Annotated in this window: 89 protein-coding genes and 5 pseudogenes (1 of these 94 cut by a window edge); 55 read left to right on the forward strand and 39 right to left on the reverse strand. The window is 60.8% G+C overall.

Annotation, left to right across the window (positions count from 1 at the left end):
• Together RI444_RS22070 and RI444_RS22075 are read left to right on the forward strand one after the other, a co-directional pair.
• On the forward strand, nt 1-359 hold the 3' end of the coding sequence (locus RI444_RS22070; RefSeq protein WP_021474415.1) for an APC family permease. The gene continues 1099 nt to the left of window position 1, outside the view; the window shows 359 of its 1458 coding nt (coding positions 1100-1458); the start codon falls outside the window, past its left edge; its stop codon occupies nt 357-359.
• The gene (locus RI444_RS22075; protein WP_021474414.1) at nt 356-1099 is read left to right on the forward strand and encodes an IclR family transcriptional regulator; all 744 of its coding nucleotides are present in this window, start codon (nt 356-358) and stop codon (nt 1097-1099) included. Before RI444_RS22070 ends, RI444_RS22075 begins: the two co-directional genes overlap by 4 nt.
• 222 nt (nt 1100-1321) lie before the next feature.
• On the opposite strand, the gene RI444_RS22080 is transcribed toward RI444_RS22075, so the two are convergent.
• The 14 genes from RI444_RS22080 to RI444_RS22145 all read right to left on the reverse strand — a co-directional run bounded on the left by RI444_RS22080 (nt 1322) and on the right by RI444_RS22145 (nt 15358).
• Complete coding sequence (locus tag RI444_RS22080; RefSeq protein ID WP_021474413.1) at nt 1322-1705, reverse strand: DUF4913 domain-containing protein; 384 nt, start codon at nt 1703-1705, stop codon at nt 1322-1324.
• Nucleotides 1702-3432, reverse strand: coding sequence for a type IV secretory system conjugative DNA transfer family protein (locus RI444_RS22085; protein ID WP_021474412.1), 1731 nt, complete (start codon nt 3430-3432; stop codon nt 1702-1704). The genes RI444_RS22080 and RI444_RS22085 overlap by 4 nt, the downstream gene beginning before the upstream one ends.
• The gene (locus RI444_RS22090) at nt 3429-5063 is read right to left on the reverse strand and encodes an ATP/GTP-binding protein (RefSeq protein WP_021474411.1); all 1635 of its coding nucleotides are present in this window, start codon (nt 5061-5063) and stop codon (nt 3429-3431) included. Before RI444_RS22090 ends, RI444_RS22085 begins: the two co-directional genes overlap by 4 nt.
• Nucleotides 5060-6622 carry a hypothetical protein gene (locus tag RI444_RS22095; RefSeq protein ID WP_031217203.1) on the reverse strand — a complete coding sequence of 521 codons (1563 nt, stop codon included), beginning with the start codon at nt 6620-6622 and terminating at the stop codon, nt 5060-5062. Before RI444_RS22095 ends, RI444_RS22090 begins: the two co-directional genes overlap by 4 nt.
• Before the next feature lie 33 nt (nt 6623-6655).
• Nucleotides 6656-8491, reverse strand: coding sequence for a hypothetical protein (locus RI444_RS22100; RefSeq protein WP_021474409.1), 1836 nt, complete (start codon nt 8489-8491; stop codon nt 6656-6658).
• Nucleotides 8472-9251, reverse strand: coding sequence for a hypothetical protein (locus RI444_RS22105; RefSeq protein WP_031217201.1), 780 nt, complete (start codon nt 9249-9251; stop codon nt 8472-8474). Before RI444_RS22105 ends, RI444_RS22100 begins: the two co-directional genes overlap by 20 nt.
• A gap of 3 nt (nt 9252-9254) precedes the next feature.
• The gene (locus RI444_RS22110) at nt 9255-9599 is read right to left on the reverse strand and encodes a hypothetical protein (protein WP_021474407.1); all 345 of its coding nucleotides are present in this window, start codon (nt 9597-9599) and stop codon (nt 9255-9257) included.
• Nucleotides 9600-9611: 12 nt separating this feature from the next.
• Nucleotides 9612-10805: a MinD/ParA family protein gene (locus RI444_RS22115; protein ID WP_021474406.1), complete on the reverse strand. Its 1194-nt coding sequence runs from the start codon at nt 10803-10805 to the stop codon at nt 9612-9614.
• A gap of 37 nt (nt 10806-10842) precedes the next feature.
• Entirely contained in the window at nt 10843-11379 is a 537-nt protein-coding gene (locus RI444_RS22120) for a hypothetical protein (RefSeq protein ID WP_021474405.1), read from the reverse strand.
• A complete protein-coding gene (locus RI444_RS22125; protein WP_316963927.1) occupies nt 11380-12453 on the reverse strand; it encodes a M23 family metallopeptidase in 1074 nt (357 codons plus the stop codon).
• Between the two features lie 138 nt (nt 12454-12591).
• Nucleotides 12592-13029, reverse strand: a complete 438-nt coding sequence (locus RI444_RS22130) for a hypothetical protein (protein WP_031217200.1) — start codon at nt 13027-13029, stop codon at nt 12592-12594.
• Entirely contained in the window at nt 13019-14026 is a 1008-nt protein-coding gene (locus RI444_RS22135) for a hypothetical protein (protein ID WP_021474402.1), read from the reverse strand. The genes RI444_RS22130 and RI444_RS22135 overlap by 11 nt, the downstream gene beginning before the upstream one ends.
• Nucleotides 14023-14535 (reverse strand): ImmA/IrrE family metallo-endopeptidase, encoded by a 513-nt coding sequence (locus RI444_RS22140; protein WP_021474401.1) that lies wholly within the window; start codon nt 14533-14535, stop codon nt 14023-14025. Before RI444_RS22140 ends, RI444_RS22135 begins: the two co-directional genes overlap by 4 nt.
• On the reverse strand, nt 14525-15358 hold the full coding sequence (locus tag RI444_RS22145) for an oxygenase MpaB family protein (protein ID WP_021474400.1): 834 nt from the start codon (nt 15356-15358) through the stop codon (nt 14525-14527). The genes RI444_RS22140 and RI444_RS22145 overlap by 11 nt, the downstream gene beginning before the upstream one ends.
• Nucleotides 15359-15648: 290 nt before the next feature.
• Between RI444_RS22145 and RI444_RS22150 the strand changes: the two genes are divergently transcribed.
• The 14 genes and pseudogenes from RI444_RS22150 (at nt 15649) to RI444_RS22210 (ending at nt 31095) form a co-directional block, all read left to right on the forward strand.
• On the forward strand, nt 15649-15876 hold the full coding sequence (locus RI444_RS22150) for a hypothetical protein (RefSeq protein ID WP_152343115.1): 228 nt from the start codon (nt 15649-15651) through the stop codon (nt 15874-15876).
• Between the two features lie 163 nt (nt 15877-16039).
• On the forward strand, nt 16040-17929 hold the full coding sequence (locus tag RI444_RS22155) for a hypothetical protein (RefSeq protein ID WP_021474399.1): 1890 nt from the start codon (nt 16040-16042) through the stop codon (nt 17927-17929).
• Nucleotides 17930-18843: 914 nt separating this feature from the next.
• Complete coding sequence (locus RI444_RS22160; RefSeq protein WP_021474398.1) at nt 18844-19815, forward strand: ParA family protein; 972 nt, start codon at nt 18844-18846, stop codon at nt 19813-19815.
• On the forward strand, nt 19812-20537 hold the full coding sequence (locus RI444_RS22165) for a hypothetical protein (RefSeq protein WP_021474397.1): 726 nt from the start codon (nt 19812-19814) through the stop codon (nt 20535-20537). The genes RI444_RS22160 and RI444_RS22165 overlap by 4 nt, the downstream gene beginning before the upstream one ends.
• Before the next feature lie 1181 nt (nt 20538-21718).
• Nucleotides 21719-22966 (forward strand): IS110 family transposase, encoded by a 1248-nt coding sequence (locus RI444_RS22170; RefSeq protein WP_021474832.1) that lies wholly within the window; start codon nt 21719-21721, stop codon nt 22964-22966.
• Nucleotides 22967-23150: 184 nt separating this feature from the next.
• The gene (locus tag RI444_RS22175; RefSeq protein ID WP_264963033.1) at nt 23151-24806 is read left to right on the forward strand and encodes a ParB/RepB/Spo0J family partition protein; all 1656 of its coding nucleotides are present in this window, start codon (nt 23151-23153) and stop codon (nt 24804-24806) included.
• A gap of 199 nt (nt 24807-25005) precedes the next feature.
• The gene (locus tag RI444_RS22180; protein WP_243542935.1) at nt 25006-26691 is read left to right on the forward strand and encodes a Mu transposase C-terminal domain-containing protein; all 1686 of its coding nucleotides are present in this window, start codon (nt 25006-25008) and stop codon (nt 26689-26691) included.
• Nucleotides 26692-26693: 2 nt separating this feature from the next.
• Nucleotides 26694-27602: a TniB family NTP-binding protein gene (locus tag RI444_RS22185; RefSeq protein WP_166186494.1), complete on the forward strand. Its 909-nt coding sequence runs from the start codon at nt 26694-26696 to the stop codon at nt 27600-27602.
• Between the two features lie 5 nt (nt 27603-27607).
• Nucleotides 27608-28084: pseudogene (locus RI444_RS23145) on the forward strand (TniQ family protein); the annotation flags it as partial.
• A 99-nt stretch (nt 28085-28183) separates the two neighbouring features.
• Entirely contained in the window at nt 28184-28546 is a 363-nt protein-coding gene (locus RI444_RS22190) for a hypothetical protein (protein ID WP_225740155.1), read from the forward strand.
• A 479-nt stretch (nt 28547-29025) separates the two neighbouring features.
• Nucleotides 29026-29268, forward strand: a complete 243-nt coding sequence (locus RI444_RS22195; protein WP_021474734.1) for a hypothetical protein — start codon at nt 29026-29028, stop codon at nt 29266-29268.
• A 546-nt stretch (nt 29269-29814) separates the two neighbouring features.
• Entirely contained in the window at nt 29815-30078 is a 264-nt protein-coding gene (locus tag RI444_RS22200; protein WP_243542936.1) for a glutaredoxin family protein, read from the forward strand.
• Nucleotides 30075-30839 (forward strand): single-stranded DNA-binding protein, encoded by a 765-nt coding sequence (gene ssb / locus RI444_RS22205; protein ID WP_243542937.1) that lies wholly within the window; start codon nt 30075-30077, stop codon nt 30837-30839. Before RI444_RS22200 ends, ssb begins: the two co-directional genes overlap by 4 nt.
• Nucleotides 30826-31095 carry a ParB family protein gene (locus tag RI444_RS22210; protein WP_052474217.1) on the forward strand — a complete coding sequence of 90 codons (270 nt, stop codon included), beginning with the start codon at nt 30826-30828 and terminating at the stop codon, nt 31093-31095. The genes ssb and RI444_RS22210 overlap by 14 nt, the downstream gene beginning before the upstream one ends.
• Nucleotides 31096-31454: 359 nt before the next feature.
• Here the strand turns inward: RI444_RS22210 and RI444_RS22215 are convergent, their stop codons facing one another.
• The 4 genes from RI444_RS22215 to RI444_RS22230 all read right to left on the reverse strand — a co-directional run bounded on the left by RI444_RS22215 (nt 31455) and on the right by RI444_RS22230 (nt 33284).
• A complete protein-coding gene (locus tag RI444_RS22215) occupies nt 31455-31808 on the reverse strand; it encodes a VOC family protein (protein ID WP_264963030.1) in 354 nt (117 codons plus the stop codon).
• Nucleotides 31809-31817: 9 nt separating this feature from the next.
• Entirely contained in the window at nt 31818-32105 is a 288-nt protein-coding gene (locus RI444_RS22220; RefSeq protein ID WP_243542939.1) for a hypothetical protein, read from the reverse strand.
• A 146-nt stretch (nt 32106-32251) separates the two neighbouring features.
• The gene (locus tag RI444_RS22225; protein WP_243542940.1) at nt 32252-32563 is read right to left on the reverse strand and encodes a hypothetical protein; all 312 of its coding nucleotides are present in this window, start codon (nt 32561-32563) and stop codon (nt 32252-32254) included.
• 31 nt (nt 32564-32594) lie between these two features.
• Nucleotides 32595-33284 (reverse strand): hypothetical protein, encoded by a 690-nt coding sequence (locus RI444_RS22230; protein WP_243542941.1) that lies wholly within the window; start codon nt 33282-33284, stop codon nt 32595-32597.
• 238 nt (nt 33285-33522) lie between these two features.
• Between RI444_RS22230 and RI444_RS22235 the strand changes: the two genes are divergently transcribed.
• The 4 genes from RI444_RS22235 (at nt 33523) to RI444_RS22250 (ending at nt 37455) form a co-directional block, all read left to right on the forward strand.
• A complete protein-coding gene (locus RI444_RS22235) occupies nt 33523-33915 on the forward strand; it encodes a MobC family plasmid mobilization relaxosome protein (RefSeq protein WP_243542942.1) in 393 nt (130 codons plus the stop codon).
• A gap of 4 nt (nt 33916-33919) precedes the next feature.
• The gene (locus RI444_RS22240; protein ID WP_243542943.1) at nt 33920-35548 is read left to right on the forward strand and encodes a relaxase/mobilization nuclease domain-containing protein; all 1629 of its coding nucleotides are present in this window, start codon (nt 33920-33922) and stop codon (nt 35546-35548) included.
• 28 nt (nt 35549-35576) lie between these two features.
• Nucleotides 35577-36809: a hypothetical protein gene (locus RI444_RS22245; protein ID WP_243542944.1), complete on the forward strand. Its 1233-nt coding sequence runs from the start codon at nt 35577-35579 to the stop codon at nt 36807-36809.
• A gap of 64 nt (nt 36810-36873) precedes the next feature.
• Entirely contained in the window at nt 36874-37455 is a 582-nt protein-coding gene (locus tag RI444_RS22250; protein WP_243542945.1) for a hypothetical protein, read from the forward strand.
• Nucleotides 37456-37532: 77 nt separating this feature from the next.
• Here RI444_RS22250 and RI444_RS22255 read toward each other — a convergent pair whose 3' ends face one another.
• Nucleotides 37533-38126 (reverse strand): hypothetical protein, encoded by a 594-nt coding sequence (locus tag RI444_RS22255; RefSeq protein WP_243542946.1) that lies wholly within the window; start codon nt 38124-38126, stop codon nt 37533-37535.
• Nucleotides 38127-38529: 403 nt separating this feature from the next.
• Here RI444_RS22255 and RI444_RS22260 point away from each other — a divergent pair, with 403 nt between their 5' ends.
• The 8 genes from RI444_RS22260 (at nt 38530) to RI444_RS22295 (ending at nt 50353) form a co-directional block, all read left to right on the forward strand.
• Complete coding sequence (locus tag RI444_RS22260) at nt 38530-39135, forward strand: DNA-binding protein (RefSeq protein WP_243542947.1); 606 nt, start codon at nt 38530-38532, stop codon at nt 39133-39135.
• Nucleotides 39136-39415: 280 nt separating this feature from the next.
• Complete coding sequence (locus tag RI444_RS22265; RefSeq protein WP_243542948.1) at nt 39416-40582, forward strand: ATP-binding protein; 1167 nt, start codon at nt 39416-39418, stop codon at nt 40580-40582.
• A 226-nt stretch (nt 40583-40808) separates the two neighbouring features.
• Nucleotides 40809-41498 carry a helix-turn-helix domain-containing protein gene (locus RI444_RS22270; protein ID WP_243542949.1) on the forward strand — a complete coding sequence of 230 codons (690 nt, stop codon included), beginning with the start codon at nt 40809-40811 and terminating at the stop codon, nt 41496-41498.
• Entirely contained in the window at nt 41491-42306 is an 816-nt protein-coding gene (locus tag RI444_RS22275) for a hypothetical protein (RefSeq protein WP_243542950.1), read from the forward strand. The genes RI444_RS22270 and RI444_RS22275 overlap by 8 nt, the downstream gene beginning before the upstream one ends.
• A 671-nt stretch (nt 42307-42977) precedes the next feature.
• Entirely contained in the window at nt 42978-45695 is a 2718-nt protein-coding gene (locus tag RI444_RS22280) for a DNA methyltransferase (RefSeq protein ID WP_243542951.1), read from the forward strand.
• Complete coding sequence (locus RI444_RS22285; protein ID WP_243542952.1) at nt 45692-47680, forward strand: DEAD/DEAH box helicase; 1989 nt, start codon at nt 45692-45694, stop codon at nt 47678-47680. The genes RI444_RS22280 and RI444_RS22285 overlap by 4 nt, the downstream gene beginning before the upstream one ends.
• On the forward strand, nt 47677-48870 hold the full coding sequence (locus RI444_RS22290) for a GIY-YIG nuclease family protein (protein WP_243542953.1): 1194 nt from the start codon (nt 47677-47679) through the stop codon (nt 48868-48870). Before RI444_RS22285 ends, RI444_RS22290 begins: the two co-directional genes overlap by 4 nt.
• Nucleotides 48863-50353, forward strand: coding sequence for a hypothetical protein (locus RI444_RS22295; RefSeq protein ID WP_243542954.1), 1491 nt, complete (start codon nt 48863-48865; stop codon nt 50351-50353). Before RI444_RS22290 ends, RI444_RS22295 begins: the two co-directional genes overlap by 8 nt.
• 140 nt (nt 50354-50493) lie before the next feature.
• Here the strand turns inward: RI444_RS22295 and RI444_RS22300 are convergent, their stop codons facing one another.
• Nucleotides 50494-51453, reverse strand: coding sequence for a hypothetical protein (locus RI444_RS22300; protein ID WP_316963918.1), 960 nt, complete (start codon nt 51451-51453; stop codon nt 50494-50496).
• A gap of 313 nt (nt 51454-51766) precedes the next feature.
• On the opposite strand from RI444_RS22300, the pseudogene RI444_RS22305 reads away from it, so the two are divergent.
• Together RI444_RS22305 and RI444_RS22310 are read left to right on the forward strand one after the other, a co-directional pair.
• Nucleotides 51767-51874: pseudogene (locus RI444_RS22305) on the forward strand (hypothetical protein); the annotation flags it as partial.
• Nucleotides 51838-52857, forward strand: a complete 1020-nt coding sequence (locus RI444_RS22310; RefSeq protein WP_225740121.1) for an IS3 family transposase — start codon at nt 51838-51840, stop codon at nt 52855-52857. The pseudogene RI444_RS22305 and the gene RI444_RS22310, both read left to right, overlap by 37 nt.
• A 239-nt stretch (nt 52858-53096) precedes the next feature.
• On the opposite strand, the gene RI444_RS22315 is transcribed toward RI444_RS22310, so the two are convergent.
• The 5 genes and pseudogenes from RI444_RS22315 to RI444_RS22335 form a co-directional block, all read right to left on the reverse strand.
• Nucleotides 53097-54866, reverse strand: coding sequence for an Hsp70 family protein (locus RI444_RS22315; RefSeq protein ID WP_243542956.1), 1770 nt, complete (start codon nt 54864-54866; stop codon nt 53097-53099).
• 2 nt (nt 54867-54868) lie between these two features.
• Complete coding sequence (locus tag RI444_RS22320; RefSeq protein WP_243542957.1) at nt 54869-55999, reverse strand: hypothetical protein; 1131 nt, start codon at nt 55997-55999, stop codon at nt 54869-54871.
• A gap of 13 nt (nt 56000-56012) precedes the next feature.
• Entirely contained in the window at nt 56013-56717 is a 705-nt protein-coding gene (locus RI444_RS22325) for a hypothetical protein (protein WP_316963919.1), read from the reverse strand.
• Nucleotides 56718-56846: 129 nt separating this feature from the next.
• On the reverse strand, nt 56847-57866 hold the full coding sequence (locus RI444_RS22330) for an IS3 family transposase (protein ID WP_225740121.1): 1020 nt from the start codon (nt 57864-57866) through the stop codon (nt 56847-56849).
• Nucleotides 57830-58021 (reverse strand): annotated as a pseudogene (locus tag RI444_RS22335) (transposase); the annotation flags it as partial. The pseudogene RI444_RS22335 and the gene RI444_RS22330, both read right to left, overlap by 37 nt.
• Nucleotides 58022-58779: 758 nt before the next feature.
• Between RI444_RS22335 and RI444_RS22340 the strand changes: the two are divergent.
• Nucleotides 58780-59052, forward strand: coding sequence for a hypothetical protein (locus RI444_RS22340; RefSeq protein ID WP_243542959.1), 273 nt, complete (start codon nt 58780-58782; stop codon nt 59050-59052).
• 180 nt (nt 59053-59232) lie between these two features.
• Nucleotides 59233-59400 (forward strand): annotated as a pseudogene (locus RI444_RS22345) (transposase); the annotation flags it as partial.
• A gap of 29 nt (nt 59401-59429) precedes the next feature.
• Here the strand turns inward: RI444_RS22345 and RI444_RS22350 are convergent.
• Nucleotides 59430-60251 (reverse strand): hypothetical protein, encoded by an 822-nt coding sequence (locus tag RI444_RS22350; RefSeq protein ID WP_243542960.1) that lies wholly within the window; start codon nt 60249-60251, stop codon nt 59430-59432.
• 117 nt (nt 60252-60368) lie between these two features.
• Here RI444_RS22350 and RI444_RS22355 point away from each other — a divergent pair, with 117 nt between their 5' ends.
• Entirely contained in the window at nt 60369-62015 is a 1647-nt protein-coding gene (locus tag RI444_RS22355) for a DUF262 domain-containing protein (protein ID WP_316963920.1), read from the forward strand.
• A 26-nt stretch (nt 62016-62041) separates the two neighbouring features.
• On the opposite strand, the gene RI444_RS22360 is transcribed toward RI444_RS22355, so the two are convergent.
• Together RI444_RS22360 and RI444_RS22365 are read right to left on the reverse strand one after the other, a co-directional pair.
• Nucleotides 62042-63061: an IS3 family transposase gene (locus RI444_RS22360; protein ID WP_225740121.1), complete on the reverse strand. Its 1020-nt coding sequence runs from the start codon at nt 63059-63061 to the stop codon at nt 62042-62044.
• Nucleotides 63025-63216: pseudogene (locus RI444_RS22365) on the reverse strand (transposase); the annotation flags it as partial. The gene RI444_RS22360 and the pseudogene RI444_RS22365, both read right to left, overlap by 37 nt.
• A 152-nt stretch (nt 63217-63368) precedes the next feature.
• Between RI444_RS22365 and RI444_RS22370 the strand changes: the two are divergent.
• Together RI444_RS22370 and RI444_RS22375 are read left to right on the forward strand one after the other, a co-directional pair.
• A complete protein-coding gene (locus RI444_RS22370) occupies nt 63369-64868 on the forward strand; it encodes a DUF262 domain-containing protein (protein WP_243542962.1) in 1500 nt (499 codons plus the stop codon).
• Nucleotides 64807-65655, forward strand: a complete 849-nt coding sequence (locus RI444_RS22375) for a hypothetical protein (RefSeq protein WP_316560313.1) — start codon at nt 64807-64809, stop codon at nt 65653-65655. The genes RI444_RS22370 and RI444_RS22375 overlap by 62 nt, the downstream gene beginning before the upstream one ends.
• 91 nt (nt 65656-65746) lie before the next feature.
• Here RI444_RS22375 and RI444_RS22380 read toward each other — a convergent pair whose 3' ends face one another.
• The 6 genes from RI444_RS22380 to RI444_RS22405 form a co-directional block, all read right to left on the reverse strand.
• Nucleotides 65747-66649, reverse strand: a complete 903-nt coding sequence (locus tag RI444_RS22380) for a hypothetical protein (RefSeq protein ID WP_243542964.1) — start codon at nt 66647-66649, stop codon at nt 65747-65749.
• A gap of 672 nt (nt 66650-67321) precedes the next feature.
• The gene (locus tag RI444_RS22385) at nt 67322-68593 is read right to left on the reverse strand and encodes a M20 family metallopeptidase (protein WP_243542965.1); all 1272 of its coding nucleotides are present in this window, start codon (nt 68591-68593) and stop codon (nt 67322-67324) included.
• 148 nt (nt 68594-68741) lie between these two features.
• Nucleotides 68742-70235, reverse strand: coding sequence for an aldehyde dehydrogenase family protein (locus tag RI444_RS22390; protein WP_243542966.1), 1494 nt, complete (start codon nt 70233-70235; stop codon nt 68742-68744).
• A 56-nt stretch (nt 70236-70291) separates the two neighbouring features.
• Entirely contained in the window at nt 70292-71398 is a 1107-nt protein-coding gene (locus RI444_RS22395) for a Zn-dependent alcohol dehydrogenase (RefSeq protein ID WP_243542967.1), read from the reverse strand.
• 161 nt (nt 71399-71559) lie between these two features.
• Nucleotides 71560-72936: an aspartate aminotransferase family protein gene (locus tag RI444_RS22400; RefSeq protein WP_166186469.1), complete on the reverse strand. Its 1377-nt coding sequence runs from the start codon at nt 72934-72936 to the stop codon at nt 71560-71562.
• 140 nt (nt 72937-73076) lie between these two features.
• Nucleotides 73077-74597: an APC family permease gene (locus RI444_RS22405; protein WP_166186468.1), complete on the reverse strand. Its 1521-nt coding sequence runs from the start codon at nt 74595-74597 to the stop codon at nt 73077-73079.
• A gap of 383 nt (nt 74598-74980) precedes the next feature.
• Here RI444_RS22405 and RI444_RS22410 point away from each other — a divergent pair, with 383 nt between their 5' ends.
• The 10 genes from RI444_RS22410 to RI444_RS22455 all read left to right on the forward strand — a co-directional run bounded on the left by RI444_RS22410 (nt 74981) and on the right by RI444_RS22455 (nt 86647).
• Nucleotides 74981-76354, forward strand: coding sequence for an aldehyde dehydrogenase family protein (locus RI444_RS22410; protein ID WP_166186467.1), 1374 nt, complete (start codon nt 74981-74983; stop codon nt 76352-76354).
• Nucleotides 76344-78050: a sulfite reductase flavoprotein subunit alpha gene (locus RI444_RS22415; protein ID WP_166186466.1), complete on the forward strand. Its 1707-nt coding sequence runs from the start codon at nt 76344-76346 to the stop codon at nt 78048-78050. The genes RI444_RS22410 and RI444_RS22415 overlap by 11 nt, the downstream gene beginning before the upstream one ends.
• A gap of 221 nt (nt 78051-78271) precedes the next feature.
• The gene (locus RI444_RS22420) at nt 78272-79717 is read left to right on the forward strand and encodes a glutamine synthetase family protein (RefSeq protein ID WP_243542968.1); all 1446 of its coding nucleotides are present in this window, start codon (nt 78272-78274) and stop codon (nt 79715-79717) included.
• Between the two features lie 65 nt (nt 79718-79782).
• Complete coding sequence (locus RI444_RS22425) at nt 79783-80556, forward strand: SDR family NAD(P)-dependent oxidoreductase (protein WP_243542969.1); 774 nt, start codon at nt 79783-79785, stop codon at nt 80554-80556.
• Between the two features lies 1 nt (nt 80557).
• Complete coding sequence (locus RI444_RS22430; RefSeq protein ID WP_316963815.1) at nt 80558-81298, forward strand: gamma-glutamyl-gamma-aminobutyrate hydrolase family protein; 741 nt, start codon at nt 80558-80560, stop codon at nt 81296-81298.
• A complete protein-coding gene (locus tag RI444_RS22435) occupies nt 81295-82488 on the forward strand; it encodes a cytochrome P450 (RefSeq protein ID WP_243542970.1) in 1194 nt (397 codons plus the stop codon). The genes RI444_RS22430 and RI444_RS22435 overlap by 4 nt, the downstream gene beginning before the upstream one ends.
• A 5-nt stretch (nt 82489-82493) precedes the next feature.
• Nucleotides 82494-82730 (forward strand): ferredoxin, encoded by a 237-nt coding sequence (locus RI444_RS22440; protein WP_243542971.1) that lies wholly within the window; start codon nt 82494-82496, stop codon nt 82728-82730.
• Nucleotides 82727-83887, forward strand: coding sequence for an NAD(P)/FAD-dependent oxidoreductase (locus tag RI444_RS22445; RefSeq protein ID WP_316963921.1), 1161 nt, complete (start codon nt 82727-82729; stop codon nt 83885-83887). Before RI444_RS22440 ends, RI444_RS22445 begins: the two co-directional genes overlap by 4 nt.
• Before the next feature lie 4 nt (nt 83888-83891).
• Nucleotides 83892-85676, forward strand: coding sequence for a helix-turn-helix domain-containing protein (locus RI444_RS22450; protein WP_316963922.1), 1785 nt, complete (start codon nt 83892-83894; stop codon nt 85674-85676).
• 206 nt (nt 85677-85882) lie between these two features.
• The gene (locus RI444_RS22455) at nt 85883-86647 is read left to right on the forward strand and encodes a type 1 glutamine amidotransferase (RefSeq protein ID WP_243542974.1); all 765 of its coding nucleotides are present in this window, start codon (nt 85883-85885) and stop codon (nt 86645-86647) included.
• A 165-nt stretch (nt 86648-86812) separates the two neighbouring features.
• On the opposite strand, the gene RI444_RS22460 is transcribed toward RI444_RS22455, so the two are convergent.
• The 3 genes from RI444_RS22460 to ald form a co-directional block, all read right to left on the reverse strand.
• Entirely contained in the window at nt 86813-87307 is a 495-nt protein-coding gene (locus RI444_RS22460; RefSeq protein ID WP_243542975.1) for an HtaA domain-containing protein, read from the reverse strand.
• 488 nt (nt 87308-87795) lie between these two features.
• On the reverse strand, nt 87796-88053 hold the full coding sequence (locus RI444_RS22465; RefSeq protein ID WP_264962717.1) for a hypothetical protein: 258 nt from the start codon (nt 88051-88053) through the stop codon (nt 87796-87798).
• A gap of 65 nt (nt 88054-88118) precedes the next feature.
• Nucleotides 88119-89234 carry an alanine dehydrogenase gene (gene ald / locus RI444_RS22470; protein WP_243542976.1) on the reverse strand — a complete coding sequence of 372 codons (1116 nt, stop codon included), beginning with the start codon at nt 89232-89234 and terminating at the stop codon, nt 88119-88121.
• A 137-nt stretch (nt 89235-89371) separates the two neighbouring features.
• On the opposite strand from ald, the gene RI444_RS22475 reads away from it, so the two are divergent.
• Entirely contained in the window at nt 89372-89854 is a 483-nt protein-coding gene (locus RI444_RS22475; RefSeq protein WP_243542977.1) for an Lrp/AsnC family transcriptional regulator, read from the forward strand.
• Nucleotides 89855-89890: 36 nt separating this feature from the next.
• Nucleotides 89891-90382: a hypothetical protein gene (locus RI444_RS22480; RefSeq protein ID WP_316963923.1), complete on the forward strand. Its 492-nt coding sequence runs from the start codon at nt 89891-89893 to the stop codon at nt 90380-90382.
• Between the two features lie 59 nt (nt 90383-90441).
• On the opposite strand, the gene RI444_RS22485 is transcribed toward RI444_RS22480, so the two are convergent.
• Nucleotides 90442-90867: a GNAT family acetyltransferase gene (locus tag RI444_RS22485; protein ID WP_243542979.1), complete on the reverse strand. Its 426-nt coding sequence runs from the start codon at nt 90865-90867 to the stop codon at nt 90442-90444.
• A 299-nt stretch (nt 90868-91166) separates the two neighbouring features.
• Nucleotides 91167-91799 carry a hypothetical protein gene (locus tag RI444_RS22490; protein ID WP_243542980.1) on the reverse strand — a complete coding sequence of 211 codons (633 nt, stop codon included), beginning with the start codon at nt 91797-91799 and terminating at the stop codon, nt 91167-91169.
• A 354-nt stretch (nt 91800-92153) separates the two neighbouring features.
• Between RI444_RS22490 and RI444_RS22495 the strand changes: the two genes are divergently transcribed.
• The 8 genes from RI444_RS22495 (at nt 92154) to RI444_RS22530 (ending at nt 97591) form a co-directional block, all read left to right on the forward strand.
• Nucleotides 92154-92285 carry a helix-turn-helix domain-containing protein gene (locus RI444_RS22495; RefSeq protein ID WP_316963924.1) on the forward strand — a complete coding sequence of 44 codons (132 nt, stop codon included), beginning with the start codon at nt 92154-92156 and terminating at the stop codon, nt 92283-92285.
• A 391-nt stretch (nt 92286-92676) separates the two neighbouring features.
• The gene (locus tag RI444_RS22500) at nt 92677-93330 is read left to right on the forward strand and encodes a plasmid pRiA4b ORF-3 family protein (protein ID WP_243542981.1); all 654 of its coding nucleotides are present in this window, start codon (nt 92677-92679) and stop codon (nt 93328-93330) included.
• Nucleotides 93331-93519: 189 nt separating this feature from the next.
• Nucleotides 93520-93726: a ribbon-helix-helix protein, CopG family gene (locus RI444_RS22505; protein WP_229785494.1), complete on the forward strand. Its 207-nt coding sequence runs from the start codon at nt 93520-93522 to the stop codon at nt 93724-93726.
• The gene (locus RI444_RS22510) at nt 93723-94091 is read left to right on the forward strand and encodes a type II toxin-antitoxin system death-on-curing family toxin (RefSeq protein WP_243543045.1); all 369 of its coding nucleotides are present in this window, start codon (nt 93723-93725) and stop codon (nt 94089-94091) included. Before RI444_RS22505 ends, RI444_RS22510 begins: the two co-directional genes overlap by 4 nt.
• Before the next feature lie 148 nt (nt 94092-94239).
• The gene (locus RI444_RS22515) at nt 94240-95400 is read left to right on the forward strand and encodes a tyrosine-type recombinase/integrase (protein ID WP_243543044.1); all 1161 of its coding nucleotides are present in this window, start codon (nt 94240-94242) and stop codon (nt 95398-95400) included.
• Between the two features lie 304 nt (nt 95401-95704).
• A complete protein-coding gene (locus RI444_RS22520; protein ID WP_243543043.1) occupies nt 95705-96292 on the forward strand; it encodes a class F sortase in 588 nt (195 codons plus the stop codon).
• A gap of 30 nt (nt 96293-96322) precedes the next feature.
• Nucleotides 96323-96979 carry a DUF6308 family protein gene (locus RI444_RS22525; protein WP_021474709.1) on the forward strand — a complete coding sequence of 219 codons (657 nt, stop codon included), beginning with the start codon at nt 96323-96325 and terminating at the stop codon, nt 96977-96979.
• Between the two features lie 60 nt (nt 96980-97039).
• Nucleotides 97040-97591 (forward strand): HNH endonuclease, encoded by a 552-nt coding sequence (locus tag RI444_RS22530; RefSeq protein ID WP_021474710.1) that lies wholly within the window; start codon nt 97040-97042, stop codon nt 97589-97591.
• The last annotated feature ends 278 nt before the right edge of the window (nt 97592-97869 follow it).

A 97869-nucleotide genomic window follows, 5' to 3' on the forward strand; every position in this document is an offset into this window, starting at 1 on the left:
TCAGGCCGGAACAGGGTCTGACCAGCCTGTTTACGTTGGGCGCGTACGGGTACCTTGGCTCGTACATTCTGGCCAGCGCATCCCTGCCGTTCTTCCTGCACCGCATCGGTGAAAATACACTTGCCAACTGGATTCTGGCGGCCTTCACTTCCCTCATCATCGGAGTCATCCTTGGGTATGCCGCCAAGGTTTCCGTTCAGGCCGGAAACCTTGTGGTGTTCATATACTTCGGGGTTGTGCTTGCCAGTGTCGTCTTTGCTGCCTTGGCCCACCACTTCGCACCACGGCGTCTTGCCGGAGTCGGCATCTACGACGAAACCAGGGATTCCGACCTTTACGAACCCGGGGGTGCCTCGTGAATTACAAACCTGAACGCCCTGGATCCAGCGCCGCCTCGAAATCGCTCAAAATCCTGGAAACCGTGGCGCGGTTGGGCACCGGAAGCACTGCGAAGGACATTACCGATACCCTGCAAATGCCTCCGGCCACCGCCTACCGCCTGCTGAACTCGCTCGTCGGCGATGAATACCTGGTCCGGACATCGGATCTACGCGGATTCGCTCTGGGACATGCCCTTTCAGACTTCATCACGGCCGCGGCCCCGCCCTTCGTGCCCACCGCAGCGCATTCGGCCATAGAAGACTTTCGAAACGGTACCCGTTTCGCTGTCCACCTGATCCTGTTTCGCAATGCTGCGCTGAAAATCGCTGACGAAGATGCAGACCGCCCTCTCCTGTCATCAAGAGAAATGGTCCGCTATCCTCATGCGTCGGCGGCGGGAAAACTGATGCTGGCAGGATACAGCGACATCACGAAAGCCCTGCCCAAGGGGAAACTTGCCCGATTAACCAGCCGCACCATCACCGACAGAGAACAGCTGAATCAACAGCTGTCCGCCATCCAGAAACAAAGGTTCGCGTCCGACATAAACGAACTTGAAGAGGGAAACGCGTCTCTCGCTATCCCCGTAGGACTGCCTGATATGCCTGCCCGCGCGGCCCTCTGCCTCTCCGGTCCGGCCGAACGATTCACCGCAATCTCCGATCAAGCCGACGACGCCCGCTTACTGGCACGTGATTTGGCGCCCCTGCTGTTTTAGAACAGTCAGCCTCGACAGCTCCCCGTACAGAACAAGATCATGGACAGAGAGGGGAACCTCGCAGGAAGCGGCATCACGCATCGACGGCACGGCACACCCTAATTTAGTGGCTACAAACAGTGGTACAAAAGAGGGCTGATCGCCCGGAACCACAAGGAACCACGATCAGCCCCACGTAACTTCGGCCTAGGAGAAAACGCCCAGAATAACGCCTATGAATTATCAAGGAGTCCATCCGGCCGGCGGAGGTTCTGTCAACAGCCGTGGTGTGTATGAGTCTGCCCGGTCGTGGAAGGTGTGGCGGGTCTGGCAGTTCTCGAACGGTCCGTGCTGGGAGAAGAGGATGCGGGTGTGGCTGTCCCAGTGCTGCACCCACCACGCAGACACCGTGTCATCGGTGACGGCCTGTGCGTAGGCGGAGTGCAGGGCGGTGAGGCGGCTGACTGCTTCGGGGTGGGCCCACCATTGCGGGCACCAGTACCGCTCGTTGTTTGTATCGGGGACGGATTCGGTGTCGTGGATCATGAGCTCGACCCACATCACGAACTGCTGGGTCAGTTCTTCCTCTGTCGGTTCCTCGTCTGCAGTCTCCGGTTCGGCGGTCATCGCGTTGCTTCTTCCGGGGCAAGGGTTTGTACAGGAACAGGGGAAGCCGGTTTGGCTTGCGCGGGTTCCCCGGCTGCGGGCAGCCCTTCCTTGATGGTTTTCGAGAGTTGCTTGTCCTTGAACCAGGGGAACAGGCTGATGAGGGTGGCCGGAGCGCTGGCGCTGAACAGGAATGCGGTGAAGCCCGGCAGGTTCGCGAAATCCTCCGGTCCCGCCTTCGGCAGGGTCTTGGTGGGCCGGTCCTTCCCCATCTCTTTCTCCCAGGTGCCGATGGTTTCGGAGAGCCCGCGGGTGAATGCGGTTTCCTCGTTCGCGCCCACGAGCCGGAACCCGGCGGTTTGCCAGAGAGTCCGCATACCGTTCTCGCCCCACTCCCCTACGCCTTGGGCGTACGCCTGAAGGTAGACGGTGAAGCACAGGCCCAGGGAACCGAAGTAGCTGAAGTCTTCCGGCAGTGAGGGCCACGGGACGATGTTGGCGACTTCGTCCAGTTCCGCGACGAGCGGGACCCGCAGACGGGCGGCGCCGGGGGCCTGGTTCCTGGCGGCCGTGGTGATGGATTTGACGATGGCGGTGATCACTGCCCCGGTTCCGCCGGGGCGGCGCTCGGAGAGCAGGATCAGAGTGTCCTTGCTGCCCAGGAACCTCGCGGGGTCGAACGCGTCGATACCGGCTGCCGGTGTTGTCCAGTCGCGGAAGGTGCTGTGGGAGAGGTCCCGGCACATCCGTTGCGTGGTGGCGATCAGTGAGCCCTTGGTGCGGTCGGGCCATTTGCTGAACCCGAACATGTCTGCGGCGGCCGAGTCGTATCCGGCGTCTTCCAGGATGTCCTTGATCCGGATTAGATCGCCGCGGGCCATCCATTCGTGTACCGCTGACAGGGGTTTTTTCTCGGTTGCTGCCGCCAGCAGTGCCCAGGCCAGGCATGTTTCGCCGGCCGGGCCGAAGTGGGCGTCATCTTTGCCGTCCCCGTCGCGGGGATTGTTTTTCTTTGCTGCGGTGATGATGACCGACGCCAGTTCCATGGCGGTGACGGTGTCTTTCACCAGTGACAGGGGGTTGAAGATGAAGTCCGGGCGGTCCGCTGCCCGGTAGATGCCGTTGGGGTCAAAGATCCAGATGCGGCCCTGGCTGTGCCGGGCTGCGATCACTTCGGGTACGCCGTCGATCTTGTTGGAGGTCATCAGGGCGGCGCCGGGGGCGCCGGCCATTCGGGGGATGACGCAGGCGGAGGTCTTGCCGCCGCCGGGGGGAACGATGCTAAGTCCGGTCTGCCGGTAGCCGCTGAACAGCATCTGCCGTTTCCCGGCCAGCGTGTACCCGAGTTTCTGGCCGGGCGGCAGGTTTTCGGCGTCCGGATGCAGTTGCTTGGATTCGCGTGCCCGGTGCTTTTCGGTCAGGGATGAGAGCCGGGACCCGGTGGCCAGCCGGCCGGCCAGGGTGCGCTGGGACGCGCTGCCGCGGCCGCCGCCGCGGGAGGCCAGGAAGGCTGCCCCAAGGAAGCCAATGACAGCGAGGACGATCAGAATGTATGTTGCGGCTGGGGGCCACTGGAAGCTGCCTTCCTTGAAGCGGTTCACGAGCTGGGGCATGCTGGTCCACGGCATGCCGGTGGGTGTCAGGAGTTCGCCCAGGAACGCCGACACCCAGGCCAGTGCCAGCAGGCCGGCGACGGTGCCGGCGAGGATCAGTTTCAGGAGTGTGTCAGTGGACGTGGGCTGGCTCATGCCGGTACAACCTCCGTGGCGGGTGTGTCGTCGGTGAAGGCGATGGTGCTGGTGGACTTCATGGCGCCGTCCGTGTTGGTCAGTTCGGTTTCCAGGGGGCTGCGCACGTGGATGGCTTCGAAGGGATCGTGGCTGCCGATCTTGAACAGGCAGGTTCCCTTGACCAGCTGCGATATGACGCCGGCGGATCCCGGGGGCAGGTTGAACATGTCCTCGCAGGCCAGCGCGTCGGCGGATTTTTGCTGCTTGTACAGCAGGACGGTGCCGCATTCCTTTAGCATGGAGATGGCCGGGCTGGTCTCGGGGATGTCGGAGATGTGGTGGAACGCGAACTGGCAGGACAGTGACAGGGCGCGGGAGAGTTTGGTGTTGCGCCGGGTCACGGTGGCGACCGAGCCTTGGACGGTGTGCCAGGCTTCCTCGATCAGCAGGATGGTCGGGACCGGTGTCTGCTGGCCGTACAGGGTGTTGGCCAGCCAGGTGTTGATGATGGTCATGACGATCGGCAGGGCCGGGCCGTCTTCGGGCAGGGCGGAGACGTCGAAAACCGTGAGGCCGGCGTTGAGCGCGATGTCCTGGCTGGTGGGGCCGTCGATCAGGCCGGCCAGGTCGTCTTCGATCATGCGTTCGAGTTCAAAGGCGGGGTCCTGGCCCCATCCGCGCAGTTCTTCGACGGTCAGGCCGGCCGCACCGGCCGCCGCCGGGTCCGGGGTGTACAGGGCGTGAAGGACGTGCCCGATGTGCGCGGTTTCGGCTGCCGCTGCCGCTTGCCGCAGTGCCTGCCGGTGGGCCATGCGCACGGCCTTGCCCTCTTTCGGGCTCATGGGCCGGGCCAGGGCTTCTTCCATCACCGCACGCAGCAGCATGGACTGCCCCGCCGGGGTCGACCGGTCATCATCTGCGCCTGCGCCGGGCTCTTCGTTCACGCGGGCGGCAATGCGCGGATCCAGGATGTTGATCCGTGACCCGCCGCCGCCGATGCGGAACCGCACCGGGGCGACGTCCAGCCTCCTGGCCAGGGGCGTGTATTCGCCGGCGCCGAGGTCTTTCTGGAACTTTTTGTCGATCACGACCACGCGGCGGCCCAGGATCAGCTGGCGCAGCACGCCCCAGGTTTTCATGGCCGAGGATTTCCCTTGCCCGAGGTCTCCGATGTAGCAGACATTTGGGGACTCGATGGTCTCCCCGTAGGCGGTGAAGGGGTCGTGGACGATCATCCAGCCGGAGCCGGCGTCGACGCCGAACACCAGGCCGCGGTGCGAGGTCGGCGGGGACGCGATGGCCATGTGCGAGAATTCCATCTGCCGGGTGGAGGATTCCACCCCCGGCGCGGCCGGGTCATAGAAGCCCAGCCGGGACGCGAAGCCCCATTTGCGCTCATGGTGCCAGCGGGCGGCGGCGTTCGCTCTGGACTCCGCGGACTCGCGCCGCTTGGTGTCTTTCTTCTCCGCCTTCTTCACCGCGGATTTCGACAGCGGCCGTGCACGGCCCGGCCCGCCGGCCGCGGGAGCAGCGCCTGCGGCGTCCATGGCCAGCCGATCGCCGCGGGCCTGTACGCTGGGCGTCCGCCGGAACGCGTTAGCCAGGGCGTTGGGGAGGCTGGATTTTTTGGTGTCGTTCGTGGTGGTCATCGGATTCCCCTCGTGAACGGCATGGTGGTGATCAGGGCGAGGTCGTTGCGGTGGTCCAGCCAGTCGATGAACTCGATGCCGGCGTCGGAGGCTGCGGCCTCGATGATGTCGGTGGTGGAGAGGATCTCGTCCTCGTTCTCCACGGCGAACGAGATATACAGGGCGTAGGCCGCCCCGTGGTGCCCGGAGCCGGGTTTGAGGTCCAGGAGGCGCTGGTGGGACGCTGCGAGCAGCACTTCTTCGGAGCCGTCGGTGACGACGCCGGATTTGGCGACCTGTTTCTCTTTGGCCCGGTCCATGGCCGCGTGGCTGCGTGCCTTGGCGCGGGCGCTGCGCGCGTCCTGAAGTTCCATGACCATGGACACCGTGTGCACCACGGCCGGCTGGATGCCGCTGATCACCGCTTCCAGGGCTTCCACGGGGATGGCTTGGGGGCTGAAGGCCGAGGCCGGCACGTATCCGGTGCGGATGTGCCAGTGCTTGTTGACGACCAGTGACAGGGGCGAGGCGTCGCCGTCCAGGTGTTGCCAGCAGTCCATCAGGTCGGCGCCGTCGTGGTCGTCGATGTCGAAGTCCGGATCCTGCAGGTGGCGCAGCAGGGCGGCCATGGCCGCAGGTCCCAGCGGCCGGAAGTCGATGATTGATCCCATCATCGTGGCCTGGGACATCGCCGAGCGGATTTCCTGGTAGATCGCCTGGCCGATCCCTTCGTCTCCGCCGCCGAGGGCGTCCGCGCGGCGGAAGAGTGCCGGAGAGTTCGGGATTCGGAAGGTCTCGTAGGTGCGGTGCTGTTCGGAGCGTGAGCGCACGGTTTCGCAGAGCGCGCCGTAGGATTCCAGCAGGATCTCTGGGACGTCCTTGGCCACCCGCCTTTTGACCCAGAGCAGGTGGTCGGCCGAGTCCATCGGCACGGCCCGGGCCAGGGACTGTACGTGGGTTACCAGCGACTGGCGGCGGGCCAGCCGGGCCAGGTACTGGCCGCGGGCCACGTGCCCGGATTCCTTGCGGTACTCTTCGCGGATAGCCGAGGACGAGCCCATGATTTCCATGGTGGCCGTGTAGTAGGGCTTGGTGACTTTGCCCTGGTGGCGGAAGATGGCCAGCGGCCCGTCCGGGGTGTCCACGGTGAAGTGCCGGACGGTGCCCACCATTAGCGGCGCGTTGTCCTTGTGCTGGGCGGGAACCTCGATCAGGCCCTGGCCATCGGCGCGGGCCTTGTCTTTTCGGCCGGCCTTGACCATCCGTGTGTGCGGGCGGTCTTTGACCGGGACATAGACCAGGGAGGTGTTCCGGCGCCGGAGTGTCTTGTGCCGGGACTCCACGAAGAGGGCGCCCAGGGAGCGGTGGCCGGAGAACTTGTTCGGGGTCGTCAGAATGATCCCGGTCAGGACCAGCACGGCGGCGATGATCAGGCTGACAATCCCGCTGCCGCCGGCCATGACGACCAGCAGCGCCGCGCCGACGGCCGCCGACAGGCCGATCCACTCCGGGGTTGTGCGGTTTCCCCCGAACAGGCCACGGCCCTGGACCTCGCCGCCGACAACAACCATTCGTCCCATGACTACCTGCTCTTTCCGTGCCTGTACTTGGCCTTACCGGCCGCTGATGTGGTCGGTATCCGGTGCCATCGACCGGGCGGACTGCCTGCCCCGCAGGGCCGCCTGGCGTGCAGCTTCCCGGCCCGCCAGCAGGAATGCCGTAGCGCCGCCGGCCGCGACCTTCACCGAACCCCGGCCCACCGATGCGGCACCGGCCTGGATGATCTGGCCCGCTTTTCCGCCGCCGGCCCCGGTGCGGTCGGACTTCTGCAGTTCGCCGATTGTCTGCGTCTCCTGCGGGTCCTGTCCCTGCCCGCCGGACCTCGAGGCGGTGCTGCGCCGGCCCGGATTCCCGGGCCCGGGTGTTTCCTGTTCGGCATCAGGTTTTCCCTGCGTGCCGGCCTTACCGCCGCCGGAACGGTTGCCGCCGCCCCCGGAGTTGCCGGACTGGACCTGCGAGGTCCTGCGCGCACTGATGGCCGAAGAGATTCCAGCGCCGGCCCCGGCGACCATGGCAGCCCCGGCAACGGACTGCCGGTCCGCGCCCAGGCTGGTGGAGGATGAGGGCAGGATCGGGACGTACTTGAACAGCAGCGGCAGCGAAAAGGCCAGGACGAGCATCGCGGCGGCGGCCAGGAACACCGACGCGGCGTTCACCATGCCATCGTCAACGCCCTCGTCGCTGAACGCCGGGCGGGACGCAATGTAACTGAAGACCGCGCCCATGAGCAGCAGCAGCAGCGGCTTGGACAGGGAAATCCCGATCCAGAGTGCCCCCGCTTTGCCCACCCGCTCCCGGTACTTCGGGTGGATCATGAAACCGATCATCAGGGCCAGCCCAAGTCCCAGCAGGTACAGGGCCAGCGGCTGCACCGCCAGCAAGCCCAGCATGGCCCACGCCGAGACGAACAACAGGCCGAACAAGATCACTGCCGCCAGCGGGCCGAACGCGCCGCTGGATTCATACGAGGCGAACCGGGAGATAGCGACCCCGAAATCCGTGACGCGGCTGGACGTCCAGAACGTCACGGACTCGCTGATCCCGGTCATCCACCCGTTCACCACATAGCCCAGGGCCGGGCCGAAGAGCACCAGGATCGTCGACAGCGGCCCGTACCACAGCAGGGACTGCCGGGCGGAGTCCAGGTCGATCTCTTCATTCGAGACGTCCTTCCAGAGCTTGAAATACATCAAACCCATGATCAGGATCCCGATCGCGGAAAACGCGGCCCAGGTGTTGCGGAACGCGTCGTCAATCTCGAACGTGGCGACCTTCAACAGGTTGTTCAGCACCTCGTTGGTGGCCGTCACCCCCTCTTCCTTAACGGTGTTGGCGAACCTCTCGAACCCGTCCTTCGCGTCCGCGATGAACGCCACGGTATCGACCGTGCCCAACACCACCTGCCCGCCGGGTATCACCGACAGGGCCGTACGAAGAGCCACCCCGGCCAGCGGCGAAAAGTCTTGCCACGCCGCTCCCTGCACGCACCAGGCGGTGGCATTCAAAGGTGCGCCCACGGCGGACAGGCCGGCACAGAACGGGGCGGTGTTCTTACCGTCATAGTCCAGGGACTTTTCGGGCGTCGTCAGGAAAGTGCCGAACGCCTTGGCCGCGACGTTCTCGCAATCGTTGCCGCCCATGGACGTGAAGAAGGCAAAGTCGGCGCAGCTTTCTTTACCCAGCTCGTGGTTGAGCCGGTCCCGGATCCCGTTCCGCTGGGCCTCGGGTAACCCCGCGAGGCGCTTGAGCTGGTCGGCGTTCAGTTTCTCTGTTGCGGTTACCTCATCCGCCGCGTGGGCAGGGCCGGCGAACACCACACCGAAGCCAAGGAACAACACCAGCAAGACTGCGGCCAGACGGATCGTCCTGTTAGCGCTGAGCGTTTGCATACTCAATCCATCCGTCCCTGCTCTTGTCCTTGAAGAAAGCGCTGACCAGATCGTTTCGCAGGACCGGGGCCGTTTCCCCATCCATGTTGGTGCCGACGCTCATGGGCCCGCCGTCCTTGACGCGGCCGTCGAAGTCCTGGTTGACGGGGACGATTGCGGCATCGGTGATCTTCCAATCACCGTCCCAAGCCAGTTCAAAAGTGATGGTCTGGAAGAAGGCGTTGGGGGCCTCGTTCACTCTGGCACCAACGCCACCGGTGAACACCTGAACGACTGCGCCCTGCTCTTCTTCGCAGCCGGCAACCCGGTACAAGCCGCCGGCGGCCACGTCAGAGCGCGTGTACCACCCGCCATCGAACGCACCCGCGGGCAGACTTTCAGCGTCAGCCAACAGATCCCCCGCGGAGGTTACTTCCTCGAACCATGGTCCGGGCTTGGACACCTCGGTGAGGACCTTTTTCTGCTGTTCCCACGTGCCGAGGTTCAGATCCTTGATGAGGTGCGTGTAGTTGGCTGCGGCCTGTGCAGCGGAGTCGCAGGTGCCGTTGTAGCCGGTGATGGTTTTGCCGTCACTGGCTTTGGTGGTTCCGCCTTCCCCGATGCTGAGGTCGGAGACGGGGAACCCGAACTTCCCGGAGGCCTGGAGCGAGCCGGGATCCTGTTCCGTGGCCGGTGCGGGGCGGTTGATGAGGATAACGGCCACGGCGACGATCAGGACCACGACTCCTACTGCCGTGAGTGCTTTCCAGTGTTTTCGCATGGGTCAGGCCCCTGCGGCGCTGGTCAGGGCGAGGATGCCGCCAAGGATCACGCTGGCGCCGGCTACGGCCGCGAAGGCGATGCCGCTCTTCTTCGCGCCCGCTGCGCCTTCCTCGATGTCGTCAGAGTGGCCGCGCTGGCGGGCGAAGCCCCACTTGGCGAGGTTCCACAGGAACGCGGCAGCGACGAGGATCATGGCAAGAGCCCAGATGCCGCCCAGGACAAGTTCAATGGCGCTCTGGAACTTCACGCCGAAGACGCTGATGTCCGGCTGGACACCGCCGAGCGGGTTCTCGGCGGCAGGGACCGCGGAACGGATGATGATTTCGCTGGTGATCGTGCTGAACATGGTTCTCGGTCCTTACCGGTTGATGGTCGTGGTGGAAGTCGTGTGTTTTTGGTCGGTGGCCAGGAGCCCGGCTGCGATTTCGGCCGATGCTTGTTCGAAGGCGCGGCGGGCCGGGTCTGCGACGAGCTGCCAGTCGATGATTGAGCCGGTGTCCAGGGCCTCGTCGTAGGGGATGTCGATCAGGACCCGTACCGCGGAGGCCAGGTTCTCCCGAAGTTCTGCCTGCTCGGCTGCGGAAACTTTGGCTCCTCCGCCTTGGGTGACGAGGACGACGGCGTTGGCTACCAGGTCCTTGTAGTGCGGGTTGCCGGTGCGTTCGGACATGGACTCGAGTTGTTCGATCATCCTTAGCGCGGACACGACGGCGTTGCGTTTCAACGTCGTGGGGATCACGAGCTGGTCCGTGACTTCGATCGAGGCGAGCCAGTTCGCGGAGCGGGTGTTGTTGCCGGTGTCCACGATGATGGTGTCGTAGAAGCGGCTGACTACCGTGTGGATGCGGTTGAACTCTTCGGCCCCGATGGACTTCATCCGGTCCGCGTCCTCGTCCGCGACCAGCACGGAGAACTGGTTGTTGCCCTGATGGCGGGTGTAATAGGACAGCTCGCCCTTGCGGGCTGTTACCGTCTCGAAGGATTCCAGGACGTTCAGCAGATCCCATACGGTACGGATGGAATCGTTCGCGTTGGTCCGCACGCCGGCGGTGCCCATCATTTCGTTGTTGTCCCATACCAGCGTCTGCTGCCCGGAGTGGATGCCGAACGTGGAGCCCAGGCCGATGCTGCACATCGTCTTGCCCACGCCGCCGAGGGGCTGGGCGACCATGATCTGCATCGGACGTGAGTACACGCGCTGGATCGCGGACAGGTCTGCCCTGCGGGCCAGCTCGGCCGCGCCGGCCTTCGGGCTGATCAATCCAAAGCTGGCCGCCCGAAGGAACGCCTGCCAGCCGGTAGCCGGGGGCAGCTGATCATTAACGTTCTCCTTGCGCAGGACAGTTGCGCTGCGGCGGCCGCTGACCAGCGGGGCTTCACTGTGGTCCACCATGGCCGCCGCCGGCTGCTGCTGTGGCTCAACCGGTGCCGGCGCGACGGGGACGGCGTGGATGACAGCTGCGGGCATGGTTGTTGTTTTTTCGGGCTGCGGATCGGTCAGACTAATGGGTGCGCGGCTCTTCCGCTCGCTCCCCTGCCAGTTCGTGCTCATCGAATTGTTCCTCTCGCTCGGTCCGGGATCTGTCGTGTCATGAGGTCGTGGCCTGGGCCGGGTCTTGTGGGGAAATGGCTGTCACCAGCCAGGGCTGCTGCTGTCCGGCCCGGTGCAGGAGTATCTGCCACCTCCCTGCATCCGTTGAGAACGAGGCAGTGGCGGTCCGCGGGTTGCCGGCTTCCCTGCTGATTGCCGGACCGTCGGTGATTTTCCGGATCGGCACGCGCGCCGGGTCGATGTACCGTGCATCCTCCGCATAGTCCGGCGCCAGGTACGGGGCGAGATCGGAGAACCAGGCCGCTGCTGGAACGTCGGGCCGGGCGAACAGGCCCATGACCTTGCCGGCCGTGTCCTTGACCGCCGTCTCCGCTGCGGGATCCCAGGTCACTTCCGGGACACCATGGTGTTCGTCCGCGCCGTGATCATGGCCGTCGTCGGCGCTGTGGCTCTCCTGCCCGGCCTGCACGGTAGGGACGGCTCCTGCCGCCGGCCCGTTCTCGGTGCCCCCGGCGCACGCGCCCAGGGAAAAAGCGGCTGCCAAAGCTGCCGTGATGGCCAGTTGCTTGCGCATTTAGAGAATGCCTTTCTCTTTCAGGATCGGGGTCGGGTCGATCGTGGGATGGGCCGAGGCCGAAGGGTTGGACGGTGTCCCGGCGAAGAACTCCATGTGCAGGTGCCGGCCGGTGACATTGCCTGTCGCGCCCTCGGTGCCCAGCGGCGTGCCGGCAGCAACGGTGTCGCCCTCCTTGACCTGTACCGAGCCGGCCTCCATGTGGAACATGGCGATCGTGAGCTTTCCGTCGGTGGTCTGCCCGGTCACGCCGGTGCCGTAGGCACCGTCCGTTTCCCTGGTCTTGACGATTTTCATGTCCGTCACGGCTACGATTGTGCCCGGAGTACCTGGGGTCGAGAGGTCCACCCCGTAGTGGAAATTGCCTAAATTGATGGTCCCTGCCGGAGTGGGACGTGGGCCATATCCGCTCGTCAAGGTCGAGCCCGGAAGCGGGTGGACCCAGTTGCCTTCCAGGTCGCCGACGACGGTATTTCCCGCCGTGGGGCACGTGCCGCTGGGATCAACGCCGATGGCGTTCTCGCCGCCGAGAGCCTTCACCAGACCTGTGGCCTGGGTGCGGAACTTCGTGTAGTGATTCGGGTCCGCGTTGCGCTGCACACGGTTAATCGCACGGCTGGGCTCCAAAGTTTCCCAACCTTGCACCCGTTGCAAAGCCTTGAAGAAGTTCGTTGCGGAAATCATGGGGTCCATGCGGTCCGAGTAAGACCCCCACGCGCCGTTGTCCCGCTGCTGGAAAAGACCCCGAGAGTCAGGCCCCGCCCCATCTCCACGGTCAATCACCCTCAACGAGGATTCACCGATCGCGGCTTGAACCCCCAACAACTGAGCAGCAACAGGCAAACCAAGGTTCGAAGCAGCCTTCATGATCGCTTCAGCATTCTTCATCTGTTCAACATCAAAACCAGCGGTGGGGACGAGACTGTCAGTGCGGCCAGCAAGACTGGCAGGAGCGCGGCACGCAGAGGCCGCTTGCGCTGGCGTACCTCCGTCGTCAATCACGATCACCAGTAATCCGATGGCAAGGGCGGGTACAGCGGCAACGAGGCCCATTCGTGTCCCGATGGAACTCAAGTGCTACCTGCCTCAAAGACAACAGGCGCAGCAGGTATGAGCTTTTCGAGTTCGGTAGGTAGCGTGGAGGACCTTAGACATGACTTTGGACATGTCTAACGATAACATGCGACTAAGTCATTACTCGGTTAAACAGTGCTATTTGCCCTTGTCCAGCGCGGTATCTATGAGCTTGGCTAGAGAACGGACGCTTTCGGCGTCGTAGACCTCACCCAAGGCACGAAGTGCGAAGGACTTTACTTGGTTCTTCCGCATTGTTTTGAGAAGCTCCAGCTGGGCCTCCACGCGATCCGGCATCTCTGATCCTGGATCGGTCAGGTATGCACCGGGGACACCAAAGAACTCTGCCAACGCCATCAGGAGCTTCTCATCCGTGACCAGCGGACCATCACCGTCACGCATGTAATACCACCGCGCGCGGGACAGCTTCACGCCCTTCTCGGCTAAAGCTGCCTGAATGTCGGTGAACTCATAGGGACGGCCGCCTTCGGCCACCACAACGTCGAGCAATACGCGCAACCGTCGGGCGAGTTCTGCTCGACGTTGTTCTGCGTAGGGGCTGTTCCTAGGTTTCAACTCGCTGCTTCTCACTGCTCGTATGGCTGTCTGGGTAGTTGTACAAGAGTGTCTCAACCTCTCTAACTATTTCAGCGCTTTGTGGATCCATTGTGTATCCGCTCGTTCGGGCCCTGATCTCAGCGTCTCGAATTTCCGACACCCGTCGCTGGAGGCGCGCGACGCTATTGATGCTCAAGAACTCGGCTTTGGAGTACGGCTTCGAATCAATAACGAGATCCATTTCAGCCGAAGCTACGCCTTGCCAGATCGGCTGGATGGTACGCAGCATCTGGGCTGCACGCACGGTTAGGGCGAACTTCTGCGCCACAGCGGTGAGCCTTGGGAGCGAAAGCCCTAATGATACGAGGATGACAATCACTTGTTGAGCCAATTCGAAGAACTGTTCAACTGCTGCTTTGGCTCCTGACCCTGGTGGAAGAAAGTTCCCGTAAAGGCGCATGCCAGCGATCATGAGGGCGATGCCGAATCCAGCGAGAACCATCCTGAATCCAGCACCAAACAGGCCTTCCATCTGATTCATCCGAGGCCAGCAGATCCTCAACGCGCTGACGCTTACGGTCATTATGAAAGTCACGGCAAATGTCTGAAAGACAAGGAGCGCTGGATGGGCCCCGTATACACTCACCATCCATCTGGTGGATTCGGGTGCGTTCCACCCGGGATAGGTCAAGAGCATGGCGAGGGAACAGACTGCCCACCAGCGGACCCATGGACGGTCGCGGGCCGGTACTGTACCGGTGGTCGTGGCTACCTGCAAGGAACGCTGAATTTGCCACAGGGCCGCGATGACAAACTCCGAGAGGATAAGACCGGCAATATTGCCACCTCCCATTGCATTGTCAACCGTCAGGTAGACCGAAGGGACGTAAAGGGTGAAAGCTATCGAGGCGAAGAGGGAACCCCAGAAGGCAGGGAGAGCCTCGCGGTTGCGCACAGTTGGAAGCCGGACGAGCGTCAGGCCCCAGAGTACGGCTGCCGGTATCCAGTCGTTCATCCGAAGACTCTTCCGAACGCGTCGGGTGTCGGAGACCTGCGCGTGGAGGACCAGGTGAGTCGAACGGAGAGCATATCGGCCAAAATCTCAGCCTCCAGCTCTGCGGGGTTATCGAAACAGCGGCGCCGAAGTAGTTGCGCCTTTATCATGCTCGGGTCCAGCAGCTGCAGCATCTCGCTCATATCGTCCGGGATATTGGTGAACGGATCGGTTTGCACGTGGCCAAATATGAGGTGCGCAAACTCGTGGCAGAGGACCTTGATTTGGCGGTGGGGACTGGCATCAGCGGGGTATGTAATAACAGCGTGGTTCGCAGTGAAAAGGACGCTACCGGTGACAAGAGGGTCGTCATCCGGGCCAGCCGGCCTTACGGTGATGCTGATAGCACGCTCGCGCTCGACTTTCGATTGAAGCATTTCTAATGACAGCTCAGGAGGCAGCGCCAAATTCTGCAGCTGCTTCTTAGCCGCCTGTTTAGCGCGTCGAAACTCTTTGCTTTCAGCTGACACGATTGCGCGGCCCTAGCTCATCAAGTCCGTAGCCTCCCGGGTACACGCCGCTACCTGCTTGGCCGGGGTTGAACCGGGACCGAGTCCGCGGTCGACGTCGACGAAGCTGAGCGGCTCGAAGCCGCAAGCCAAGATGCACGGATGCCCTCATCACTCGGTTCGGGATTGGAAGTCCGAGTGACCGGCTCAGTTGAGGGTCATTGAACAACACCGACAGAACTGGTGCAGCCAGGCGTGCTGCTGGGCGTGGAAGGCGTTCCCGAAACAAACTCATCGTCGAGGCCATCAACTCCGCACCCTCTGAACTAGGGGCAGAGAAGCGCCTCTCGTAGTCATCAAGAAATTCGGCAGCATCGTCATAAGAGGTGAAGGCATGGCTGATGCGCATTCGTTTTGCCAGCTCTGCATAGAACACCGTGGCGGCGTTGCGCTCGTCGGAAGTAGTGTCTCGTCGGCCATACACGTCGCAGAAACGGATTGGAACTACCAAGAGCGTGGTCAGCACATAGAGGAAGTCCTCGTTTGTCCCCTTGACTCCCTTGTGGACTCTGTTCAGCAGATCAATTATTGCCCGGCCTCTTGCGCCATCGAACCCATCCTCGATGAGTTCGTACATGATTATTGCTGTGTCCATCGAGCGTTTTGACGGCTGTGCGTGCACCTCTCCTGTATCCGCAAGAACTTGCGCAATGTGTGGAATGGAGAAATTCCTGTAGTAAGAGAGAAAAAAACCTATCTCAAACTCTTCGGCGAGATCGAACATGACGGTGCCGCGGTATGCTGCGGCAGCGCCAATGTATGGGAGTCGATCAGTGCTTTCCATGCGTCCATTGTCCCGTATTGACCGGCAGATTGCGTTTTATGCTTTAACCATTACGCTAGACATGTCTAACGTTGAACGAGTCGAGACTTCGAGGGGAACTGTCACCTCGGTGCTCAAGACCGGAAAATCCGCCGCACTGTACTGAAAGCTGCCGGCAGCGTACGTGGCTAAATGCTTCAACAGCCCGTGGCACGAGGACTGTGACGATGACGCGCACAACGAGGAGAAATATATGCGACACGCCACTGATCTGCGACGATATGGCATTTCAGAAACCTAGAGTGCTGAGTATGGCATTTCAGAAACGCGCATCAGGTGGGCGCCCATCTAAGGGCGACCGACACGTTCTGACTACCCGTATCCCCGTTGCAGAGGCAGAGAAACTCTTCGCCGTTGCAGACTATCTCGGGACATCGGCCAGCTCTTTTATCGCTGAAGTAGTGAAAGAAAAGCTATCTTCCATAGACATAGAAACGCTTACTGGTCAGGAGGCTTTGCCCATCGAAAAGGCCAGTTAAACATTGAAGGCCCGCCTAAGCGAGCCTTCAATCTGAAGTTTTCTACTCAATACCGAACGTTTCCGCCAAGATTCCTCGATATTGAGCAACATACAGATGCAGGGTATTTTCATGCCCTCCTCCATATGGAGTTGGTTCCATCATACACGCACACCTTTTTTCGGTGGGTGATGTATCCGAAACCGCCGGAGACGGCGTGTCGGAAACACACCTAGCTCTTTCGCCCCTTGCCGCCCGTAAGCAGGCGGAAGCTGAATGGCATGCCTTGGCCGGCCTGCTTGCTTCGCAACCCCGGGTCCGGCTGTCCAAGGATGGCGGGAAATCCTACCGGGACAGCGGGGAACGCGACCTCACGGATGCCCTGCCCTCGCTCCCGGCGGCTGTTCGAACCTGCGGCGCTGATGGGTTGGTCCGGACCATCTGTCTCGACCTGGACGTCAGCCGCGGCGGGCAGGACAAAGTTGAGTCGGACTACAAAACGTTGTGCCACTGGTTTTCCAGCAACGGTGTCCGTTGGATCGAAGACCAGTCGCCCGGCGGCGGTCGCCACCTTTACCTCCCGTTGAATTTCGGTGTCGCCTTCACCGACGCCAAGGAATTCGTGCAGGCTGCTGCGAAACGCTTCTCCAGCATCGACGCCGGCCCGCACGAGAACGCCAAGACCGGCGCCATCCGCGTTCCCGGCAGTGCCTGGAAGAAGGGAGGCTTCCAGCGGCTCACGATGAACTTGAACGTCGCCTATGACATTGCGCGCCGGAACCGCAACAAGTGGACCGGTTGGAGTCAGCTAAGGGAAAGCCTGGCCGAGGAACTGGCCGCTGTGCGGCAGCGGCATGAAGAGCCGTTGGAGCTGCTGGAGCCGGCCGAAGCCCTTCCCCTGGCTGGCGGCCCGCGTGCACTGCCTGCCCTGAAGGAATACACCGCGCGCAGCGGAAACTACGACACCGCCGTCTACCCCACCGATTCGGAGGCACGCCAGGGCGTCATGGCCTCTGCTGTAGCAGCGGGCTGGTCCCTGACGGACGTACAGCGGCGCATGACTCAGAACATCTGGGCCGGCATGGTCGCGTTTTACGCCCGCTACTCCCCCAGCGACAAGCGCAAAGCTATGCAACGGGACTGGCACAGCGCGATCAAGCACGTTCAGAGCTTCCGCAAAAAACCAAGCCCCAAAGGAACAGGGAATAACAATGGGTATAAAAGCTACACAAGCCCGCCTAATACACACCCCCCCGTACTTACCCTGATCCATCAACCCGGCTCTCCAGCTGAGTACCAGTACCTGCTGACCTGGCAGAACGCGCTGCGGGCCTATGAAGAATCCGTCATCGGATCTAGATCTGGGCTCGGGTACAGGATGCTGCTGAGGGCGATGGGCGAAGCCGCCCACAAACGTGGCAGCCGGTTCATCGAATTCGGGGTTAGGTCGCTGGCTGTCGCAACCGGCACGCACGAAACGACAGTGGCACGCCAACTTCGTGAACTGTCTCGGGCGGAGTCTCCGATGATCCGGCTCGCGGCGGAAGGTAGAGAGCTTCGTGCAGACCTCTATGAACTGGTTATTCCGGATGAGTACCGCTCACGGGCTGAGGCTAAAGCTTGGCGCCCGGGAAAGATTCATGCGCTCAGGCCGGTGTTCCGTGAGCTGGGCGTGGTCTCCGCGTTCGTCTACGAAGCCATCGAGCGCGCAGACGGCGAGCTCATCAGCGCCGACATTGCACGGATCAGCGGCCTCTCCCCCAAAGCCGTGACGCAAGCCCTGGAATTGATGGCCGCCTGGAACATGATCAGCCGTGCCGCTGGACGCTGGCAGATCGTCAAAGAGACCAGCTTGCGCACCCTCGCCGAGTACTTCGGAGTCTTGGAAACCATCGGCAGGCAAATGCAACGCTACCGCTCCGAACGAGCCCAATGGCTGCAGTGGCTCCTCAAACGGGCGCTAGCCAGCGAACCCGTTCTGGCCGGCCCTGACGATGATTACCCGTACTGGCAATACGGCCCACCCGAGGAGGAGCAGACGATCGGCGCCTTGCTGTACGCAGAAGCTTCATAGGAAGCAGCTCGGCTGAGGATGCCGGATATATCCATTAGTACGTGGATGTGTGTCTTATGGATAGAACATCGGTTGAAGAAACGGCCAACTTCAGCCGACGCAGTGTGCCTGGAGCTACACTCCAATCCCGGTGGAATGCAGCCGGTTGCTCTCTGCTCGATTTCTACTGCGTTGATAGTGCGTAAATACTGTACTGATTACTGCATCATCAACTCGGTTGAGATACTGCAGGTCAACAGGCTACCTACTCTTGTGTTGACGCATAGAAAATATATAGATGCTTTGTAACGACTACGTACTAAGTGCAGTCGTAAAGGGCGTTATTTTCATAACTACCCGTCGATCACTTGCTACCTATCAGTGCCTATTAGGGCGCAGGCCTCGACGCAGGATGGAACGCGGTGTTCGTAGTTTCGGCGCTCTTGTCATGGGTTGTCGTTTTGTGCGGGCCGCTGTATTGCGTGGTTCTCCCGGAACCAGTTCTGACGGCCAACTTCAGCCGAGGCAGTGTGCCTGGAGCTACACTCCAATCCCGGTGGAATGCAGCCGATTGCTCTCTGCTCGATCTCTACTGCGTTGATAGTGCGTAAATACTGTACTGATTACTGCATCATCAACTCGGTTGAGATACTGCAGGTCAACAGGCTACCTACTCTTGTGTTGACGCATAGTAAATATATAGATGCTTTGTAACGACTACGTACTAAGTGCATTCGTAACGGACGTTATTTTCATAACTACCCTTCTGTCACTTGCAATCTATGACGTAACAAGCGCGTTGCGAGTAGGAAATCATGTTTGCTCTACAGTATTACTAATGTGTAATCCTTGTGCATTAGGTTTATGGGTACTGTAGTGCGACACGACAGTGAATGTGCGGCTGCATTGCATTGGCGGCATTTAGGATGTGCACTATGGATACGGCAACTACCTCCCACACGTTGTCGCCCGCCGTTCAGCTGGCGTCGCGACGCACCATCTGCATCTCCAATGGCAAGGGCGGCGTCGGCAAGACAACGCTCACGACGAATCTGGCTGTTCTTCTCGCGGAAGCCGGCTACAAAGTCCTTGTCGTTGACCTGGACTCCCAAGGCGACATAGCAACAAATCTGGGCTTCATCAATGACGCCCGGTACGACGCGGGCGCCGCGCTGGACAAAGCCGTCCGCTACGACGAAGTGCCTGCACCCATTAGGGATGTCCGGCCGAACCTGGATGTGCTCGCCGGTGGTAACTACACGGCACAGCTCATGGACGCCTTTCAGGGCGATTCAGCCCGTCAGGGAAAGATGCGCGGGGGAGTGGCCCGCACCATCACCAAAATTGCACCCGGCTACGACATCATTCTCATCGACACCCCTCCGTCGGAAGCCGGCTGGACGGCCATCGAAGAGGCAATGCTTTCCTCCCGATGGATCATCGCCCCCGTCAAGCCTGAACCGAAATCCATTCGCGGCCTGAAGTCCCTCGCTCAGCGGATCATCAGTGTCCGGGCCGACAATCCTTCCGTCGCACTGCTGGGTGTGGTTTTGTTCGGCATCCCTTCCAATGCCAGGAACGTGGACAGGCAGAGCCGGACGTTGCTCCAGGAGTCATTGGACGGCATCGCTCCTGTCTTTGAGGGAAGCATCCGCGACGTCGTTGCCGCTGATGCGGACGCCAGCTTCCGTGGTCTGGCAGCCCATGAGCTTGCTGCCAAGGCTGCCAGTCAATCACCGTTCTGGGAGCGGCTGCGCAACAAGGGGAAGAGCGGCTCGGATGAGCCGCGTATTGCCCAGTCAGCTGGCAACTTGGCCGAGGATTACATGCGGCTGACCGAGCAGATCGTCCACGAGCTCCAAGCTCAGGAGGAGGCGCTTGAGGATCTTGAGGGGGCCATCAAGTGAGTTTGCCCTCCAGCCCGGGAAAGATGGATCTGAGTGCCCTCGGCGGCCTGAAGAAGCGCGCCCTGCAATCGGTGCCGCCTGCTCCAGTTGAAGCAGTTCCGGATGAGCAGGTGCCTGAAACTTCGTCTGTTGCTGCACCTGAAACACCGCCTGCATCCGAGGTTCCGGACACTCCCGCGGCGGCGTCAGCCGCGGTTGAGGAGACAGACACTGTGGAGGAGACTGAAACAGATACTGCGGCGGACGCTTCACCGGTACAGCCCGCAGAAAGGCCGTCGCCCCCTGACAGGGTGCCAACCGCAATAGCTCCGGTGAGTACCCCGGTGAAGATCGAACACGTCGAAGAAGAACACTCAGGCCACGTCACACTCTACCTGCCCAAGGGCCTGAACCAGTGGCTGGGGGAGCACCGTGCCAGTACAGGGATCTCGTATCCCGGAATTGTCCTGAACGCGATCAGCTGGGCCGCAGCCGAAAATCGGTTCGCGGAGATTTTTGCTCCGGCTGACAGCCCGATCCCCGCCAATGACATCTTCGGGCGGGCACCGGTAATACCCAGGCTCGCCCGAGGTTCAGTCGAGCCAGAGACCAGACCGCTGCGCTTCCGCAAGGACCACATGCGGGTGATCATCAGTCTCGCCCGCACCTGGACGGCTGATAACAGGAACGCGTTCTTCGTGGGAGTTCTTACCGCTTACAGGGATCAACAGAACAAAGAGTAAGGAGCTCCGACTAGGGGAGGTGCGTCAATCTCAATAGGTCACGTCTGTGCAGGTGCGGGCGGGGTCTGACGAGGATCGGTATCACGAGCGACTCAGCCGCACCTGCAATCGGCGATTGATTCTCAAACGCTCAGCCAACCGTCAGGGAACTTTGCAGCTGTACACATAAACCAGCGCTAACGTCGTAGACACCTCTAAAGGTGCGAGTGAACACGGCACCGGCCAAGGTCAGGAGCAACCCCCAACCTCCCAGACCAGCCGGTGCCCACTCATTTAAGCGTTGAGGAGAACAGTCTCCGCACGGAGGTTCCGCCTCCGCCGTTGTCAGCCACCCAGGCCGGCCCGGCGAAGGAGTCCGATACTCGCTCGCTCGCATCGGGAAGCGGTCCTCACTGCGCTCGGCTGTAGAAGCATTTTTCCTTTTTGCTGCTGTCCTGACGGATCATACGTGCCGCTCCGTACCGTCAACCGGCCTGCGGCCGGCTGCGCGCCCAGGATTTTCGTCCGGCGCTCCTAATTCGTTGTTAAGCGGCTTTTAGGGGCCAGGTGGTTGGCCATCCTGGGAGCTGTCTTGGTGGGGTTCTGCGGTGGAGTCACTGGTGGTGACGCCTTCGGCGCTCATGGGTCCTTGAATCCTCGACGCAGAGCGGCGCGTTCGCTGGCGGCCCTCCGCAGAACTCTGGATTAACGGGCGGTTGCACGGCTAACGGCTAATCGCGATCGCAAGTGGCTTCCCGCAGACTCGGATCAGTTGGGCCGGCCGGGAGCTGTTTTCGGGATTCCGCGGCGCAGCGCTGCTGCGACGCCTTCGGCGCTCTTGGGTCCTTGAACCCTTGACGAAGAGCGGCGCGTAACGGCGCAGATTGACGCCGCAGGATCCCCTGGACTGGCCGGCAAATGCCATCCGGTTTTGCCGGCCAGGTTCCGCCGCCCCGCGTGGCAGCGGAACCCCCGACTGTTGGCGTGGTACTTGGTTCTCGTGGTGGCGTGCAGACTGCGGGATGACCCCTTCCTTCTCCGGGAGCCGTGGAGCTCTTGGTCAGACCGGGGCGCCCGAAGTGGACTCGTTTCACGAACGGCTGGTGAGATGGCAGACCTTCGAGTCTTGGAATTAGGGCGCTGCGTGATCCGAACTGGCACACCCCGGGAACAGAACACACCTTGACTGCGAGGAGTACAGATTGGACATCTACTGCGGGATCGACTGGGCCGAGGGCCACCATGACATTGCCATCATGGACAGCGCCGGCGAGCTGCTGGCCAAACGCAGGATCACCGACGACGCTGCAGGCTACCGGGACCTACTGGAACTGCTCGCCGAACACGGGGACACACCCCAGCACCCTGTCCCGGTGGCGATCGAAACCAGCCAGGGCCTACTCGTCGCGGCCCTGCGCGCCGGCACCCGGAGCATTTACGCGGTCAATCCACTCTCGGCCGCACGCTACCGCGACAGGCACGGTGTCTCGAAGAAGAAGTCCGACCCGGGGGATGCCCTGGTACTGGCGAACATCCTTCGCACCGACGCCCACGCACACCGCCCTCTCCCGGCCGACACCGAACAGGTCAGGGCGATCACTGTCCTGGCCCGCGCCCAGCAGGACGCTGTGTGGGCACGCCAGCAGACGGCCAACCAGCTCCGCTCCGTGCTGCGCCAGTTCTACCCGGCGCTCCTACAGGCCGGCGCGGTTTGGCAGAACGGCCTCACCCGCCCCGAAATCAGGGAACTGTTGCGTATCGCACCCACCCCGGGCACGGCCGCACGGCTCAGCACTGCGCGGATCGAAACTGCCCTGCGCCGCGCGGGACGCTCCCGCGGCATCGCTGCCCAGGCCCAGCGGATCAAGACCATCCTTCGGGGTGACCATGCCCGCCAGCCCCAGGCCGTCGAAGACGCCATGGGGCAGCAGGCGGCCGGCCTACTGCTCATCCTCGACGCTGCCTGCCAGAGCGTCGATCAGCTCAGCACCGCGGTCGAGGAAGCGTTCCTCACCCACCCCGATGCCCAGATCCTGCTCAGCTTCCCCGGGATCGGCAACCAGCTGGGGGCACGGCTCCTGGCCGAGATCGGAGACGACAGGCAGCGGTTCGCCGACGCCCGCGCCCTGAAGGCCTACGCAGGCTCCGCACCCATCACCAGAGCGTCGGGCAAGAAGAAATTCGTCGGCCGCAGATTCGTCAAGAACGACCGCCTCAGCACCGTCGGATACATGTGGGCGTTGTCCGCCCTCACCGGATCCCCAGGCGCCAGAGCCCACTACCAGCGCCGCCGCGCAGCCGGGGATTGGCACGCAGCAGCCCAGCGCAACCTCTTCAATCGCCTCCTCGGCCAACTCCACCACTGCCTCACCACCGGTACCCGTTTCGACGAAACCACGGCCTTCACTCCACCCGCCCCAATCTCGCAGCTTGACTTCTTAAACACGTGAGATGTCTGTGTCGCTTATTTCCTTTCGAAGATTTCCAGCACCTTGCCCTGGCGGGAGGAGACGCCTCCGTCGGCCCCGTAGAGCACTACGTGCCAGCAACAAAAACAACTGGGGGAGATGGGGAGCTGGCCGTCACCAACGAGCGCCCCGCCCTCCAACTTCTCGGACAAGAAGGAACAACACCATGAATGCAGCACCCACGCTCGAAATGCTCGACCCCAACACCCTGACCGTGGACATCAACGTCCGCAAGGATGCCGCCCTCACCACGGACTTCGTAGCCAGCATCAAAGAGCACGGCGTGCTGGTCCCCGTCGTCGCGCACCGGACCGAGGCCGGGACCGTGCACGTGCTGATGGGACAGCGCCGCACGCTCGGAGCCATCGAGGCAGGAGTCGCGAGCATTCCCGTGCTGGTAGGAGACACGCCCGAAGAAGCGGAACGACTCGCAACCCAGGTCGTCGAGAACGACCACCGCAGCGCACTCACTGACGGCGACCGCGCCGAAGCGTTCCACCAAATGGCGCTGCTGGGAGTGAGCGCCAGCGTCATCGCCCGGAAAATGGGAGCCAAGAAAGCACTGGTGGAAACCGCGCTGAAGGTCAAAGCCAACGCCACCGCCGCCCAGGCACTCGACCAAGGCCTGACCTTGGAGCAGTCCGCGGTGATCGAGGAATTCGCAGACGATGCCGACGCCGTGGCCCTGCTCGAACGCCTCGCCATCGAGAACCCCGGCAACTTCGCCCACCGGGCCCAACGGCTCCGGGACGAGCGCAGAAACAACGCCCTGATCGCCGAAGCCTGCGCCGAAGCAGCCGCCAGAGGCCTGACCGTGCTCGAAGAGGACCCCGGCTACTACGACTACAAAGGATCCGCCGCGATGATCTCCGCCCTGACCACCGCCGAGGGCGAACGCCTCAGCGAGGCCGACGCCGACGCAGTCTATATCGGCATCGGATACAGCGGTGTGGTGACGCGCTTCGCCGTTGCGGACTGGAAAGCCCGGGGACTGCGGAAGGATGGCAAAGCCCCGGCAGGAGGGATGACCGAGGAGGAAAAGGCCGCACGCCGGGAAGTCATTGAAAACAACAAAGCCATGGATTCGGCCGAGGTGGTACGCAGGGGGTTCGTCAAAACCTTGCTGGCCCGTAAGGCCCTGCCAAAGAACGCCCAGAAGTTCATCGCCCACACGATTGCCCATTCCAGCTACATCCTGACCAGAGCCTTGAACAAGACCGACCTCACGGCGGAACTGCTGGGCGCCGGCGCCGGGTACGGGGAGTTCACGGCCTACGTCGACAAGCCCAACACCAAACCCGAAACCGTCATCCTCGCCACGATGATCACTGCCTACGAGGCAAACATCGACCGCACGAGCTGGCGGACCCGCAACAGCGACACCCGCTACTACCTCACCCAGCTCACCGCCTGGGGGTACGAACCCAGCGACGTTGAAAAGATCATCCTCACCAACCCCAGCACAGAAACCGAGGAAAGGACCGAAAGCGAAGACGAACCGACAGCCGCAGGGCCGGGGACCTCCCACACGTCGGGCGGTCCGCCGCTCAGGGGGAACCACAGCAGCCACTCACCAGCGGCGGACCGCCACCCCACGCCGCCAGGCACCCACCCACCACAGGCCGCGCCTCCCCAACCACCGGGCTACAGGTACAATCCGCTAGGCTGGATCACAGATTTCCTTTGTCCGAGGAACAAGCAGGACCGGCCCGCGCCGGTCCTGCCGTGTTTAACCACCAAAAAGCTGGCCGACTGCCCCATGGGCACTAAGTCTTTACGCGGTTGCTCTGTGAGCGGTCGGCAGTCTGGTGCTGGGGCGTGACTCACTCATGAGTTTGCCTCCGGACTGAGCTTTCCGCAGTGCGCTTGCTCGGATATGTTGTCATTTTCAGAAGCTGACGGCACAAAGTTCCCGCTGATTCCGGGAGTTGTGCACAGCACTTGTGAACACTGGTTGCGCGATAGTCCCGTGCATTATGGTGCTTTTGTTCGGTACTCCTGTTCCCCAAGAGGAGGCAGGCATGGATGCAGATCCGCGTCGTGTTGCTGCCGATGGGCAGCTGACGATGTCGGATGCCGCGTGGGAACAGGCCAAGACTCGTGCCGCAGTGATCGGGGCGTTGGCGCAGCGCCAGAGCCCCAGCGGTGCTGCCGTTGACCAAGCGGCCGCGGAGCTTGGTATCTCCCCACGCAGGGTCTACGTGTTGCTTGCACGGTACCGCCAAGGAGCGGGTCTCGTAACTGACCTGGCGGTCCATCGTTCCACCGGAGGCAAAGGCCGAAACCGGCTGCCCGAACCCGTCGAGCAAATCACCCGCGACCTGATCCGCCGGCGGTTCATGACGCGCCAAAAACTCTCTGTCGCCGCGCTCCACCGGGACATTGCCCAGGCTTGCACGCAGAAAGGCCTGAAGCCCCCGACACGGAACACGGTGGATCGGCGTATTTCCATGCTCAACCCGGTTGAAGTGGGACGCCGCAGGGAAGGGCCGGATGCAGTGAGGACCCTGCAGGCCGCCGGCGGTAAGGTGCCGCTGATCCCTTCGGTTCTGGATCAGGTACAGATCGACCACACGATCATCGATGTGGTCATCGTCGACGAAAGGGAACGCCAGTCGATAGGCCGCCCCTATCTGACTGTGGCCATCGACGTTTTCAGCAGAGCTCTTGTGGGCATGGTAGTGACGCTGGAACCTCCATCGGCCGTGTCTGTGGGTTTGTGCCTGGCCCACGCCGTTGGTGACAAGCGTCCTTGGCTTGAGCGGCTCGGCTTGGAGGTGGATTGGTCGATGAGCGGCAAACCGAAATCGTTGTTTCTGGATAACGCGTCCGAGTTCAAGAGCGAGGCGTTGCGTCGTGGCTGCGAGCAGCACGGCATTGGATTGTCTTACCGTCCACTTGGACAACCCCACTACGGCGGCATCGTCGAACGCGTCATCGGCACGGCCATGCGCAGGATCCACGAGCTTCCAGGAACGACGTTTTCCAACCCCGGGGAGCGGGGCCGGTATGACTCGGAGAGGCTGGCTGCCCTGACGCTGCCGGAGCTTGAGAAGTGGCTGGTGCTGGCTGTTGCCAGCTATCACGGCACCGTGCACAGCACCTTGGGACAAACCCCGGCGGCCAAATGGGCCGTCGGGGTAGCGGCCACCGGCGTGCCAGCCGTTGCCGCTAACCAGACGTCGTTCCTGGTGGACTTCCTCCCGGTCATCCGCCGCACGCTGACCCGAACGGGTTTCGTCGTCGATCATGTCCACTACTTCGCGAACGCTTTGAAACCGTGGATCAGCCACCGCGGCAAGCTGGAGCCGTTCATCGTTCGACGCGATCCCCGCGATATCAGCCGGATCTGGGTGTTGGAACCGGACGGGCGCCACTACGTCGAGGTCCCGTACCGATCGATCGCCAATCCTCCCATCAGCATGTGGGAGCACCGGCAGGCCCTGGCCCGGTTACACGATCTCGGTGCCGCCCAAGTGGACGAGGCGGCACTGTTCCGCATGATCGAGCAAATGCGCCGGGTCACCGAGACTGCTGTGAAAACGACCAAGCGTATCCGCAGGGAAAACGAACGGCGTAGACACGCCAAGGACCCGGGCCGACACGACCCCACCCCGTCGAAAGTGCCGCCGCCACCGGACAGCGCGAGAGGAAACGACCCGGAAGAGGTTTCCGTTCAACCCTTCGAACAGATCGAGGAGTGGTGACCGTGGAAATTAACGGGACCGGGGATTTACTGCATCTGCATCCCGTAGCGCGGGAGGTGGCAAAGTTGCCCTCCCAGGAGAGACTGCGGCGCATCCGCGCGGATCGGTGGATCGGCTATCCCAAGGCCTTGGACGCGATTGCCCGTTTGGAAGTACTGCTCAGCTGGCCGAAGAAGCAGCGGATGCCCAACCTCCTGCTGGTTGGGCCAACGAACAATGGCAAGACCATGATCGTTGAGCGATTCCATCGATTGCATCCGCCCGTCACGGGAACGGACGGCGAAAACATCCCAATCGTGTGCATGCAAATGCCCTCCGAACCCTCGGAGCTTCGGTTCTACACTGCCCTTCTTAATGCGATGGGCGCGCCCTTCCGGTCAAACCTGCGTCTTCCCGAAGCCGAACGCCTGGCTCTTTCGCTCCTGCTCGAAGTCGACGCCCGGATGCTCGTGATCGATGAGTTCCACAATGTTCTGGCCGGCCGCGGTGAGAAACGACGCGAGTTCCTGAACCTGCTCCGGTATCTGGGCAACGAGCTGCGCATCCCGCTCGTCGGCGTCGGCACCCGGGAGGCCTATCTGGCTGTCCGGTCCGATGACCAGCTTGAGAACAGGTTCGAACCGTTCATTCTGCCGCTCTGGGAAGTGGGGATGGAGGCCCGGTCGCTGTTGGCCAGTTTCGCCGCGGCATTCCCCTTGCGCTTACCGTCGGTCATCGAAACCGAGGACATGGCCAGGTATCTGCTGGCCCGCAGTGAAGGCACCATCGGTGAACTCGCCCACCTCCTCACGGCGGCCGCGGTCGCTGCCGTGGAAACAGGCGAGGAACGGATCAACCACCGGACCCTGACCCTGGCGGACTACATCGGGCCAACGGAGCGGCGCAGGCTTTTCGAAAAACAACTGCAGTGACCGTGGTGCGGCGCTGGCCCGTTCACCCGGCACCGATCCCCGGCGAAGCGCTGTCGTCCTGGCTTCGACGAATCGCCGACCGCTACGACGTCCACCTCGAAGATCTCGTCGCTGATCTGGGCTTTTGGCCCGGATGGGCCGCGGACCTGGACACCTGCCCACCCGGACGTTTCGCCCAGGAGCTCTCGAGTAGAACCGGCGTTGATACACGCCGGATCCGGAGAATGAGCCTCAGCGGCTGGTCACCATGGCTCCTGGACCAGACTGAACCAGACCCCGGGCTGTTCGCGAAGTACACGCGACAATTCGCCGTGCTCCTGCCAGCGGAAATACGGTGGCCGCGAGAGATCTACCCGTGGATGCCATGGTGTCCGACTCGCCCGGCAGTGCGGGCATGCCCGCACTGCATCGAGACCACGGCACCGCCCTACCCTTACCAATTGTTGTGGCTGTTGCCGCTGACGCTTAGCTGCCCATCCCATGGATGTCTTCTGGAAACCCGGACGAAGTCGCCCAACTACTTCGCTGGCTGGGAATACAGGACGCCATCGCCGAGGCCTGTCCCGGCCACGGTGTTGGCGATGGACACACGAACCTGGCAGGCCATGGCGACTGGCAGAGTCCAGCTGCTCAGCCAGCAGGTCAAGGCCGGGACCTGGTTCCGATTGATGCGCACTATCATCGACGAGCTCAATGCACCCCTGACCGAGTGCCGGACAGCAAATCGCATGATCATGGGGATCTGGGATCAGGCCGGCCATGGCGGGCGGGTAGGACCTTTGAAATGGCAACCCCACGAGGGGTACACGATCGACAGCCAGATCCGGACACTCGAGGCAACGGCGACGGCGATTCAACTGCTTGAGAGCGACACCGTCAGCGGCAGGGGCCCAGACTCCGCCTTCTTTCGGGGGCTACAGACCCGAGACGGCGGGGAGCCGTGAGGCGCAGGAATCGCTCAACCCATGGATCTTGCCTTTGCGGAATTTAGAATAAGTAGCGGGTAAAGTGATCAATTCCGTCAAACGGTCAGGGTCCGGATGTGGTGTCACTTTGGCCGGCGCCCGCAGCGAAGGTTGCAAGAACCCCCGAAGCCGAAGAACCAGATGCCGGCAAAGGCAAACCCGGCCAACGCTGTTGCCGCGATGGCCAATTTGTTGGTTGGGGGGATGCCCAGTGATGCGTTCGCAGTTGATGTACTCACAATTCCCCCGTTTCGTAAGTGGCGGATGAGTCCAGCCGGGGCATCGGCCACCCGGAATGTTCCTCCGCGATGACGCAACGATCATCATTCAACCGTTGCAATACCAGCGTCCGCCGCGCCTACGGCGGCACGGCCGAAGAAAATGATCGGCGGCTACCTGCCATGACCCACGGTTAGGATCTATCAACAACAGGGGAATGTACTCGGCTTGGGGGAGCTATGAAGATGATCATTCTGGCCATTGCCGTGTGGGTGTTAACCGGCCTGATCGCCGTTTTGGGAGTTACCGCTGGTGCCACTATCTGGGCGTACATGGAACCGGTAGTCGATACCGCGCCCATGCCAGTGAGCTACTTCGCGGCAGCCAGTGTCGGTTTCCTGGCCCTGCTTCTGAGCTTGGGTGTCAGCGGAGGCATTACCGTCCACGCCGCTCGGTGTAATGCCAGCAGCAAGACCTTCTGACCACACTTTGGGGCGGAACGTCGCTTCAGAGCGGCAGCCCCGCTTGGGCCCCTTCCCCATGGGACGAAGCTAACTGGCCCGGCCAACCAACCGCGCGACATCGGTTTTCTCAGCCGGGACGACTCAGGAAACCCCTTAGTTACGGGTGAATGAAAGGTCGCCGAGGCGTGACAAGGCTATTCAAACGGGCCAAAACCCAAAGATTTTCCCGGCAGGGCTGAATACGCCAGGATCGGTTCTGCAGAGGACTTGTGACCTCTGGGTGCTCTCTACTCCTGTGCAAAGAACGCCAATCTCTGCTCGCAGTACCCACAGAATGACCTATTGAAGGGGACTTCTGACATTTTGTGCCGTCAGCTTCTGAAAATGACAATGTCCACCCTGGCCGGGCCCGCCATCGGTTCTTTCCGCGGGACATCTACATGTATCAAAACCTCTAAAACACGGGCTGAAACGCTTTGTTTTCTACCTGAATAACGGTAGAATTGAGGTATCAAGTCGACCAGACGAACGAAACCAGAACTGATACGAAACGTAGGACTGACAATGACTTCTTCAACCCCTGATTACACGGTGTACACCAAGCCCGGCTGCCCGAACTGCGTCAAGACGATGGAGTACTTCGACCGCAAAGGCATCACCTACCAGGCCGTCGACATCACCAAAGTCCCTGAAGCGCTGACGTATATCAGCGAAGAGCTTGGCTACTCCGAGGCGCCGGTCGTAGTTAGTGCTGATGGTGAAAATCATTGGTCCGGGATCCGAATGGACAAGCTGACTCAGGCGGCGCTGCGCCGTAAAGCGGCATGAGCGCCCTCGAGGCCTGGAAGGCCAACGAACGGTTCCGGCTCAGCGGACGCCGGCAAGACGACCTTGAAGAGTTCGGCCGCACCGCCAACCCCACAGGACGGATCAACGTCCCCGTCAGCAACCCCTACACCGACACCGCCAGCGACACGGAATACGACATCGCGCCGGGAGGCGGGTCCTTGGTGATGCCAGGTCTTCCGGACTGGCCCATGGACACCACTTTCGGATACCCCTTCACGGACACCACCGCCACATACCACCCCTCCACGGACGCCATCAACGCCGGGTCCACTGACAGCCAGACCGACGGCGACGCGGATCCGGCAGGGCAGCCCAGGTATGCCTCGGCAACCCCTGCTGATGCACCCGTGGGGGAGCCGGTCACGGTGATCGGCAACCTCGTCGCCGACCCGCGGCTGAAGGAACTGGGCACCGGTGCCGTGGTCGCGAACTTCACCATCGCCTCCACACCCCGAACCTGGGACCAGGACACCCGGCAATGGCAGGACGGGGAGACCGTGTTCCTGCGCGCGAGTGCTTGGAACGCGACAGCCCAGCACGCTCATGCGTCGCTGACGAAAGGGGCCCGGGTCATCGCGGTCGGAACAATCAAGTCCCGCACATTCCAAGGCAAAGACGGGCAGCCCAAAACCGTCGAGGAGCTGGTCGTGGAAGACGTGGCGGTGTCCTTGAAGTTCCAGGGCGTCATTGTTGAGCGTGACCAACAACGAGGACGTCGGGAGGACCGTGCAGCGGGCTAAACGGGACGATAACTCCATCACGGCCAAGTTCACCCAGGATGACGCGGAACAGATCCGCGCCGTCGTGAAGAACGTGGGCGTGCTGGAGGGTTATGGTTCGGTGAACGACTTCGTCGAAGCCGCCGTGAAGCGGGAGTTGCGGCGCGTCCAGCGGAAGTACAACGGCGGGAAGAAATGGGAGGGCATCAAGGCCGGCGGTCTCCGGCCAGGACGACGGACCCGCGCTGAAACAGCAGCCCACGAAGACCACTCGTAAACCCCGGTGCCGCACCGGAGGGTGCGCACGCATCGCCACCTTGAGTGAGATGGCATTTTTGTCTTCACCGAAGAACAGAAAGGGCAGGGAGTTGCCGGCCCTTTTTCTGCCTTAACTCCCCACGTGCCCGGCACCGTATACACGGTGCGCGATGCTTGCCCGGGCTGTCGGGCGGGCGGGGTGAAGTTGAGGCATCCGGCACCTGGATCTGGCAGGACGATACGTCAGAAGGCTCCACCCTGTGGGGTGGAGCCTTCTTGCTGTGGGAAGTCGTGGGATTGGTCCCCGGTGTAGGGGCGTGATGCTTGATGCTCTTGTGGGTTGTTGGGTTGGCTAGGTTGTTGCCGCGTCGAGGGTGTTCAGCGGTCGACGATCAGCAGGGTGTTTTGGTCCGGGTCGGTGGCGGTGAACCAGAAGCATGTTTGGTTGTCGCCGTTGATGTCGCTGGGGTTACCGCCGGTTCGGGCCAAGCGGTCGTGTGTGGCGTGCAGGTCTTCTGCGAGGAGGTTGAACGGTGCCCAGGGGAGGCCGGGTGGTGAGCTGATCCCGCTGGCTGGTCCGAGCAGGGTGAGCCGGTGGCCCGAGGCCCCGGTCTGGAGGACTGCGGCATGTTCTTCAACACTGATGGGGCGCATGTCGAAGGTTTCGGCGAACCATTCCGCTGATGCCCGGGTGTCGCTGACGGGGAGAAAAACGCTTCCGATCGTCGTCATGAGCAGAGTCTAAACATCCCTTTTCGACAACATCGGCCCAACGATTTCCGGTGAGGGCTGTTCTGCCTTGGACCGTTCCGGCCCGAACCCCATGCACACATTGGTCCGCCCATGGTGTTTCGGGACACGGTCCTTCCGTGCCGGGATCCGTCCGAAGGCGTTTGCAGCTGCGCTCTTGTCGTCGTTGTCCTGGCGGAAAAGAACCCGGTTAACGATGCCCGGGGGAGCCGGCAGCGGGTGTTGGCCCATGGGTAGCTTGGCCGTTGTGGTGACCACCTTCGGGGGGAGGCTGTGCACGGCCACCGCTCCCTCAAGGGTTTGCCTTTGAGGGGGTGGTGTGGTGGTGGTTGTGTGCAGCCGGCAGGTGGGTCCCGTCGTCCACGTGGGTGCGGGAAAAGCCCGGAGGTTTTTAGCTTTTGCCGTGCCCGGGTGGGCGAGGGGCTTCAGAGCTGCTGGGCGGTGCCGCTTCCTGCCAGGTCGGTGTCCGCGGCGGGGGTGTTGGTGGTTTTGTTCTGTGTTTTGCGGCGCCGTCCGGCGGCGGCTGGTTCGAGGCCGAGTTTTTTGAGTTCTTCGGGGCTCCAGCCGTCGCGGGTGGCTTTGACGTAGGCGCGTTTGTCGTCGCGTTCTGCGCTGGCGAGTTGTTCTTTGAGGTCGGTGACGCGCTGTCGTGCTTTGACGAGTTCTTCGACTGTTTTGATGCGTGAGTTGAGGAGGGCGCGGGCCTGGTCTTTGGTGCGTTCGATATCGATGGGCATGCTGCGTTTGCCTTTCCTTGGATGGGTTGGTTCAGCGTCCGTAACCGGCGCTGATCGCTGGTCTCTGCGCGGCGCCGTTTGCTGCGGCGGCGGGAGCCGCTGCAGCAGGTGCTGCTGTGGCGTTGTGGGGGTAGGAGAGGGCGACGGTTCTGAGGCTCTTGGGCATGAGGAAGCGCCCGTCGGGGTCGTATTGTTCTGCGTATTTGTCGATGACTTCGTCCAGGGTTGGCCGGTGGTAGGCCTCTGTGACCTGGTCGCGGGTGGGAAGTTCTTTGGCGAACCGTTCGGCCAGGGCACCGGAGTGATGCCGGCGCGAGGAAGGAAGCACTTCGGTGAGGGCTTCTTCGATGGCCGGCAGGACCGCGGCCTGTCCCGGCGTCAACGACACCGCCGCCCTGGCGGCGGTGTGCCCGGAGAACGCTGCAGGATCCGCCCTTTCCGGTGGAACGTTCGCGGTGATGAAGACGGCGTAGCCGTCTTCTCCGATGCTGGCCGTGGTCCCGGTGGCGTTGCGGAGATGTTCGGTAGCGAGGCCGTCGATGACACCGCCGACCAGGTAGTCGGAGCTGTGGAGCAGTTGGGTGGCTTTGTCGAGCAGGTGCATGCCGGGTCCGCGTTCGATGTCGAATCTGACGTGGACGTGTTCGGGATGGCTTTCGTTCGCTTCCCGGTATCGGGCTTCGGCAAGGCGCGGAGCGCCGCTGATGTCTTCGTTCAGCATGGTCCCCCCAAAGGCTTGTGACTGGTTCAGACCCAACCCACCCTAACCACCAAAAGCAGCCTCCCACGGCATATCGGGGGGTGTGCCGCAAAACAACCCCAGAGCGAAGCAAGCTATACATTTACACGGGTGTAAATGGCGTGTCGCTCACTGACCCTGACGGGTTTGTGGGCGACACTGGCTTGTGGGTCCCCGGTTCGGGGTCGCTACGCTGGGCCTTTTGGGAGAGGGGGTTGGAATGCCGGAAGAAGAAACTACTGGCCGTCCGAACCTGTCCCGGCGGCGCCGGGCGAATGCGCCTGCGGGATCGAAGAAGCGCCGTGACGTGTGGGTCACGGTGGAAGAGGAAGCGGCGCTCGTTGCCAGGGCCGAGCGGGAGAAAGTGACGGTGCCGAACCTGCTGGTGTCGGCCGCCCTGGCCGAGCGCACGGATTCACCGACAGAGCGGCGCGCCATCGGCGCTGAACTGATGCAGTTGCACAACCTGTTGGCGCGTTCGTCGAACAACATCAACCAGCTCGCACGTCAAGCCAACGCAACGGGGGAGTTCCCCGTTGAGGCCCGTGAAGCCCTGAAACACATCCGCTCCGTGGCGATGCGCATTGACCAGGCTATTGAGGGATTGATGTGAGCCAGTGATCCCGAACATCACCCGCGGTTCACGGATGGCCGGCCTCATGGTTTATCTGGCCTCCACGGATACCGACAAGACGAAGAACGCGCACACCGACCCGCACCTGGTAGCCGGTGACGCGGCGATCATGGCCTGGTACGACGACGGTGTCCTGGACCACGAAGACGCGATCGCGATCGCGAAGCATCTGGATCAGCCACGGAAACTGTTCGGCGTAGAGATCAGGGTCAAGGACTTCGCCTGGGACGCGGCGAAGAAGGAACGCGTCCACGTCGGGTACAAGGACGCGAGCGTGTGGCATTGCTCGCTGAGTTTGCGCGCCGAAGAAGGCGCCCTGACGGACCAGCAATGGGGCGACATCGCCAACGACTTCGTCGACGCGATGGGCTTCACCGCGGCCAGCGGCAAAGCGCAGTGCCGGTGGGCGGCGATCAACCACGGTACGAGCGAGAACGGCAACCACCACATCCACATCGCCGTGTCCCTCGTCCGGGAAGACGGCACCAAAGCCTCCACCCACGGGGACTACAAACGAGCCCAGCAGGCCTGCCGCGAGCTGGAGGTCAAGTACGGCCTGGAACAGCTCTCGGCCGTGTACGCGACCCGTGGTTATGACCGTGCGGAGAAGGCCACCGCCGTGCGGGATGAGCGGGAAATGCACCGGGCTTCGTTGGCGCGGAAGGTCCGTGCCAGTGCCAGCGCTTCAGCGACCGAAGGGGAGTTCGTCCGCCGCGCCCGGAACACGGGCATGTTGCTGCGGCCGCGGTATGCGAAGAACACCACGGAGGTCATTGTCGGGTACTCCGTGGCCGAACGGCCGAAGCCGGGGGAGCGGCCCATCTGGTTCGGGGGCGGCACCCTCGCGACCGACCTGCGACTGGGTGCCCTGCGTCAGGAATGGGTGGACTCACCGCAGGCAGCGACCGAGGCCGCGGCTGAGTGGAACGCCGCGGCGCGCAACAAGCGAACGGTCTCCAGGACCGGGCCAGAAAAGGCGACACCGTCGCCGCAGGTGTGGGTGGACTACACCCGCAACGCCACGGCATTGGCGGAGCAACTGCGCTCGGTCCCGCTGGATGATCACGCGACCTGGGCGAAAGCCGCGCGGGACGTGTCCGGGGCGTTCGCTGCGTGGTCCCACCGTCTTGAACCGACTCCCGGGCCGTTGGCGGCCACGGCGGCTGAACTGTCCCGCACCGCGCAGCTGCGCGCACCCCGGGAGCACAGCAAGTCCGTGGCTTTGCCGTCCATCGCCGGCACGGCCATGCTGTTCCTGGCCGCGTCCTCGAAGAACAAACCAGCCGCCCAAGCTGCCCTGATGGTGCAGCTGGCGAACATGGCAGCGGCCATCTACGAGATGCACAAGCAATCTGGCCGGGCTCGGGAAGCCGAGCGGATCCGGACCGTTGTCGCAACGCAGCTGAAGCCCTTCGCGGGCACCATGCCGCGACCGGTCACCGTAGGTGCAATGGAGGCAGTATCTCCACGTGGCGGGGGACGGAACCCGGTGGAGCTGGGCTTGCGCGGCATGGCCCCGATCCGTCCCGGCTCCGCCGTTCCAAGCACGCTAACACCGGCGAAGAAAACCACCCGGACCGGACCGGATTCCGGGCCAGTACTTGACCGATAACCAACACCACTAGTGCGAGGGGAACACCATGAGTGAATCGGACGGAATGGACGACCTGCTGGACGGCGGACTGCGGCAATCGCTGATGATCGCATCCCGCGTCGCCGAAACGCTGGCCCGCCAACGGCAGGAAGCCCAGCGCCAACAAGAACATCACGACACCCGGGCCGCGCACGAAGCCCAGGCACGTTTGGTGGCGGAGCGCAGCGCCGCCCGCGCGGCACTGTCCCCGGTGGAGAAGGATCAGTGGTGGGACAAAGCCCAGCCCTCGGATATCGCCACCGCCTACACTGTGGCTGAAGCGTGGAAGGATCACGACCCGGCCGCCTTGGCAGCGTCGGAGAAGATTCGTCAGGAAGTCCTGGCACGGTACGGCATCGACAAACACGACGTCGGCGCGGACACCGCCTACCTTGAATCAGGTATCCAGACCATCGCCACGGAACGTGCGCGGCAGGAAGCCCTGGCCCGCAGCCAGGAAGAGTCCCGTAAAGCTGCCGCTGAACACGAAAAGGCCATGCAACTGCTCGCGGCAGCCCGCAACGAAGAACTCCGCGCCCAGGCCGCGAAACTTGCACCCGAAATGGAACGCCACCAGGTGCCGGTGGAATACCTCGCCAACCCCGAACTCACCCAAGGGCTCCAGCGCGCCCACAACGCGAAAACCCCGAAAGCCCTGGACGTTGCGGACGCCGACATCAAGGAGCGGTTGTTCCTCATCGGCAAGGACGGCATCAACGGACCCGACATCGACCAGCTCCGCGAGGAAACCACCGCGAACGTCAACGGCGCGGAGTCGGAGCACTTCAACGACCCCGCCTTCGTGGACGCGGCCAAGAAACTGCACGAAGCCAAACTCCTGGCCGAGGGCGGCTTCACCGGCGACAAATGGTCAACCCAGAAACAGCGCTACGAGCGGGCCGAGAAGGAACTCTTCGCCCGCCTGGAAAGTGTCGGACGTGAGATCGAGGACCGCGTCACCGGCACCGACCGTGGTCGGCTGAAAGATCAGGGCTTGAAAGCGGAAACGACGTCCGACAGCGACTACGGCTCGGCCGAACAGCAAAAGGCCTTCGCCGCCTCACTGGCCGCCAGCGGCGCCACCGAATCCCAGGTGCGGGGGCGGGTAGCTGCCGAGCGCAGCGAGGCCACTCATCCCCGCGCGGGCTTGATCACGGGTAATGGGGCAGCCAAAGCACGAAAGACCCTCACTGGGGCATCGAAGGGTGCCGAGCGCAGCAAGAACGGCCCCAGCCGCTAAGGGCCGGAAATCCAGGAATCGAAAAATCCCAGAACAATGAATCAAGCGTCGGTAGGGTGTGTTAATGGGTGAGCTAGAGACGAAGACGTTGCCCGAAGCAGCGAAGCCCGGCAGGAAAAGAAGGCCGAAGCGCAGGAGCCTGGTCCGGCGGCAGGACGACGCCAGGCGCTGGTTGGAGCGGCTCGTGCCACCCGAACGGATCACCGAAGCCCGGGTGCACGAGCTGGCAGAGTACGTCGACAGGTACCGGCCCGGGTCCAGGTATCAAGCCATCGCCGACGCGATGGTGAAAAACAACGAAATCCCGACCATCAAAAAGGTTGCTGCCCGGTACGAGTCCCGGAAGAACGCGTACCTGCGCCGCAATGCCCAAGCCTCCCCGGTGGACCTGACCCCGGCCGTCGTCGAGCACCTCACCACCATGATTCGGGCGTCCTGGGAACGTCGGGGCCACGGACCGGCCTGGTCCGAGATCCGCACGGTCATGGGATGGGACCGCGGCCAGACCCGGCACGGACTCACCCAGCTCCTCGCCGAGGGTGTCATTTCCTTCACCACCGACAGCGGGTCCCTCACCCTCACCGGCAAAGCCGCCCACCACAGTACCGCCGCACACCACAGTTCAGCTGCCAGGAAGTCGGCCTGACACCCACCCGTCAGGGCAATGAGGACACGGAGCCGGCCCACCGTACCGTGGCTGGCCGGGATCCTTTGGCGTGCCCCTTAGGGGGTGTCGTCGCCGATGACCAGGGCGAGGTAGTCACCGGCTGCTTCCTGGAAGCCGTACTCACTCCAGTAACGCCGCAGCGCTGCCCTGGCCTGCACATGCTGTGGTGAACCCTCCGGCACGCCGTCCTCCAGGACGGGAGCGGCGTCCAGAACGACAAGGGTGGTGTTGCGTGCCACCGTGGTCAGGATCGCCGTCAGAACAGCGTGGCCGGTTTGGTGGCCGCGGAAGCGCGGATCAATCGTCATCTCCGGAACGACCAGCAAGTCACCGCCGAGATCCATCCGTGCTGCGAAAAACAGGTCCGGCCGTTCATGGACCAGCGTCTCCGCGACATTCAGCATTTCCTGGTCGACCGCGTCCAAGGCATCGAGCAAGTCGATCGTGCCGGCGTCCGGAACAACCCAGAACCGGGCATCACCGACAGGTACCACCCCGTCAGGATCCTCATCATCGTCGAACACGAACGTGCCCGTTTCGATGGCCAGGTCCCATTCGACCGGGTCCGTCTGGTTGTACCGGCGCCCGGGAATGCCACGGTACTCACAGCTGTACCGGAATGTCAGAAACTCAGGATCCAGCGCACGCATGACAGTTTCCTCCCCCTAATTCTTAGAGCAGTGAGGCCCAACAACTCCAAGGCCGGAACCGAGTCTATGCCGCTACTGCCGGCGAGAAAGTTTTCTCCCGTTTTCGCGTCACGATCCGGACCGAACCCACACTGTAACCGTAAGGGGGTTCTCCAACCCTATCGAGGTGAAGACCCGTTGACCTTCTCTGTCCCTCGCATGGGCTGGGACGGTGACGCTTGTTATCGGTGTTCCAGGGGTAGCTGGCAGGACGGCAATACCGACACTTCAGCCCACGGATGCGCCAGTTGCTGTCCCCGCTGGTCCCCGGATTAGGTGCTCAGTCCCGAACCCCTCTCTCGCGGTTTCCACGTCTCTCGTAGTAGGAGTAGTATCGAAACTACTCCTACTACTAAAGGCTGCGATGATGTTGAGTGCGAAAGACCGGGTGTACGCCGCCGCCGAGGAAATCAGTGCTGAGCGTCGGCCGACGGTCTCGACGGTCCGCGCCGCGGCGGGGGTGAGTAACGCCGACGCGACCCGGTACTTGAAGGAGTGGAACGAGGAACGGCAGGCCGTTGGGGGACAGGTCGCCGCTACGCCCCCGGCCTTGCTCGAATCAGCCGCCCGTCTCGCCGGCGCAACCTGGGCCGAAGCGGTCACGCTCGCGAACGAACGGCACGCCGCGATCGAGGCCCTGTGGGTTCAGGAGCGCCGGGACAAGGACCAGGAGATCGCCGAGCTCGTGGCCGATCTGGATGCGGCCAGCGCCGAAAAGGACGCCACCGCCACGGCCCATGCAGAAGAGCTCGCCCGCCTGCAGGAACGGCGCACCGGACTGGAACGCCAGATAGCCGAGCTGGGGCAGAAACTGGAAGAGTCACAGAACGCAGAACGCACCGCAGCCTCCGAAGCCGCCGACGCAGTCCGTGCCTTGGCCATCGCTGAAGCCCGGGCAGCCACCTTGGAGGAAGCCCATAACGCCCTCCTTGCCCGGATCACCCCGCAGGCCGGCGCCGCCGAGCAGTAACTCCATGGCAATCGGGGGGTGACCATGGTTCCCGGAGGCTCGGGACTGCTGAGCCCGGGACTTGCCGGAGTTCCCGATCCTGGGGAGGAGCCGTCCTGCGCCATGCCTCCTCGGGAAGCGAGCGGCGTGCGCACCGTTGTGGGGCTTCGTCCCCCGCCAGTCCTCTCCTGTCAAACATCTGTCGACGTGAACCTTGGGCGGGAAAATATCAATATCTACTAGGATCTAGTGTTTCGCTATACTTTGTTAGACATTGATAGACCGGAAGAGGCGGTACTTCATGGATCCCGTAGCCAATCCCTATTCGCCAGGTGCTGGAAGAAAACCGGCCGCACTGGTCGGCAGGGATCGACCCCGACGGGACTGGCAAGTCGCAATCCAACGGGTTGAAGCCGGCCGGTCAGCCCAACCGTTCGTCCTTTACGGGCTCCGAGGGGTCGGGAAAACCGTGCTCCTCTCGGATTTCCGGCGTTCAGCTGCCGACCGGGATTGGCTCGTCGCGCAGGTCGAAGCAGGCGCAGGAAAATCCCTGCGCGAAGCGCTGGGAGAAGCGCTCCATGGCCCTCTAGCCGACCTCGCCCGCCCCTCCGCGGGCAGGAGGCTGCTGAAAGCCCTGAAGACCGCCGTCAGTTTCAAGGCCTCATATGACCAGAATGGAGCCTGGAATTTCGGATTGGATCTGGACGGTGCTTCAGGCGGGGGAGCGGACACCGGTGTCCTTGAAACGGACCTCAAAAAGCTCATCCAGGACCTTGCACTGGCAGCCGAAGAAGAAAATGTTGGGCTGGCCATCCTCGTCGACGAAGCGCAGGACCTCGACACAGCCGAAATCGTTGCACTCTGCGCCATAGCCCACGCCGCTGCACAAGATGACTGGCGCGTACTGTTCGCATTCGCTGGCCTGCCCAGCCTGCCCAGGGTCCTCGCCGAAGCGAAATCCTACGCGGAGCGCTTCAACTACGAGAAAATCGAGGAACTCCGCGGAGCCGTGGCCTCCGAAGCCTTGACCAAGCCTGCCGCCGACGACGGCGTCGAATGGGACGCTTCGGCCGTCGCACTGATAGTCGATGAGAGCGCGGGATACCCATACTTCCTGCAGCAATTCGGGCAGGACACATGGAACGCCGCCGCAGGAGGAACGATCACCTACGACGATGCCCGGGTTGGAGCAGCCAACGGCAGAGCGGCATTGGACAGCGGCTTCTTCCGGGCACGATGGGATCGGGCCACCAGAGCGGAACAGAACTACCTAAGAGCCATGGCGGAGGACGGCGACAACGGCAGTTCCTCAGGGGAAATAGCATCACGACTGGGCCGAGGACCAGCCAGCTTCGGCCCCATCCGGGCGAACCTCATCTCCAAAGGACTCGTCTACGCTCCCGAGCACGGTGTCATTGCATTCACAGTCCCGGGGATGGCAGCTTTCATAAAGCGCCAACCCAAGTGACTGTAGTGAGATGGTCTAACTCCGAGCTCTGGCGGCCTGGCTGAGGAGATACTCAGGAAAGAAGTCAGAGCAACATCTGGCTCGATATGCCCTCCCGTCTCAGCGAACTACGAGCTGCCTCACTGTAGGCCTCACCTCATTACCGCATACTTTGCACTATTCCCCACGATTGTTGGGAATAGTGTATAAGGTTGACACTTATCCTCATGAACGTATGGTTTAGTGTATGAACTCTTTGAACGGCCTCACTGTAACTGAGGTGGCCGAGATGCTCGGTATCACCCGTGCGTCGGTTCATGACCTGCTCCGCTCGGGCCAGCTCATCACCAGCGGTCGGACGGCCCATTCCCTCGTAATCGACCGCAGCTCCGTCGAGCGACTAACCGCCACCGGCACACGGCGCGGCCGAGCTTGGACCGCTCGGATCGCCTGGGCCGCACTGGCCATACTGTCCGGCCAGAACCCCACCTGGATCTCTGCCTCGGAGAAGTCGCGGCTGAAGAAGCGGCTCAGCACTTTGGACGCCCACGCCGTTTCCATTCTGGCGAGGAACAAGGACCGCACCTTCCGCTACCGGGCCACGCCGGACGCGCTGCTGGCCCTCAGCGACTACCTGATCGCCAGCGGAGCGACAGCCATGAGGGATGAAACAACGGCAGAGACGTTCGGCATGACCGGCGGCAGCGGCATCGCCGAGGGCTACGTCATGGCCGGCGACGCCCGGGCCCTTGCCAACTCCTTCGGGCTGGCCGAGGATCCCGAGGGCAATGCCGTCATCCACGAGGTAGAGCTGGAGGAACCTTTCGCCGAAGGACGGGCACCCATTGCCGCCGTCGCGGTGGACCTCATGCGTTCACTTGCGATCCGTGAACGAAGCGCCGGCCAACGCGTGATCGAGGAGCTGCTTCATGTCTGAACCCGTGCTGGCCGATGTGGCCGAGGACGACCATCGCGAGGTCTGGGACGTCCCAGTTCCGCCGGGCGGCTGGGGCACGCCCTGGCCGCAGTGCATTGAACTGGCCAGGGCACTGCCGTCGACTCAGTGGACACTGGTGGGCGGACTCATGGTCCAGCTGCACTCCGCGGCCGCCGGGCTGGCCGTATCCCGGCCGACAGCTGATGTGGACATAGTGCTGCATATCGAAACCGGGGCAGCGACGACGACGTCGGTCATGGCTGTCCTCGCCAAGCTCGGCTACACCCTGCAAAAGTCCATCGACGACGAGGCGCCGGCCCACCGCTTTGTCCGTGACAAGCAACAGATCGACGTTATGATTGCCGACCACATGCCCGAGAGCAAGGTGCCGACCATTGGTGGCCGCAAGCCGTTCCAGGTCTCCGGCGGCACTCAAGCACTGAAGCGGACAGTCAACTGTCGGCTTAAGGTCGACGACATCGAGCCAGTCCTTATCAGCATCCCCAACGCCCTAGGTGCTCTCGTCCTCAAAGGTGCGGCCTACAAGGAGGACTCCCGGGACAGGGACCGCCACTTGGATGACGCCGTCGTGCTGTGCGCCACGATCAAGAAGCCACTGGAGACTGCGAAGGAGATGGGCGGCAGCGACCGGTCCCGCATCATCACACTGCACACAGCCCTGGGGAATTCGGGCCACCGCTCTTGGCAACTGCTCGAAGCGGTCGACCGGACACAGGCAATGGACGCCCTGCGCATCCTGGCCAGCAACCTCCAATTGCCCCCTGTGAACCGGCTCAAGAGGGACTGACCCGCGGTCTTAGGTCCTCGGGACGTTCAGGCTCGTCCTTGAAACGGACCTCAAAAAGCTCATCCAGGACCTTGCGCTGGCAGCCGAAGAAGAAAATGTTGGGCTGGCCATCCTCGTCGACGAAGCGCAGGACCTAGACACAGCCGAAATCGTTGTACTCTGCGCCATAGCCCACGCCGCTGCACAAGATGACTGGCGCGTACTGACATATGCGTTGTTATCGGCGCGCACGGGTGGGGCAATTGACCGTTCCTAATTCGCTGGCATCATCGCGGAGAACGAGGATAGCTGGCGGGAGTACGGGCGACGACGTCACGGACTGCGCGATGGCGCGAGTCATCGGCAAGACGGCCTTGGGTGACATCAATGTAATCACTTGTGGGATGCCGGGAGATCTGCCCTCAACTTTCCTCAGCTTCTTTAAAATCAGCCCTTATCGGGTCATGGGGAGGGGCAGCCTTCGCATGACCCGGTGATGGAAAATCAACTGCGGTCAGGTCCCGGATAAGATCACGGGGGGGGGGCAGTGCGCTTCCGCCCTACCTTGTAAGGAGTAACAACGTGTGTAAACCGCGGACCGAGGGTCTTCCAGCCTGCCCCCGGGGCAGGCACATAAGTACCAAGGGCAAGGCGGACCACGGCAGGAAAACGTTCGCGGAGGAAGCCCGTTCATGGCAAAGCTAAATCTGAAAGCCATCGAAGAGCGCGTTGCTCCGCTCGGAGGCCGTGAGGCGTACGACCGCGAGTTGATCTTTGATCTCTTGCTCGCCTACGGAAAGCCCCAAAGCAGCATCACCCGCCTGCGCAATGGCGATTTAAACGTCGCTGCCGACAAGGACACTGAGGTCGCGCAGAAGAAGGTCGTCTACTTCAAGGAGACATCGGGCGACACCCTGGAAGAACTCGAGGAGCTGAAGAAATCCCCGGACGTCGTGCGCTTCAGCGCGCGGTTCGTCATCGTCACCGACTACGTCGAGCTCGTGGCCACGGACACCCAGACGGGCGAGACAATCGGATTCCCGATCGGGGAAATTGGCCAGCACTTCACCTTCTTCCTGCCCTGGGCGGGGATGGAGAAGGCGCAGTACGTCGCCGAAACCCACGCGGACGTCAAAGCTGCCGAGCGCATGGGCAAACTGTTCGATGAGCTGCTGCAGGCCAACCCTGATCTTCTTAAGCAGCCAGGGGGACGCCACGCGCTTAACCTGTTTTTCACTCGTCTGCTGTTCTGCTACTTCGCCGAGGACACAGGCATCTTTGCCGAGAGCCAGTTCACTAATGCCGTCGGGTCCCACACGCTGGACGACGGCTCGGACACCGCGGACTTCCTCACAGACCTGTTCACGGCGCTGGACACTGCAGACGCGTCCGATAAGCCCAAACACCTCGCGGCATTTCCCTACGTCAATGGCCGGCTGTTCACGATGTCCGAGGACCACGTTGTGCCGGTGTTCACCAAGAAGGCGCGGGAAGAACTCATCAACGCCGGCAAGCTCATTTGGCGCGAGATCAACCCGGACATCTTCGGATCGATGTTCCAGGCGATCGTCACGCCAGGCAAGCGCAGCGACCTGGGCCAGCACTACACGTCGGTACCGAACATCCTCAAGACGATCGAACCGCTCTTCCTCAATACCTTGAAGGACGAGCTCGACGAGAGCTTTGACTCCGTGAAGAAGCTGGAAGCACTGCTCAACCGGATCAGCGCCATCAAGGTCTTTGACCCAGCCTGTGGCTCCGGCAACTTCCTGATCATCGCCTACAAGGAGCTGCGAAAGCTCGAACATGCGATCCTCGAACGTCTAGCCGAACTGGACGACAAACACCTCGTATTGTTCGCAGAGTCCAGGATCAACATCGAAAATTTCTACGGGATCGAAATCGATGATTTCGCCGTAGAAGTCGCAATCCTCTCCCTCTGGATTGCCAAGCACCAGATGAACACGGAGTTCAAGGAAAAGTTTAATGTCTCGATCCCGCTGATCCCGCTGAAGGAGACCGGTCAGATCAAGCAGGGCAACGCGACCCACTTCGACTGGAACCATGTCTGCCCGAACGACGGCGGTGAGATATATCTGATCGGGAACCCCCCATACGTGGGGTCGAGCATGCAGTCGAGCGACCAGAAAACAGACTTTTCTTTCGTTTTTGGTCGGCGACCCTTCTCGAAGAACCTCGATTACATCGCTCTCTGGTTTGTAAAGGGTTCCGATTACATAAAAGGAACTCGGGCTCAGCTCGCATTCGTCACGACAAACTCCGTCGCACAGGGCGAACACGTGAGCTTGATGTTTCCCACAATCTTCAACATGGGAATTGAGATTGGCTTTGCCTACACCTCATTCAAATGGGAAAACAACGCCAAGCGCAACGCAGGTGTGACAGTGGCGGTCATAAGTCTTCGAAATGAGTCGAATGCGCCAAAATACATCTTCACAGACGATCTTCAAATCGCCGCCAAAAACATCAACGGCTATCTCACCGATGCCCCGAGCATCATAGTAGGTCGTCAGATGAAGCCGATCTCAACTGGACTCCCACCCATGGCCTTTGGGTCGAAGCCAACGGACGGCGGGTACCTCGTACTTGAGCCCGATGAGAAGGCACGGTTGCTCGACGAGCACCCTATAGCCGCTCAGTTCGTGAAGAGATACGTCGGTGCCGCCGATTACATCAACGACATCGAGAGATACTGCTTATGGATTACAGATCGCGAGGTTAGAGCTGCGCGCCTGATTCCACCCATAGCCTCCCGACTGGACAAGCTTTCGGAGTGGCGACTCGAGAGCAAGGCGCAGAGTACGGTCGACTTCGCCGGCCGTCCACACCGGTTCAAGCAGATCGCATACAAACCGTCAAACTCGATCTTCGTGCCGCGAGTCTCGTCGGAACGGCGGACCTACATCCCAATGGGCTACTTGGATGAGGGATACGTCATCAATGACCAAGCGTACGCGGCATACGACGCGGAGCCGTGGGTATTCGCTGTGCTGACTTCATCGATGCACATGTCCTGGACACGTGCGGTTGCCGGCCAGATGGAGACTAGGCTCCGCTACTCAAACACCATCGTCTACAACAACTTCCCCGTCCCGCCACTGCCAGATGCGATGAAGGAAAAGCTCACTGTCGCTGCACTGCGGGTGCTCGACGTCCGCGAGTACCACTGCGAACGGACCTTGGCAGAGCTCTATGATCCTGACTTGATGCCCGACGATCTTCGCGCCGCCCACGCGGAGATCGACGCACTGGTCGATTCCATCTACTCCAAACGCGGCTACGAGACTGACGAACAAAGACTGTCGGACCTCTTTGCTATGTATGAGGAGATGACTAAAGCCGAGGCTACAAAAGCCCCAGCCAGGAAGACCCGGAGGACCGCGAAGTGAACGCGATCAAGAAGCCCATCAACATCGTCGACGTCACTTATGCCCAAACGAGGGCTTCGGTGAACACGGACGCGCTTGGCATGCGCGAGATGCAGCAGCGGGTCTTCGCGAAGCGTGACGCGCAGCACCTGCTGGTCAAGGCCCCGCCCGCTTCGGGCAAATCGCGTGCGCTGATGTTCGTGGCCCTCGACAAGCTCTACAACCAAGGACGCAAGAAGGTCATCGTGGCTGTCCCGGAGCGCTCGATTGGCGCGTCCTTCGCCTCGACTGAGCTGTCCAAGTTCGGCTTCTTCGCGAACTGGGAGATCAAGCCGGAGCACAACCTCTGTGATGCCGGCTCTTCAGCCGGCAAGGTCGACGCGTTCATCAGCTTCCTCGAAGGGCCCGATGCAACGCTTGTGTGCACCCACGCGACACTCCGCTTCGCGTTCGAGAAGCTGGCACCGGAGTCGTTCAACGGCACAGTTCTCGCGATCGACGAGTTCCACCACGTCTCCGCGGACGTTGAGTCGAGCCGCCTCGGCGCGCTCCTGCGGGACGTGATGAAAGGCAGCGACGTCCACATCGTCGCGATGACGGGCTCCTACTTCCGCGGGGACTCCGTCCCGGTGCTTTCGCCGGAGGACGAGGCCAGGTTCACGCCTGTCACGTTCAACTACTACGACCAGCTCAACGGCTACGAGCATCTGCACTCGCTCGGCATCGGCCACCACTTCTACCAGGGCCGCTACACCGACGCGATCGGCGAAGTGCTGGACCTCGACAAGAAAACCATCGTGCACATCCCGAACGTCAACTCGGGTGAATCCACGAAGGACAAGCTCGAAGAGATTGGCCGCATCATCGATGTCATCGGGCACGTCGAGGAGACCGACCGGGACACGGGCATCATCAGCGTGCGCCGGCAGGACACTGGAACCATCGTCCGTGTCGCGGACCTCGTCGACGACACCGACCAGAGGAAGCGCGGCGACACCCTCCACTACCTGGCACACACAGCCTCCAAGAACCGCGACGCAGTCGACATCATCATCGCCCTCGGCATGGCTAAAGAAGGCTTTGACTGGCCCTTTGCCGAGCACGCCCTCACCGTCGGGTACCGGGCCTCGCTGACCGAGGTCATCCAGATCATCGGCCGTGTCACCCGCGACAGCCCCGGCAAGGAGCACGCCCAGTTCACGAACCTCATCGCCGAGCCGGACGCCACACAGGGTGAGGTGAAGGTCTCGGTCAACAACATGCTCAAGGCCATCACCGCTTCTCTCCTCATGGAACAGGTGCTCGCGCAGAACTTCACCTTCAAGACGAAGAAGTTCGACGGCGACGACTCCGAGGTGCCGGGCCAGCTGAAGATCAAGGGCTTCAAGGAACCGTCGAGCGATCGCGTGAAGCAGATCGTGGAGACTGATCTGAACGACCTGAAGGCGACGATCCTCCAGGACGATTCCTTCGCGCGCGCCGCCGCCGGCTCTGTGGACGCGGAGACGACCAACAAGGTGCTTATCCCTAAAATTATCCGCGAGAAGTACCCGGATCTCACTGAGGCCCAGGTGGAGGAGGTCCGCCAGCAGGTCGTCGTGGACTCTGTGATCAAGAACGGCGAAGTGCGCACAGTCGGCGACAAGCGGTTCATCAAAATGGCAGAGAAGTTCGTCAACATCGACGACCTCAACATCAACCTCATCGACTCGGTGAATCCGTTCCAGCGCGCCTTCGAGGTCATGTCGAAATCGGTGACCCCCTCAGTGCTCCGGATCATTCAGGACCAGATCACGGCCACCCGTGTCGAGTTCACCGAAGAAGAAGCGCTGGCACTCGTCCCCAAGATCAAGAACTGGATCAAGGTCAACGGTGGCCGGCGACCGGACTCGCGGGCCGAGGACCCGACTGAGAAGCGCTATGCAGACGCACTGCTGTGGCTCCAACGGGCGAAGCAGAAGCTCGAAGCCGAAAAGCGGGCAAATGAGATGGTGGAGAGCGAATGAGCGATTACGACGACATCCTCGAAGCAGCACCGTCCTCCCTGCAGGACCTCATCGACAACGACCTCGACGGGCTCCTCGACGCGCCCGAGAAGCCCAGGAAGATCACCTCGTCCGACCGGCTCGAACGTGCATTCCTGGAGATCGTGGAGTTCCGGCGAACGCACGGGCGTCTGCCCAGCTCGGTGACCCGGGAGATCGCCGAACGGAAGCTCGGGGCCCGGCTCGAAGGCATCCTCGCCAACGACGAAAAGATTGCGGCGCTCAAACACCTCGACACGGAGTTCGATTTACTCACAATAGAAGCAGCTCCTGAGTCGCTGGGCGACCTTCTTGAGAGCGATGAGCTGGACGATCTGCTCGGCGACGACTCCGGCATCCTCGACGTGTCGGATCTACCCGTGATCAAGCGGCCCGAGTCTCCGGACTCGGTTGCCCAGCGGGTGAAATCCGAGGACTTCGACTTGTTCGAGCCGCTGTTCAAGGCCAAGCACGCCGAGTTGGCCGATGGCACATACAAGCTGATGCCCTTCACAGGCATGGATCTCATCCGCGTGGGTGTGTTCTTCGTGCTGAGCGGCGTCATGTGCTTCGTGGCTGAGGTCGGCGAGGACGTCGACCTGATCGTCGGCGGTAGGCCCAGGCAGAAGCAGCGCCTGCGCGTCGTCTTCGAGAACGGCACGGAGTCGGCGATGTACAGGCAGAGCCTCATGACCCGGCTATATGAAGCGCAGGGCCAGGTCCTTGCACGGGCGGGCCACGATGCCGGCGAAGTCCTCGACGCGGATGTGGAGAGCGGTCACATCTACGTGCTGCAGTCGCTCAGCGAGGACCCCCAAATCGCGGGAATGAACGACCTCCACAAGATCGGTTTCTCAACCACAAACGTCGAGACGCGGATCAAGAATGCGACAACTTCACCGACCTACCTGATGGCACCCGTGAAGGTGCTGGCGGACTACCGCCTCTACAACGTGCGTGCGTCGTGGCTGGAGCACCTCCTGCACCGGGTGTTTGCCGAGGTGCGTCTGGACCTGACACAGGTAGACCGGAAAGGGCTCGACTACGATCCCTCGGAATGGTTCCTGGTGCCGCTGGAGACTATCAACAAGGCCGTCGCAATGATCATGTCCGGCGAGATCACCGACTACGTCTACGACAAGGCGCTGCAGCGACTGGTCAAGCGTGGCTGAGGCGGAGGCTCAATGGGCCGCTGACCCCGCAGGTGTCTACTTCAGCGATCGATTCAACGTGGACCCACAGGTGCTTGAGGACTGGGGTGCCTTCGACATCTCAGTCGTCTCCGACCTCCCGGTCTTCATCGATCCATTCCTGCTTTTCAACAGCGATAAGGAAGAGTACCGCGCGCTGCACGAGCAGATCGTCAACTATCTCCGCTTCCTACGCGATCACGCCGACGAACCGCTCGATTCGGGCCGCATCAAGAGCTGGTACTCGTTCAGCGAGGTGAGGCAGAACTGGCTCGGGTTCACCGTCGGCAGCAACCGCGGCCACGGCCTCGGAAGGAAGTTCGCAGTCGCAATGCACGGCGCCCTTGGCAATCTGCTCCGCAACGTCGGCAACGAGCCCATCACCAACTCGACCCATGTCGAGAAGCTCGCCCTCGTCAGCAACGGTGTCGGCCGGGACACCATCTCAGACCTGACGACAAACCTCATCAAACATTTCCTGCTGAAGTACACGAGCGAATTCGCAATCAAGCACCTCCCTCCGGACAGCCGGAAGAAGATCGCGGTCCCGCGCGCGAAGTTCAACTACAACACCCAGACGTGGGCGGCCGGGACGTACGAGCTCCCATTCACGGAAGGCGATTTCGTGATTCTGACCCCCAGCGATCTCCTCACGAAGGACGATACGTGGATCAACCGCTCCGACATGGATCGATCTTTTGACACGGTTCTCGAAGCAACAGAAGACGATCAGCTCAGATCGGACGTCAACAACTACCTCGCCAAACGCCTTACCGAGAAGTCTACGGACAAGGACCACCGCGAGGCGCGTGCTCTCGCTCTGCGCCACTTCCCCGAGCTCGTCGACTGCTACATCAAACTCAAAGAAGAGACCGGCGACCAGGCCATCGCCAGAAGCTGGGAGAAGGTTCAAGACACCCAAGCCCTGCTCCGCGACCAGGTGCAGCTGGCGGCCCGTGACATCGCTCAGAAGACGAGCCTCTACGAGAAGCCGTGGAACTCGCAGCAGGAAGCGCGCCGGGCAGTCGGAATCTTCAAGAACTACGTCGAGAACCAAGACGGCTGGCGCGCAATCAACAAGGGCGACGGTAAAGGTTTGTCAAGCGAAGCGGATGTCCAGATCTTCTTCGGCCTGCTACTCCAAGAATCCCGGTTCGATGTCAACCGCGAAGCCAACAACGGTCGCGGACCGGTCGACTTCAAGATTTCGATGGGCCTCGACAAGACCCTGATCGAGTTCAAGCTCGCCAAAAGCAGCTCCCTTAAGCGCAATATGGAGAACCAAGTCGAGGTCTATAAGAAGGCGAATGGCACAGACTCAGCAGTCTTTGTCGTCATCGCGTACTCGGCGAAGGAAATCGAAAAGACTGAGAACGCGGTGCAGGACCTCGGCCTGAACAGGACGGACACGATGGAGGTTGTCATCATCGATGCTTCACCGAAGGAGTCGGCCTCCAAGGTCTAGCCCCGTTAGGCCACAAACATTTTCACGAACATCAAGTGCTTACCATCTTGTCGGCAACCCGCCTGCACAGCTGGCACCGGTCGGCACTCAGTGTTCGGAGTGGTCAGCGATTCTGTTGGATGGCATGGCTTCGCAGCCAGCTATACGGAGCGAAGTCGGTCAATGTGGCGGCGCTGCTCCTTGTCGTCCTGCTTTATGTGAACGCTGACAAGCACACGGTTGCCGTCGGGCTTGTAGTAGAGACGGCCCATGTCTTCACTTCCGGCAATTCCGGTTGAGAGCTTCGAAATTTCGCGCCATCCTCGGACGCCTTCTAGATCTTTTCCGAGGTTCTCGCCCATATCGATCTGGACGAGCGACCGTAGAAGCGAAGCTGGTGATTCCACATTTGCCAGGACTTCTGCGCCATCGAGAACGAAAACTAGCCGCGAAAAGATCGTGTCCAGAAATCCGAGGACGCCTCGCCGCGGGACTGTGGAATTTGTGGTGGTTCTACGTCGTTCGCCTTCCTGTTGCTGGAACTCTTGGATCCTGTCTTGCAGGGCAGACATCGTAGCCTTCAGAGAAACGATCCGGGCCCCATCTTGTTCTGCCCGAGTGCGCCAGTTCGCGATGCTGCTGTGGAGTTCAGCGTTCTCAGACAGTGCAAATTCAAGTAGCTCTTCCGTCTCCTTTTGTTCAGCCAGGAGTTCTTTGGCGTAGTTGGATGGTTCAGTTGAGTTGGCCAGTGTCGCGATCTGGGTACGCAGAGTTTTCTGGTGCTCTAGCGACCGCTTGAGGTCGGCCGACAGTTTAGCTTCGCGGTCTGTAGCCGCTTTGAGCCGCTGGCGAAGGTTGTGAACTTCTAGTTCTGACCCGGTTAGGCGCTCCTGTAGCGTGATGGTTTGGTCAAGCAGACGCTCGACCTGGGCGGTGAGGTCTTCCAGCCGTGTATCTTCTGGTTGTAAGAGATCGGGTAGAGGGCTGACTGCTGAAGGCGAGAATGCCGCTGAAACCCGTGCTATTACTTCGTCGCGGCCAGCCTGTAGGCGCAGGCGGGCAAACCAGTCATAGAACTTGCCATCGGAGGCCGTTCGATGGCTTACGTCCCACCGCTGCACTGAGAGGTCCGCTGCTTCCAGGGCGCCAATGACCTCTGCTGCAGCTCGCTCGGAGGCGTTGAAAACGACGTGGTGCCCAAAGCGGTTGCTTTCGAGTGCCCATTCTCCGGCAAATCCTTCGAATCTAGACGGCCTGATTGCGTTACTGAGTCGGGGCGCGTAGGGGACTGAGGCATTGGTTGGGTCCCCGTGTAGGAGTCCGGTGACTATGTGAGTTTCGTGTCCGAGAATGGACGCAGGAGGAAATTCACTAGTTATGGCACGTAGGCATACCCCCGAGCAGGTCATCGCGAAGGTCCGGCAGGGCCAGAAAATGCTCAATGAAGGACGGCCCCTCATCGAGGTCGTCAAGGAACTGCAGGTCACCGAGGCGACCTGGTACCGGTGGCTGAACCAGTACGGGTCCGAGAAGAACGCCGAGGCGACGAAACGGACCAAGGAGCTCGAGAAGGAGAACGCGAGGCTCAAGCGGCTGCTGGCCGAGAAAGAGCTAGCCATCGACATCCTGAACGAGGTGGCCAAGGGAAAATTCTGAGCCCCGAACCACGCCGCCGTGCCGTGCGCATGGCGATGGAGAAGTTCGGGGCGTCGGAACGCTTTGCCTGCAAAGTGCTGGGGCAGAACCGCTCCGCCCTGCGCAAGAAGAAACCCGAAATGAGTTTCGAGGAAACACGGCTGCGCGCTGACCTGCGGGCAGTCGCGCAGAAACACCCGGCGTGGGGCTGGAAGAAGGCCCGCTGGCACCTGCGTGCCCAGCCGCAGTGGCAGGACGTGGCGCTGAACAAGAAGCGGGTACGCCGGCTCTGGCGCGACGAGGGACTGGTTTGTAAACCCAAGCCGAAGAAGAAGCGCCGGACCGGCCCGGACGCCGGGGAACAGAAGCGCCTGAAAGCCGAATACCCGATGCACGTGATCAGCTTCGACTTCCAGTCCGACGTCACCTCCTGCGGGCGCCACATCCGCTTCTTCAACGTCATCGACGAATGCACCCGCACGGCGCTGGCGATCGTGCCGCGGCGCTCGTTCAAGGCTTCCGACGTGGTCGCCGTGCTGGAGAACATCATCGCCGAAACCGGTATCGAACCGGCGTACGTGCGCTGCGACAACGGACCGGAATTCACCGCCGCCGCACTGATCGAATGGTGCAGCACAGCCGGTGTGAAGACCGCGTTCATCGACCCGGGATCGCCCTGGCAGAACGGGTTCATCGAATCATTCAACGCCCAATTCAGAAGGGAACAACTCTCCGGAGAAATCATCGACACCATGGCCGAAGCAAAGTACTTGGCCGACGAATGGAAAGACATCTACAATCATGAACGGCCCCACGGATCCCTGGATGGAATGACACCATCCAACTACTGGAATCAGTGGACCGCAGACCACCAATCAGCTATCGCATAGCCGCTGGACTGCTAAAGGGGGCCCAATCAGCATCTGAGAAGAGGAACCGGTTGCAGTCCTCGATTTCCCATGACGCTCCCGAGATGTCAACGAGGTTGCCGTCGAAGACTGGGTAGACTGCGCCCGCAAATACTATGCCGGCATAACCATCGGGGGTCAGCCGAACTGGCCGGCGGATGGATTCTTCAACGGTGAAATCGCCGTCGACGATGCAGACGACAAGCTGCTGAGCTGCCACGCTAAATTACCGACGAGGCGCACCTGCAGGCAGGGTCGCCCCACTGCCGCTTACAGACAGCACATGGCATGTAGTACAGATGTTCCTGGATCTGCTCCTCAGTAGCTTGGCCGGGGCCGGGGATTCTCGAGAACGCTTGTGGTTTGTGCTTGTAGAGGACATCACCTGGAATTAAGCGCGAGTCCTTTTCGTCTGCAACATTGGCTCGGATTACGAGACCGTCGTTAGGCACGAAGCGGCTGGTATCGGCAGCGTCGATGGATCCGAGGTCCTCTGCACCGGGGAGGCCGATTCCGAACTCCAGGTCGAAATAGGAGGCTGTGGCGCGGCTACCTTGCTGGCTGGACTTGGCCTCTACCGAGAGGATGAGGTCATCGTCCACCTGGACGTCAAATTCGAGTCGTTCGGTGAGCGGCGGTGCACTCTTATCGACCTTGATGGTTACTACCCCTAGTGAAGTTCTGGGATCGCTTGCCTGTGGTTGCTCGGTCAGCTCTGAGGGTGCCACCACTGAGAACTTCGCGGTCCCATCCGTCGGGTCTGTGCAGTAGAGGTGGAAGCGCTCCCGGCGGACATGGTTGTGAGTGGGCATCGGCGTTCCGGCGCTTAGAAGGGGAAGCCTGGATCCGCGGGACATTTCCAGTTCAATTTGCTTTGCCAGTACTAACCGCTGCGAGTCATGAGCTATCCAGGCTGCGCCCTGCGAAACCAACGTGCCGCTGTTTTCCGGGACGAGCACGCGTTCTGGACCGAACAACTCGTGGAGGCTGCTCCGGATGCTGGGCATAGCTGCCATACCTCCTGCGACGAGGCAGAGTGAAATCTGGGCGGGAGCCATTCCGGCGGTTTCGAGAAGTGATTCAATTTCCCGAACTCCCGCTGCCACGAGGGGGCGGGTTATCCCGTCAAGTTCCTGTCGGCTCAGGGAGTACTGAAGCGTAGTACCAGATTCAGGGAAATAGCTCGGGCCGTAGAACGTTACTTTTGCGCGCTCTGACAGTTCGATCTTGTTTCGTTCCGTGAGTTGAAGCAGGCGTAAGCGTGCCTCTCGTGTCGGCTTGTCCGATCCTGAGATCCCGTGCGTGTTGGAGAACCTTGTGACGACCTCGTCGCGAATAACTTGATCAAATTCGTCGCCGCCGACGAGATCTGTCCCGCCATTACGCAGCTGAAGGATCCTGCCGGATTCAATCCGGCAGAGCGTTAGGTCGAGCGTGCCACCACCCCAGTCGACGACGAGAACATTGCGGCGCATCAACCGGCGCATCTCACTTTGAGGGTCCGCTGCTCCTCGAAGGTAGCCATATAGTGCTGCTAGCGGTTCGTGAACGAACTGGGCCACTGACATCCCGGCCTGAGCGAACGCCTCGCGAAGCGCGGCACGTCTCGGACCGTTCATGTTCACCGGGATGGTGACGACAGCACGGTCCAATTCGCCCAGCACTTGACGCCGATTGCTTCGTTTGGACTCTGTCCGGACATGGCTGATGACTTCGGCCACAATATCGACAGGGCTGCGATCCACCCCGCCCACGTTGATGGTCTCTTGCCCCAGATAGAATTTGGGTGAGCGCACGGTGCTGCCATGGACTCCCAGTCCGACCTCTTCCAGGGCATGGCGTGCTTCTCGCCCAACTATTACTTCCTCGCCCTCGTACCGGACTACGGAAGGATGAGGACGGCCTTCTTCATCCAAGACATCAATGACCCGGTTGCCGCTTATTATGGAAACCAGGCTGTTTGTGGTTCCAAAATCGAATCCGACAATCATGGTTACACTCCATCGATTTCTTTGAGGCGTTTGACTTCGCCGCCGATCGCGTTCAGGGCTCGGTCAACGAACTCCTCAGCAACATCTGTGCTTCCGTTGCGTAATGCGTGAAGGCCGTCGTTCAGGAGCTCCACCTGGTTAGTTAAGCGACGGATGACTTGTGTTCGGAGAATTTCATAGTCATCTACGTGGTGGCTTCGATCCACTATCCGGCTGCTTTGCTCTGCAGCCAGGCGCCGCTTTAGATCATCGATTTCTGCCTCCAGGCGTGCGGAACGAGTCCTCTCAGAGTCCAGATCGCTTAGTCGTTGCTTGCCTAAAGCCTCAGCTCTTATCGCACGGAGTTCGTATTCTCGTGCCTGAATGGTGGCTCTTTCACGTCCAGCATCGCTGTCTTGCACACGAGTTGTGAATCGCTGGGATAGGTAGTGAAGGGCGTCAGTGTTCTTGGCAGCAGACAATACGGCAGCAGCTCGTGCTTCGTTTCGGTCCATGTGCTTTTTCCAGATGTGTGTGCTCATGTCATCAATAAAATGATCCAGTGGCATACCCCGAAGAACGCTCATGAGTGCAACCGTTGTCACCGCATTGACTCGCAGCCGCTCACGGGTAGCCTCGGTCAGGTCAGACGGTTTTTGAAGGCCAAGTTCATTGAACTTTGCTTCCTTGACTGCCTCGATGACTTGTTGGGTGGGAGCCTGGGTCTGGGCTTCCATCCACGGCCTGATCCGGTTTTTAAAGACACTGTGGTTATCCATGGCTTCCAGCACCAGATCAAGGATTCGTTCACGAACACGTCGTTCAGCGCCTAATTCGGCCACCGCCGCTAACACGTTGGGCGGAACATTGAGGAAAGGATCCGTTTGGACTAGTCGACGAACGGCATCCACTTCGTCTTGTGCCGCGTTGGGCTGCAGGGGTATGTCGTCTAGTGCTTTGCGTGTGAGGTTGAGCTTTCGGCCTGGTTCCCTGTAAGCAAACTCAAAGAGGGCAAGAATGGATTTGGGGGTTTCCTTCCTCGCTGTGGTGTCCGTGACCGGCGGTTGTGCCACCTTCCGTCGAAAGTTCTCATCGTGCTTGGAATCGGGCGCGACATCAGCAGCAGGCCCAGTGGATTCGGGATTTATCGTCACTATCTTGCAACTCCTATAGTTGGACGCGGGTTTGGAAGGCTGCATACCAGTCTTCGGTGAGTCGACTGTGACGTAGGTTCTCTGCGTGGCGCTTGGCGGAGACCAAATCACCGGCCGCGAAGGTGTGTTCAGCGGCAACAAGGTGCAGTTTGAGGGAATCGTTGAACCGCTGCGTGTTGATGCCTGAAGTTAGCTCAGATACAACGTCAGGCGCGGCGGACCCATCAAGCGGTATGGTGCTCCACTGTAGAACCTGTTCAATTACAGAATCGCTAAGTGCTCTGTCGAGACTCGAGTGCGGTGTAAGCGACAGGTCTCCCAGCGCGGTAGGTTGCCCAGTGAGCAGCGACTGGAGCCGTAGAGAGGCCTCTGCGACGCGTTGGCTCCTGGTTTTGGTCATGGCTCGTTTGAATTGGTTGTAGTGGAAGGCGACTATGCCGCAAATTGCTTCTGCCGGAGGTCGATCGAAGTTTCGGAGAATTTCGACTGCTTGGTCGTACTTAGCCTGATAGCCGTCTCCAGCAGGTGTTTCGTCGGGATTTCCGCTCTCCGCCGCGCGTTCGCGGGCCATGACGCCGTACAGATAGTTGGCAAGACCCGCGACGTACCTGGCGGAGGTCGGATAGTGCTTGGAGCGCATAATGAAGTCATCGATGGAGCGGGCACTTAGCTCACGTCCATCTATTAGGCGGTCTAGAGCCTCGTCGACCGAGAGCAAGTCGTTTTCCTCGGTGAGATTGAACTCGAACTCGAAACGCGGTGGACGGGGAACACCATTTTGCGCGAGGGTAACTTCGACTACCCCGGTCCGCTGAGAGTGATTGGGCCCCCTTTAGCAGTCCAGCGGCTATGCGATAGCTGATTGGTGGTCTGCGGTCCACTGATTCCAGTAGTTGGATGGTGTCATTCCATCCAGGGATCCGTGGGGCCGTTCATGATTGTAGATGTCTTTCCATTCGTCGGCCAAGTACTTTGCTTCGGCCATGGTGTCGATGATTTCTCCGGAGAGTTGTTCCCTTCTGAATTGGGCGTTGAATGATTCGATGAACCCGTTCTGCCAGGGCGATCCCGGGTCGATGAACGCGGTCTTCACACCGGCTGTGCTGCACCATTCGATCAGTGCGGCGGCGGTGAATTCCGGTCCGTTGTCGCAGCGCACGTACGCCGGTTCGATACCGGTTTCGGCGATGATGTTCTCCAGCACGGCGACCACGTCGGAAGCCTTGAACGAGCGCCGCGGCACGATCGCCAGCGCCGTGCGGGTGCATTCGTCGATGACGTTGAAGAAGCGGATGTGGCGCCCGCAGGAGGTGACGTCGGACTGGAAGTCGAAGCTGATCACGTGCATCGGGTATTCGGCTTTCAGGCGCTTCTGTTCCCCGGCGTCCGGGCCGGTCCGGCGCTTCTTCTTCGGCTTGGGTTTACAAACCAGTCCCTCGTCGCGCCAGAGCCGGCGTACCCGCTTCTTGTTCAGCGCCACGTCCTGCCACTGCGGCTGGGCACGCAGGTGCCAGCGGGCCTTCTTCCAGCCCCACGCCGGGTGTTTCTGCGCGACTGCCCGCAGGTCAGCGCGCAGCCGTGTTTCCTCGAAACTCATTTCGGGTTTCTTCTTGCGCAGGGCGGAGCGGTTCTGCCCCAGCACTTTGCAGGCAAAGCGTTCCGACGCCCCGAACTTCTCCATCGCCATGCGCACGGCACGGCGGCGTGGTTCGGGGCTCAGAATTTTCCCTTGGCCACCTCGTTCAGGATGTCGATGGCTAGCTCTTTCTCGGCCAGCAGCCGCTTGAGCCTCGCGTTCTCCTTCTCGAGCTCCTTGGTCCGTTTCGTCGCCTCGGCGTTCTTCTCGGACCCGTACTGGTTCAGCCACCGGTACCAGGTCGCCTCGGTGACCTGCAGTTCCTTGACGACCTCGATGAGGGGCCGTCCTTCATTGAGCATTTTCTGGCCCTGCCGGACCTTCGCGATGACCTGCTCGGGGGTATGCCTACGTGCCATAACTAGTGAATTTCCTCCTGCGTCCATTCTCGGACACGAAACTCACATAGTCACCGGACTCCTACACGGGGACCCAACCAAGAGCAGAGGACTTCGGCTACGCTTTCCAACGAGACTGTGCTGCCGTTCACCGTGACTTTATCGGTATTGCGTATTACCCAGTCGTCGACCGAGGTTTCTTCTGTGACGAGGAGTCGACCTCTTCCGCATTCCCGGCCCTTAAACACCAGGACGGGCCGTTGAATTGAATGTCCTTGAAACGTGTGAACACGGAAGTCACGCTCGGTGACGAACTGGAGGCCACATGTTGTACATGGGAACACCGAGACCTGCCGCTCGTCGATGAATCCTCCGCCGCCCTCTTCAGTGTGCTCATGGAACTCCATGTAACCGGTATGCCAGAAACCCACTGCGCTCCTAGATCTCCGCTGTTGAGTCGTGCGCGAAGAAGACCGGCCGTGGAGGACGGTCATCCTCTCCGGTCGTATGTTCTTCGATGCTTAGGCATGGGACGGCGGTCCCTGCCTGCCAAGACGTAAGGTGTCTTCGTTTGTCAGAGAAATTACCCATGTTCTTCCTTCCGGCCCAGCGGTGACCGAACAGGGCGAGCTTTTTTGCATATGTGGGGAGTATATATCTGCTGGTAACAGGCCTTCGACGACGTAGTCGCTGCGCTTGAACCATACTCGAAGTTATGTGCAACTTGAGGTTCAAGGGAAACGAGCAGCGGTGGATCTGATAAGACTATTCACGAGGTCACTAAAAATGTACTGAGGGGATCAATTTTGACGAGATACGATGAGAATCCAGAAGCTGCGGAAGCCGCCATCAAAGAGGCTAGTGTTGCCATAGATAAGCTGGATGACGAGTTGGCTATCGCTAAGGAACGGGCCGAAGAAATCGAGCGACAAGCGAACGAAGCGAAGTCGCCCGAGGAAGAGGCCGTCGCGCTTCGCAGACTCGCAACGATCGAGCAGGAAATACAGGACCTATCCCAGGACCTAACCTCCGCCGAACGTTACTTTGGGAACGTCCAAGAGTTCTGGCTCGAGAGCTGACGTCTTCCTCAACATCCGGGTATGAGATGAGTGGTGTAAGCGGCGGCCGGTGATGCCGGCTGGCTAGGCGTATTAGGCCGACAGGTACGTCGTGCACTCCTCGCCGCAAACAGGCACGCGTGGCGTCAGCCTCTGTTGGTGGACACCTGAAGTAGCGGGATCCTGGGATTCTGCGGGAAGGTGTTCCTTGTGAGCACGACACGACGTATATTCACTCCGGAGTATCGGCGGGAGGCTGCCCGGCTGGTGATTGATACTGGCAGGCCGGTCGCGCCGGTCGCGCCGGTGGCTCGGGAGCTGGGGCTGGGTGAGCAGGTGCTGGGCCGGTGGGTGGCTCAGGAGCGGACCCACTGGGCAGCTCCTGATCGTGCTGCGGTCTAGGCCTTGTCTTTGGCCCACCACAGAAATTCGGACGCGTGCTGTTGGTGCCGGAAGCCATCGCCGAGAAGGGCAAGCAACAAGTCATTGCTCCATAGGATGAGGCGTCCAATGGTCCAGTCGACTCTCTCGGGGTCGGGCAGTTCGATACCCCAGAGGGAGCGTGCAATCTCCCGCTTTCCTGCTTCTCCGGTGTACTTGAGGATCGTCAGGTACCGGTCGGGATAGATGATGCAGAGGACCTTCGTGAGGAGTGACTCCTTGAAGCCCTTCATTCCGTAGGGCGTTGTGTCGTTGATTAGGGCCGTGAGGCGGTCCTCCAGATCCACCGGCGATGTGCCCCGAAGCAGATACTCGACCGCTTTGCGGACCCTTGCTGCGCCGGCGTCGGGACCCATTTCGTTCCATGCTTCATTGAAGACGGACATGTTCCCCGGGTTCGCGCCGACATTTGAGTTGGCGAAGTCCTTGAGATCCTGTGGGTCTGCTTTTAGCAGGCCTCCGGCGCTGAACAACTGCTGGTATTTGGCCCAGTAAGGGGCGACGTTGGGTACAGGCTCGGGTTCGCGGCTGAGAAACTCGGACTTGAGTTCGTTGGCACGAGTGAGCTTTTCGGGATCGACGTCTCCTGGTTTGGGAAACTTCTTTTTGATCTCGTCCAAGGTCGGCAGTTGGATCTTTTGACGCGCAGGTTCACCTCGGAGCCATTCGTGTTCGCAGGATGTGCACCCGAGCTTCTTCTGCGTTCCGGTCAGTCGCTCAACCAGCTTGACGTGCTCGTCTGTCTGACAGATTGAGCACTCGATGAGATCAATAGCCAAGCGACTTACCTTTCGAAGATGCCAATTACCTGGGAGCGACCCAACAATAGCAGCCCCATGTGACCATGGTTCGCCACGTACTCTTAGCAGGACGAGGCCTTCGAATATGGTGGGGGCATGGACGCAATACTCGAGCGACGTGCTGTCGGAGACATCGAAGGGTCATTCTTTGTTCCCGCCTATCAACGCGGCTATCGATGGGGGACCGAAGAAGTGGGGCGCTTGCTCGACGACATTTGGGCGAGCAACGGCGACTCTTATTACCTGCAGCCAATCGTCGTGAAGCCGATGTCGGATGGTAGATGGGAATTGATCGACGGTCAGCAGAGGTTGACCTCTTTGTTCCTGATATTTCAATATATGCAGAGCGAGGGCCTCCAGAACTCCGGGGCCGGATTCACGATCGAGTATGAGACACGAAGCGGAAGCGCGGACTTCCTGAGCAAGCCGACGGAATCGCGCAGACGGGAGAACATTGACTTCCATCACATATTCGTCGCCTACGCGCATATCAGTCAGTGGTTTGATCAGTATGGGCACCGCAAGCAGTGGGCCGCGAATCGGTTCTACGATTACCTTTTCGAGTCAGTCCGAGTGATTTGGTATGAAGCTGCGAAGGAACTTGATTCCATCGCGCTCTTCACGCGTTTGAACGTCGGGCGGATCCCACTCTCGGACGCCGAGCTCGTTAAGGCTCAATTGCTTGCTAAACTCCAGCATCGTCCGGGCTTCTCTGACCGCAGCGAGCAGACGGCAGCTCAGTGGGACCAGTTCGAACGTGAACTACGGGTACCTGAGGTCTGGTCCTTCGTGACCACGCGTCCTGAAGATGAACCAACGCGGATTAGCCTTATCTTGGATGCCCTTGCGGATCGTCGCGGAGGCACGCCGTTCGACGGGCACCGGCCCCGGTACTACACGTTCGAGACGCTTCGGCCAATGATCGACGATGACCCTCAAGCATTCTGGGACGAAGTGGTTAAGCTGCACTCGCTCATCATCGGCTGGTACGAGGATCGTGACATCTTCCACAAGGTTGGGTACCTTGTGGCGTCCCGAAAACATACATTCGCGAGCCTTCTTCACGCAGTGTCGGGGCTGACTCGGCCAGCACTCCAGGCCGTGCTTGATGAACTCATTGCCAAGCATTTGAACCTCAACGCCGACGAAGTCGCTGACCTCGACTACCAGAAGTCGGGTTCGAAATGCTCGGACGTTCTCCTCCTGATGAACGTGGAGACAGTCCGTCGGCGTGCCGACTCCACGGAGCATTACTCGTTCCATGCGCACTCCCGCGGTGTTTGGTCGCTCGAACACATCCACGCGCAGAACGCACTGGACCTCAAACGCGACACTAAAGTCTGGACCGAATGGCTCAGGCTGCACCGCGACGCTATCAGCGACGTCCCGGGCGTCGAGGAGGGCCTTCGTAGGAACCTCCTGGCCGGAATCGATGAGGTCCTAGCGGCGATCGCTGACCCTCGAATCGTCGCGGTGGGTACCCAGTTCGATCGGATCAAAGCCTTGGTCGAAATGGCGCTTACTGAAGGAAACGCTGACGACGAAGGTGTGCATAGGATTTCCAACCTTGCATTGCTTGCAAGCGGTGATAACAGTGCCTTGTCGAACTCGACATTCGAGGTGAAGCGCAGGGAGATCATTGGTCGTGACAAAACAGGTTCCTACATCCCCCCTTGCACCCGCAACGTTTTCCTGAAGTACTACACCGACGCCGATGACCAACAGATTCATTTCTGGGGGTGATTGGGCCCCCTTTAGCAGTCCAGCGGCTATGCGATAGCTGATTGGTGGTCTGCGGTCCACTGATTCCAGTAGTTGGATGGTGTCATTCCATCCAGGGATCCGTGGGGCCGTTCATGATTGTAGATGTCTTTCCATTCGTCGGCCAAGTACTTTGCTTCGGCCATGGTGTCGATGATTTCTCCGGAGAGTTGTTCCCTTCTGAATTGGGCGTTGAATGATTCGATGAACCCGTTCTGCCAGGGCGATCCCGGGTCGATGAACGCGGTCTTCACACCGGCTGTGCTGCACCATTCGATCAGTGCGGCGGCGGTGAATTCCGGTCCGTTGTCGCAGCGCACGTACGCCGGTTCGATACCGGTTTCGGCGATGATGTTCTCCAGCACGGCGACCACGTCGGAAGCCTTGAACGAGCGCCGCGGCACGATCGCCAGCGCCGTGCGGGTGCATTCGTCGATGACGTTGAAGAAGCGGATGTGGCGCCCGCAGGAGGTGACGTCGGACTGGAAGTCGAAGCTGATCACGTGCATCGGGTATTCGGCTTTCAGGCGCTTCTGTTCCCCGGCGTCCGGGCCGGTCCGGCGCTTCTTCTTCGGCTTGGGTTTACAAACCAGTCCCTCGTCGCGCCAGAGCCGGCGTACCCGCTTCTTGTTCAGCGCCACGTCCTGCCACTGCGGCTGGGCACGCAGGTGCCAGCGGGCCTTCTTCCAGCCCCACGCCGGGTGTTTCTGCGCGACTGCCCGCAGGTCAGCGCGCAGCCGTGTTTCCTCGAAACTCATTTCGGGTTTCTTCTTGCGCAGGGCGGAGCGGTTCTGCCCCAGCACTTTGCAGGCAAAGCGTTCCGACGCCCCGAACTTCTCCATCGCCATGCGCACGGCACGGCGGCGTGGTTCGGGGCTCAGAATTTTCCCTTGGCCACCTCGTTCAGGATGTCGATGGCTAGCTCTTTCTCGGCCAGCAGCCGCTTGAGCCTCGCGTTCTCCTTCTCGAGCTCCTTGGTCCGTTTCGTCGCCTCGGCGTTCTTCTCGGACCCGTACTGGTTCAGCCACCGGTACCAGGTCGCCTCGGTGACCTGCAGTTCCTTGACGACCTCGATGAGGGGCCGTCCTTCATTGAGCATTTTCTGGCCCTGCCGGACCTTCGCGATGACCTGCTCGGGGGTATGCCTACGTGCCATAACTAGTGAATTTCCTCCTGCGTCCATTCTCGGACACGAAACTCACATAGTCACCGGACTCCTACACGGGGACCCAACCAGGGGGTTCAGGACCGAGCTTCGTATTTGCACGCAATTCTCTTAGCAGTTCAGCCGTATCTGAGACGAGACGCCGAGTACAACGAAGAGGAGTTTGTCGCGTGAGGGGACACAAGACGACGTTTGCCGGGATGTTCGGCCATGCAACGGGAGAAATGCCTGGCGTCGCGCGAATCGAAATTCCCCTCATCCAGCGAGACTATGCGCAAGGTAGACTTGGGCCCCTTGTCGAGGCGATTCGCCATGATTTCCTTGACGCCGTCATTGAGGCGGTTGACGGTGACGACCCACTGGATCTCGATTTCGTTTACGGCGAGATAGAGAACTCGACGCTCAAGCCGTTGGACGGTCAGCAGCGGCTTACCACGCTCTTCCTCCTTCACTGGTACGTAGCGGCGCGAACCGATCGGCTGGAGGATGCGGAAGGAATTCTTAAGCTGACGTATGCAACGCGTCCGACAGCGGAGCTGTTCTGTCGTCAATTGGTAAATCCGGAGCATTCACTGACCGACGACTTCGCCACACCATCTGAATGGATCACCAACCAGTCCTGGTATCTCCATGCATGGCGGCACGATCCGACAGTCCAAGCGATGCTCGTCATGTTGGACGCCATCCATGACCGTCTCGGCCAGGGGTATCTGGATCTCGAGAAGGTATGGTCGCGTCTGGTCGACAAGGACCGGCAGGTCGTTTCGTTTTACTTTCTCCCTATCGATGACATGCCGTCTGGGGATGAGCTGTACATCAAAATGAACTCGCGCGGGAAACCGCTGACTAACTTCGAAAACTTTAAGGCTCGATTCGAGAAGCTACTAGCCGACGGGACCGACGCGGAGAGGTTCGACCGCATCATCCACAAGATTGATGGCTCTTGGACTGACGTCTTGTGGCAGTTCGACGGCGGCGACGACATCATCGACGATGAATTTCTTCGATACTTCGAGTTCCTTGTCGAACTGTGCGAGTGGCGGGATGGTGAGACAATGCAAGGCGCGACCCTGCTTGAGCGCACGGAACGCGCTTTCGGATCCGCGAATCCACGCCGTGAACCAAATTTGGACTTCTTGGAACACGCGTTCGACACCTGGGTGGGTGTAGAAGACATCGGAGCTGTGTTCGCGAGCGTGTTCACCGAGTCTGATAACGCATACATGGCGGCCGATCAGGAAAAGATCCCACTGTTCGACACCACCGACATCAACTTGTTTGCGGCCTGTATACGTCGGTACGGCATGAAACGGGGGCGGAACCGTCAATTCTCTTTGGCGGAGACGCTTTTCCTTCTCGCAGTGCTTGTCCATCGGCAGTACCAGACGGAGGATTTCGCGAAGCGGATTCGCGTTCTGCGTAACCTCATCGACTTGGCTGATGATGAGGTCCGTGAAGCTCGAATGACTGACCTCGTTCTAGGTGTCGAGCTTTTAATCAAAGGCGGGCCGCTCGAGCAGCTTAGGGGCTTCAACCCGGATAGAGTTCGTGACGAGCAGGCAAAGCAAGCGTTTTACGGTACCGATGTCGAGATAGTGATCCAGCGTCTTGAAGACCATCCGCTTCTCCGCGGTCGATCTGGAACCCGCACTGCTTCCTGCGCGCGCTGATGCATTCGAACGTGTTACCGAAACGCCTGTGTGGGAATTCTTCGCTGCCGCACTGCTCGCTAAAGGCGACTATGGCTTCGACCTCGGCAACGGGCGAGTCAGACAATTCGGAACACGTACAGCGAAACAGGCGTCCCGATGGCGGGAAGTGTTCGCGCACTCGGGTCGTGGGAGAAATGCTGAACTGCGTTCTGCACTAGCTGCTCTGCTTGACGAAGTATCGGCCTCCCAAATGTCAACGCTCAGCAGCCTGAAGCGGGTCGCCGCTGATTTTGTTACTTCCCGTCGTGCATCGGGCAGGCTTGACTGGCGCTATTACATGGTCGCTTACCCAGAAATGCGTGAAGGCGACACCGGGATTTACTACGGCGAACACCGACCAACTCGAGGGATCTGGGGCTACTCGATGTGTATGCTCCGCACTGCCTCCCTGACGGGAAGCGCCAATTACCGTGACCCCTACCTATTGGCGATTTACCGTGCCAGCGGCGTCGAGGATCAGCTTATTGATCCCTGGTTCAAAGGTTACGAGACTGAGCCGCGGTGGCTGCAGCTCTCGCGGAGCGGTGGTGGCATCCGATGTGTCGAAGAAGGGTTTCAACTTGCAGCACCCCAGGACGCCGACGCCTCGAACCGCTTTCACGCTATTTGCCGGGAACACGGCGCAACAGATGAGGGGTTCCTCCCCATCCGCCAAATCGAGGTAGAGGGAGAACGGATCGACGGGCAGGATCGGATCGTCTTGGGTGCCGCGCTCATGCGGTCATTGGTCGGAGCGGGATTCTGAGCCCATGCCCGCCAAAATCGCCCATGCATTTGTTTGGAACCTGAGAGTTTATCTCCAACTATGTGATTTGACCTAGAATCGTCGGACCTCGTTAGCGCCGCCGAGGGAGTAATCGCGCTACTAAGGGCGTGCTGGGCGTCTCATCAATGGATCCATAGATGAAACAGCAGACACCGAGTGCCCGAGGGGGAGTGATCCGGACGCCGATGTGTCCCGTTGCTAATGGTGTGTACAGCGATCCAGCTAGAAGGTTAGAAGACGTAGTCACGAAAACCGCCAGCACATGCTCCTCGCCGCCGGAAGCCTCACACTCTGGTCCCACCGAACGTCCCAACAGCCGTTTATCCGCCCGCCCCGGGCGGGCTCGTGTGATATCCACGTTCCCCGTCCAGGTGTCGGTGGTCGCCATGTACTTCATGTAGCACGCATAGCGGTACCGGACCGTGGAGCCGAGGTCGTTCTGGGCCTCGACGAACCCGGTTGTGGTCCAGTCCCTTCCCGAGCCGGTGGTCTTCTCGCCACTGAACGCGGCCTTCGATGGCACCGTGAGCTGACCCATCACGCGGTCCAAGCAGTAGTAGGTCGCCTCGGATTGGCTGGGCAGGCGTTTGGCGTTTTCGTTGGCGATGTTGCCGAATACGACAAACAGCAGGACGGCAATGCCGATCCCGACGAAGGCCAGCCACTTACGGGGGATCCGCTTGGCCGGGTCCACCGGGGCGATGGCCTCCTCCCATCTCCGAATGGACCCATCCTGGTATCTGGGGGGCTCCTGCCATTCCCCGGTGCGCTTGTGGTGGGCGGCCTTGATAAACCTGTCGATAACTTCGTGGTCCCTATGGTCGAAGACATCATGGCTCGAGGGCACCCGCTCGCGGTGAACAATCTCGCCCTTGTCGTCGTGAATCCGCATCTGACGCTCGTTCGGTTGCCCAAGGCCGAGTGGCCCGGGCGAACCACGCTTCCCAAGAACGACAACGTTCCTGTACTCCATGATTCCCCCTGAGGATGCGAGCCATTGATAGTTCGATCATAGGTTTCGGGAGTCACTAGCCTCGAGATTTCATCAGGGGGTGTGACCGGGGTGCGTAACTTGATAAAGGATCCATTGATGGGACGGCTCATCTGAGGGTGGAGGCCATTCGCGTGGCTGGCCGTTTGGGGCCAGCCGCGTCCAAGCAAAGCGTCTCACTTCGTCAGTCTCGACAAGGCTGGGATTGTTCCTTTGATGAGGGCCAGAGTCACGCGCTGCCGTGAGCCGATAAGCGAACACATGTCGCGCGCTACATCAGTAGCGCTAAGGTGTCAGGTTGTGTTCTCAGGCTTCCCTGAGCATCTGTCAGTGACAGGGGATTTGGGCTCTACTCTGACGCTTCCCGGCCACCTGGCTGACGTCAGGTTGGGGTGTAGCTGAACCTGAAGTTCGGCGTGTCCGCCTGCAAGGTCTTTTCATCGCGTCGCGTTAGGCCAGTTGTGTGGAAGTGATTCCCAAGGTTCAGACAGCAAAGGGACTGCACTCACCCCCGGCGATCCGTCCTGATGTTCTTTTGCAGCACTTCGTCTGGCAGTCAGTCACTGCAGGGCTATCCCGTTCCCAACACTTGTAAAGCCCGTCCTGCTTCAATGAGGCGCAGGCGGCCCGAGAAGCTACAAGCTGCACCCGACGCTACCCTATGACCCCGAGCTCCTCGAGCTTTGCAAGCGCCACGCCGGCAAGGAATTGTGCGTGGTCGACCAGGACACCGTCGTCAAACACTGCCCGGGGCGAGTGCATGGGCGCCCACTCTGTGGGGTCAATATCCGGAGACCCTGCTCCGAGGTGCCCGTATGCTCCGGGGACCTCCACAAGGACTCGGGAGAAATCGTCAGAGCCGGTCCTAGGGGACGGACTCTGTACAAACCGCTGCTCTCCAAAGAAAGTGCGTGCAATCTTGCCCCAGAGTTCCGCGTCACTGTCGTGATTAACGGTCGGCGGCATTATTGGAGTGAACGTTGCCTCGGCTGTCAATCGATGAGCTGCCGCAAGTTGGCGGATAAGATCCGGCAACTCCTGTGCGAGCCGCGCTTCCACACTTTGGCTGAAAGACCGGACGCTGGCTCTGAATTCGGCCGATTCAGGTATGACATTAGAGGCGGAACCGCCATGGAATTGACCCACGGACAGTACAACGGGATCAAAAACGTTGAATCGCCGCGTGATGTAGGTCTGTAGCGCGCCCAGCATTTCGGCAGCAACCTGGATGGGGTCCAGAGCCTGGAAAGGACGAGAACCATGCCCTCCACGCCCGATAACTTTGACAGCCAGCTCGCCAAAGGCAGCCATGTAGGAGCCGGCACGGGTTGTGAACACGCCTGACGGGACGTCCGAAACGACATGCAGGGCGTAGGCCGCATCCGGTCCCCTGCCTGCTGCGCCAAGAACGCCTTCCTCCAGCATTATGCGCGCTCCGTCATGCCCTTCTTCCCCCGGTTGGAACATGAAAATGACGTCACCCGTCAGGCTCTCACGTACGGACGAGAGCAAGCGGGCAGCACCAATCAAGCCTGCCGTATGCAGGTCGTGGCCGCAGGCATGCATCGCTCCATTGGTCGAGGCAAAGGGCAATCCCGTCTTTTCTGCGACGGGAAGTGCGTCCATGTCACCTCTGAGCAGTACAGCTGGGCGGGCCCCGAGGGGGGCCCCGGTGGCACCTCCCCGTAATACCGCAACCACGGAGGAGGCTGCTTCTCCGAGGGTTACTTCGAGGTCGAGAGCATTGAGCGCTTCAAGGACCCGGGCCTGGGTGCGGGGCAGGTGCAGGCCAACCTCAGGGTCTGCATGCATTTCCCTGCGGAAATCAACCAAGTCGCTTCCGAAAGAAGGGATCACTGCTGTTGCGCCCTCAAGGAAACTCAGCGATGAAAAACGCCCCGCATCTGTCGTTGAAGTATCTGTCATTAAAGGACTCTCTCGTGTCGACCGTCCCCGACTCGCTCACATTCCTGAAGTCTGGGAAGACCCGCTTCTTGGCTGCGGGTCGCGGTTCCGGATTCTTTTGCTGGAAGCCCCGCCGGGGCTGGCTTTTGCTTGCTGGGGTCGGAAGCCTTTAGAGCGGGAGGTTTGCTTTGTCCACGCCAACGACCCGGTCGCCGGTGAAAAAGCGCACACCGTACTGGGAACCATGGCCTCCAATACCGCTGCTACCCCAGAAGCTTTGGCGGGAATTGCCGGCCAAGTCGCTCATGAAGGTGCCGTTGATGCGGACCTCACCGGCACGAATACGGGAGGCCACTTGCACCGCCCTAGATTCGTTGCCACCGAACACATAGCCGTCCAGACCGGTTGCGGGACCGTTTGCGTGGCTAAGGGCCTCCTCCACCGAGTGCACGGGATGTACGGTTACCAGCGGCCCGAAAAGCTCCTCCGTTGCAGCCTCGGCGGCACATCCGACGATCATCCCCGGGGCCATGAACCAGCCGTCAAGGTCGGGCAACTCGCAGCCAGTTACGAGCTTTCCCCCCAGCTCGAGGAGCCGATGCACTGAGGCTTTCAAACCATCACGCTGCCGCTGGAATGCCAAGGGGCCCACTTGCGTCGACTCATCCAAAGCGTTTCCGACCCGAAGCTTACTCAGTTCGGACCTCATAGCTTCAACGAAACTGTCGTGAATCGACTCGTCCACCAATATCTTGCCGGGCGCCTCACACCACTGGCCGTTGAGACGGGTCATGCCCTGCACGATGGACTGTGCCGCTGAGATGACATCGGCATCCTCCAGAATGATCACGGGATTGTTGGATCCGAGTTCCATCTGCATAACCGCCAGATTCGATGCCGCGGCCTGCGCGACTGTGCGGCCTGCGGAATCGCCACCAGTGAAGGAAAGAGCTTCGATCCGGGGGTCCGATGTCAGCAGTGCTCCTGTCTCCGAATTGCCATGAACGAGCTGAAACGCGGCGCTCGGGTAGTTCAGTTCCGTCATGGCAGACACGATCGCCTCGGCGAAGAGCTGGCAACCGCTGGGCGCGTTCTCGGAGGGTTTGAGGATGACGGGGCAACCGGCCGCCATGGCTGCGGCCACCTTGCCGACCACGGTGAACGTTGGGGCATTCCAAGGACCGACGATGAGGGCCGGGCCGAGGGGCTTGCGCAGGATGACCACAGACCTGTCATGGTCAAGTGTCTCCGATTCCCCAAGCTGTTCCGCTTCAGCAATAGTTCCACGGACTCTGTCTCCCAGTGCACCGGCAATCAGGCGGGTGGTCCGGATAGGGACTCCGGTGTTGATGCTGTCCTGGAGCGCGATTTCTTCGCTCTGGGCATCGAGAGTTGCAGCTACCTTCGTCAGGAGCTCAAGACGGTCCCGGAGTTTGATGTCTTCAAGCTTCCAGGACCTGTGCAGTGTCGCCGCTGCGGCGAGGGCGCGCTCAACATCAGTGTCGGCAGTCTTGCGCATCGGCTGCCGGGGTTCGCCGGTATTCGGGTCGGTGAGGTAGCGGTCCACTTCCTCGAGCTGCAGCCAGGTGCCATCGACAAAGGAGCGTTGCTCGACAAGGTCGGGGGCGATATCAGTCAGTTGTGCTAGTCCTTCAGCAGTCATTTTGGCTGGCTCCTCTGGTTTTCGTTTGTGATCCACGGGTGGTCCGGGTCAGAGTTTTAGTCGGTCATGGTCAGCACAACGCGGATGGTTGACGCTTCCGCCATCGATTCGAATCCCTCGTTGATGCGTTCGAAGGGGAGTTGCTTTGTAACCATTGCATCGAGGTCCAGCCGGTTGTTCAGGTAGTGGTCCGTGAACATGTCGACATCACTGAGGAACCGGTTCGCCCCCATGTAGGCGCCTTGCAGGTGTCGGTCTCCGTAGACGAGAGCATCCGCGGGGATCCGCAGTTCCGACCCAGTGGGCATGAGACCGAGAATGGTCGCGGTTCCGCCCGGGCTCAGGAGCGAAAAGGCGAGTTCGGCGGTCTGGCTGCGGCCCACCGCCTCGATTGCATGGCTAACACCTTGGGAAAGAAGCGACCGGACCTGGCTGAGTGTTTCCCTCGGATCAGGGGAGGCGGCAACAGTGTCCGTGGCGCCGAAGTTGCGGGCAAGTTCCAGCTTCGCCGGCGCGGCGTCGATAGCAATGATTCGTCGTGCGCCCGCCAACCTGGCACCTTGAATGGCCGCTATTCCGACACCGCCGCAACCGATCACGGCAACGGTGTCCTCTGGGCCTACCTTTGCGCCGTGAATGACCGCGCCGACTCCTGTGCTGATGCAGCAACCGAGAAGACATGCAACGTGGGCAGGCAGATCCGAACCAACGACTGCGACCGATGCCTCTTTCACGAGGAAGGCCTCTGCAAAGGCGCCGATACCACCGAGCGACTCAACGCTTGATCCATCAGGTGAAAGGAGCCTGGGCCGGGGCCGCTCACGCATCGAGTCGACTCGTTCGCACTGGGTCGGGCGCCCGCTGATGCAGCTGCGGCATGCCCCACAGGATGGCGTGACTGTTGCGACGACCCGGTCACCCGTCTTGACTCTCGTTACGGCGGAGCCGACGCGCTCGATAACGCCTGCGACTTCATGTCCGAGGACAGCCGGCAGGGAGATATCGAGTGAGCCTTTCAGGTAGTGCAGATCGCTATGGCAAAGACCCACGCGCTCGGTCCGGATGAGGACTTCATGGTCCTCCGGATCATCCAGCAGGAGCTCGCGGATCTGGAGAGGGGTTCCGGGCTTTTCCAGCACGGCGGCAAGAATCGGTGTAGTCATTTGGCTTCCTTGATGGTTGAGGCCCTTGGAGACGGTCGCTGCGACCATCTTCAGCCTTGGCTGAGTTTCAACTGTGTGTGGAGGGAACAGCCTCTACGACCACTATGTGCAAGGTGACCACCCCAGCCCATGAGGACCAGCAGGCTGGCCGGGATAAGAAGTCACTGTCCGATTCCGACGCGGGATCCGCTCCTGTTTCCAGCCACAGCCGACCACCTCCTAACGTGACGTTCCATGGCACGGAGGGCTTCCTCCAGCTTCGTTAGCAGTATTCGGGTCTCTTCCTCGGTGATCACCAAGGGCGGCGACAGTATCGCGGCGTTGTTCAGCGGAGCGATCCCGGCAGGATAGACAATGAGTCCTTGGGCCAGGCATTCCTGCACAAAGGTGGTGGCCGCTCCAAAGGCAGGATCGGGAGCCTCCCTGCTTTCCTGGTCCATAATGAACTCGAAGCCCCACAGCAGGCCGCGGCCCCGGACATCTGCCATACAGGGGTACCTTGCTGCCAGAGATAGCAGGCCGGCTTCCAGCTGCTTCCCACGCCGCCGAACGTTAGCGAGGACGTCCCTGCCTTCCATGAAGTCCAGGACCGCAAGACATGTGGCTGCCCCCAGGGGGTTCCCTGAAAAGGTGTGCCCGAACGGTGCGACGCCGCTGCCCTCCCTGAGCGCCTCGACAACATGGCTTCGCAGCAGGATGCCGGCAACAGGGTAATAACCGGCACTCAGTCCTTTGCCGATAAGAAGAAGGTCCGGCACGACGTTCTCGTGGGAACTCGCGAACCAGTCGCCCGTCCGCCCGATTCCCGTGATGACCTCATCAATGATCAGCAGCACGTTCAACCGGTCACAGATTTCGCGCAGTCGGGAGAGGTAGCCGGCCGGAGGTATCAGCACTCCGCCGGCGGCTCCTACGATTGGTTCGACGATGACTGCTGCAACCGTGTCAGGGTCCTCATCCCGAATGGCATCTTCGAAGGCTGTCGCAGCCCGCTGCGCGTATGCTTCTTCGGTTTCACCCGGCTGCCCGAAGCGATATGCGTAGGCGGGCGGGGCGAAGGAGAATGCATGCAATAAGGGCCCGTAGTCGGGGCGGCGCGCTGCGTGTCCGGACATGGAGAGGGCCCCCATGGTCATGCCGTGGTAGCTAATGTTCCTGCCGAGGACTTTGACTTTGCCAAGGATGCCTCTGTCCCGCCAGTAGCTGACCGCTGTCCGAATGGCGAACTCGGACGCCTCTGATCCACTGTTGACGAAGAAGGCCCAGTCAAGGTCGCCGGGGGCGAGGTCGGTGAGACGCCGCGCCAGGGCCTCTGCGGGCAGATTGGTGAACTGCGTCCGGTAAGTAAAGGCCACACGACGGCACTGCTTTTCCATCGCCTCTGCGACGTCTTCCACCCCGTGGCCGATGTTCGCAGTCATGGCTCCGCTGCAACCGTCCAGGTACTGCCGGCCGTCTGAGTCATACAAGTAGATTCCCTTGCCATGCGTAACTACCGGGTACGTCTTGTCAATGGTCTGCTTCAACAGATCGCTCATGGATATGGAAAACTCCTTTAGGGGTTTGGCAGTCTTTGCTGGCACTCCCATGTCGGCTTCAATGAGACAGACACGGCGGCAGAGCCTCCGATGCCTGCGTCGTCATTGGTGACATCACACGCACCGGAGGCGGGATGTGTTCAGCTCTTATTCCGCGGTGGCGGGGTTCCGGCTTTCTGCCGGTCGCGCTCTTGGCCGACGACGGCCGGCAGAAGCGCGGCGTAGGCATCAGGCCGCCTCGAACGCATCACCAGGGCGGTCACCAAACCTCCGGCAAACAGGGCTCCCATCACCGACAGCAGGATGCCTGCAGCGAGGTCACCGCCGACAAGTAGACCGAAGTTCTGCAGGACCAGGAAGACGATCCCACCGAGACCGGTCACCGCAAGAGCCGGGGCGAACAGCGTGGCCCAAAGCTTTCCTGTTGCCTTCCTCCTGAAGAACACCAGCACGGAAAATGACGTAAGAGCCATCAAAACCACCACGCCAAGTGTTGCTGAACCCGAGAACCAGGTGTAGGCCTCCGTCACCGGGTCAAGCCCAATCAGCGCCTCGACCCCAAGCAGGGCAATCGCCACGATCGAAACGGTTAAGGAGGCCTTTGACGGAGCGCGGTGGCGAGGATGGACGGTGCCAAGCCCTGCCGGCAGCACACCCTGCGATCCCAAGGTGAACAGGTAGCGGGTGAGTACGTTCTGGAACGTCAGAATGCACGCGAAGAGGCTGCTGATCAGGAAAACCTGAAGAAGCGTGGCAAGGATAGGCGAGACGTACTTGCCAGCCAGACCGACCACGATGCTGGTTGGATCGTCCGTTGCCACTTCGACGATCTGGCTGTCGCCAATGCCCGCCTGCATGGCCCATGCGGTGAAGGTGTAAAAAATGCCGACACCGAGGACAGCGATGTACGTTGCACGGGGAATGGTCCGGTCGGGGTCCCGCGCTTCGTTACGGAAAACAGCGGTCGCTTCAAAGCCGATAAATGAGAAGAAAGCAAACATTACGCCCAGCGGGGGTACACCTTCACCCAGGCGCGCGGGCGACAGCGAGTCGGCGCTCAACCCCTCTGCACCGCCATGCACCACCACACCAATATTTACTGCCAGCAGAACGACCGTTTCGATGACCAGAACCACGCCCAGCACCTTGGCGGAGAGCTCCACATCCCGGTAAGCAAGGGCACCGCAGATTGCCATCAGCACCAAACTGCACAGCCACCAGGGAAGATCCGGACCACCCAGATCACGGACAGTGGTCTGGGCCGCCGATCCCAGGTACGAACACAGCGCGAGAAACAGCAGCAGGTACGTGCCCAGGGCAAAGGTTGATGCACCGAGCCCCATGCCGCGGCCGAGACCCGTCTGAATGTACGAGTAGAAGGCCCCCGCGTTCTTCACATGGGGTGTCATTCGCGTGAAACCCACGGCGAACAAAAACAGGATCGCTGTTGCGATCAGGAAAAACAGCGGGCCGCCGGTTCCTTCCGAGGCAGACACCACCACAGGCCAGCCCGCCACGACAGCTGTCATCGGTGCGGCACCCGCGATGACCATGAATACGATGGACCCGACGCCGAGCCCGCGGCCCAGTAGTTTATCCGGGCTCAGGATTCCATTTGGTCCCGCATCCACCGGCTCAAATTCAACATTTTTAGTTGCCAATTCGTCCCTCCCGGACGTTAGAAGCTAGTTACCCGCGATGCTTTCGTCAGGGCAGGAAATGAGCAGCATCGCTAAGGTCCACTTTCAGGTCGTGGCCCCCTTGCCACACCTTCTGTGAACTGCGTTACAGCCTAGAGTTCCGCATGATCCGCCCTTGTGTCAGCCCTGCACACTATCTCCATTACGAATGGTCGCAATGCACAATTCCCGCGCGGATCCTGACGGTGTGCAGATTGCACATGCCTCTCCTCGATGTGGTGCCCGTCGCACTCGCTCATCTGATCGAATGCCCGGCATGCTCGGTAACAACGGAGCTTCCCAGACTTCACATAGGAACTAGGAATCTTCCGACGAAGACCACTCTCCTGAAGGAGCACCCGAGTATGAGCAGCACCATTTCCGTTTATAACCCCGCCACAGAGGAACTGATCGGCGAAGTGCCCTCGCACGACCTGGCAGAAGTCGACGCCGCCGTCGAACGTGCCCGAAAGGCACAAAGCATCTGGGCGCGGAAGCCTATCGCCCAGCGCCGTGATGCCCTCTGGGCCATCGCGGACGCTGTCATCGCCCACAGCGATGAGCTGGCTTTGCTCGAGTCGACCGACGTCGGCAAACCGCTTGCCGCCGCCCGGCAGGAAGTGCTCGGAGTAGCCGAGTGCTTCAAGTACTACGCGGGCATTATCGACAAGATCCTCGGCGACACCATTCCCGTCGATGGTGGCATCAGCATGACCTTCCGCGAGCCGATGGGGGTCGTAGCCGTGATCTCCCCGTGGAACTTCCCTCTGCCGATCGCGTCATGGGGTATCGCCCCCGCCCTGGCTTGCGGCAACGCCGTCATCGTCAAACCGGCGGCCCTGACCCCGCTGTCCACTGTCCGTCTCGGCCAAATCGTGAACGAACTGGGTATTGTCGGCGACGCGTTGCAGGTTCTCACCGGCTCCGGGGCACGCGTCGGTAACGCCCTTGCCGAACACCCCGGCGTTAACAAGGTGAGTTTCACCGGTTCCACCGAAACCGGCCGGTCGATTATCCAGGCCGCGTCGAAGACGATGAAACGGGTCACACTCGAACTGGGCGGCAAGTCCGCCAGCATCGTGTACAACGACGTTGACCTTGCCAAGTGCGTCCAGGCGGCGCCTATGTCCGTCTTCGATAACACCGGTCAGGACTGCTGCGCCCGCAGCCGTTTTCTCGTGCAGCGGGGGGTCTTCGACGAGTTCGTTGAAGGGTTCATCGAATCGACCCGCGCCCTGAAGATCGGTAACCCGCTCGATGCCACAACAAATCTCGGCCCCTTGGTATCGGCCAGCCACCGCGAATCCGTGTCCAGCTTCCTCGGTGATGGACTGAACGTTGTCACCGCGGGCGAGGCACCGGAGGGTCCCGGCTTCTGGATGGCACCGCGGATCGTCATTGCGCCGGACCCCAAGAGCCGGGTGGCAACTGATGAGATCTTCGGCCCCATCGCCTCGGTCATCCCCTTTGACACCGAGGAAGAAGCCATCGCACTGGCAAACAGCTCCATCTACGGGCTCAGCGGCTCCATCTGGACCAACGATGTAGGCCAGGCACTCAGGACAGCACGGGGAGTGGAGTCCGGGGCTCTATCCGTCAACTCCAACTCTTCGATCCGGATGCAAACGCCCTTCGGCGGCTTCAAGCAGTCCGGCATCGGCCGCGGACTGGGCCAGGCGGCCATCGAGGCCTACACCGAACTCAAAACTGTCTTTGTGAGGACTGATCGTGACAACTGAGACAGGGGAACTGGTACGCACCGACCAGGGCATCTCTTCCGAAGTTTCCGGTGCAACAGACACCGCGGTCCAGACCCTGAGCGTGCTTTACGGCAGCCAGACCGGAAACGCAGAATTCCTTGCGTCCAACATCGCCGACAAAGCAAACGCGCAGGGCTATGCAGCCGAGCTCATGAGCCTGGACATGCTGACCCCGGAAGATGCAGCACGCAAGGACCGGCTGCTGATCGTTACCTCCACACACGACAATGGCCATATGCCGGACAACGCGCAGCCGTTTTGGGATCGGCTCCAAACTGCCGGTGATGGCCTGTTCAAGGATGTTCCCTTCGCAGTCCTCGCCATTGGCGACTCCATGTACGAAGACTTCTGCAAGGCCGGAATCGACCTTGACACACGTCTTGGCGAACTCGGCGGCAAGCGCATCATTGACCGCCTCGACTGCGATGTCGACTATGACCTGACGTCGGGCAAGTGGATCAAGGGCATGCTTGAGACCTTCAAAACAATTGTTCCCAGGAAGCCAGGCAAAACCCCGGAAAGCTCCTCCGGCCCGGAGACAAGGCCCACTGAGCAGCCGAAAACGACGCGCCGGGGACCTGATACGGCCACTGTCGCCGAGGCCCGCCTCCTGAGCGCTCCGGAGTCCGAAAAAGAGGTCTGGCACTATGAGCTGGAGGTCAGCGGCGACAGCCGCAACTACCGGCCGGGTGACTCACTCGCCATAATCCCGGCCAACTCCGCCGAGCTCGTCGATGACTTCCTCGCATTCCTGGGCCTCGAGGGAGTTGAGGTGTTCGGTGACGACGGCAAGACAGTACGCGAGTCCCTTCAAAACGACTATGAGCTCCGGCTGCCTCATCTGGGCATCGTGGCCTGGCTGGTTGAAGACCTCGCGCCCGATCATCCCGTGCGGAACCTCGTCGAGTCCGGTGACCGGAATGCGCTGGAGGACTGGATGTGGGGACGGGACATGCTGGACGTCCTGCAGGAAACGAGATCGACAGATGTTGATCCGCAAGAGTTCATCTCAATGCTGCGGCCTTTGCAGCACCGGTCTTACTCCATCGCATCCAGCCCCCTTGCTGACGGTGACCGTGTCCACTTGACGGTCTCTTCCGTGCGGTATGAGGCTGCCGGTCGCCGGCATACGGGCGCTTGCAGCGGTTTCCTCCAGTCCGCCGCGCGGACCAAGACGGCCATGAAAGTGTTCCCACTGCCGGCCCACGAGTTCCACCTGCCCGACGACAGCTCAGCTGATGTGATCATGATCGGGCCGGGCGTCGGAATTGCCCCGTTCCGGGGCTTCCTTCGTGAGCGTGAAGTCTCACAGGCCCGGGGACGAAACTGGCTGCTCTTCGGGGACCGCCATGAGAAGCCGTCCTGGCTCTATCAGGATGAAATGGAAGAACTGCAGACCAGTGGAGTGCTGGACCGGATTAGCCTGGCTTTCTCCCGGGATCAACTGGGCAAGGTCTACGTTCAGGACCGGATCCGCGAAGAAGGCAAGGACGTTTTTGCATGGCTGTCGGGCGGAGCTTCGGTCTACGTGTGCGGCGGCAAACAGATAGCACCTGACATCGACGAAGCCCTGCTGGCGGTGCTGATCAGCCACGGTGCAATGACGCCCGAAAGGGCTTACGACTACCTGCAGTCCATGAAAGGCGAAGGACGTTACGTCAAGGACGTCTACTAAGCTCCCCACCCCTACCCGGTTCCATGGATTTTCGTGCCCTTGGAATCGGGCAGGAACACAGCAAAGCCTTGGCCTGAGTGCAGGGACGCGGTCTTGAATGTGACGTGTCTTACCGGATGCATGTAGGTGGGAATCATGATGTGCACCTTGCACATACGCCCGCGAGACCACGCATTTAGTGTCTTTGGTAACCGATATCAATGAGGATAAAGAGGTACACAGTGAATCCCATCACACAGGTCCCGGAGGACCTCCAAGAACTCGAGGCAATCGACATGCAGGATAAGACCGCCGCAGCGTCAGCCCACGACGAACTGGAAAAGTTCGTCTCCGAGAACGACATCAAAACCTTCAAAGTTGGCGTCGTGGACCTGGACGGTGTGTGGCGCGGTAAGCGCATCCCCGCCCGGTACTTCCTAGAAAGTGTCGCCGAGCACGGCACAAACATCTGCAACATCATCTTCGGCTGGGACATCCAGGATGAGATCATTTCTGATCTCAGCTACACCGGGTGGGACTCGGGCTACCCTGACGTGACCCTGCTGCCGGATCTCAACACCCTGAAGGTCGTTCCGGGGGAACCTGGGGTCGCATCCGTCATTTGCGATACCTACGAAATATCAGGCGAGCCGGCGGCAATCTGTCCCCGGAGTATTCTCAAGCGGGTCGTGAAGAAGGCCGAAGACCTCGGTTACTCCCCGGTCTGCGCCTACGAGTTCGAGTTTTACCTGTTCAAGGGGACTCCAACCGAGCTGGCTGCCAACGGCTGGCGCGACCTGACCCCGATCACGGCGGGCAGCCACACCTACAGCCTCGTCAGGGACACAGGCACCGAGTTCCTCATCGGCGAGATCCGCCGCCGCCTGTCAGAGCAGGGCATTTTCATCGAGGCCAGCAACAGTGAAAACGGTCCGGGCCAGTTCGAAATGAACATCCACTACTCGGATGCTCTCGCAGCCGCAGACAACGCCCTCCGGCTTAAGGCCACCGTCAAGGAGGTCGCAGCCGAAGCCGGCTACACGGCATCGTTCATGGCCAAGATCAACCCGGACTGGGCCGGCTCCTCGGGGCACATGCACCAGAGCCTCTGGGATCCGGAATCCGGCAAGTCAGCCTTCGCCAATGCCGAGGAGCCCGGTGAGCTGAGCGCCATCGGGTACAACTACCTGGCGGGCGTGGTCGAGACGGCGCCGGAGCTCACCGCCCTCTACCTGCCCACCATCAACTCCTACAAGCGGACCGAAGGCGGGCAGTGGGCCGGATCCAGTGCCACCTGGGGCTTGGACAACCGTACCGTCGCCATCAGGTCCATCCCGTCGAAAAGCAGTGCTGCGCGCATCGAAAACCGGGTACCTGGCGCTGACGCCAATCCTTACCTGGTCATCGCCGCCAGCATCGCCGCCGGCCTGCACGGGGTGGACACAAAGATGACCGCTCCCAAGCGGGTGGTAGGCAACGCTTACGCCCTGGAGGAGGGACACCAGGTAAAGGAGCTCCCCGCAACACTCGACCAGGCCATCGAACAGTTCGAGAAGAGCGAGGTCGCCAAGGAGTACTTCGGTGAAACCTTCGTCACGCATTACGTCCAGACGAGGCGCTGGGAGCTCCGCAAGCTTCAGACCAGTGTCACCGACTTCGAAATCGCACGTTACCTGGAACGAATCTAGCGCCCAGTGCCGCGCTAACAAGCGTTTAATACACCGTTTTCCTTACAAGAAAGAAGAAACACCCAATGACTACTCACCCCGGAAAGATCGCTGCAGTCACCGGAGCCGCATCCGGAAACGGCCTTGCCATCGCAGAAAAGCTGCTCAAGGAGGGCGCCACCGTCGTTGCCCTCGACCGTGACGAAGCCGCGCTCGAGCGCCTGGTTGGCCAGCACCCGGAAATGGTTCCCGTTGTTATGGACGTTGCCGACGAAGCCTCGGTCCGCAGCGGCATGGCCGAGATAGACGCCAAGTTCGGCCGGCTCGACACCCTCGTCAACAACGCAGGCATCGTCAAGGGCAGCAACTTCGATGACCTCGGCGTTGCCGAATGGGACCAGGTCTTCGCGGTGAACTCCACAGGCCCGTTCCTGGTCAGCCAGGCTGCACGTCCGCTGCTGGAGAAGGGCGCCGCCGCCCGAGGCGACGATTCAACCAGCGCCATCGTCAACATCACCTCAGTTGAGGCCCACATCGTCATCGCCAGCAGCGGGCACCCCCAGGTGCACTACAACGCTTCCAAGGGTGCGCTCCTGATGTTCACGAAGGCTTTGGCCATCGAAACCGCGGCTTCCAAGATCCGCGTCAATGCTGTTGCGCCGGGCTTCATCGAGACCCCGTTCACCAAGTCCGTGCTGGAGAACCAGGAGGCCGTAAAGTTCCTCCTCGACCGTACGCCGCTCGGACGTATCGGCCGCCCGTCCGACGTTGCCAACGCAGTCGCGTTCCTGGCCAGCGACGGGGCCAGCTGGGTGACCGGTACCACCATCCACGTCGACGGTGGTTGGCTGGTTTACTGACATGAGGGCGCCCCTTATTGCCATTTCAGCGGCTCGGCAAACCGTCGATACCGCCTTTGGCCCGATGCCTTCTACGGTCCAGAACATGGCCTACGCCAACGGCGTCCTTGCCGCAGGCGGCCGTCCTGCCATTCTTCCGTCCACGGCAACAATCCCCGATGCGGCGCTTGAAGGGTTCGACGGGCTCATCCTCACCGGCGGCGGCGACATCAGCCCCCGGCTGTATGGCGAGGACCCGATCGACACGGTCTATGACGTCTGCGATATCAGGGACGATTTCGAGATCGAGCTTTACAACGAAGCCATGCTCCGTGGCATACCCGTCCTGGCGACCTGCCGGGGAATGCAGCTTGTCAACGTCATTCGCGGCGGAACCCTAGTCCAGGAAGTAAGCCCGGACCGAGGGCACTGGCAGGACAACCCTTCACACGAACCATGGCACAGGGTGCAACTGGAACCTGATTCCGAACTTGCCCGGATCGCCAAAGGCCTGACCATTCCCGTGAACAGCTACCACCACCAGGGCCTGGGAAGGCTCGGAAAGGGCCTTCGCATTGTGGGACGGGAAGGCGACGTCATCGAGGCAATCGAAGCCGATGATGCCAGCCTGATCGGGGTGCAGTGGCATCCCGAACACATGGTCGATTATGACGAAGCCCAGAAGGCTCTCTTCGTGGATCTCGTGGAGAAGGCCGCGGCGCACACACAGTCAGAGCAACTACTTCAGGAGCAATTCTCATGAGCACAGAAACCGAGCGCGGGCTCAGCCACAACAAGTCAGACTTTGACTTCCACGGACGGGCACTCGACAACATTTTCGACGACTACCAGGACATGCTCGCCAACGGTCCTGTCGGTCACAGCGACAAGTACGGGGGCTTTTGGTACATCACCAAGAGCGAAGACATCTTCAATGCAGAGCAGGATCCTGACACTTTCGCTGTCGGTCCCTCCATGCTCCTCCCTGCCTTCGGCACCGATGTCCCCCTTATCCCGATCGACATCGATCCGCCGACCCACGCTGACTTCCGCAAGATCCTGCTGCCGATGTTCACTCCCATGAATGTTTCCAAGCTGGGCCCGGGAATGCGGGAGACCGCCCGGCAGCTCTGCCAGGAGGTCCTTGAGGCAGGCGAGGTCGTGGACGTTTCGGCCAAGCTCGCCCGTCCGATGCCGACAATCATCTTTAGCCGCCTGGCCGGATATCCGGAGCAGGACTGGCCGATTTTCGACCGGTGGATCGACGAGATCATCTATGAGCGCACCGCCCATCCGGAAACGGCGTACGCGGCAGGACGTGAGCTCAACGACTACTTCGACCGCCTTCTCGACGAACGGGAAAAGGCCGGACCGGAAGCAGAGGCCAGCAATGATCTGATCACCCAGCTTCTGAAGGCGGAGGTGAAGGGACGGAAGCTCACGCGTGAAGAGCTGCTGTCGTACTGCTACCTGCTCTTCCTGGCCGGGCTGGACACGACCGCCTGGGCGATCCGTTCCGCTCTTTGGTACCTTGCGGGCAACCAGCAGGCCCAGCAGCAGTTGCGTGAAGACCCGGACCTGATTCCCACGGCTGCAGAGGAGTTCCTGCGGACGCTTTCTCCGGTTCAGGCCATGGCCCGCACGGCAAAAGCAGACACAGTTGTCCGTGGCCAGGAGATCAAGGCCGGCGAACGCGTTGTGCTCGTCTTCGGTGCGGGCAACCGTGACCCTGAGGTCTACGAAGAACCGAATGAAATCAAGATTGACCGTGAAGACAACCGCCATCTGGCCTTCGGCGGAGGTATCCACCGGTGCCTTGGATCGAACCTTGGCCGCGCCGAGATGGTTATTGCCATGGAGGAATTCCTGAAGGCTGTGCCTCACTTTGAACGGGCGAATGATGACGAGCCGTGGCACGGTGTCGGCCCGCTTACCCTCAAGATTGGAGCTTGATCACTATGGGAGAACTTTGGGTCGACGGAGGTCGTTGCCAGGGCCACGCCCGGTGCTGGGCGCTGGCACCCGAAACATTTGAGATCGACGAGGAAGGCTACGCCCACGTCATTCCTGGCCGCGAAAACAGCGGCGACGAACCGAACGTGCGCAAAGCCATCCGGAATTGCCCTGAACGGGCAATCCTTGAACGGGAATCGACCGAGGCCGGCGAGAAAGCCTCAGAGGTTTCGGCGTCGTGACACATCTGCCAGACCGGGTCGCGATCATTGGCGCTTCGGTTGCATCGGCGATGCTGATTGAACGCAGCCGTGAGCTCGGCTTTGCAGGCGAATTTATCGTCATAGATTCAGACCCGAACGCGCCTTACGACCGGCCTCCGCTGTCAAAGCAGTTTCTTCTGGGCACTGGTTCCGTTGAACCGGCCGAGTGGTGGCCGGAGGCTACGCCGATCCTCAACGCAAAGGCAATCGGGCTGCTCCCTGACAGGCGGACTGTTCTGCTGGACAAGCTCGGAGAAGTGGCGGCTGATGCGGTCGTCATCGCAACCGGAGCCGGTTCCATCAGGCTGCCGAATGAGCCCGCAGGCGTTCTCAGCCTGAGAACAGCCGAGGACGCCCTGGCCCTGCGCAATGCCGTGGATGCAGGAGCTGCCAGTGCGATCATCATCGGCGCCGGAACCATTGGTGCGGAACTCGCATCTACACTGGCCCAGCGTGGGCTTGCCGTCACCGTGGTGGATCTGGCTCCGCAGCCAATGCAGCGCTTCTTTTCAGGACATCTGGGGGAAGAAGCAAAGGCATGGATGCACCAGGCAGGTGTTGTAACCCACTTTGGAGTTGCTGTGGAGTCCATTCAGAAAACCGATGCCGCATGGACAGTCCAGGTCAGCGGCCTGGACCTGCACGCCGACCTTGTTATCAGCGCTGTCGGCGCCCGGCCCAATACCGAATGGCTGACCTACAGCGACCTCGACATTTCCAACGGAGTCCGTTGCACTGCCGACGGGAAGGCGCTGCTGACCAGCGGTGAAATCGCTGACGGGATCTTCGCTATCGGAGACGTTTCGGCACGGCAGGCCGAGGACGGAACGTTTCGGCGGTTCGAGAGTTGGACCCAGGCCCAACGGCACGGTGCAGCCCTCGCTGAATACTTCGCCGGCTTCGAATCCACGGAACTGGAACAGGCTCCGTACGGATGGACGGAACAGTTCGGTCGAAAGGTCCAGGTACACGGCATGCTTCCGCCGGAAGGCGAACTTGTGCAGGTCTACGCTGCCGAGGAACGCAACGCCGCCTTGTACCGGATCGGATCCGCGGAGGAGGAGACGGCCTGGATTGGCGTCAACGCGCCAAGGCAGTTCAGTCGGGCCTCCATGGGCATGAGCCTCCTAAGCTGAAAAGATGAATACCCCTGCTGAGCCCGCGGCCCCGCAACCGAACGAGGTCCTGCCGGCTGACTATCGCCAAAAACTCCAAATAGCAGAGCTCCGGGCAGATACCCTGTCCGAGCTCACGCAGCTCATGATGGAAGGACCCGATCCGCTCGCGCTTGCTCAAAGGGCAGTGGACCTGGTTGCCAGGGCAACAAACTCAGCAGGGGTTTTCGTCTACCTGTGGGATGAACAGGAACAAGTTCTTGTTATGCGTGCAGGTACCGCTGGAGTGCAGAGCCAGCAAGTTGGAAGGGTCACCCTTCGCCTCGGCGAGGGGGTAACCGGCTGGGTGGGGCTTACCCGGCAGTCAGTTGTCCTTAACAAAAACATTCAGCAGGATCCGCGGTTCGTCAGCATCAGCGAACTGCAGGAAGAAGATTTCAACTCGATGCTGGTAGTCCCGATCGTGGCTCCGACCGGGACGCTCCTGGGTGTATTCAGCCTCTGGTCGTATGCCGAGGAAACCTTCACCTGGGAGTCAAAGCTGATTGCCGACGAGGTGGGCATGCTGCTTGCCAGCGGCCTGCTGCAGGCTGAGACTGTTGACGACTTGCGGCGTCAGTCTGCAGCAGCACATTTCCTTGTAGATTTCCCGATCAACTCCGCCACTTCGGTTCTGCAATGCGCTCAAGTGGCCGCCCAGTCGATCCTCAAGCACATGAGCTCCGACGGTTGCGTCATCGAATATTTCGGTCGTGGTCCAGCCACATCCCCGCCCACTGCCATCGCAATGGACAAGGGCGAGCGAAGCGGAACAGTGGTTCGAACCACTCACTCACGAACAGCAACCTCCGAATTTATCGAATCCAACTTCGCCGGACATGAGCGGATATCTGTTTCCTTCGGCCTGACGAGCACCCGGGGCATCGTCACCTGCTACCGTCCACGCCGCTATTCCGCCAGGGAACTTGACCGACTCAGCGCCATTTGCTCCCAACTGGCCGCCCTGTTTGAAGCAGTAGAACTGGAATCGGTAGGTTCCTCCCATGCTTCACGCCTGCTCCGTAGCGTCGGCACGAGCACATTCGCCCGCATTCTGGAGGAGTCAGGCTGGTCAAAGGGCCGCACACTGCCTGTCCTGGTACGGGTGAAACGGCTGAAATTCGACTCGGATGCCGTGTCTAGGCGCATTGCCCCCTACCTGCAGGAACTGGCCGGCCCACGGTCCCTCGTCTTCACGGAGGGACCCCTCAGCCTGCTCTTTATCGATACCCCCTCCGGTACGGGAGAGGAGATCAAGGCGAAGCTGGAGACAACTCTTTCTGAGCTCGACGAACACCGCGGCGTCTCAGCCTTCGCCGGCCTCGGTCCGGTGGCCCGCGATGTCGCTTCCCTGCAGCCTGCGCTTTCCGACGCCGAGACCGCACTGGCATGGACAGAACTAGTTGCCAGGACGTCCGGGAGACGGGTCACCTCTTTCAGCGAAATAGAACATCTGCAGGACATGCCGCTCGTAGGGGAAGGGATGTCTGCGGAGATCAAGGACGTGCTCGCTGAACTCAGGTCCCTCATGCGCTACGACGCGGAAAATGGAACCCAGTTGGCCGAAACAGTTGCCATGCTGCTATCCAACAAGGGATCCATTGCGGACACGGTCTCCAAGTTGCATATCCACCGCAACACGCTCCGGCAACGCCTCCAGCGCGTAGAGCAGCTCATCGGTCATTCCTTCGAAGAAGCCGGTGACTGGCTCCCCACAGGCATTGCCGCACGATTGGCGGTGCGGGAAGGCCAGGGCGCGGTTCTTCAGTGACGGCAACGGCCGCCCAAACTGAGTCCTGTTCAAGGATCGTCACATGGTGTGAATAGAGTCGACCCCAGCCAACCGAAGCTCCAAAGTCTCAGCTCTGCAAGCACACACATTCGGATCTCAATGTGCAAATGGCACTGCTGTGGCGGCGATGCTGTTCGCTACGTTGAAGTATTGGAAACTTCGATCGCCCGATAAGGATTTCGAGCATGACCTACCAGCCAGATCTTTCCCGGGGCACCGGCACTTTGCAGGCCCTCGTCATACAGCCGGATCCCTATTGCCCGATCGACCGTCTCGGTCTGTGGCTGCACGACGAGGGTATAACCACCAGAATTGTCCAGCCTTTCAATGACGACGTGATCCCGGAAATACTCCAGGAGGACGCCCTGGTGGTCCTGGGCGGAGACATGAGTTCGCTGGACGACCATGTCTATCACTGGCTTGCTCACATCCGCAGCCTTATGGCAGCTGCTGCCAGCCACAGGAAGCCCACACTTGGGATTTGCCTCGGAGCTCAGCTGATGGCACAAACGTTCGGCGGAACCGTGACCAGGGGCGACCAGGGCCTCGAAGCGGGCGTCGTAGAGGTAGCGTTACGGGCGGAGGCGGCCGAGGATCCCTTGATGGCCGGGTTACCGGGCCCTTTCTGCGCAGGGGCAATGCATGGGGACATGATCGACCACCTGCCACCTTCGGCGGTCTGGCTCGGGATGACCGCCCAGTATCCGCACCAGGCTTTCCGGATAGGCGAGATGTCGTGGGGAGTGCAGTTTCACCCTGAACTGTCGCCGGCAGTCTACCGCCAGTGGTTGTCCCTCGTCGACGAGAATGACGCGGTTGCTATGGAGCGGGCAGGGCGCGGGATGCAGGCGTTCGAGAATCAAGACCAGATTGTGAGGGAGCATACCGAGGCACTGGCGCGACGCTTCGCCCACCTGGTCCGTACGACCGCTACAGTGGCTTCCCAGTAGACCAAGTGGTGTGGCGCGGCGCTGCCCTTGCGGCTTGGGCGTGTCCTGGACATCCGGCGCCGCGTCTCCTGCCCCCGATTCCAAGGGGGGCAGGAACACGCCATATCCGTCGTGGCCGGATGCGCCAGGTATGTTTTGAGCTCCTGGGTAAATTGAACTCCTGCGTCACGGTACTTTCACGGAAGATGGTGCTCTCATGGTCAGCGGAGCCAGTGTCTCTCCGGCTGAGTAGCTGTCTGCAAAGACAGCCGCGCCTGCGCTGGTCAGCGATACCTGGACATTCGCCCACATGGTGACGCCGTCTTCCACCGACACCGCCGGCAAACGCAGATGGGCGAGTTGCACCGTCTCGTTTCCTTGATCGATGAACAGGTATGCCCCGTCCAGCCCGGCTTCAATTTTGGGGTTGCAAATTGCGACCGACATAAGCCCGTGATGGGCGAGGAAGCGGGCGTCTCCACCGAACCGGAGCACAAAGTGGTCACTGTCAGACTGGTCCACGCTCTTGAACGGGAAATAGAACTGCCGGGTATTGGTCACGGCAGCACCGTCACGCAGGAGTATGCGTCCGTCATGCATGGACTGCACATAGCGGACAAAGCTGTCTTTGACCGCCCATGCCATGCCGAGATCTGCTCTTTCAACAGTGAGTTCGGACATCAGGTTTCCTTCGTCGTTGCCAGGTTGCACAGGGTCGATGGCGCTCCCCGCTCTCTGACACACCAGGTAGGGGAGGGGCTTGCCGGCTGTTCATCTTCGACCATTTTCGTGGCGGCTCAGATGATCGACATGTACTGCGGGCACATCATTCGCGCGGACCGTGTGCCTGGCGCCCATCGGAAAGGACGGTCGTTGAGGTTGAGAGCTGCTGGGGGAGCGCTGATGGGCGGGGCCAGTCCGGCCGGGCCTGAATTATCGTGCCATGTTCAGTCGTTCAGACGCGATGCACTCGTATACGAGCCCGGGAGGAATCTGGTGGCAGAGCTCCAGGGTGTAGGACCAGGGGCCGTGCCAGGTGACAAGAACACCTGACGCTTCACTGTGGCCCCGTTGGGAACGCAGCCGGGTGATGGCTGCCGACAATTCATCATCACTGTGGAGCCGCTCCCGACGCTGTACGTATCCAGCCGCGTTGGACTGCCCGCCCCTCATGATGCAGCCTCCCGCTGGAAGTCAGGGCAACGGCTGAACCTATCGGTTTCCCACTTGTAGTCGACCCACACGTTGAAACCGTCTGCCCGGTGAAATAGCCGGCGGGGCTCAGCCCCGTCACTGTCGAGCCACAAAATTTGATCATCGTCGGTGACTGCATCGACAACTCCGCGCCGGATCTCCTGATCCTGAAGTTTAACAATGACCAGCTGGCCAATCAGCGGCTGCCACTTGGGCTGCAGGTGAAATGCCATTCGATGCTTCCCTTTCTGTGAAGCGGGCCGTGTCTGCCTTCTATCGGGCAGACACGGCCGATGCCTTAGACCGTTACGAGGTCCTGCCAGTCGGCGAGGTCATGCCCGTGGGCATCGCTGACCGACTTGTGGGTCACCTTGCCTGCCGCCACGTTCAGACCGCCGGCGAGAGCTGGAAGCCGGTCGAAAGCGCCTTTGACGCCGTGGTTCGCAAGGGCTACCGCGTAGCGGAGCGTGACGTTGGTCAGCGCGTAAGTGGACGTGTTCGGGACGGCACCCGGCATGTTTGCCACGCAGTAGAAAATGGTGTCGTGGACCTTGTACGTGGGTTCCTGGTGCGTGGTGGGGTTGGTATCTTCAAAGCAGCCACCCTGGTCCACGGCGATATCAACGAGCACCGAGCCGGGCTTCATCCGGGCCACGAGGTCGTTGGTCACGAGCTTGGGTGCCTTCGCTCCCGGGATCAGGACGGAGCCGATGACGAGATCAGCGTCGATAACGGACTTTTCGATCTCGTATGAGTTGGACGCTACGGTCTTCAGGCGGCCCTGGTACTGGGCGTCCAGTTCGCGCAGCCGGTTGATGTTGATGTCCAGGATGGTCACGTCGGCGCCGAGGCCGAGCGCCATGGCCGCGGCGTTGGTGCCGGCGACGCCTGCACCGAGGACGACAACCTTGGCGGGACGGACGCCCGGAACGCCGCCGAGCAGCACACCCTTGCCGCCAGCGGGTGCCATCAGCGAGGTCGCACCGACCTGGACGGAGAGCCGGCCGGCCACTTCGGACATCGGGGCGAGCAGCGGCAGTGCCCGGCCTTCCTGGACCGTCTCGTAGGCGATGGCGGTGACACCGGATTCGACAAGCGCCTGGGTCAGTGCGGGTTCCGCTGCAAGGTGCAGGTAGGTGAAAAGTAGCAGGCCCTCACGGAAGTGCCGGTATTCGGATGCCACGGGTTCCTTGACCTTCATCACCATGTCGGCCCTAGCCCAGGCCTCATCTGCGGTTTGAACGATCTCGGCTCCAGCAAGGGCGTACTCCTGATCGCTGATGCCGGAGCCGGCGCCGGCGCCGGTTTCCACGAGCACGTCGTGGCCGTTTGCTTTGAATTCGTGGACGCCGGCGGCAGTGATGGCAACGCGGAACTCGTTGTTCTTGATTTCCTTGGGAACGGAGATGATCATGACTCGTGCTTTCTGACGGGATTGATGCTTGTGGGCAAAAGAATGACAGAAAATGCGGAAACATGAGCGGAGCTCGCAGGATCTGCGGCAGAATGAAAACAAATGAACAATTTCCACAATGTGAGGAGCGTTACAGCGTGTCGGACTCGCAGAAACTGCAACAGGTGACGTTGGACGAAGTCGACCAGAAGCTTCTGGGCCTGCTTTCCAATAATTCAAGGCGTACCAACCAGTCGTTGTCGGAGGCTCTCGGACTTGCGCCGTCAACCTGTCTTGCCCGCCTCAAAGCGCTCAAAGACTCGGGGGTAATCAAGCGGTTCACCGTCGAAGTCGCACCCGAAGCGATGGGCCTGCCCCTCCAGGCCCTGGTCAGTGTGCGGCTCAGGCCCGGTGCCCGGCACTTGATGAATGCCTTCGGAAGCGAGTTGCGGGACCTGCCCGAGATCAAGCAATTCTTCGTTCTTGGCGGTTCGGACGATTTCCTGATCCACATCACGGCCAAGAACACCGAGCACATCCGTCAATTCGTACTGGACCATCTGTCATCGAATCCTGCCGTCGCAGGTACCCAGACCAACCTCGTGTTCGAACATGGCCACGGAAGCGCGTTCGGGCTCTAGAAACCTGGGACCAACTGCCACCGATGGCCCAAGCCATTGGGCATCCCCGTTTTTCCCGCATCTGGGGCCCAGTCCGTCGTATATCACAAGAAGGACACCGAGGCCGGAATTACCTCTGCACTGCTCAACTCCGCACAGCAGATCGGTGTTGCCCTCGGACTGGCAGTTCTGGCGGGCGTCGCTGCGACGGTCAGCAACAGCAGCCGGCATTCGGCCCTTACGGAGGAAGCCCAACTAATCACCGGATACGGCAGCGTGCTTGCCGTCGCGGCCGGGCTGCTGGTGGCTGCAGGAATACTGGCTGCGGCTACCTTGCCTTCGCGAACCGCGGCACAGGCCAGCGCCCCCGCTGCGGCCGGAATAGGCGGACCCGGACAGGGACTGTCTCCGGCGACGAGAAGGTACAGCATGCACGCCCTGATGCCTGGGCGTGCATGCTCGTTGGCCGAGGTCCCGGTGACCGGCGCAGCGACTGGACAATGCCGCTACGCCACCACTCATCCGCGGCTCTTTACCGTTGTTTCATGATTCGCAACCCCTTGGGGTGGACATAACCAGACGCAGTCGAGGGAGCCGTCCCGGAAAGATCAGTCGGTAATGAGGCGCCTGGCGAAAGTCAGGGAGTCACTGGATTCAAATCCGACGGCACGCCAAAAATCTGCTGCCGCTTCATTTTTGCTGCGGACGTTCAGATGGATCTTGGGACAACCCAAAGCACCCAGCCGCTGCTCGATATCCTGAACAAGGCGGCGGCCCAGCCCGCGGCCTTGCTGTTCGGGGTGGATAGCAAAGTAGTGGATCCAGCCCCTATGCCCGTCATAACCAGCCATGGCCGTGCCGACCACCCGCAGTCCGTCATGTGCCACCAGAAAGAGTTCTGGCTGCACCTGGAGTTTCCGCTCTATATCTTTTCGGGGATCGTTCCAGGGACGTACAAGGCCACAAATGGTCCAAAGGTCCACTACGGAATCGGTGTCTTTGCTGTTGAAGCTCCCAAGAGTGACTGTCTGCATTGTGGGGTCCTTAGGACGGGTGCGGGGACCAATGAGGAGCGGTCCCCAAGGCGATTCGAAAGTGCATCCCAAAGAATACCCACTGTGTAACGGCTCGTTGCCGCCGTGCAGGTGTCCTTGTCCACGTACGGATGCAAAAGTGGCGCATCAGAGCGCAATTGCGCAAAGCCGGAACGCCGATAACTTATATTCCGTCAAGCAAAAGATGCCAGGTTGGGTGTGACCTACCCCTGGGTCCGCATACACGGATGCTTCTGGATCCCTGGGGGAGTTGTGCGACCTTGCCTCTGGTTTACTGGTTAGAGGGTTCGGTCGTCCTGCAACGGTTGCAGAGTCTCAGGCAGCCATGAGTCCTCAGGCCAGTTGTTGCGCTTCCTAATGTCCTCAGCATGTTCAACGGCGTTGCGCTGCAGGCGCTCGATTACGTCCTCGGAAACACCGCCAAGCCGGGCAAACCTGATGTTGTTGATCATGCCAACCAACCAAGCGGCGGCAGTGGAGTTTGCTTCTAATACGGCCTCGACGTAGTCGGCACGGCGCTTATCGACCTTCTTTTCGAGTGCCTCCCGCATGAACAGGTTTGCCGTAGCCCAGTCTGCCTGCAGCCACTTTCCCACCGCGTCGCCGTCTAGCTTGTCCGCGAGCATCTGCAAGCTTGTACGGGCCGACACAAGCTTCGGCCCCACAGCCTCGGACGATCCGGCGAAATCGAATGTCACTAAGTCGTTTAGGGCGCGTATTGCCTCATCCCACACGATGTCGAGGCGGGCCCGCCTAGCGTCTTCCAATGCCGATTCCGCTATGGCGTTAGCATGATCGGCGCGCGCGTTTGCGCCCCTGGCGATGTCATTGGCCTTACGCGAACTAATCCACGCCAAGCCCGCAACGACTAGGGAGAGAGCCGCGATTGCGACAGAGAACCATTCAGCCATGAAAACAGATTAGGCCAGCTCGCCCGCACCGGCGTTTCCTGGGGGATACCGGGCCCAGTTCTATCCCGTATCGTCCCGACTCCAGAAGGAACCGAAACGAAACGGTTCTGGGCTATAGCGACAACTAGGGTTGCTGTAGCGTTCAACCGGTTCACCTTCTCGGCCTACCGCTGCAGGGTGCGGGATCAAGACCTTAGTGGCGTGGTTGCTTCCCTTGTCCCACTGGGACAGTAGTACTGTCCCACCGTGGGACAAGGGAAGGAAGCTATGTCGTTCGTCAGCTCATCGGAAGCATTTCGGGCAGCTCGGGCTCAGGCCAGCGTTGTATGAGCCGTCGAGTCGGAAGTGCTTCACATGGCTGTCTACGATGGACGCGAGCAGGGCATGACGATTCGGGAGGTGGCGGCGGCATTGCAGTTGCCCAAAAGTACTGTCGCCAGGCATTGGCAGGAGGGTCACAGGTGCCCGGAGGTCCCGCCGGTGTAGGGCGACGAGGCCGGATACGTAGCCACCTGGAATTCGACGTGGAGCCACGATCCAACCGAGCACATCAAGACTTCATCTTGGACGTGGGAAGAATTCGGCGACGGCACCCGTCGCGTCCAGCAACATGCACTCGGCCCAGTCAGGCAGCAATCCGCGGACGACAACGGACCGGAGTGCACAGCCTGAGCTGGTCCTTCATCTGAGCGCTGGGCGTTCCCGCCACTTCGCCCTGATACGCAGCGTCAAAATAGACCGGTTTCTTTCCGCGTGCGGCCGGAGCCTATGGTCGTTCCGAAATACAGATAACCCACGTTTTGTAAGGCTGAAGTTTGATGGCAGGGGAGAGGCTAGCGTCTTTGGGGCCGAAATGCGGGCTGTAAGAATGGCCTGCATGGAGAACGCTTCTACCGAGATGTGCGGGCAGCCGGGGTCGATACTGGGGGTTCGCGTGGAGCTGGCCGACATCGAACCAAAAATCTGGCGCCAGCTGGAGGTCAGCGGCTCCTTGACTCTGGATCAGGCACACAGGGTCCTGCAAACTACCTTTGGGTGGGAGGACATGCACCTGCACAGGTTTACAGCCGGTGACCCCTTTGCGCCGTTGCGACCGGTGGACGGTGAAATTCCTGAGACTCTGCAGTGGCTTCCACGGCGGGAGTGCAACGAACCGGATGACAGGCCAGAGGAAAAGATGTCCCTTGGCCAATTGCTGGACATGGGCGGTGGCGCAGCCTTTTATGAATACGACTTTGGCGACAGCTGGCTGCACCGGCTTGAGCTCGTTGCGCAATATCCTGCGAAGGAAGGCGCCCCGCTGGCCAGAGTGGCCGGCGGCGCCCGCCGCGGCCCGTTGGAAGACTCCGGAGGATTCCCAGGGTATGCAGAGATCCTGGAGGCACTGGCAGACCCGGCTCATCCGGACCACGCCGAGCACTCGGAATGGGTGGCGGAGATCACCGGCTCGGCTGAACCTTTTGATCCGGAGTTCCTGGACATTCCGGCCTTGAACCAGGCGCTGGCAGCCCAGGTTCAAGCACGTGATTAGCGGGCGAAAAGCGCTGCGGTTACGCCGGAATGCAACCCCTTCCGCGGCGTCTCCCCCGGCCGTTTTCGAGCGCCGATAATTGACCTTATGTAAAGTAATAGTCTGCGTATCTCATCAGATGAATCAATTCGCCCCATCCCCTGATCCTGCCGGGAATCTACGTTGGTACCGCTTTGGTACCATGATGTAATGGCTATGAATCTGCGCGTCCCTGAGGACCTCGATCGTCGACTGGAGAAGCTGGCCGCCGAGGAGCACACGTCCAAGTCCGCGCTGCTGCTGCAAGGGGCCGAGTTGGTCCTGCAACGGCATGCGCGCCGACGGGAAATCAGCCAAGGCCTTGATTTCGTCCTGAGCCATGATGCTGAACTGCTGACGCGGCTTGAGGACGCGTGACGGCATACCTGGATATTGAGGACGCCCTTCAGGTCGTTGATCGGTACGGCTTCCATATCCGGGACGTTGGGTTGTTGGCCTCCGCACTGGCCAGGCCGGCAACAACGGTCATGGGTGCAGAAGCCTATCCGGACCTTGGCCTGAAGGCAGCTGCACTGCTGGAGTCCGTCGCCCGGTTCCACCCACTTCTCGACGGAAACAAAAGAACCGCATGGACGCTCATGGTGCTGCTGCTCTGGGTCAACGGATACCGGCATGACTTCACCACGGATGAGGGCTTCGAACTCGTCGTTGGGGTCGCCGCGGGTACCATCGATTTGCCGGATGCTGCCGACATGATCTCAGAGCACATGGTGCCGCGATAGTCACGCCGGCCTTCAAGAGCGCATGCCGCGCAAACCGACGGCGATTCCGTATCAGCGCAGGTTTTCCAGGCGGTTCGAGACCCGAGAAGGACATGCCAGCTGCAGAGCAGCTCTTGGAAGCCAGGACAGGCAGGCGTAGCCTTCCCTCGTGGTCAGCATCAGCACCCGGCTCCGCTGGGACGGGTCCCTCGCACACTCAGTACGTTGGCGTGAGCTCGGGACTCAGCGCCAACGACGCCTGACCGTTGGCTCTGAGCAGGAAGCCATCAGCCTGTTCGAATATCTCCAGTGCCACAACCGACCTCCGGAACCCGAGTCTCCGCGCGGCCGGCCCGGGTCTCTGACTGTTGCCGAAGTCGTTCAGGAACATATCGATCTGCTCATCCGGCCGGCCTCCGGGGCGGTCGCCACCTACCAGCGCATGCTCGACCTGCACATTCGCCATGCCATAGGCCATATTGCACTTGAGGATTTCGGCTACCGCGAGATCATCCAGTGGATCAAGGGCCTGAGCTCCAAAGGCATCGCGCCTAAAAGCATCCACAACATGCATGGACTGTTATCGGCGGCCATGAATACTGCCGAACGACTCCAGTACATCACCCGAAATCCGTGCCGGGGCGTGCCATTGCCAGCGCTCGACCGCGTGGACGACGGCGCCCGGTTCCTGACACCTGAAGAATTCTTCCTGCTCCTCGACGGCATGAACCGGAACTACACAGTATTTGTGCAGTTCCTCGTCATGACAGGCACCAGATTCGGAGAAGCGACCGCCCTCCAAGCCGCCGACATCGACTTGACATCGCGCGTGCCCACCGCGCGAATCAACAAGGCGTGGAAACGGGACGGACAGTCGGGCTACTACCTAGGACCCACCAAAACCGGGGCGGGAAAACGCACGATCGGGATCAACGCCAGTCTTGCAAACCTTCTCCGCCCGCTGCTTTCCGTCAGGACGGGCACTGACTTGGTTTTCACCACCGCTACAGGGGGCCGCATCGGCCACAAGCCGTTCTGGCAACACCACTGGGTACCAGCCGTACAAGCAGCCCAAACCAACGGGCTGACGAAGTCACCACGGATCCACGACCTGCGTCACACGCACGCCTCCTGGCTCATCCAGGACGGCGCAATGCCACTGTTCGCCATTTCACGCCGGCTCGGTCACGCATCCGTGCGGACCACCGAACAGATCTACGGGCACCTCATGCCACAAGCACTTCAAGACGGCGCCGACGCCACCGAACGCTCAATTCAAGGCTTCATCCATCCTTCAGGGTGTGAGCTTATGTGTCCGTTCTCAAAGTAGTTGTCAGTCGCGACCTGGGGACTGACAGGTTGGATGAGAGAAATCTGGTGGATTATTTCTCATCCAACCTGTCAGTTCCGTAAATCAACGATGGGCTTGAAGTGTGCGTGGCTCAGCAGTTTCGCCGGACGCAGCGCGGGCAACGGCACGCTGACAACTTGACTGAGAAACAGTCCGAAACCGTCAGCTGACACGTTGGATGCGAAAACTGACAACTGCAATGAGAACGGACATTATGCTCCGGCGGAACTCCCCCAGCAGCTGTCCGAAAAACCCATAATGCACGTTATGTAAAGCTGACAGAATGACAGGACAATATAGAGGCTACTTTCAGCATATCAACACCTCCCCCGGATGGCCAGATCCCCACCCCGCCACCACTGCTCGATACGCCGCCCAGGCAGCCGAGGCCTCCGGGCCTGCGCATCTGCCTGTCATGGAGGCGTCCGCACCCGTATCCGTGACCATTCCCTCGATCGGCGCGCAGTCGCACCTGCTCAGGCTCGGACTGCAGGAGAACGGTTCCCTTGAAGTGCCTCCCGGGGATCCCGGCGCTCCGGCCAGTTGGTACACACACTCGCCCACACCGGGGGAGCGCGGACCGGCAGTACTCCTCGGACACGTGAACTCCTACGGAGGCGGGCCCGGGGTTTTCGCCCAGCTGCGGGAACTGAAGGCCGGGGACACTATCGAAGTCGCCCGCGAAGACGGCACCACAGCAGTCTTCGTGTTCGACCGGGGCGAGCAATACGCAAAGAACGCGTTCCCCACGCAGAGCGTTTACGGCAATACCGAAGGCTCCGAACTGCGCCTGATCACCTGCGACGGCTACGACCCTGCAACCGGAGAATTCGACGACAACTACGTCGTTTACGCCAAACTCGTTGCCTAGACCCTCCCTAACAGCCGAAGGACGGCCGCTATGAACGAATCCACGACAACGGCCATCAAGGTGGCCGGCGACGCCCGAAGCCTCCAAGAGGCAATGGACATCATGGTGAAATACCCCCGCAAGACACCCATGGCATTCGACCTGGTAGGTGCAGGAGAACCGGCAAACCTGACGGCCGAGGAAGTGAGACGGACACGGAAGATCAGCTCACGGATCACCAATAACGAACTGGCCTTCTTCATGGAAACCGCTGAAACCGCACCCTGGATCCAGTCGAAGGCTGATCTTGCCGACGCCGACCCCGACAGCAACGGTCTTTTCCCGACCATGACGGATCTGTACTGGCACTTCGCCGAACGCGCACCCAAAGGCGTGAACTTCGCAAAGATCTCCAAAGTCCTGCACCTGAAGCAGCCGAGTCTGTACCCGATTCTCGACAGCCATGTCCGCCGTGCTTATAACCCTGCCGCCAAAGCTCTCCGATCCGAGTACCCGGAATTTGGGTGGCGCCGCCGGACCTGGACTGCAATACGCAATGACCTTCTGGACGCACGCGCCACCGGCTCTCTCGCTGCACTGAGGAAAAGCCTGCGGGAATTCGAATCAACCGACGTCAACGAGCAGGAGCGGGTCCGACGCCTGGACGGTCTCACTGACCTGCGCCTCCTGGATATCTTGGTTTGGTAACGCACGATATTCAGAAACGCCAGATCCGTCGGAAAAACGCTCAGAGCTAGGAACTTGGGGATGCTACGCAGGGCCGAAAATGTAAGACTCGAACACCGACCCGGTTTCTGGACACGGAAGGGGCCCATCGCCCTCGCCATCGGCAACAAAACCTACCTGCTGGGCAAGATGCCGAAAACCGAGTTCAGGGAACGCCAAGCATCGCAACGACGCCAGCCGATGCCACTGGTCACGATTGGCGGCAGGAGATACTGGCAGTTCCAGAACAAGTTCTACTGGGAAAACGACGGACTGAAATCGGATGAAATCTATGCCCTGCTCGTGACCAGGGAACAACGACAGAGGCGACATATTGATCTTGCCCAAGCGACGGTCGCAGCCGGTTCCGCTCCCCGAGGCTCCGCGTCGCGGAGAGCAATTCCTGATGATGTGAAGCAGTACATATGGGCACGCGACGAAGGCCGATGCCAAAACTGCGGCACCACCACCGAACTGCAATTCGACCACATCATTCCGCTGGCGCTGAACGGCAGCAACAACATCGAAAATCTGCAACTACTCTGTGGGCCATGTAACCGTGCCAAGTCTGCGGGACTGACCAACCGACGCTAGCAACTTAGGGCACTCATGGTGTCCGGCTCTCGGTCACCATTCTCGGTCTAGATAACAGGAAGACCGTCCATCCTGCCGCTATCACTAATGGAGCGGCTAGACTGTCCGCAGCAGTGCTAAAAGGTTTCATGGGGGAATCGGGCACATGGCAAGGATGGGAACTGTCATCCAGCTTCCAGGCACGTCTCCCCTGAACGTCGCACCTTTCGTCTGGTCAGATCTGCTGTCCCCGGCCAACGCCGGCGGCCCGTAGGTCCTCACTTGACCAGATAACGGGT

The sequence above is a fragment of the Paenarthrobacter sp. AT5 genome (genome assembly GCF_032764245.1).
Lineage (GTDB): Bacteria > Actinomycetota > Actinomycetes > Actinomycetales > Micrococcaceae > Arthrobacter > Arthrobacter ureafaciens.

Coding starts and splice junctions, on each gene's coding strand:
- RI444_RS22080 (WP_021474413.1), bottom strand. CDS start 1,705: ATGACCGCCGAACCGGAGACTGCAGACGAGGAACCGACAGAGGAAGAA.
- RI444_RS22085 (WP_021474412.1), bottom strand. CDS start 3,432: ATGAGCCAGCCCACGTCCACTGACACACTCCTGAAACTGATCCTCGCC.
- RI444_RS22090 (WP_021474411.1), bottom strand. CDS start 5,063: ATGACCACCACGAACGACACCAAAAAATCCAGCCTCCCCAACGCCCTG.
- RI444_RS22095 (WP_031217203.1), bottom strand. CDS start 6,622: ATGGGACGAATGGTTGTTGTCGGCGGCGAGGTCCAGGGCCGTGGCCTG.
- RI444_RS22100 (WP_021474409.1), bottom strand. CDS start 8,491: ATGCAAACGCTCAGCGCTAACAGGACGATCCGTCTGGCCGCAGTCTTG.
- RI444_RS22105 (WP_031217201.1), bottom strand. CDS start 9,251: ATGCGAAAACACTGGAAAGCACTCACGGCAGTAGGAGTCGTGGTCCTG.
- RI444_RS22110 (WP_021474407.1), bottom strand. CDS start 9,599: ATGTTCAGCACGATCACCAGCGAAATCATCATCCGTTCCGCGGTCCCT.
- RI444_RS22115 (WP_021474406.1), bottom strand. CDS start 10,805: ATGAGCACGAACTGGCAGGGGAGCGAGCGGAAGAGCCGCGCACCCATT.
- RI444_RS22120 (WP_021474405.1), bottom strand. CDS start 11,379: ATGCGCAAGCAACTGGCCATCACGGCAGCTTTGGCAGCCGCTTTTTCC.
- RI444_RS22135 (WP_021474402.1), bottom strand. CDS start 14,026: ATGAACGACTGGATACCGGCAGCCGTACTCTGGGGCCTGACGCTCGTC.
- RI444_RS22145 (WP_021474400.1), bottom strand. CDS start 15,358: ATGGAAAGCACTGATCGACTCCCATACATTGGCGCTGCCGCAGCATAC.
- RI444_RS22150 (WP_152343115.1), top strand. CDS start 15,649: ATGGCATTTCAGAAACGCGCATCAGGTGGGCGCCCATCTAAGGGCGAC.
- RI444_RS22160 (WP_021474398.1), top strand. CDS start 18,844: ATGGATACGGCAACTACCTCCCACACGTTGTCGCCCGCCGTTCAGCTG.
- RI444_RS22175 (WP_264963033.1), top strand. CDS start 23,151: ATGAATGCAGCACCCACGCTCGAAATGCTCGACCCCAACACCCTGACC.
- RI444_RS22180 (WP_243542935.1), top strand. CDS start 25,006: ATGGATGCAGATCCGCGTCGTGTTGCTGCCGATGGGCAGCTGACGATG.
- RI444_RS22190 (WP_225740155.1), top strand. CDS start 28,184: ATGGACACACGAACCTGGCAGGCCATGGCGACTGGCAGAGTCCAGCTG.
- RI444_RS22195 (WP_021474734.1), top strand. CDS start 29,026: ATGAAGATGATCATTCTGGCCATTGCCGTGTGGGTGTTAACCGGCCTG.
- RI444_RS22200 (WP_243542936.1), top strand. CDS start 29,815: ATGACTTCTTCAACCCCTGATTACACGGTGTACACCAAGCCCGGCTGC.
- ssb (WP_243542937.1), top strand. CDS start 30,075: ATGAGCGCCCTCGAGGCCTGGAAGGCCAACGAACGGTTCCGGCTCAGC.
- RI444_RS22215 (WP_264963030.1), bottom strand. CDS start 31,808: ATGACGACGATCGGAAGCGTTTTTCTCCCCGTCAGCGACACCCGGGCA.
- RI444_RS22225 (WP_243542940.1), bottom strand. CDS start 32,563: ATGCCCATCGATATCGAACGCACCAAAGACCAGGCCCGCGCCCTCCTC.
- RI444_RS22230 (WP_243542941.1), bottom strand. CDS start 33,284: ATGCTGAACGAAGACATCAGCGGCGCTCCGCGCCTTGCCGAAGCCCGA.
- RI444_RS22235 (WP_243542942.1), top strand. CDS start 33,523: ATGCCGGAAGAAGAAACTACTGGCCGTCCGAACCTGTCCCGGCGGCGC.
- RI444_RS22245 (WP_243542944.1), top strand. CDS start 35,577: ATGAGTGAATCGGACGGAATGGACGACCTGCTGGACGGCGGACTGCGG.
- RI444_RS22250 (WP_243542945.1), top strand. CDS start 36,874: ATGGGTGAGCTAGAGACGAAGACGTTGCCCGAAGCAGCGAAGCCCGGC.
- RI444_RS22255 (WP_243542946.1), bottom strand. CDS start 38,126: ATGCGTGCGCTGGATCCTGAGTTTCTGACATTCCGGTACAGCTGTGAG.
- RI444_RS22260 (WP_243542947.1), top strand. CDS start 38,530: ATGATGTTGAGTGCGAAAGACCGGGTGTACGCCGCCGCCGAGGAAATC.
- RI444_RS22265 (WP_243542948.1), top strand. CDS start 39,416: ATGGATCCCGTAGCCAATCCCTATTCGCCAGGTGCTGGAAGAAAACCG.
- RI444_RS22270 (WP_243542949.1), top strand. CDS start 40,809: ATGAACTCTTTGAACGGCCTCACTGTAACTGAGGTGGCCGAGATGCTC.
- RI444_RS22275 (WP_243542950.1), top strand. CDS start 41,491: ATGTCTGAACCCGTGCTGGCCGATGTGGCCGAGGACGACCATCGCGAG.
- RI444_RS22280 (WP_243542951.1), top strand. CDS start 42,978: ATGGCAAAGCTAAATCTGAAAGCCATCGAAGAGCGCGTTGCTCCGCTC.
- RI444_RS22290 (WP_243542953.1), top strand. CDS start 47,677: ATGAGCGATTACGACGACATCCTCGAAGCAGCACCGTCCTCCCTGCAG.
- RI444_RS22315 (WP_243542956.1), bottom strand. CDS start 54,866: ATGATTGTCGGATTCGATTTTGGAACCACAAACAGCCTGGTTTCCATA.
- RI444_RS22355 (WP_316963920.1), top strand. CDS start 60,369: ATGGACGCAATACTCGAGCGACGTGCTGTCGGAGACATCGAAGGGTCA.
- RI444_RS22380 (WP_243542964.1), bottom strand. CDS start 66,649: ATGGAGTACAGGAACGTTGTCGTTCTTGGGAAGCGTGGTTCGCCCGGG.
- RI444_RS22385 (WP_243542965.1), bottom strand. CDS start 68,593: ATGACAGATACTTCAACGACAGATGCGGGGCGTTTTTCATCGCTGAGT.
- RI444_RS22390 (WP_243542966.1), bottom strand. CDS start 70,235: ATGACTGCTGAAGGACTAGCACAACTGACTGATATCGCCCCCGACCTT.
- RI444_RS22395 (WP_243542967.1), bottom strand. CDS start 71,398: ATGACTACACCGATTCTTGCCGCCGTGCTGGAAAAGCCCGGAACCCCT.
- RI444_RS22400 (WP_166186469.1), bottom strand. CDS start 72,936: ATGAGCGATCTGTTGAAGCAGACCATTGACAAGACGTACCCGGTAGTT.
- RI444_RS22410 (WP_166186467.1), top strand. CDS start 74,981: ATGAGCAGCACCATTTCCGTTTATAACCCCGCCACAGAGGAACTGATC.
- RI444_RS22425 (WP_243542969.1), top strand. CDS start 79,783: ATGACTACTCACCCCGGAAAGATCGCTGCAGTCACCGGAGCCGCATCC.
- RI444_RS22430 (WP_316963815.1), top strand. CDS start 80,558: ATGAGGGCGCCCCTTATTGCCATTTCAGCGGCTCGGCAAACCGTCGAT.
- RI444_RS22435 (WP_243542970.1), top strand. CDS start 81,295: ATGAGCACAGAAACCGAGCGCGGGCTCAGCCACAACAAGTCAGACTTT.
- RI444_RS22440 (WP_243542971.1), top strand. CDS start 82,494: ATGGGAGAACTTTGGGTCGACGGAGGTCGTTGCCAGGGCCACGCCCGG.
- RI444_RS22450 (WP_316963922.1), top strand. CDS start 83,892: ATGAATACCCCTGCTGAGCCCGCGGCCCCGCAACCGAACGAGGTCCTG.
- RI444_RS22455 (WP_243542974.1), top strand. CDS start 85,883: ATGACCTACCAGCCAGATCTTTCCCGGGGCACCGGCACTTTGCAGGCC.
- RI444_RS22460 (WP_243542975.1), bottom strand. CDS start 87,307: ATGTCCGAACTCACTGTTGAAAGAGCAGATCTCGGCATGGCATGGGCG.
- RI444_RS22465 (WP_264962717.1), bottom strand. CDS start 88,053: ATGGCATTTCACCTGCAGCCCAAGTGGCAGCCGCTGATTGGCCAGCTG.
- ald (WP_243542976.1), bottom strand. CDS start 89,234: ATGATCATCTCCGTTCCCAAGGAAATCAAGAACAACGAGTTCCGCGTT.
- RI444_RS22485 (WP_243542979.1), bottom strand. CDS start 90,867: ATGCAGACAGTCACTCTTGGGAGCTTCAACAGCAAAGACACCGATTCC.
- RI444_RS22490 (WP_243542980.1), bottom strand. CDS start 91,799: ATGGCTGAATGGTTCTCTGTCGCAATCGCGGCTCTCTCCCTAGTCGTT.
- RI444_RS22495 (WP_316963924.1), top strand. CDS start 92,154: ATGGCTGTCTACGATGGACGCGAGCAGGGCATGACGATTCGGGAGGTG.
- RI444_RS22500 (WP_243542981.1), top strand. CDS start 92,677: ATGGAGAACGCTTCTACCGAGATGTGCGGGCAGCCGGGGTCGATACTG.
- RI444_RS22505 (WP_229785494.1), top strand. CDS start 93,520: ATGGCTATGAATCTGCGCGTCCCTGAGGACCTCGATCGTCGACTGGAG.
- RI444_RS22520 (WP_243543043.1), top strand. CDS start 95,705: ATGACAGGACAATATAGAGGCTACTTTCAGCATATCAACACCTCCCCC.
- RI444_RS22525 (WP_021474709.1), top strand. CDS start 96,323: ATGAACGAATCCACGACAACGGCCATCAAGGTGGCCGGCGACGCCCGA.
- RI444_RS22530 (WP_021474710.1), top strand. CDS start 97,040: ATGCTACGCAGGGCCGAAAATGTAAGACTCGAACACCGACCCGGTTTC.